At 71.9% G+C, this 112,850-nt stretch carries 105 protein-coding genes, 5 pseudogenes and 1 riboswitch (2 of these 111 only partly in view); of the genes and pseudogenes, 52 read left to right on the top strand and 58 right to left on the bottom strand.

Annotated features, from left to right (window positions below):
- The 3 genes from IE294_RS21850 to IE294_RS21860 form a co-directional block, all read left to right on the top strand.
- Positions 1-644, top strand: the end of a protein-coding gene (locus IE294_RS21850; protein ID WP_189888666.1) for an FtsK/SpoIIIE domain-containing protein. The gene continues 658 nt to the left of window position 1, outside the view; only the last 644 of its 1,302 coding nucleotides appear in the window; its start codon lies beyond the left edge, outside the window; it ends in the stop codon at positions 642-644.
- Positions 641-838, top strand: coding sequence for a hypothetical protein (locus tag IE294_RS21855; protein WP_189888668.1), 198 nt, complete (start codon positions 641-643; stop codon positions 836-838). Before IE294_RS21850 ends, IE294_RS21855 begins: the two co-directional genes overlap by 4 nt.
- 293 nt (positions 839-1,131) lie before the next feature.
- Positions 1,132-2,490, top strand: coding sequence for a replication initiator (locus IE294_RS21860; RefSeq protein WP_189888873.1), 1,359 nt, complete (start codon positions 1,132-1,134; stop codon positions 2,488-2,490).
- A 302-nt stretch (positions 2,491-2,792) separates the two neighbouring features.
- Here the strand turns inward: IE294_RS21860 and IE294_RS21865 are convergent, their stop codons facing one another.
- Positions 2,793-4,280, bottom strand: a complete 1,488-nt coding sequence (locus tag IE294_RS21865; RefSeq protein ID WP_189888670.1) for a recombinase family protein — start codon at positions 4,278-4,280, stop codon at positions 2,793-2,795.
- Between the two features lie 37 nt (positions 4,281-4,317).
- Here IE294_RS21865 and IE294_RS21870 point away from each other — a divergent pair.
- A pseudogene (locus tag IE294_RS21870) lies at positions 4,318-4,425 on the top strand (peptide-methionine (S)-S-oxide reductase MsrA); the annotation flags it as partial.
- A 103-nt stretch (positions 4,426-4,528) separates the two neighbouring features.
- Positions 4,529-5,254, top strand: coding sequence for a type 1 glutamine amidotransferase family protein (locus IE294_RS21875; protein WP_189888672.1), 726 nt, complete (start codon positions 4,529-4,531; stop codon positions 5,252-5,254).
- A gap of 154 nt (positions 5,255-5,408) precedes the next feature.
- Here the strand turns inward: IE294_RS21875 and IE294_RS21880 are convergent, their stop codons facing one another.
- Positions 5,409-6,449 (bottom strand): NAD(P)-dependent alcohol dehydrogenase, encoded by a 1,041-nt coding sequence (locus IE294_RS21880; protein ID WP_189888674.1) that lies wholly within the window; start codon positions 6,447-6,449, stop codon positions 5,409-5,411.
- Positions 6,450-6,620: 171 nt separating this feature from the next.
- Between IE294_RS21880 and IE294_RS21885 the strand changes: the two genes are divergently transcribed.
- Positions 6,621-7,529 carry a helix-turn-helix domain-containing protein gene (locus IE294_RS21885; RefSeq protein WP_189888676.1) on the top strand — a complete coding sequence of 303 codons (909 nt, stop codon included), beginning with the start codon at positions 6,621-6,623 and terminating at the stop codon, positions 7,527-7,529.
- Positions 7,530-7,598: 69 nt separating this feature from the next.
- On the opposite strand, the gene IE294_RS21890 is transcribed toward IE294_RS21885, so the two are convergent.
- The 5 genes from IE294_RS21890 to IE294_RS21910 all read right to left on the bottom strand — a co-directional run bounded on the left by IE294_RS21890 (position 7,599) and on the right by IE294_RS21910 (position 15,391).
- Positions 7,599-10,844: a S8 family peptidase gene (locus IE294_RS21890; RefSeq protein WP_229917281.1), complete on the bottom strand. Its 3,246-nt coding sequence runs from the start codon at positions 10,842-10,844 to the stop codon at positions 7,599-7,601.
- A gap of 302 nt (positions 10,845-11,146) precedes the next feature.
- Positions 11,147-11,830: an ABC transporter ATP-binding protein gene (locus IE294_RS21895; RefSeq protein ID WP_189888680.1), complete on the bottom strand. Its 684-nt coding sequence runs from the start codon at positions 11,828-11,830 to the stop codon at positions 11,147-11,149.
- A gap of 122 nt (positions 11,831-11,952) precedes the next feature.
- The gene (locus tag IE294_RS21900) at positions 11,953-13,404 is read right to left on the bottom strand and encodes an ABC transporter permease (protein ID WP_189888682.1); all 1,452 of its coding nucleotides are present in this window, start codon (positions 13,402-13,404) and stop codon (positions 11,953-11,955) included.
- Between the two features lie 157 nt (positions 13,405-13,561).
- Positions 13,562-14,806, bottom strand: a complete 1,245-nt coding sequence (locus IE294_RS21905) for a L,D-transpeptidase (RefSeq protein WP_189888684.1) — start codon at positions 14,804-14,806, stop codon at positions 13,562-13,564.
- Positions 14,807-15,046: 240 nt separating this feature from the next.
- Positions 15,047-15,391 carry a hypothetical protein gene (locus IE294_RS21910; protein ID WP_189817825.1) on the bottom strand — a complete coding sequence of 115 codons (345 nt, stop codon included), beginning with the start codon at positions 15,389-15,391 and terminating at the stop codon, positions 15,047-15,049.
- A 109-nt stretch (positions 15,392-15,500) separates the two neighbouring features.
- Between IE294_RS21910 and IE294_RS21915 the strand changes: the two genes are divergently transcribed.
- Together IE294_RS21915 and IE294_RS21920 are read left to right on the top strand one after the other, a co-directional pair.
- Positions 15,501-15,827 carry an LAETG motif-containing sortase-dependent surface protein gene (locus IE294_RS21915; protein ID WP_189888686.1) on the top strand — a complete coding sequence of 109 codons (327 nt, stop codon included), beginning with the start codon at positions 15,501-15,503 and terminating at the stop codon, positions 15,825-15,827.
- 42 nt (positions 15,828-15,869) lie between these two features.
- A complete protein-coding gene (locus IE294_RS21920) occupies positions 15,870-16,667 on the top strand; it encodes a hypothetical protein (RefSeq protein WP_229917282.1) in 798 nt (265 codons plus the stop codon).
- Between the two features lie 53 nt (positions 16,668-16,720).
- Here IE294_RS21920 and hutH read toward each other — a convergent pair whose 3' ends face one another.
- The 3 genes from hutH to IE294_RS21935 form a co-directional block, all read right to left on the bottom strand.
- A complete protein-coding gene (gene hutH, locus IE294_RS21925; RefSeq protein ID WP_189888877.1) occupies positions 16,721-18,259 on the bottom strand; it encodes a histidine ammonia-lyase in 1,539 nt (512 codons plus the stop codon).
- Positions 18,260-18,347: 88 nt separating this feature from the next.
- A complete protein-coding gene (locus IE294_RS21930) occupies positions 18,348-19,490 on the bottom strand; it encodes a GGDEF domain-containing protein (protein ID WP_189888688.1) in 1,143 nt (380 codons plus the stop codon).
- 630 nt (positions 19,491-20,120) lie between these two features.
- Positions 20,121-20,915, bottom strand: coding sequence for an enoyl-CoA hydratase/isomerase family protein (locus tag IE294_RS21935; protein ID WP_189888690.1), 795 nt, complete (start codon positions 20,913-20,915; stop codon positions 20,121-20,123).
- A 152-nt stretch (positions 20,916-21,067) separates the two neighbouring features.
- Here IE294_RS21935 and IE294_RS21940 point away from each other — a divergent pair, with 152 nt between their 5' ends.
- On the top strand, positions 21,068-21,691 hold the full coding sequence (locus tag IE294_RS21940; protein WP_229917283.1) for a hypothetical protein: 624 nt from the start codon (positions 21,068-21,070) through the stop codon (positions 21,689-21,691).
- Between the two features lie 7 nt (positions 21,692-21,698).
- On the opposite strand, the gene IE294_RS21945 is transcribed toward IE294_RS21940, so the two are convergent.
- Positions 21,699-22,823, bottom strand: a complete 1,125-nt coding sequence (locus IE294_RS21945; RefSeq protein WP_014674603.1) for an adenylate/guanylate cyclase domain-containing protein — start codon at positions 22,821-22,823, stop codon at positions 21,699-21,701.
- A gap of 213 nt (positions 22,824-23,036) precedes the next feature.
- A complete protein-coding gene (locus IE294_RS21950; protein ID WP_189888692.1) occupies positions 23,037-23,897 on the bottom strand; it encodes a biotin--[acetyl-CoA-carboxylase] ligase in 861 nt (286 codons plus the stop codon).
- 110 nt (positions 23,898-24,007) lie between these two features.
- On the opposite strand from IE294_RS21950, the gene IE294_RS21955 reads away from it, so the two are divergent.
- The 4 genes from IE294_RS21955 (at position 24,008) to IE294_RS21965 (ending at position 26,729) form a co-directional block, all read left to right on the top strand.
- Positions 24,008-25,621, top strand: coding sequence for an acyl-CoA carboxylase subunit beta (locus tag IE294_RS21955; RefSeq protein ID WP_189888694.1), 1,614 nt, complete (start codon positions 24,008-24,010; stop codon positions 25,619-25,621).
- Positions 25,622-25,658: 37 nt separating this feature from the next.
- Positions 25,659-25,868 (top strand): acyl-CoA carboxylase epsilon subunit, encoded by a 210-nt coding sequence (locus IE294_RS21960; RefSeq protein WP_189888696.1) that lies wholly within the window; start codon positions 25,659-25,661, stop codon positions 25,866-25,868.
- A gap of 82 nt (positions 25,869-25,950) precedes the next feature.
- Complete coding sequence (gene mmpB / locus IE294_RS49065; protein WP_268252802.1) at positions 25,951-26,079, top strand: morphogenic membrane protein MmpB; 129 nt, start codon at positions 25,951-25,953, stop codon at positions 26,077-26,079.
- A 32-nt stretch (positions 26,080-26,111) separates the two neighbouring features.
- Positions 26,112-26,729, top strand: coding sequence for a Maf family protein (locus IE294_RS21965; protein WP_189888698.1), 618 nt, complete (start codon positions 26,112-26,114; stop codon positions 26,727-26,729).
- On the opposite strand, the gene IE294_RS21970 is transcribed toward IE294_RS21965, so the two are convergent.
- Positions 26,701-27,285 (bottom strand): hypothetical protein, encoded by a 585-nt coding sequence (locus IE294_RS21970; RefSeq protein ID WP_229917284.1) that lies wholly within the window; start codon positions 27,283-27,285, stop codon positions 26,701-26,703. The two genes, IE294_RS21965 and IE294_RS21970, sit on opposite strands and share 29 nt — an antisense overlap.
- A 364-nt stretch (positions 27,286-27,649) precedes the next feature.
- On the opposite strand from IE294_RS21970, the gene IE294_RS21975 reads away from it, so the two are divergent.
- A complete protein-coding gene (locus IE294_RS21975) occupies positions 27,650-29,422 on the top strand; it encodes an acetyl/propionyl/methylcrotonyl-CoA carboxylase subunit alpha (RefSeq protein WP_189888700.1) in 1,773 nt (590 codons plus the stop codon).
- Positions 29,423-29,937: 515 nt separating this feature from the next.
- Here the strand turns inward: IE294_RS21975 and IE294_RS21980 are convergent.
- Complete coding sequence (locus IE294_RS21980) at positions 29,938-30,870, bottom strand: DeoR/GlpR family DNA-binding transcription regulator (RefSeq protein ID WP_079088076.1); 933 nt, start codon at positions 30,868-30,870, stop codon at positions 29,938-29,940.
- Between the two features lie 166 nt (positions 30,871-31,036).
- Positions 31,037-32,485, bottom strand: coding sequence for an NAD(P)H-quinone dehydrogenase (locus tag IE294_RS21985; protein WP_189888702.1), 1,449 nt, complete (start codon positions 32,483-32,485; stop codon positions 31,037-31,039).
- Positions 32,486-32,581: 96 nt separating this feature from the next.
- On the opposite strand from IE294_RS21985, the gene IE294_RS21990 reads away from it, so the two are divergent.
- From IE294_RS21990 to IE294_RS22000, 3 genes are all read left to right on the top strand, one after another.
- Positions 32,582-33,019 carry a gamma-glutamylcyclotransferase family protein gene (locus IE294_RS21990; RefSeq protein WP_014674593.1) on the top strand — a complete coding sequence of 146 codons (438 nt, stop codon included), beginning with the start codon at positions 32,582-32,584 and terminating at the stop codon, positions 33,017-33,019.
- Positions 33,020-33,153: 134 nt separating this feature from the next.
- Positions 33,154-33,978 (top strand): purine-nucleoside phosphorylase, encoded by an 825-nt coding sequence (locus tag IE294_RS21995; RefSeq protein ID WP_189888704.1) that lies wholly within the window; start codon positions 33,154-33,156, stop codon positions 33,976-33,978.
- A 925-nt stretch (positions 33,979-34,903) separates the two neighbouring features.
- Positions 34,904-36,535 carry a phospho-sugar mutase gene (locus tag IE294_RS22000; RefSeq protein ID WP_189888706.1) on the top strand — a complete coding sequence of 544 codons (1,632 nt, stop codon included), beginning with the start codon at positions 34,904-34,906 and terminating at the stop codon, positions 36,533-36,535.
- Positions 36,536-36,593: 58 nt separating this feature from the next.
- On the opposite strand, the gene IE294_RS22005 is transcribed toward IE294_RS22000, so the two are convergent.
- Positions 36,594-36,971, bottom strand: coding sequence for a hypothetical protein (locus IE294_RS22005; RefSeq protein ID WP_229917285.1), 378 nt, complete (start codon positions 36,969-36,971; stop codon positions 36,594-36,596).
- A gap of 442 nt (positions 36,972-37,413) precedes the next feature.
- A complete protein-coding gene (locus IE294_RS22010; protein WP_189888708.1) occupies positions 37,414-38,100 on the bottom strand; it encodes a PH domain-containing protein in 687 nt (228 codons plus the stop codon).
- 135 nt (positions 38,101-38,235) lie between these two features.
- Here IE294_RS22010 and deoC point away from each other — a divergent pair, with 135 nt between their 5' ends.
- From deoC to IE294_RS22025, 3 genes are read left to right on the top strand one after another with little or no spacing between them, the layout of a single operon-like run.
- The gene (gene deoC, locus IE294_RS22015) at positions 38,236-39,195 is read left to right on the top strand and encodes a deoxyribose-phosphate aldolase (protein WP_189817890.1); all 960 of its coding nucleotides are present in this window, start codon (positions 38,236-38,238) and stop codon (positions 39,193-39,195) included.
- A 6-nt stretch (positions 39,196-39,201) separates the two neighbouring features.
- Positions 39,202-40,632 (top strand): aldehyde dehydrogenase family protein, encoded by a 1,431-nt coding sequence (locus IE294_RS22020; protein WP_189888710.1) that lies wholly within the window; start codon positions 39,202-39,204, stop codon positions 40,630-40,632.
- The gene (locus IE294_RS22025) at positions 40,625-41,509 is read left to right on the top strand and encodes an aldehyde dehydrogenase family protein (RefSeq protein WP_189888712.1); all 885 of its coding nucleotides are present in this window, start codon (positions 40,625-40,627) and stop codon (positions 41,507-41,509) included. The genes IE294_RS22020 and IE294_RS22025 overlap by 8 nt, the downstream gene beginning before the upstream one ends.
- Before the next feature lie 115 nt (positions 41,510-41,624).
- Here the strand turns inward: IE294_RS22025 and IE294_RS22030 are convergent, their stop codons facing one another.
- Entirely contained in the window at positions 41,625-42,026 is a 402-nt protein-coding gene (locus IE294_RS22030) for a hypothetical protein (RefSeq protein WP_189888714.1), read from the bottom strand.
- A gap of 160 nt (positions 42,027-42,186) precedes the next feature.
- On the opposite strand from IE294_RS22030, the gene IE294_RS22035 reads away from it, so the two are divergent.
- Positions 42,187-42,789: a uridine kinase family protein gene (locus tag IE294_RS22035; RefSeq protein ID WP_189888882.1), complete on the top strand. Its 603-nt coding sequence runs from the start codon at positions 42,187-42,189 to the stop codon at positions 42,787-42,789.
- Between the two features lie 143 nt (positions 42,790-42,932).
- Here the strand turns inward: IE294_RS22035 and IE294_RS22040 are convergent, their stop codons facing one another.
- On the bottom strand, positions 42,933-43,703 hold the full coding sequence (locus IE294_RS22040) for a SigE family RNA polymerase sigma factor (RefSeq protein WP_189888716.1): 771 nt from the start codon (positions 43,701-43,703) through the stop codon (positions 42,933-42,935).
- 241 nt (positions 43,704-43,944) lie between these two features.
- Here IE294_RS22040 and afsQ1 point away from each other — a divergent pair, with 241 nt between their 5' ends.
- From afsQ1 to IE294_RS22065, 5 genes are all read left to right on the top strand, one after another.
- Entirely contained in the window at positions 43,945-44,622 is a 678-nt protein-coding gene (gene afsQ1, locus IE294_RS22045) for a two-component system response regulator AfsQ1 (protein ID WP_189888718.1), read from the top strand.
- A complete protein-coding gene (locus IE294_RS22050; RefSeq protein WP_189888720.1) occupies positions 44,619-46,208 on the top strand; it encodes an ATP-binding protein in 1,590 nt (529 codons plus the stop codon). The genes afsQ1 and IE294_RS22050 overlap by 4 nt, the downstream gene beginning before the upstream one ends.
- Positions 46,205-46,807, top strand: a complete 603-nt coding sequence (locus tag IE294_RS22055; RefSeq protein ID WP_189888722.1) for a hypothetical protein — start codon at positions 46,205-46,207, stop codon at positions 46,805-46,807. Before IE294_RS22050 ends, IE294_RS22055 begins: the two co-directional genes overlap by 4 nt.
- An 826-nt stretch (positions 46,808-47,633) precedes the next feature.
- A complete protein-coding gene (locus IE294_RS22060; protein ID WP_189888724.1) occupies positions 47,634-48,197 on the top strand; it encodes a VanZ family protein in 564 nt (187 codons plus the stop codon).
- 109 nt (positions 48,198-48,306) lie between these two features.
- Positions 48,307-48,507 (top strand): PspC domain-containing protein, encoded by a 201-nt coding sequence (locus IE294_RS22065; protein WP_189817805.1) that lies wholly within the window; start codon positions 48,307-48,309, stop codon positions 48,505-48,507.
- A gap of 94 nt (positions 48,508-48,601) precedes the next feature.
- On the opposite strand, the gene IE294_RS22070 is transcribed toward IE294_RS22065, so the two are convergent.
- Both IE294_RS22070 and IE294_RS22075 read right to left on the bottom strand, forming a co-directional pair.
- A complete protein-coding gene (locus IE294_RS22070; RefSeq protein WP_189888726.1) occupies positions 48,602-48,985 on the bottom strand; it encodes an ATP-binding protein in 384 nt (127 codons plus the stop codon).
- A 151-nt stretch (positions 48,986-49,136) separates the two neighbouring features.
- Complete coding sequence (locus IE294_RS22075; RefSeq protein ID WP_189888728.1) at positions 49,137-50,300, bottom strand: adenosine deaminase; 1,164 nt, start codon at positions 50,298-50,300, stop codon at positions 49,137-49,139.
- A 132-nt stretch (positions 50,301-50,432) separates the two neighbouring features.
- Between IE294_RS22075 and IE294_RS22080 the strand changes: the two genes are divergently transcribed.
- The gene (locus IE294_RS22080) at positions 50,433-51,194 is read left to right on the top strand and encodes an alpha/beta hydrolase (RefSeq protein ID WP_189888730.1); all 762 of its coding nucleotides are present in this window, start codon (positions 50,433-50,435) and stop codon (positions 51,192-51,194) included.
- Positions 51,195-51,207: 13 nt separating this feature from the next.
- Here the strand turns inward: IE294_RS22080 and IE294_RS22085 are convergent, their stop codons facing one another.
- Positions 51,208-52,161 carry a LysR family transcriptional regulator gene (locus tag IE294_RS22085; RefSeq protein ID WP_189817801.1) on the bottom strand — a complete coding sequence of 318 codons (954 nt, stop codon included), beginning with the start codon at positions 52,159-52,161 and terminating at the stop codon, positions 51,208-51,210.
- 63 nt (positions 52,162-52,224) lie between these two features.
- Between IE294_RS22085 and IE294_RS22090 the strand changes: the two genes are divergently transcribed.
- Complete coding sequence (locus IE294_RS22090; protein WP_189888732.1) at positions 52,225-53,514, top strand: MFS transporter; 1,290 nt, start codon at positions 52,225-52,227, stop codon at positions 53,512-53,514.
- Positions 53,515-53,663: 149 nt separating this feature from the next.
- Positions 53,664-54,677, top strand: coding sequence for a sigma-70 family RNA polymerase sigma factor (locus IE294_RS22095; protein ID WP_189888734.1), 1,014 nt, complete (start codon positions 53,664-53,666; stop codon positions 54,675-54,677).
- Here IE294_RS22095 and IE294_RS22100 read toward each other — a convergent pair.
- Complete coding sequence (locus tag IE294_RS22100; protein ID WP_189888736.1) at positions 54,561-54,947, bottom strand: STAS domain-containing protein; 387 nt, start codon at positions 54,945-54,947, stop codon at positions 54,561-54,563. The two genes, IE294_RS22095 and IE294_RS22100, sit on opposite strands and share 117 nt — an antisense overlap.
- A 93-nt stretch (positions 54,948-55,040) precedes the next feature.
- On the opposite strand from IE294_RS22100, the pseudogene IE294_RS22105 reads away from it, so the two are divergent.
- Positions 55,041-55,951: pseudogene (locus IE294_RS22105) on the top strand (AEC family transporter).
- Positions 55,952-55,958: 7 nt separating this feature from the next.
- Here the strand turns inward: IE294_RS22105 and IE294_RS22110 are convergent.
- From IE294_RS22110 to IE294_RS22145, 8 genes are all read right to left on the bottom strand, one after another.
- A complete protein-coding gene (locus tag IE294_RS22110) occupies positions 55,959-56,543 on the bottom strand; it encodes a Uma2 family endonuclease (protein WP_189888884.1) in 585 nt (194 codons plus the stop codon).
- Positions 56,544-56,662: 119 nt separating this feature from the next.
- Positions 56,663-57,940, bottom strand: coding sequence for a thymidine phosphorylase (locus IE294_RS22115; RefSeq protein WP_189888886.1), 1,278 nt, complete (start codon positions 57,938-57,940; stop codon positions 56,663-56,665).
- An 80-nt stretch (positions 57,941-58,020) separates the two neighbouring features.
- A complete protein-coding gene (locus IE294_RS22120; RefSeq protein WP_189888737.1) occupies positions 58,021-58,425 on the bottom strand; it encodes a cytidine deaminase in 405 nt (134 codons plus the stop codon).
- Positions 58,422-59,708: an ABC transporter permease gene (locus IE294_RS22125; RefSeq protein ID WP_189888740.1), complete on the bottom strand. Its 1,287-nt coding sequence runs from the start codon at positions 59,706-59,708 to the stop codon at positions 58,422-58,424. Before IE294_RS22125 ends, IE294_RS22120 begins: the two co-directional genes overlap by 4 nt.
- On the bottom strand, positions 59,708-60,835 hold the full coding sequence (locus tag IE294_RS22130; protein ID WP_189817797.1) for an ABC transporter permease: 1,128 nt from the start codon (positions 60,833-60,835) through the stop codon (positions 59,708-59,710). Before IE294_RS22130 ends, IE294_RS22125 begins: the two co-directional genes overlap by 1 nt.
- Positions 60,832-62,358, bottom strand: coding sequence for an ABC transporter ATP-binding protein (locus IE294_RS22135; RefSeq protein WP_373315843.1), 1,527 nt, complete (start codon positions 62,356-62,358; stop codon positions 60,832-60,834). The genes IE294_RS22130 and IE294_RS22135 overlap by 4 nt, the downstream gene beginning before the upstream one ends.
- 198 nt (positions 62,359-62,556) lie before the next feature.
- Positions 62,557-63,612: a BMP family lipoprotein gene (locus tag IE294_RS22140; RefSeq protein WP_189888742.1), complete on the bottom strand. Its 1,056-nt coding sequence runs from the start codon at positions 63,610-63,612 to the stop codon at positions 62,557-62,559.
- Between the two features lie 301 nt (positions 63,613-63,913).
- Positions 63,914-65,149, bottom strand: coding sequence for an amidohydrolase (locus IE294_RS22145; RefSeq protein WP_189888744.1), 1,236 nt, complete (start codon positions 65,147-65,149; stop codon positions 63,914-63,916).
- A 232-nt stretch (positions 65,150-65,381) separates the two neighbouring features.
- On the opposite strand from IE294_RS22145, the gene IE294_RS22150 reads away from it, so the two are divergent.
- Positions 65,382-66,035, top strand: a complete 654-nt coding sequence (locus IE294_RS22150; RefSeq protein WP_189888746.1) for a class I SAM-dependent methyltransferase — start codon at positions 65,382-65,384, stop codon at positions 66,033-66,035.
- A gap of 548 nt (positions 66,036-66,583) precedes the next feature.
- Here the strand turns inward: IE294_RS22150 and IE294_RS22155 are convergent.
- Genes IE294_RS22155 through IE294_RS22170 form a run of 4 tightly spaced genes read right to left on the bottom strand, consistent with a single transcriptional unit; the run spans position 66,584 to position 71,459 of the window.
- Positions 66,584-67,900, bottom strand: coding sequence for a hypothetical protein (locus tag IE294_RS22155; RefSeq protein ID WP_189888748.1), 1,317 nt, complete (start codon positions 67,898-67,900; stop codon positions 66,584-66,586).
- A 35-nt stretch (positions 67,901-67,935) separates the two neighbouring features.
- Positions 67,936-68,874 (bottom strand): N-acetylneuraminate synthase family protein, encoded by a 939-nt coding sequence (locus IE294_RS22160; RefSeq protein ID WP_189888750.1) that lies wholly within the window; start codon positions 68,872-68,874, stop codon positions 67,936-67,938.
- A 12-nt stretch (positions 68,875-68,886) separates the two neighbouring features.
- Positions 68,887-70,116 carry an N-acylneuraminate cytidylyltransferase gene (locus IE294_RS22165; RefSeq protein WP_014674559.1) on the bottom strand — a complete coding sequence of 410 codons (1,230 nt, stop codon included), beginning with the start codon at positions 70,114-70,116 and terminating at the stop codon, positions 68,887-68,889.
- A gap of 23 nt (positions 70,117-70,139) precedes the next feature.
- On the bottom strand, positions 70,140-71,459 hold the full coding sequence (locus tag IE294_RS22170; protein WP_189888752.1) for a DUF6716 putative glycosyltransferase: 1,320 nt from the start codon (positions 71,457-71,459) through the stop codon (positions 70,140-70,142).
- A gap of 198 nt (positions 71,460-71,657) precedes the next feature.
- Here IE294_RS22170 and IE294_RS22175 point away from each other — a divergent pair, with 198 nt between their 5' ends.
- A complete protein-coding gene (locus IE294_RS22175) occupies positions 71,658-72,638 on the top strand; it encodes a glycosyltransferase family 2 protein (protein WP_189888753.1) in 981 nt (326 codons plus the stop codon).
- Positions 72,638-73,987, top strand: a complete 1,350-nt coding sequence (locus tag IE294_RS22180; protein WP_189888755.1) for a polysialyltransferase family glycosyltransferase — start codon at positions 72,638-72,640, stop codon at positions 73,985-73,987. The genes IE294_RS22175 and IE294_RS22180 overlap by 1 nt, the downstream gene beginning before the upstream one ends.
- A gap of 160 nt (positions 73,988-74,147) precedes the next feature.
- Here the strand turns inward: IE294_RS22180 and IE294_RS22185 are convergent, their stop codons facing one another.
- From IE294_RS22185 to IE294_RS22195, 3 genes are all read right to left on the bottom strand, one after another.
- Positions 74,148-75,563: a polysialyltransferase family glycosyltransferase gene (locus IE294_RS22185; protein WP_229917287.1), complete on the bottom strand. Its 1,416-nt coding sequence runs from the start codon at positions 75,561-75,563 to the stop codon at positions 74,148-74,150.
- Positions 75,560-76,546 carry a glycosyltransferase family 2 protein gene (locus IE294_RS22190; RefSeq protein WP_229917288.1) on the bottom strand — a complete coding sequence of 329 codons (987 nt, stop codon included), beginning with the start codon at positions 76,544-76,546 and terminating at the stop codon, positions 75,560-75,562. Before IE294_RS22190 ends, IE294_RS22185 begins: the two co-directional genes overlap by 4 nt.
- A gap of 164 nt (positions 76,547-76,710) precedes the next feature.
- Positions 76,711-77,199, bottom strand: a complete 489-nt coding sequence (locus tag IE294_RS22195; RefSeq protein ID WP_189888758.1) for an RICIN domain-containing protein — start codon at positions 77,197-77,199, stop codon at positions 76,711-76,713.
- Between the two features lie 253 nt (positions 77,200-77,452).
- Between IE294_RS22195 and IE294_RS22200 the strand changes: the two genes are divergently transcribed.
- Both IE294_RS22200 and IE294_RS22205 read left to right on the top strand, forming a co-directional pair.
- The gene (locus IE294_RS22200) at positions 77,453-77,782 is read left to right on the top strand and encodes a hypothetical protein (RefSeq protein ID WP_189888760.1); all 330 of its coding nucleotides are present in this window, start codon (positions 77,453-77,455) and stop codon (positions 77,780-77,782) included.
- A 9-nt stretch (positions 77,783-77,791) separates the two neighbouring features.
- Positions 77,792-78,565: a S1 family peptidase gene (locus tag IE294_RS22205; protein ID WP_268252804.1), complete on the top strand. Its 774-nt coding sequence runs from the start codon at positions 77,792-77,794 to the stop codon at positions 78,563-78,565.
- Positions 78,566-78,590: 25 nt separating this feature from the next.
- Here IE294_RS22205 and leuE read toward each other — a convergent pair whose 3' ends face one another.
- Together leuE and IE294_RS22215 are read right to left on the bottom strand one after the other, a co-directional pair.
- Positions 78,591-79,241: a leucine efflux protein LeuE gene (gene leuE, locus IE294_RS22210; RefSeq protein ID WP_189888765.1), complete on the bottom strand. Its 651-nt coding sequence runs from the start codon at positions 79,239-79,241 to the stop codon at positions 78,591-78,593.
- 63 nt (positions 79,242-79,304) lie between these two features.
- A complete protein-coding gene (locus IE294_RS22215; RefSeq protein WP_189888767.1) occupies positions 79,305-80,897 on the bottom strand; it encodes an acyl-CoA mutase large subunit family protein in 1,593 nt (530 codons plus the stop codon).
- 80 nt (positions 80,898-80,977) lie between these two features.
- On the opposite strand from IE294_RS22215, the gene IE294_RS22220 reads away from it, so the two are divergent.
- A complete protein-coding gene (locus tag IE294_RS22220) occupies positions 80,978-81,871 on the top strand; it encodes a L,D-transpeptidase family protein (RefSeq protein WP_189888769.1) in 894 nt (297 codons plus the stop codon).
- Between the two features lie 229 nt (positions 81,872-82,100).
- Here the strand turns inward: IE294_RS22220 and IE294_RS22225 are convergent, their stop codons facing one another.
- From IE294_RS22225 to IE294_RS22260, 8 genes and pseudogenes are all read right to left on the bottom strand, one after another.
- Positions 82,101-83,297, bottom strand: a complete 1,197-nt coding sequence (locus IE294_RS22225; protein WP_189888771.1) for a hypothetical protein — start codon at positions 83,295-83,297, stop codon at positions 82,101-82,103.
- Positions 83,297-83,959 (bottom strand): RNA polymerase sigma factor, encoded by a 663-nt coding sequence (locus tag IE294_RS22230; RefSeq protein WP_189888773.1) that lies wholly within the window; start codon positions 83,957-83,959, stop codon positions 83,297-83,299. Before IE294_RS22230 ends, IE294_RS22225 begins: the two co-directional genes overlap by 1 nt.
- A gap of 360 nt (positions 83,960-84,319) precedes the next feature.
- Complete coding sequence (locus tag IE294_RS22235; RefSeq protein WP_189888775.1) at positions 84,320-85,159, bottom strand: hypothetical protein; 840 nt, start codon at positions 85,157-85,159, stop codon at positions 84,320-84,322.
- A 529-nt stretch (positions 85,160-85,688) separates the two neighbouring features.
- Positions 85,689-86,306, bottom strand: coding sequence for an RNA polymerase sigma factor (locus IE294_RS22240; RefSeq protein WP_189817779.1), 618 nt, complete (start codon positions 86,304-86,306; stop codon positions 85,689-85,691).
- Between the two features lie 137 nt (positions 86,307-86,443).
- Positions 86,444-86,869: a hypothetical protein gene (locus tag IE294_RS22245; protein ID WP_229917289.1), complete on the bottom strand. Its 426-nt coding sequence runs from the start codon at positions 86,867-86,869 to the stop codon at positions 86,444-86,446.
- A gap of 131 nt (positions 86,870-87,000) precedes the next feature.
- Positions 87,001-87,474, bottom strand: a complete 474-nt coding sequence (locus IE294_RS22250) for a hypothetical protein (protein WP_373315842.1) — start codon at positions 87,472-87,474, stop codon at positions 87,001-87,003.
- Positions 87,475-87,560: 86 nt separating this feature from the next.
- Positions 87,561-87,992: pseudogene (locus IE294_RS22255) on the bottom strand (DUF4328 domain-containing protein); the annotation flags it as partial.
- Positions 87,993-88,111: 119 nt separating this feature from the next.
- Entirely contained in the window at positions 88,112-89,728 is a 1,617-nt protein-coding gene (locus tag IE294_RS22260) for a beta-N-acetylhexosaminidase (protein ID WP_189888777.1), read from the bottom strand.
- Between the two features lie 196 nt (positions 89,729-89,924).
- Here IE294_RS22260 and IE294_RS22265 point away from each other — a divergent pair, with 196 nt between their 5' ends.
- From IE294_RS22265 to IE294_RS22315, 11 genes and pseudogenes are all read left to right on the top strand, one after another.
- A complete protein-coding gene (locus tag IE294_RS22265; protein WP_189888779.1) occupies positions 89,925-90,500 on the top strand; it encodes a 2-oxo-4-hydroxy-4-carboxy-5-ureidoimidazoline decarboxylase in 576 nt (191 codons plus the stop codon).
- 191 nt (positions 90,501-90,691) lie between these two features.
- Complete coding sequence (gene sdhC / locus IE294_RS22270; RefSeq protein WP_043195476.1) at positions 90,692-91,072, top strand: succinate dehydrogenase, cytochrome b556 subunit; 381 nt, start codon at positions 90,692-90,694, stop codon at positions 91,070-91,072.
- A gap of 5 nt (positions 91,073-91,077) precedes the next feature.
- Positions 91,078-91,560: a succinate dehydrogenase hydrophobic membrane anchor subunit gene (locus IE294_RS22275; protein ID WP_189888781.1), complete on the top strand. Its 483-nt coding sequence runs from the start codon at positions 91,078-91,080 to the stop codon at positions 91,558-91,560.
- 19 nt (positions 91,561-91,579) lie between these two features.
- Positions 91,580-93,334, top strand: coding sequence for a succinate dehydrogenase flavoprotein subunit (gene sdhA, locus IE294_RS22280; RefSeq protein ID WP_189888783.1), 1,755 nt, complete (start codon positions 91,580-91,582; stop codon positions 93,332-93,334).
- Entirely contained in the window at positions 93,334-94,113 is a 780-nt protein-coding gene (locus IE294_RS22285) for a succinate dehydrogenase iron-sulfur subunit (protein ID WP_189888785.1), read from the top strand. The genes sdhA and IE294_RS22285 overlap by 1 nt, the downstream gene beginning before the upstream one ends.
- 99 nt (positions 94,114-94,212) lie before the next feature.
- Complete coding sequence (locus IE294_RS22290; protein WP_189888787.1) at positions 94,213-94,857, top strand: hypothetical protein; 645 nt, start codon at positions 94,213-94,215, stop codon at positions 94,855-94,857.
- A gap of 90 nt (positions 94,858-94,947) precedes the next feature.
- Entirely contained in the window at positions 94,948-95,358 is a 411-nt protein-coding gene (locus IE294_RS22295) for a VOC family protein (protein ID WP_189888789.1), read from the top strand.
- A gap of 25 nt (positions 95,359-95,383) precedes the next feature.
- Positions 95,384-95,638, top strand: a pseudogene (locus IE294_RS22300) (hypothetical protein); the annotation flags it as partial.
- Between the two features lie 5 nt (positions 95,639-95,643).
- Positions 95,644-96,109 (top strand): annotated as a pseudogene (locus IE294_RS22305) (thiol-disulfide oxidoreductase DCC family protein).
- 9 nt (positions 96,110-96,118) lie between these two features.
- Positions 96,119-96,865, top strand: coding sequence for a TetR/AcrR family transcriptional regulator (locus IE294_RS22310; protein ID WP_189888791.1), 747 nt, complete (start codon positions 96,119-96,121; stop codon positions 96,863-96,865).
- Positions 96,866-96,955: 90 nt separating this feature from the next.
- Positions 96,956-97,573, top strand: a complete 618-nt coding sequence (locus tag IE294_RS22315) for a Uma2 family endonuclease (RefSeq protein WP_189888793.1) — start codon at positions 96,956-96,958, stop codon at positions 97,571-97,573.
- Here IE294_RS22315 and IE294_RS22320 read toward each other — a convergent pair whose 3' ends face one another.
- From IE294_RS22320 to IE294_RS50295, 3 genes are all read right to left on the bottom strand, one after another.
- Positions 97,574-99,118: an ABC transporter substrate-binding protein gene (locus IE294_RS22320; RefSeq protein WP_229917291.1), complete on the bottom strand. Its 1,545-nt coding sequence runs from the start codon at positions 99,116-99,118 to the stop codon at positions 97,574-97,576.
- Between the two features lie 245 nt (positions 99,119-99,363).
- Positions 99,364-101,058 (bottom strand): metallophosphoesterase, encoded by a 1,695-nt coding sequence (locus IE294_RS22325; RefSeq protein ID WP_189888797.1) that lies wholly within the window; start codon positions 101,056-101,058, stop codon positions 99,364-99,366.
- A 16-nt stretch (positions 101,059-101,074) separates the two neighbouring features.
- Positions 101,075-101,479 (bottom strand): SCO4848 family membrane protein, encoded by a 405-nt coding sequence (locus tag IE294_RS50295; RefSeq protein ID WP_506005376.1) that lies wholly within the window; start codon positions 101,477-101,479, stop codon positions 101,075-101,077.
- Between IE294_RS50295 and IE294_RS22330 the strand changes: the two genes are divergently transcribed.
- Positions 101,406-102,653 carry a D-alanyl-D-alanine carboxypeptidase family protein gene (locus IE294_RS22330; RefSeq protein ID WP_229917293.1) on the top strand — a complete coding sequence of 416 codons (1,248 nt, stop codon included), beginning with the start codon at positions 101,406-101,408 and terminating at the stop codon, positions 102,651-102,653. The two genes, IE294_RS50295 and IE294_RS22330, sit on opposite strands and share 74 nt — an antisense overlap.
- Here the strand turns inward: IE294_RS22330 and IE294_RS22335 are convergent.
- Positions 102,601-103,512, bottom strand: coding sequence for a YihY/virulence factor BrkB family protein (locus tag IE294_RS22335; RefSeq protein WP_189888801.1), 912 nt, complete (start codon positions 103,510-103,512; stop codon positions 102,601-102,603). The two genes, IE294_RS22330 and IE294_RS22335, sit on opposite strands and share 53 nt — an antisense overlap.
- Before the next feature lie 85 nt (positions 103,513-103,597).
- Here IE294_RS22335 and dprE2 point away from each other — a divergent pair, with 85 nt between their 5' ends.
- Positions 103,598-104,353, top strand: a complete 756-nt coding sequence (dprE2, locus tag IE294_RS22340) for a decaprenylphospho-beta-D-erythro-pentofuranosid-2-ulose 2-reductase (RefSeq protein WP_189888803.1) — start codon at positions 103,598-103,600, stop codon at positions 104,351-104,353.
- On the opposite strand, the gene IE294_RS22345 is transcribed toward dprE2, so the two are convergent.
- The 3 genes from IE294_RS22345 to IE294_RS22355 all read right to left on the bottom strand — a co-directional run bounded on the left by IE294_RS22345 (position 104,350) and on the right by IE294_RS22355 (position 107,650).
- The gene (locus IE294_RS22345) at positions 104,350-104,934 is read right to left on the bottom strand and encodes a 2'-5' RNA ligase family protein (protein ID WP_189888892.1); all 585 of its coding nucleotides are present in this window, start codon (positions 104,932-104,934) and stop codon (positions 104,350-104,352) included. The two genes, dprE2 and IE294_RS22345, sit on opposite strands and share 4 nt — an antisense overlap.
- A gap of 149 nt (positions 104,935-105,083) precedes the next feature.
- The gene (gene trpS / locus IE294_RS22350; RefSeq protein WP_189817762.1) at positions 105,084-106,094 is read right to left on the bottom strand and encodes a tryptophan--tRNA ligase; all 1,011 of its coding nucleotides are present in this window, start codon (positions 106,092-106,094) and stop codon (positions 105,084-105,086) included.
- A 101-nt stretch (positions 106,095-106,195) separates the two neighbouring features.
- A complete protein-coding gene (locus IE294_RS22355) occupies positions 106,196-107,650 on the bottom strand; it encodes a glycine hydroxymethyltransferase (RefSeq protein ID WP_189888805.1) in 1,455 nt (484 codons plus the stop codon).
- Positions 107,651-107,684: 34 nt separating this feature from the next.
- Positions 107,685-107,773, bottom strand: a riboswitch (ZMP/ZTP riboswitch).
- 103 nt (positions 107,774-107,876) lie between these two features.
- Between IE294_RS22355 and rocD the strand changes: the two genes are divergently transcribed.
- Complete coding sequence (gene rocD / locus IE294_RS22360) at positions 107,877-109,085, top strand: ornithine--oxo-acid transaminase (RefSeq protein ID WP_189888807.1); 1,209 nt, start codon at positions 107,877-107,879, stop codon at positions 109,083-109,085.
- A 17-nt stretch (positions 109,086-109,102) separates the two neighbouring features.
- Here rocD and IE294_RS22365 read toward each other — a convergent pair whose 3' ends face one another.
- Entirely contained in the window at positions 109,103-109,564 is a 462-nt protein-coding gene (locus IE294_RS22365) for a nuclear transport factor 2 family protein (protein WP_189888809.1), read from the bottom strand.
- Positions 109,565-109,694: 130 nt separating this feature from the next.
- Here IE294_RS22365 and IE294_RS22370 point away from each other — a divergent pair, with 130 nt between their 5' ends.
- Complete coding sequence (locus IE294_RS22370) at positions 109,695-110,276, top strand: TetR/AcrR family transcriptional regulator (RefSeq protein WP_189888811.1); 582 nt, start codon at positions 109,695-109,697, stop codon at positions 110,274-110,276.
- Here IE294_RS22370 and IE294_RS22375 read toward each other — a convergent pair.
- Both IE294_RS22375 and IE294_RS22380 read right to left on the bottom strand, forming a co-directional pair.
- On the bottom strand, positions 110,273-111,457 hold the full coding sequence (locus IE294_RS22375; RefSeq protein WP_189888813.1) for a glutathionylspermidine synthase family protein: 1,185 nt from the start codon (positions 111,455-111,457) through the stop codon (positions 110,273-110,275). The genes IE294_RS22370 and IE294_RS22375 overlap by 4 nt on opposite strands.
- 13 nt (positions 111,458-111,470) lie before the next feature.
- The gene (locus IE294_RS22380) at positions 111,471-111,893 is read right to left on the bottom strand and encodes a hypothetical protein (RefSeq protein ID WP_189888815.1); all 423 of its coding nucleotides are present in this window, start codon (positions 111,891-111,893) and stop codon (positions 111,471-111,473) included.
- 161 nt (positions 111,894-112,054) lie between these two features.
- On the opposite strand from IE294_RS22380, the gene IE294_RS22385 reads away from it, so the two are divergent.
- Positions 112,055-112,850, top strand: the 5' portion of a protein-coding gene (locus IE294_RS22385) for a DMT family transporter (protein WP_189888894.1). 26 nt of this gene lie beyond the right edge of the window; only the first 796 of its 822 coding nucleotides appear in the window; its start codon is at positions 112,055-112,057; the stop codon falls past the right edge of the window.

Here is a 112,850-nt window from a genome sequence, read left to right on the forward strand (position 1 = left end):
AACTGGGCCTGTTCGCCGACCGGCTCAGCGCGCTGGCCACCCGCCGACGCGAAGCAGTCGCCGTCCTCTCGGCTTTGGTGGTCGACATGCAGGACCGGATGAGTGCCTGCCGGTCGGCCGGGGTGCGCTCGATCTGGGAGTTGCCGGACAAGGCGCGGCCGGTGCCGGTCGTCGTGATCGTGGACGAGATCGCCGAACTGTACTTGTCCGACGGCACCCGCGAGAGCAAGGCGGAAGCCGAACAGTGCTCCACACTTCTGCTCCGTCTGGCACAGCTCGGGGCCGCGCTCGGCCTTCATCTCATCGTCGCCGGACAGCGTGTCGGTTCAGATCTCGGGCCCGGCGTCACCGCCCTGCGGGCTCAGCTCAGCGGCCGTATCTGCCACCGCGTCAACGACCCTGGTACCGCCGAGATGACGCTGGGCGACCTGAACAAGGATGCCGTGGCCGTCGCTCAATCGATCACAGCAGAGGAACGCGGAGTGGCTGTCTGTACCGGCCCTGATGGCGGCTGGAGCCGCGCCCGCTCCCACCTCACCCCCACCGAAGAAGCGGTGTCCACAGCCCGCAAATACGCCGTGGCGGCCCCGAAACTGCCGGGCTTCGACCGTGCCCTTGAGGTGCTGAAAGGAGACGACAAGTGATCAGCGAAGGTACGGCCTTCACGTTCGCGGTGATCTTCGGGATCATCACCGTCCTCCTGGTCCGCTCCCGCGACGTGCGCGCCTGGGAAGCGGTCTGCGTCGGCCTCTTCGGCCTCTACCTCGGTCAGACCCCGGTGATCTTCACGGTTCACGGCCTCGTGACCTGGCTCATCAGCGGCTTCGCCCACTCCTGACCGAAGGGACACACACAGCCATGCCCATGCCTCGCGTGAGGTGCCCCCACTGCAAGGGCGACGGAGCCCGCAGGACGTGGACCGGACGGACGCGCCGCTGCCGCGTCTGCCGGGGCACCGGAACCATCCGCTGACCACCGACCCGCCACCGACCCGGAGGTGATCCCCATGACCCACACCGCACCAGCAGCCCATGCCCCTGCCGCTCCGGCGGCCCACTCCGGAAGGTCACCACCATCACCCCGCACCGCACTCCGGCTGACCGGCGCGCCACCCTCGACCGCGCGGCGCGCCTGCGTCAGCTCCCCGAAGCAGACCGCGACGCCATCCGCCTCGCCCAAGATCCCCAGTTCCCCCGCCTGCTGGAGCAGATCGCCGCCACCGGCGGTTGCTCCCGCCCCGTCCACCTCTCCGGCTCCACCACCATCGTGGACGGCACCACCGGCGAGATCCTCCACCACTACGACACCCGCAACGAACCCGGCGAACGACTCCTCATCCGCTGCCGCAACCGTCGCGCCACCGTCTGCCCGGCATGCTCCCGCCTCCACGCCGGAGACACCTACCACCTCGTACGCGCCGGCCTCCTCGGCGGCAAGAGTGTCCCCGACTCCGTCCGCCATCGCCCCCGACTGTTCGTCACCCTCACTGCTCCGTCGTTCGGCCCGGTGCACCGGGCATCCGAGCTGTGCCGTCCCCGCCCCGACGGAGGTACCTGCGAACATGGGCACCCCCTCGGCTGCGGCCTCATCCACACGCCGGACTCACCGAGTGTCGGCCAACCGCTATGCCCCGACTGCTACGACTACACCGCCCACGTCCTGTGGCACGCACACGCCTCCAAGCTCTGGGACCGCTTCGTCATCGACGTCCGGCGGCGCCTCGCGTCGTCGGTCGGCCTGGTGCAGTCCCGTTTCGCCCAGCACGCTCGGCTGTCCTTCGCCCGCGTCGCTGAGTACCAGAGGCTGGCCGCCGTCCACGTGCATGCCGTCGTCCGTCTCGACGGCCCGACCGGCCCCGACGATGAACCCCCGGCCTGGGGCACGGCGGAACTGCTCATAGATGCCGTACGCGCATCCGCCCGGCGGGTCCTGGTGCACACGCCATACAGCCCGGCTGTAGGTGAGCTGAGGCTGCGCTGGGGCGCCCAGATCGACGCAAGGCCCCTACGGACCGACGGAGACGGGCCGGACGATGACGCGGTGGCCGCGTACGTCGCCAAGTACGTCACCAAGGGCGCGAGCGACACAGGCGCCGGCACTGACTACCCGCTCACCGCCCGGGGCGACATCGAGTCGGCGCCGGTGAGCGAACATGTCCGTGCCCTCATGCGGACCTGCTGGCGCCTGGGCGGCCTTCCTGAGTACGCACCCCTCCGCCTCCGGGCCTGGGGCCACACTCTCGGTTACCGGGGCCACATCCTCACCAAGTCCCGTGCCTACTCCACCACCTACGCAGCACTCAGAGCTGAACGTGCCCGCCACCAGGGTCATGCCGATCTACCGGAGCAGATCACCGAAAGGCACTGGCGCTACGTCGGCTCCGGCCACACCCCTGGCGCCGCCCTCATCGCGGCCGGTGTCGCCGAAGATCTCGTCTTGGCCCACGAAGTGGCTCACGAGCAAGCTCGGCTGCTGAGGGGGCACACGTGACACACCTCAGTGCGCGTGAATGGGGCCGGGAGCAAGCGAAGAGAGCGCCCGCGTGGAGCGAGGAACGCTGGCACCGCGTCGCCAGGATCCTTGGTATTGAACTGATGGAAGACCCTCGTGGAGAAGGACAACGCAAGAGACGGGCGCCTAGCGAATGAGTGGGGGTGGGGCCATGGATCCCGTTCCAGTCCCGAGCTGGCTGCCGAGGACCTTCAAAACCCACCCCCATCGCCGCGAGTCCCGCAGGATCTCCGTCCGGCCGAGTACGGCGACCGTACTTGGAACTACTGACAATCCGGCTCTCAGCCGTCCCTCCACTTGAGAACAAGGAGGTCCGGGTTGAAGGGGCGCCTTCCCCCTCCCCCGACCGGTAGGACGATCACCGCGTGGAGTGCCTCACGGACGAGTGCCCGCTTCTGGGCCATGTCGAGGTCGCCTGAGAACCACCGCTCTCGCACGTTCGCCGTCACCTTCGACGCTCGCTGAACGCGCAACGCGTGCTCGGTGCGTTCCTTGCGCAGCTCTTTGATGCGGACTTCCATCTTGTGGTTCTCCGGGAAGAACAGCTCATCCGAGATGAGGTCGTCCTGCCACTTCTGGAGCATGGTCCGTTGCTTCCTCGTGAGCCGTTCCAGCTCTTCCGCCCCGTCCCACTCCCCCTCGCTCTCGCGCTTGACGACGGCGCGCTCCTCCAGCTTGGCCAAGACGGCTTCCGTCACGTACTCATCCACCTTCACGCCGTTCCGCCCACTGCCGCCACACCCGCCCATGGAGCGTGCAGGGCACTGGTAGACGAACCCACCCGACAGGTCCCGCCGTGTGCTGACGCGCATCGGCGCGTTGCAGATCCGGCCGTCAGGCTTGGGCTTGCCACATCGCAGTATCCCTGTGAGCAGGTGGGAAGGCGTCCGGTAGTCCGTCACCGTCCCATCGGCCTTGACGTTGGGCTTGATCCTTGCCGAGAAGAGGGCATCGATCGCCATCCATTCTTTCGGCGTGATGATCAGCTCCCACTGGCCCACCACGGGGATGCCATCGGCGTCTCGCACCAACTCCCCGTTGTGGCGTCGCCATCCGCACAGCCGGGGATTCCACAGCGCGAGCTTGAGTGATCGGGCACTCCATGCATTGCCATGGACGGTCCGCACGTCCTCCTCGCGCCACTGCAAGAGGATCGAGTGCAGCGACTTCCCGGCAATCGCGTCACGGGCCGCTTGGGCAAGTCGCTCCGCCTCCTCGGGGCGAAGCGTCCGCTTGTCGTCGTTCCAGCCGAACGGGCGCTTACCACCCACAGGGATGCCCTGCTCTGCCCGGCGACGGTGCGAGCGGCGCGTGCGACGTCGGATCTTGCGCACCTCCGCCTTGGAGATGACGACGCCGAACAATCCCATGGACTCGACGTCTTCGTTGTAGAGATCCTTGAGGCCCTTGGCGTCCGCGTACAGCCGGCCGTCTTCGTACGTCAGAGCGTCCACGAATCGTTCGTAGTCGCCCACCCGCCTCACAAGACGGTCGTCCGCGACGACGATCACACCGCGCACCGCCTGGCCGTCCGGCAAGCGGCCGGCCTTCAGCGCCTTGAGCATCGCTTCAAAGTCCGGCCGGACGAGGTCGGCCTTCGCCGCAGAGAGATCGTTGTCCGTGTAGTAGTGCACGATTCGGCATCCGACCGCGGCTGCCGTCTCGTCGTTGACCTTGTGTTGGTCCTCCACCCCGTGGGCGTCCCTGGCCAGGTCAGCCGAGATCCGGGCGTACGCCACCACCGGTACTAAGTGATCGTTGTTGCTCATGCCAACTCCCCGAGTTCCGTGAGGAGTTCTTATGCTGCACCAAGTTGAGGGCTACCACCAGCAATACCTCGACAAGAACCCCGCGGGCTACTGCGGTCTCGGCGGTACCGGACTGTCCTGCCCGATCGGCGTCGCGCGAGCCTGAGCGGCCCGGCGGACGACGGCTGATTCGGGCGACGGCTCCCGGCCCGTCCCCGTAGATTCGCCCCTCATGCCGAGATGGATCGGCAGGGAGCGAAGGGGAGGGTATGGGCAGCCGGGTCTTTCTCATCGGTGGGGGCTGGGACCACGCCGAGGTGTACGAGCCGTTCCTGCGGGAGCTGGGCGGTGAGCGGCGGGTCGGGTGTCTGATCCTCGACGAGGGCGACGGGGCCGCGCAGTTCGAGCGGTACACGGCGGCACTGCGGAAGGCCGGGCCGCCGTGCACACCGGTGCCGTTGCTCGTGCCGCTCGGCGGCCGGTTCGAGCCGGAGGACGCGCTGGACGGGATCGACGGGCTGCTGGTGTGCGGCGGGCTCACGCCCGCGTATCAGGACGCGCTCGTGGACAGCCTGGAGCGGCTGCCGGCACTGCTGGCGGCGCGCGGGATGCCGTACGCCGGTTTCTCCGCCGGTGCCGCCGTGGCCGCGCGGCGGGCCGTGGTCGGCGGGTGGCTGCTGGACGGGGTTCCGGTGTGCCCGGAGGAGACCGGGGAGGACCTGGCGGAGATCGAGGTACGCCCGGGGCTCGGCCTGGTGCCGTTCTCGGTGGACGTGCACGCGGCCCAGTGGGGCACGCTGGCGCGGCTGGTGACGGCGGTCGCGCGGGGGCATGCGCCGTACGGGGTCGCCGTGGACGAGAACACGCTGCTCACGGTGGGGGACGGCGAAGCCCGGGTGGCGGGGGCCGGCCGGGTCCATGTGGTGCGGCCCGCCCCCGAAGCAGGCGTGGCGGTGCGGGCGTACGGCGCCGGGGAGGGCTTCGTTCTCGGGTAGCGCCCGAAGGGGCGCGGGGAACTGCGCGAACGGCCACGACGGCCCGCACCCGGCAGGATGACCCGCACCCGGCAGACGATGTGCCACAGGCCGTAGCCCGGCAGGACAGATGCCGTACTGCTCCGGCAGGACTACGGCCCGGCGGTACCGCGGGTCAGATCGTGGCCGTGTCGATCACGAAGCGGTAGCGGACGTCGCTCGCCAGCACCCGCTCGTACGCCTCGTTGACCTCGGCCGCGCCGATCAGCTCGATCTCGGCGCCGATGCCGTGCTCGGCGCAGAAGTCCAGCATCTCCTGGGTCTCGCGGACGCCGCCGATCATGGAGCCGGCGAGCGTCCTGCGACCGCCGATCACCGAGAACAGGTTGAGTGCGATGGGCTCCTCGGGCGCGCCCACGTTCACCAGGGCGCCGTCGACCTTGAGCAGCGACAGCAGCGCGCCGAAGTCCATCGGCGCGGACACGGTCGACACGATCAGGTCGAAGGTGCCGGCCAGCTCCTCGAAGGTCTTCGGGTCGCTGGTGGCGTAGTAGTGGTCGGCGCCCAGCTTCAGCCCGTCGTCCTTCTTGCGCAGGGACTGGGACAGTACCGTCACCTCGGCGCCCATGGCGTGCGCGATCTTGACGGCCATGTGGCCGAGACCGCCGAGGCCGACGATCGCGACCTTCTTGCCGGGGCCCGCGTTCCAGTGGCTCAGCGGGGAGTACGTGGTGATGCCCGCGCACAGCAGCGGCGCGGCGACGTCCAGGGACAGCCCGTCGGGGATGCGGATGACGTAGTTCTCGTCGACGACGATCTTCTCGGAGTAGCCGCCGTAGGTGGGTTCGCCGTCCTTGCCGACGGCGTTGTAGGTGCCGACCATGCCGTTGAGGCAGTACTGCTCGTCGCCTCGCAGGCAGTTCTCGCACTCGCGGCAGGAGTCGACCATGCAGCCGACCCCGACCCGGTCGCCGACCTGGAACCTGGTCACGCCGGGGCCGGCCTCGGCGACCACGCCCGCGATCTCGTGGCCGGGGACCATCGGGAAGATCGCCTCGCCCCAGCCCTCGCGGGCCTGGTGGATGTCGGAGTGGCAGATACCGGCGAACTTGATGTCGATCAGGACGTCGTACTCGCCGACCGCGCGTCGCTCGATGGTCGTCCGCTCCAGCGGAGCCTTCGCGGCGGGCGCGGCGTATGCGGCAACAGTGGTCATGCGGAGGATCTCCTAGCGGGGGGTTCCGCGCCCGGCTGCCTTTCCGCCGGGCACGGTCTCCAGGCTGCCGCGCGAGGCGCCGCCCACCCAGACCACGCCTTTGCGTACGACGGCGGTGCCTACCACTGGCGGGGTCAGGCTCCGGCGCCTACGACCAGGAATACTGGACGTATGGACAGCAGGGACGAGCAGCCGGACGCGAGCGTGGCCACCGGCCGGCCCCTGGACCGGCGGGCGGAGCTGAGCGAGTTCCTGCGCACCCGGCGGGCCCGGCTGAAGCCCGAGGACGTGGGACTGGCCGCATTCGGACGGCACCGCCGGGTGCCGGGGCTGCGCCGCGAGGAGCTGGCGCAGCTGGCCGGGGTGTCGGTGGCGTACTACACCCGCCTTGAGCAGGGCAACGGCCGGAACGTCTCGGCCGAGGTGCTGGGCTCGATCGCCCGGGCGCTGCGGCTGACGGACGCCGAGCACGCGCACCTGACCCACCTGGCCAAGCCGAAGGCGCACAAGAAGAAGCCGGCGGCACGGCAGCAGCAGGTGCGGGGGGCGCTGCGGCAGCTGCTGGACACCATGGAGGGCGTACCGGCGTACGTGGTGGGCCGGCGCTCGGAGATCCTCGCCTGGAACCGGATGGCGGCGGCCCTCTTCGGCGACTGGGGGGAGCTGCCGCCCGGCGAGCGGAACTGGGCGCGGCTGGTCTTCCTGCGCCCCGCCTACCGCGAGCTGTTCGTCGACTGGGAGCAGAAGGCGATCGACATCGTGTGCGCCCTGCGCATGGACGCGGGGTGCGATCCGGACGACGCCCGTCTGTCGGCCCTGGTGGGTGAGCTGTCCGTCAAGAGCGAGGAGTTCCGCCGGCTGTGGGCCACGCACGACGTCAAGGAGAAGAACCACGGCGTCAAGCACCTGCACCACCCGCTGGTGGGCGACCTGGCCCTGAACTTCGAGAGCTTCCGCCTGACGGACGGCTCGGAGCAGTCCCTGGTCACCTATCACGGCGACCCGGGCTCCCCCTCCGCGGACTCCCTCCGTCTCCTGGCGAGCTGGGGCGCCGACGCGACCCGCGCGGCAACGCGCTGAGGGGTGCACCGGAGGCTGTCCTCCGGTGCACCCCTCGTCAAGGAGCGTTACGGTCTACCGCGCTGCGGCCTACTTGCCGAAGTACGCGTTGTAGATCGTGATCGCCGACGTGTTGCCCTTCTTGTCGGTGATGTTGGCGCGGAACGAGATCGCCTTGTTCTTCGCCGGGTTCTTCACCGTGATCTTGCCGTTCTTGACGGTGACCTTCTTGAAGTTCTTGCCGTCGTAGGAGACGTAGACGGCGAGGGACTTCAGGTTGCCGCCGGCGGCGGAGCCCTCCACGGTGACCGGGAAGGTGACCGTCTTGCCGGCCGTGACACGGCTGTCCAGACCGGTCGTGGCGCCGAAGTGCAGGGCGGAGGCGGGGAGCTTGGCGAAGTCCGCCGGCTTCTTGGAGCGGAAGGTCCAGGCCGCGTCGACGCGCGTCGAGGCCTCCGACACCTTCGCGGACCGCTTGACCGAGGTGGTCAGCTTGTACGCCGCGTCACCGGACGGCACCTTGAAGGTGGCCTCGCCGAACAGCGGGTCGGTGTTCGAGCCGACCTTGGTGCCGTTGCGGTACAGCGTGGTGTTCACCGAGGTGAACAGCGAGGACCCGGCGTGCTTGGCGGAGTCGGCGAACAGCGGCAGCGCGCCGAAGATCTCGTTGCCGTCGCGGAACAGGCCGAAGTCCTTGCCGAGGTGCGGGCCGAAGACGGCGGTGTTGACCGTCTTGGTGTAGGTCTGGCCGCCCTTGAAGGTGAACTGGCCGAGCCCGTAGCCGGCCTCGGTGACCGGGAAGCCGTCCTGGTCGACCCCGCCGTCCTGCTCGAACTGGAGCTCCCACTTCACGCCGCCCGCGGCGGACAGGTGCAGGGTGCGGGTGCCGGGGAGCTTCTGCGGGATGCTGATGGAAGAGGCGCCGCTGCTGCCGGGCAGCCAGCCCACCGCGTCGATCGAGCCCTTCTTGCCGCTCGCCGCCGCGCCCAGCCGGGCCTTCACCGTGGCGAGTTCGCTCGCCTTGTAGTGCTTGGTGTAGCCGGTGGCGAGCTGCTTGACGGCACCGCCGGAGGTGACGTCGTACTCCTCGGTCGCGCCCTTGCTCCAGTGGCCGTCCCACTGCTGCCACAGCGTCCCGGTGGGAAGCTGCGGGCCCAGGTGGGCGGTGCGGAAGTTCTTGTACGAGTCGAGGAACCAGCCGTAGCCGTACTGGCCGTCGCCGATGGTGACGTCGTACTCCGGCGAGGCGAACTCGGACTTCGCGCCCGAGGCCGGGACGGTGATGTCCACCGGCTTGCCCTTGCGCGCGTCGATGGTGATCGTCTGCTTCTTGTCGACGGTCAGCTTCGGCTGCGCGATCCAGTCGATGCCCTTGGACGCGTCCTGGGGGTCGCCGTAGACGGAGGTGTTGAGGATGTACGTGCCCTTGGGCGCGCGCGCCTTCACCGTCCCGGACTTGTCGTACGGGTTCAGCGAGACGCCGTTGGCCAGGCCGGCCACGCCGTCGACGTCGGCTTCGTAGTACGGGGCGGGCTTGCCGTCACGGCCGATGAACTTCAGGGTGAGGTCGTACGACTCCACCTCGCGCTGCACCGCGGCGGCCGTGCGGACGGTCTGGCCGTCGCCCGTCGCCGTGACGTACGCCGAGTAGGCGCCGTCGACGGTGCCGCCGAGCTTGGTGTCGACGGTGAAGTCGGCCGAGGCCGTGCCGTGCGCCGGGACGGTCAGCGTCGTCGTGCCGAGCTTGAAGAAGCCGGACGGGGCCGCCGCGCCCTTGGGGTTGGTGGCGGTGCTGCTCAGGGTGAGCGTGACGTCCTTGTCGCCGAGGTTGCGGTACGTCAGCTTCTTGGTGACCGGCTTGTCGTCGGTGTGGGGCCACTGCTGCACGCCGAAGCTCACCGACACCGGGTCGGCGACGATCGACTGCTTGATGGCCTTGTCGACCTGGATGCGGCCCGAGCCCTGCTGGAACGGGGTGTACTTGCCGCCCTTGGTGGAGCCGGTCAGGGCGCCCTTCAGCTCGGCGTAGCCCCAGTCCGGGTGCTCCTGCTTCAGGATGGCGGCGGCGCCCGCGACGTGCGGGGTGGCCATCGAGGTGCCGGAGATGGTCAGGTAGCCCTCGGGCTTCTCCCCGACCTCCTGGTCGATGACGCTGCCCTTGGCCGCGGCGGCGGTGATGTCCACGCCCGGCGCGGTGACGTCCGGCTTGATGGCGCCGTCGCCGGCGCGCGGACCGGTGGAGGAGAAGTCGGCGAGCTGGTCCTTGTCGTCGACGGCGCCGACGGTGAGCGCGGCGTCCGCGCTGCCCGGCGAACCGATCGACTGGGGGCCCTCGTTGCCCGCGGCGATCGCGAAGAGGACGCCCTTCTCGGCGGACAGCTTGTTGACCTCGGCTTCGAGCGGGTCGACCTCGGGAGTGTCGTAGCCGCCGAGGCTGAGGTTGATGACGTCGGCGCCCTGGGAGGCCGCCCACTCCATGCCGGCGAGGATGCCGGAGTCGTCACCGAAGCCGTTGTCGTCCAGGACCTTGCCGTTGAGGAGCTTGGCGTCCGGGGCCACACCCTTGTACTTGCCGCCCGACTTGGCACCGGTGCCGGCCACGATGGAGGCGACGTGCGTGCCGTGCCCGAAGTGGTCGGTGGCGTCGGCGGCGGAGGTGAAGTTCTTGGACTCGATCACCTGGTCCTTGAGGTCCGGGTGGCTGGTGTCCACACCGGTGTCCAGGACGGCGACCTTCACACCCTTGCCGGTGTAGCCGGCGGCCCACGCGGTGGGGGCGCCGATCTGCGGCACGGACTTGTCGAGGGCGGCCTTGCGGACGCCGTCGAGCCAGACGTGCGCGATGCCGGAGGCCGTCCGGTCGCCGTTGGTGACGGCGTCCCACAGGCCGGCGGTGTCCTTGACCGGGGTCTGCACGGCGTCCGCGTTGAGCGCCTTCAGGCTGCGGCGCAGGGTGCCCGCGTCCCGGACGTCGGCCTTGGCGGCGGTCGCGGAGCCGCGGTAGCCGACGATGACCTTCAGGCCGTTCTTCTGGGCCTTGCGGGTGGTGGCCTTGTTCAGCTCGGTGATGTCGAACAGGCGCTGGTCCAGCGTGCCGGAGGCGACCAGGCGGGCCGCGTCGGCGGGGATGACCAGCGTGTGTCCGGAGGCCTTGCGGACCTGGAAGGGTATGTGCTCTCGTCCCTTGGCCCGTTCCAGGCCGACGACACGGCCCTTGGCGTCGAGGGCGACGCGGTCACCGGTGATCAGGGTGACGTGGTGCCTGACGGCGGCCTTCGAGGCGGCGGTGGCAGCCACCGAGGCGCGTCCGGGCTTCGCCGACGCGGGGCTGGTCATACCCGCTGCGAGGGCGACTGCTGCGGCCGTCGCCACGGTGGCCGCAGCCGCATTCTTCACTTGTTTGCGCAAGTTCTCCCCCTGGAGATGGAGTACCGGGCGAATTCCCCATTCACCCGGTCGGGGGTGGACTCGCACATGCGCACGCCAACCCCCCGGACCACGAAGTATGCCGGGGGGTGATCAGTGGGCTCAATAGATGAGAGGACGGTGAGAAAGCGCGCCAGGAAACTGTTACGCGGCGGCCGGGACACCGTTACACAACCGCGAAGTGCGCCGCGATCGGCCTGTGTTATGTGCCGTCAGGTGGCCGCGTTCTCCTTCACGGTGATCTTCCCCTTGCGCAGCGTGGCCAGGCGCGGAGCCTTCTTCGCCAGCGTGGAGTCGTGGGTGACCATGATGAAGGTCAACCCGTGCTCCTTCCACAGGCGTTCGAGTACGTCCATGATCTCGTCCCGCGTTCCCTCGTCCAGGTTGCCGGTCGGCTCGTCGGCCAGCAACACCTTGGGTTTCTTCACGAGGGCCCGGGCGATGGCGACGCGCTGCTGCTGCCCTCCGGACATCTCGCCGGGGAGATGTCCGAGGCGCTCGCCCAGGCCGACGGACCGAAGTGCCTCCGCGGCGAGTTCACGGCGTTCCTTCACCTTGATGCCGAGCGGGACGAGGGCGGTTTCCACGTTCTCCTGGGCGGTGAGGGTCGGGATGAGGTTGAAGGACTGGAAGACGAAGCCGATGCTCTCGCTGCGGACCCTGGTCAGCCGGGCCTCGCCCAGCCTGGCCAGGTCGGTGCCGTCCAGGACGACTTCGCCGGAGGTGGGGCGGTCGAGGCCGCCGAGCATCTGGAGGAGCGTGGACTTCCCGCCGCCGGTGGGGCCCTGGATGACGAGCCTGTCTCCGTCGGGGATGGTGAGGTCGATTCCGTCGAGGGCGTGGACGGTGTCCTTGCCCCGGGTGTAGCGCTTGGTGACGTTGTTCAGTTCGTACATGGGGGCTCCGGGATCTGTTGCGGGATGGGTGCGCGCTCGTTCCGGGCCGTCGGTCCGCGGGGGCTGGGCGCGCGGTTCCCCGCGCCCCTCGGCCGGACCGGCCGGCCCGCCGGGAAGCCGGCCTACTCCACCCGCCTGAGTGCGTCCGCCGGGCGCAGCCTGGACGCGCGCCAGCCGCCGAACGCGCCCGCGATCAGGCCGCCCGCCACCGCGAGGCCCACCGCCAGGACGATCGTCGTCACGCTCACCGGCGCCGTGAGGGCCACCTCCAGGGTCTTCGCCGTCCGCCGGCCGGGGCCGCCCGGGAAGCCGGCGCCGCCGCCACCGCCGAGGCCGCCACCCGTGCCGCCGCCCACCTGGGCCTGGAGGCCGGGGCCGATGGCGGTGACGACGTACGCGCCCGCCAGGCCGAGGGCGATGCCGAGGGCGCCGCCGACCAGGCCGTTGACCATGGCCTCGCCGACCACCTGCCGGGTCACCCGGCCCGAGCGCCAGCCCAGCGCCTTCAGCGTGCCGAACTCTCGGACGCGCCGGGAGACCGCCGAGGAGGTGAGCAGGCCGGCGACCAGGAACGCGGCCACCAGCACCGCGAGGGACAGCCACGTGCCGACGTCGGCGGCGAGGGAGGAGGCCGTGGACAGGGAGCCGGAGACGGTGTCCGCGAGGTCGGCGGAGGTGGTGACCGTCGTACCCGAGACGTTCTTCTGGATCGCCGACTTGACGTTGTCGATCTTCTTCGAGTCGGCCGCCTTGACGTAGATCGTGGTGACCTTGTCCTTGGCGTCGGCGAGGGTCTGGGCCTGCTTCAGCGGGATGTACAGGTCGGCGGCCGAGTCACCGCTGTCGGCGGTGGCGATCCCGATCACCGTGAACGTGACGCCCTTGATGGTGACGGTGGAACCGGCCTTGTACTTCTTCTCCTTGGCGTAGGCGGAGTCCGCCACGACGACCTTGGCGTCGGTCTCCGTCGCCTTGAACGTACGGCCGCTGGTGATCTTCGATGAGGTCAGCGGGCCGAGGCCGGGCTTGGTGACGTCGGTGCCGTACACGGAGTAGTTGTTGACGTCGAAGTCGGCGCCGCCGCCCTTCACCTCGCCCTGCGGCCGGCCGGTCCCGCCGCCCCGCTGGAAGCCGCCGCCGCTCTCGCTCTGCTGGAACTGACCCCGCGTGAACTGGCCGCTGACCTTGAGGACCTGGAGGCTCAGCCCGCCGACCGCGTCCGACACGCCGGACTGCGAGCCCACCTTGGCCACCGTGGAGGCCGACAGGGTCTGGAAGCCCTGCACCATGACGCGGTCGGTGCTCTGGGTGGAGTCGTCGCCGTTGTTCTGCGCGTCGAACCGGAAGCGGGGCCGCTGGGCGTCACCGGTGGACGCCGACGCCGCCTTGGTCACCGTCATGTCGGTCCCCAGCCCGTACAGCGACTGGAGCACCTTGTCCTGGGCCTTCCCCATGCCGGTGGACACGGAGTCGACCACGATGACCAGCGCGATGCCCAGCGCGAGGCCGGAGGCGACGACGAGGGCCGCCTTTCTGCGGCGGCGCAGTTCGCGCCTCAGGTAGGTGAAGAACATGGCCGCAAGCTAGGGACGGACCGTGATGGCACCATAAGGCCGACATAAGAGAAGCATGAGAAGGCTTCGGCCGGGCTCGGGACCGGCCGGGTGGGCGCCCGTGAAAAAAGCCGGTGCCGCCCCTGGGGGCGGCACCGGCACGGCGGGTGAGGGGGCGTCAGACGGCCGAGCCGGCCTTCCACTGCGCCCAGTCCATGTTCCAGCCGTTGAGGCCGTTGTCCGGCGAGACGGTCTTGTCGCCGGTGTTCTGGACGACCACGACGTCACCGATCAGCGTGTGGTTGTAGAACCAGGCCGCCGGCGTGCTGGGGTCGTTGGCACCCTTCTTGTCCTGGAGGCCGACGCAGCCGTGGCTGGTGTTCACGTTGCCGAACACCGAGGGGGCGCCCCAGTAGTTGCCGTGGATGAAGGTGCCGGAGTTGGTCAGGCGCATGGCGTGCGGCACGTCCTTGATGTCGTACTCGCCCTTGCCGTCGTCGTCGGTGAAGCCGACCGTCGCGCCGTTCATCCGGGTCTCCTTGAACTTCTCGGAGACCACCATCTGGCCCTCGTACGTCTTGTTCTCGGGCGAGCCGGCGGAGATGGGTATGGTCTTGACGACCTTGCCGTCCTGCGTGATCTTCATCTGCTTGGTCTGCGCGTCGACGTACGAGACCTGGTTGCGGCCGATGTGGAAGGTGACCGTCTTCTGCTGGACGCCGTAGACGCCGCTGGCGCCCTGGACGCCGTCGAGCGCGAGCTTCAGCGTGACGGTGGAGCCTTCCTTCCAGTACTCCTCCGGGCGGCAGTCCATGCGGTTGGCGTTGAACCAGTGGCAGGCGACCTCCTGGCCGCCGCTGGAGCTGACCGTGATGCCCTTCTGCACGGCCGCCTTGTTGGTGATCGCCTTGTCGAAGTTGATCGACACCGGCATGCCGACGCCGACCGTGGCGCCGTTGTCCGGGGTGAAGGTGCCGATGAAGCTGTTGGCCGGGGAGACCGTGGTGAAGGACGCGTTCTCGTGGGCTATGCGGCCATCGGAGTCCTTGGCCTCCGCGGCGAGCCTGTAGGTGGTGGAGCGCTCCAGCTGGACGCTGGGCTTCCAGCTCGTCTTGTCGGCGGACAGCCGGCCGTCGACGGTCTTGCCGTCCTGGCTGGTCATCGTGACGGTGGTGAGCGTGCCCTTGCGCACGGTGACGGTCGCGGAGTTGTTGATCGACGCGTTGTTGGAGCCGTCCTTGGGCGTGATCGTGATCTGCGCCTCCGACGACTTCTTGGCCGCCGCCTCGTCGACCTTGGCCTGCGAGGTGTCCTTGCCGCCGGAGGCGCCGGCGTCGCCGCCGGAACACGCCGTCAGCACCAGCACACCACCGAGCAGAGCGGACGCGGCCGTCAGGCCCCTGCGCCGCATACTGTCCGTCATCACAAACGTCTCCATCGTTGCCGAGTCGCGATAACCCAGAGAGTCCCCGCCAAGAACCGTCAACGCTACGGCCGGTCCGTCCCGTTCCCCAGCCCATGGGCCTGTGGGGCATCCCACGTCCGCGGAACGCGGTCGCGTCCGCGGCGGTGCCGGTGGTGCGGGAGTCGGTCCGTGCGTCCCCCGGGACGACGAAACCCCGGACGGCGGTTGCCGTCCGGGGTCCTGGGTGCCCCGTGACGCTCAGCCGATGCCGTCCTCTTCCTCGTCGTCCGCCCCATCATCCTCGTCCAGGTCCCAGTCCGGCGAATCGGGGTCGTAGTCGACCCGTTCGCTGGACCAGGACGCCTGCTGGAGTTCCACTCCGGGCACCTCGCTGACCAGGTCGAACGGGTCCACGAGATACGCGAGGGCCTCCGCGGTGTCTTCCGTCACAGCGGCCTCGGCCTGGGCCCGCTCCCCCTCCGGGAGCTCCGGATCCCCGGCGATCCGGCGCAGCGCGGCCTTGGCCACCTCGTCGTCGTCCTGTACTTCCAGCACCAGCTCCACGCGAAGCCGCACAAAACGTGATGTCTCTTCTGTGCTCATGGCGGGAGCGTACGGCCGAAACCTCCCGTGACTTTCCCGTGACCCGCGCCTTTCACTAACATCGCCCCACACGGCCAATTCGCCAGCGTCACAAGGGGATCGATATTCCGTGTCATCCGCTCGCCGTCCGCTGCTGACCGCCACCGCCGCGGGCACCCTGCTGTGCGCCCTGTGGTTCGTCCCGTCCGCGAACGCCTCGCAGGACGCCCCGGCGCGACAGACGGCGCGGACGTCCGCGCCGTCGCAGGTCACACAGGCCAGAGCCGTGACGGTGGCGACCGCCGAGGGCGCGGACCGGGCGGCGGCGGAGGAGACCGAGCTGGCCGACACGGGAAGCTTCGACACCACGCCGTACGTCGTCGGCGGCAGCCTCTTCCTCGCCGTGGGTGCCGGATTCGTCGTGTATGCGGTGCGCCGGGAGCGCCTGGGGTTTTAATCGTCCTTGACGAAACTTTGACAGCCCGCACATAGTTCGCTCATGAAGAGATCATCGGGCGTGCGGCTGTGCGCCACCGCGGCTGTGAGCGCGCTGTCGCTCGCCCTCCTCACGGGCTGTGGCGACGGGGGGTCGAAGGACTCCGGGGACGCCAAGGGCCCGGACGCGGCGAAGCCGGCCGCCAAGGCGCTGAGCGCCGCCGAGCTGAAGAAGCTGATCATCGCCAAGGGCGAGGTGCCCGGGTACGAGGTGGGCCCCGTCGAGGGCGGCATCCCCGACCGCGGCAAGGTCACGTCCGACGACGCCAAGTGCCGGCCGGTGCTCCAGGCGTTCACCGGCATCGCGCCCGGTGAGCCGGCGGCGGACACCAGCCGCATGGCCACGGAGGACAAGAAGAAGGACCCCACGGACGACGCCACGTCCCTGGACGACCTGGCCGACGGCAAGTTCGAGGACGCGATCAACAAGTCCATGGACCTGGACGTCACCGTGGTCACCCTGGCCTCGTACGACGGCGACGGCGCCGAGCAGGCCCTGAAGTCGGTCTCCGACGGGGTCAAGGCCTGCGCGGGCGGCTTCTCCGGCGAACAGGACGGCGAGAAGGGCAAGTTCACCAAGGTCGCCGAGGAGAAGTCCTCGGGCACGGGTGACGCGTCGGTGGCCTTCACCGCGACCAACGACGCGGGCAAGGACGGCGCCCTGCCGCTGCACGCCGAGGTCGTGCGGCACGGGAACACCCTCGCCACGTACACCACGATCAACATCGGGGCGATGATGAGCAAGAAGGCCTACACGGTCTCCGCTCCGGTGGTGAAGGCGCAGGCCGCCAAGCTGAAGTGACGTTTCTTCCGTAGCGTTCGGGGGCCCCGGCAGCTGCCGGGGCCCCCGCGCGTTCACCGGAGCGGGCCGGTGACCTTCTCCACGGCCGTCACGAGATCGCCGGCGCGCACGAACGCGTCGGCGGCGGCCAGGTCGGGCGCCAGGAACCGGTCCGGACCGGGGCCCTGCACCCCCGCGCCCCGGACGGCCTCGATGACCGCCCGGGAGGCGGGCGCCGGGGTGAGGCCCTCGCGCAGCTCGATGGCGCGGGTGGCCGCGTACAGCTCGATGGCGATGACCCGGGTGAGGTTGTCCACGGCGGTGCGCAGCTTGCGCGCGGCCGACCAGCCCATGGAGACGTGGTCCTCCTGCATGGCGGAGGACGGGATCGAGTCCGCGGAGGCCGGTACGGCGAGCCGCTTGAGCTCGCTGACCAGCGCGGCCTGCGTGTACTGGGCGATCATCAGACCGGAGTCCACGCCGGCGTCGTCGGCGAGGAACGGCGGCAGGCCGTGGCTGCGGTTCTTGTCCAGAAGCCGGTCGGTGCGGCGCTCGGCGATGGAGCCGAGGTCGGCGGCGGCGATGGCCAGGAAGTCCAGGACGTAGGCGACCGGAGCGCCGTGGAAGTTGCCGTTGGACTCCACGCGGCCGTCGGGCAGCACGACCGGGTTGTCCACGGCGGAGGCCAGCTCGCGCTCGGCGACCAGGCGGGCGTGCGCGAGGGTGTCGCGGCCGGCGCCGGCGACCTGCGGGGCGCAGCGCACCGAGTAGGCGTCCTGGACGCGGGGCGCGTCGTCCTGGTGGTGCCCGGTGAGCTGGGAGCCCTTGAGCACGGCGAGCATGTTGGCGGCGCTGGCGCCCTGCCCGGGGTGCGGGCGGATGGCGTGCAGCTCGGGCGCCAGCACCTTGTCGGTGCCGAGCAGCGCCTCCAGGGTGAGGGCGGCGGTGACGTCGGCGGACTTGTAGAGGGTGTCGAGGTCGGCGAGGGCCATGACCAGCATGCCGAGCATGCCGTCGGTGCCGTTGAGGAGGGCGAGGCCCTCCTTCTCGCGCAGCTCGACCGGGGCGATCCCGTGCTCGGCGAGCAGCTCGCCGGCGGGCCGGACGGTGCCGTCGGGGCCCTCCGCCTCCCCCTCTCCCATGAGGGTGAGGGCGCAGTGGGACAGCGGGGCCAGGTCGCCGGAACAGCCGAGGGAGCCGTACTCGTGCACGACCGGGGTGATCCCGGCGTTCAGCACGTCGGCCATGGTCTGCGCGACCTCGGGCCGCACACCGGTGTGCCCGGAGCAGACGGTCTTCAGCCGCAGGAACATCAGGGCCCGTACGACCTCGCGCTCCACCCGGGGCCCCATGCCGGCGGCGTGCGAGCGGACGATGTTGCGCTGTAGCTGGGCGCGCAGTTCCTGGCTGATGTGCCGGGTCGCCAGGGCGCCGAAGCCGGTGGAGACGCCGTAGACCGGGTCGGGCTTGGCCGCGAGGGCGTCCACGATCTCCCGGGCCGCCGCCAGGGCCGCCACCGCCTCCGCCGACAGCTCGATGCGGGCACCGCCGCGCGCCACGGCGAGAACGTCGGACGCGGTCACCCCGGACGTCCCCACCACCACAGTGTGCATATCCATATTCAGGAGCGTACGCATTGAATGCCGCGGTGTCACTAGTGGGGACCGGGAGCACCCCTTACCGCGCGGTGTGGGCTTCGCCTCACGGCCGGCGTCCGCGGAACCGGCGCCTCTCGGCCCGCGAGGGCGGTGGCGCGTCGGCCAGCCGCACGACCGGATCGTCCGGCCCCTCCCGGCCGGCCACCACCGGCCGGTCCAGGCGCAGCGCCTTCGCCCGGTACTGGGCGGCGTCCGCGAGCCGGAACAGCCGGCGGGCGTCCCGCACCTCCCCGATCGCGTCCTCGGTCGAGGCGACCCCGCAGGCGACGCCCTCCCCCTGCTCCAGCTCACCGGCCCGCCGGCACAGTTCGTCGGCCGCCTTCACCACGTCGTCGGCGGGCGGCCCGACCGCGAGCAGACAGAACTCGTCCCCGCCGAGCCGTGCGGCCAGCGCGCCCGGCACCATCGCGCCGCACAGCGACAGCACCGAGCCGAAGCGTTCGAGCAGGCGGTCGCCGACGGCGTGCCCGAGGGTGTCGTTGACCCGCTTGAGCCCGTTGAGGTCGCAGACGACCAGGCTGACGACCACGCCCTCCGCCCGGTGCCGCTCCACGGCCTCCTCCAGGCGTACGTCCACGGCACGGCGGTTGGCCAGGCCGGTGAGGGCGTCGGTGTACGCGAGCCGGCGGGCCTCCTCCAGCCGCTCGGTCTGCGCGATGCCCGCGGCGACGACGGCGGCGAGGACGGTCGCGAAGTCGGCGTCGGCCCGTGCGAAGAGGGGCTCGCCGACCGCCCGCGCCACATACACCTCGCCCCACGCCCGGCCGTGCAGGACGACGGGCGCGACCACGCAGCAGCCGCGACCGCGGCGGCGCAGGGCGGCGACGCGCTGGTGGAAGTAGCCGGGGGTGCCCTTCGCCGTGCCCTCGGCCGTCTCCACCCAGGCGTTGGGACCGCCGCCGCCGGCCCACCGCTCGTGCAGGAACTCGGTGATCTCCGGGAACTGGTGCACCGGGTAGGTCTCGGCCTCCGGGAACTCCTCTTCGTCCGGGGCGCGGTCGCCCACGTTCACGAGGACCCGGAGCCGGCCGAGTTCGCGTTCCCACACCGACAGCGCGGCGAAGCTGCCGTCCAGCGCGTGACAGGCGCCGAGGGCGGCGGCCTGCCAGCACTCCCGCGGGGTGTGCGCCGCCGCCATGCCCTGCGCCAGCGCCACGACTGCGGTCAGCCGCTTGTCCTCACCCATTACTCCAGGTTAGGGAGGAATGGGCAGTTTGGGGGTGTGGGTGCGGCGATCAGGTGGCGAGCCGTTGCGCTCCGCGGGGTGCGGGTGGGGGGCTCGCGGCGTGCGGCCGGGGGCTCGTGGTCCCGGGGTCCCGGGGTCCCGGGCCGTTGCCAAGTGCGAGTTCGTCGCGGCTTGCGGCGTGCGGCTACCGGCTGGGCCCCGAGCCGGTGCCGACTGCGAGTGCGTCGGGACTTGCGGCGTGCGGGTAGCGGCTCGGGCCCCCGGACCATTGCCGGGTACGGGTGCCTCGTGCCTGGCGGCGTGCGGATAGCAGCTCGGGCCCCCGGACCATTGCCGAATACCGGTGCGCTGTGGCTGGCGGCCGTGCGGATAGCAGCTCGGGGCCCCCGGACCATTGCCGAATACCGGTGCACTGTGGCTGGTCGCGCAGCCCCCCGCGCCCGTTCGGGGCGCCGGCCGCCGGCGGGGCGTGCGGGTAGCGGCTCGGGCCCCCGGACCATTGCCGAATACCGGTGCGCTGTGGCTGGTCGCGCAGTTCCCCGCGCCCCTTCGGGGCGCCGGCCGCCGCGGCCTGCGGGCGGTCGCTCCACCCTCGGCGCCTCGGACCGCCCGGCCACAGCGCGGGGTGCCTCACTCCCCCGGCCACTCCGGCTTGCGCTTCTCGTTGAATGCCGCCACGCCCTCCGCCCGGTCGCCCGAGAAGGCCACCGAGCGCCAGGCCGCGTCCTCCACCTCCAGCCCGGCCCGCAGGTCCAGCCCGTGCCCCAGGCGCAGCGCCCGCTTCGCCGCCCGCAGCCCCACCGGCGAGTTCCCGGCGATCCGCTCGGCCAGCGCCAGTGCCTCCTCGCGGTCCCGGCCGGGCTCCACCAGCCGGTCCACCAGCCCCAGCTCGGCCGCCTCCGCCGCCTCCACGCGCCGCGCCGAGAAGATCAGCTCCGCCGCGCGGGCCGCGCCGACCCTTCGGGGCAGCAGCTGGGTGCCGCCACCGCCCGGGATCACGCCCACGGACACCTCCGGCAGCCCCACCACGGCCGTACGGTCCGCCACGATCAGGTCGCAGGACAGCGCCAGCTCGAACCCGCCGCCCAGCGCGAAGCCGTGCACCGCCGCGATCGTCGGCATCGGCAGCTCCAGCACCCCGGTGTACGCCCCGCGCGCCACCGGCCGCTGCCGTACCAGGTCGGCGTCCGTGAAGGAGTTCCGCTCCTTCAGGTCCGCCCCCACGCAGAACGCCCGTTCGTGCGACGAGGTCAGGACGACCACCCGGGCGTCCCGGTCGGCGGAGAGCGCGGCGCACGCGCCCGCGAGGGAGCGGGCCATCTCCGTGGAGACCGCGTTCATCGCCTTGGGCCGGTCCAGCACCAGCTCCGCGACGTGCCCGTGCCGCCGCACCAGCACGAACTCCCCGAACCGCTCCTCACCCATGACACCCTCCGGTTAACGCGGGTTAACTGCCGTCGGCCCGATCATCGCAGCCGGGCCCCCTCCCGTGAAGTCCAGGGGGCTACACCCGTTCGAGTGACATCCCGGCCTTCTCCCCGCACACCGCCCACACGAGCGCATAGCGTGCGGGACCCATGACACCGATACCTGCACACTCCGGCGCGGAGCGGGAACGCGCGCCGGAGCGTACGCCGGGAGTACGGCGCGGCCGGCATCGCAAGCCCCGGCCGCGCAAGGTGCTGCTCGCGGCCGGCGGCCTCGCCCTGGCCGCGGGCGTGCTCAGCCTGGTCCGGGCCGCCCCGGACGCGGGAGTCGGCGTGCCGGGCACGGCGGAGGCCGAGCCCCGGTCCGGCGCGGGCGGCGGGTCCGCGGACCGCTCCGCCGACGCCGCGGCCACCATCGCCGCCGCCCCGACCGCACTGCCGTCGGCGACCTCCGCCATGGGCGGCAGGAGCCTCGCGCCGACGCCCACCGGCTCCCCGGTCCGTACGGCACCGGGCACGGCCACGACACCGCCCGGCGACACCGCCGTACCGACCGCCCGGCCGAGCCGGACCCCGGGCCCGCCGAGCGGCACGCCCCGGCCGCCCGCGCCGACGGCGTCCGCCCCGCGCCCGGCCCCGGCGACCTCCACACCGACCCCGGCTCCGCCCCCGAGCCACGGCCCGGCGGAGCCCGAGCCCCGTCCGGGCGGGGTGTGCGTGCCGGTGATCGGACTGTGCGTGGACATACTCGGCGACCGGGGCGGCAGGCCGTAGCCGCCGGCTACGGCTGGCCGTCGCGGCGGGTGAGCAGCCACGGCTCGACCACGCCGAGGCCGCGCACCGGGCGCTGCCACATCGGCTGGAGCGCGAAGCGGTACACCGGTGGGTCCTCGCCCTCCTTCTCGGCCGCCGCCGCGGCCTCCGCCGCCTCCGCCTCCGAGGCGGGCGCCTCGCCGCTGCGGATCAGCTCCTCGGCGAACGCGCTGTCCACGAGGACGGCGTCGCGCGGGGCTATCGAGGTCAGCCGGGAGGCCAGGTTCACCGTCGTACCGAACACATCGCCCATGCGGGTGGTCACCGTGCCGAACGCCATGCCGACCCGCAGTTCGGGCATCGTCTCGTCGTTCGCCAGCGTCTCCACCAGCCGCAGCGCGATGTCCGCGGCCACACCGGCGTCGTCCGCCGCGTACAGCACCTCGTCCCCGAGGGTCTTGATGAGCCGGCCGCCGCGCGCCGCCACCAGGTCGGCCGCGGTCGTCTCGAACGCCTCGACCAGCTCGCCCAGCTCCTCCTCCTCCATGCGGCGGGTGAGCCGGGTGAAGCCGACGAGGTCGGCGAAGCCGACGGCGAGCCGCCGGTCGACCATCTCCTCGTCGTCGGCGGTCTGCACGACCCGGCCGGCCGACGCGGCGAGCTGGCGCCGCCAGACGTAGACGAGGAACTCCTCCAGCTCGGGCAGGAGCAGCTCGACGATCGGGTACGTCACCTCGGTGCGGGTCATCCCCGGTTCCGGGGGCTCGGTCAGGCCCTCCAGGAAGGAGTCGATCTGCCATTCCGCCAACCGGGCGGTGGTCTGCCCGGTGGACCGGGCCACCTGCACCGCCATGGCCTCGCTCAGCAGTCCCGCCTCCACCAGACCGGCGAGGCGGCGCAGGGCCAGGACGTCGGCCTCGGTGAGGGCCTTGGCCTGGCCGATGTCCGCGAAGCCCATCGCCCGCCAGAACCGGGACGCCAGCTCCATGGAGACGCCGGCGCTGCGCGCGGCCTGGAACGGGGTGTAGCGGCGCTCGGCGCCCAGGATGAGCTGTTCGAGACGCAGGGCCAGCGGGTCATCGCCGGTCTCGGGGGCGTGGGGGTCCACCCGGCCGTCCCCGCCAGCGCCGGAGCCCGTGTCGTCGACGGTCACGCCTGCTGCCCTTCCGATCTGCCGCGGTCAGGTATCGACCGGCCTCAACTCTACGGCAGGTGTGCGCCAGCTCACTCCGTCGGGTTGGGCCGACGGCCTGCGTTCCCGGCACCGGTCAAGCGAACCGGCGTGGTCCGGCCGTACGGGGTCGCCATGCCCGGCCGCGGGTCCATCGTGGCTGGTCGCGCGGTTCCCCGCACCCCTTCGGGCGCTCTACGCCGGCCGCAGGTGGACGATGTCCCCCGCCCCCACCGGCTCCTGCACCCCGTTCTCCGTGGCGATGATCAGCCGCCCGTCGCCGTCCAGCGCCACGGCCTCCCCCACCACCGAGCGGTCGCCCGGCAGTTCCGCCCGCACCACCCGCCCGAGGGTCGCGCAGCCCGCGGTGTACGTCTCCTGGAGCCGGCTCGCCGAGGGATCGCCCCCCGCGGCCCGCCAGCGCCCGTACCAGCCCTCCAGCGACCGCAGCACCGCCCGCAGCAGCGGATCCCGGTCCGTGCCCAGCGCCCCGGCCAGGGCCAGGGAGCCGGCCTGCGGCACCGGCAGTTCGTCCGCCCTGAGCGTGACGTTGATGCCGACGCCGATGACGACGCCGTCGTCGCCGGCCCGCTCGGCCAGGATGCCTCCGGCCTTGCGCTCCTCCCCGCCCACGGTCACCAGCAGGTCGTTCGGCCACTTGAGGGCCGTGTCGACGCCCGCCGCCCGGGACAGCCCGGTCGCCACCGCCACGCCCGTCAGCAGCGGCAGCCACCCCCAGCGGGCCACCGGCACCTCGGTGGGCTTGAGCAGGACGGAGAAGAACAGGCCGGAGCGCGGCGGAGCCGTCCAGCGGCGGTCCAGCCGGCCCCGGCCCGCCGTCTGCTCCTCCGCCACCAGGACCGCGCCCTCGTCGGCGTTCCCGGCGGCGGCCAGGTCGGCCAGGTCGGAGTTGGTGGAACCGGTCCGCTGCACCACCTCGATGTCGCAGTACAGGCCGTCCTCCCTGACCAGCCCGCGGCGCAGGGCGGCGCCGTTCAGGGGCGGACGGTCCAGGTCGGACCAGCGGCTGTCGTCTGATGGATTGTGCGGCGTCATGCAAGCCACCCTAGGTGTGGTAAACGACGCACTGCTGATCCGTAGGCCCGCCACTACTCTACGGATGAGTAACCGTCCCCCCTTTTGAGCAGGCAGGGAGCCGCATCCCGATGTCCGAGCCGGAAGAGCGTCACGAGATCCAAGAGATCGACATCCACACGACCGCGGGGAAGCTCGCGGATCTCCAGCGCCGTATCCACGAGGCGACGCACGCCGGCTCGGAGCGCGCCGTCGAGAAGCAGCACGCCAAGGGCAAGCTGACGGCGCGTGAGCGGATCGAACTGCTGCTCGACGAGGGGTCGTTCGTCGAGCTGGACGAGTTCGCCCGGCACCGGTCGACCAACTTCGGGCTGGAGAAGAACCGCCCCTACGGGGACGGCGTCGTCACCGGCTACGGCACGGTCGACGGCCGCCCGGTCGCGGTCTTCTCGCAGGACTTCACCGTCTTCGGCGGCGCCCTCGGCGAGGTCTACGGACAGAAGATCGTCAAGGTCATGGACTTCGCCCTGAAGACGGGCTGCCCGGTCATCGGGATCAACGACTCCGGCGGCGCCCGCATCCAGGAGGGGGTCGCCTCCCTGGGGGCGTACGGCGAGATCTTCCGGCGCAACACCCACGCCAGCGGTGTCATCCCGCAGATCTCGCTCGTCGTCGGGCCCTGCGCGGGCGGCGCGGTCTACTCCCCGGCCATCACCGACTTCACGGTCATGGTCGACCAGACCTCGCACATGTTCATCACCGGCCCGGACGTCATCAAGACCGTCACCGGCGAGGACGTCGGCTTCGAGGAGCTGGGCGGCGCCCGCACCCACAACACCGCCTCCGGTGTGGCCCACCACATGGCCGGGGACGAGAAGGACGCCATCGAGTACGTCAAGCAGCTGCTGTCGTACCTGCCGTCCAACAACCTCTCCGAGCCCCCGGTCTTCCCGGAGGAGGCGGACCTCTCCCCCAGTGACGAGGACCGCGAGCTGGACACCGTCGTACCGGACAGCGCCAACCAGCCGTACGACATGCACACGGTGATCGAGCACGTCCTGGACGACGGCGAGTTCTTCGAGACGCAGGCCCTGTTCGCGCCGAACATCCTCACCGGGTTCGGGCGGGTCGAGGGCCACCCGGTCGGCGTCGTCGCCAACCAGCCGATGCAGTTCGCCGGCTGCCTCGACATCACGGCGAGCGAGAAGGCCGCCCGTTTCGTGCGGACCTGCGACGCCTTCAACATCCCGGTGCTGACCTTCGTGGACGTGCCGGGCTTCCTGCCGGGCGTCGACCAGGAGCACGACGGCATCATCCGGCGCGGCGCCAAGCTGATCTACGCCTACGCCGAGGCCACCGTCCCGCTGATCACCGTCATCACCCGCAAGGCCTTCGGCGGCGCCTACGACGTCATGGGCTCCAAGCACCTGGGCGCCGACCTCAACCTGGCCTGGCCCACCGCCCAGATCGCCGTCATGGGCGCCCAGGGCGCGGTCAACATCCTGCACCGCCGCACGCTCGCGGAGGCGGAGGCGAGCGGTGAGGACGTCGAGGTGGTGCGCGCCCGGCTGATCCAGGAGTACGAGGACACCCTCCTCAACCCCTACGTCGCGGCCGAGCGCGGCTACGTCGACGCGGTGATCATGCCGTCCGACACCCGCGCGCACATCGTCCGCGGACTGCGTCAGCTGCGCACCAAGCGGGAATCCCTGCCTCCGAAGAAGCACGGCAACATCCCCCTCTAGGTCCTGTCGTCAAGCCCTGCCGACCCTGGGAGCGGTCATGAACATCAAGGTCGTACGAGGCAACCCGACCCCGGAGGAGCTGGCCGCCGCCCTGGCGGTGGTCCGCGCCCGCGCCGCGGCGGCAGCGACGACGCCGTCCGGCGCGGAGCCCCCGAGGGACGCGTGGTCCGACCCGTCGAGGATCGCGGCCCACCGCGTCCCGCGACCGGGCCCGACGTCCTGGACCCGCACCTACTGGCCGAGCTGAGCCGTTCCGGGAGCCACACCAGGGCGCCAACTTGAGTAGCCGTACTCAGGCGCCCTCCCCGGCGAAGCCGCACGCTGGTGGGGTGCTGTGGTCAGACCCGGAAGACGAACCGCCGAAGGACCTGCGCGACGCGCAGGACATGCTTCGGCGGCTCGGTCTTCTCGTGGCCCTGGCCATGGTGCTGTTCATGGTCGTCAGTGGCCTGAGGTGAGCCGCGCGGCGCTCCCTGACTAACCTGACCGCATGACTGCCCCACGCCGCAGGCGACTCGTGCTCGCCTCCCAGTCCCCCGCCCGGCTGGCCCTGCTCCGGCAGGCCGGCCTCGCCCCCGAGGTGATCGTGAGCGGCGTCGACGAGGACGCCGTCACCGCCCCCACCCCGGCGGAGCTGGCCCTCGCCCTCGCCGAGGCCAAGGCGAGCGTCGTGGCGGCGCGGCCGGAGGTGCAGGGCGCCCTGGTGATCGGCTGTGACTCGGTGCTGGAGCTGGACGGGCGGGCGCTCGGCAAGCCGGCCGACGCCGAGGAGGCCACCGCCCGCTGGAAGAACATGCGCGGGCGGGCCGGAGTGCTCCAGACGGGGCACTGCGTGTGGGACACGGAGGCCAAGCGGTACGTGTCGGCGACCGCGTCCACCGTCGTCCGGTTCGGCGAGCCCAGCGACGAGGAGATCGCCGTCTACGTGGCCTCCGGTGAGCCGCTGCACGTCGCCGGCGCGTTCACCCTGGACGGCCGTTCGGCGCCGTTCATCGAGGGCATCGACGGCGACCACGGCAACGTGATCGGCATCAGCCTGCCCCTGCTCCGCAAGCTCCTCGCCGAACTGGGCGTGGGCATCACGGAGTTGTGGGCACCGGAGCGATGATCCGGGCGGGGACCGAGTCCTGCGGCCCGTCGTCCCCGTCCTGCGGCTCGTCCGTACGGCTCACCGGCGCGCCCGCGCCGGCGCCGGCCGCGCCCGGCTCCGCCCGCGCCGCCGGTCCGGCGCCCTCCCCGGGCGTGCCGCCGGGTGCCGCGCTCTCCGGGCCGCCCGCACGGTCGTACGTCATCAGGAGCAGCACGATCAGCCCGAGCACGACCACCATGAACAGGAACGCCGTCCAGCCGACCAGGCCCCAGGCGAACGCGCCGAGCAGGCCGTGCACCACGGCCGCGCTGATCAGCAGGACGCGGCCGAGACCCGCCGGGGCGCGGTCGCGTACCGCGACCAGCGCGGCCACCAGCGCGCACAGCGCGAAGTAGAGGCCGAAGACCACTCCGCCGATCTTCGAGGACGTCGACATGACGTCCGGGTCGAGACCGGCCAGGGACATGTCCTGCCGGTCGACGACCACTCCGAGGAACCAGTTCAGCGCGGCGATGAAGACGGCCTCCGCCAGGAGGACGACCGCCACGACCCCTGCCACCGGTCTGCGCACCACCGGACCCCACCCCCTTTCACACCAGCAGCCTGTTACCCCAGGTACGTTCGAGACAGCGCGAACGCTACTAACGGGTAAACCCAGGGACAAGGGTTCGGGCGGCAGCAAAGAATCATTGGGCCATTCGTAGGGACTCGACAAAGAATCCGAGTGGGCCGCAGCACGCCTTCACAGAGACCTTGGCCACATGGCAGGGCTAGGGTTTTCCGCAGGAGTCCTGCGTACCGAGGTGCGACATGGGCTTTCGCGGGTCGAGCGGGCCTCGCATCACGCTCCGTGTGGGCAAGCTCACCACAGGGGACGGGTCGAAGTGCCGTGTCGGCAGTCCCTAAACTCGGCTTGTTTCAAGGAGGGAGCCTCAATCGTGCGCAAGGTGCTCATCGCCAACCGTGGCGAAATCGCTGTCCGCGTGGCCCGGGCCTGCCGGGACGCCGGGATCGCGAGCGTGGCCGTCTACGCCGACCCGGACCGGGACGCTCTGCATGTCCGCGCCGCGGATGAGGCGTTCGCTCTGGGCGGTGACACCCCGGCCACCAGCTACCTGGTCATCGAGAAGATCTTGAACGCGGCGCGTGAGTCCGGCGCGGACGCCGTCCATCCGGGGTACGGCTTCCTCTCGGAGAACGCCGAGTTCGCGCAGGCCGTCCTGGACGCCGGCCTGATCTGGATCGGCCCGCCGCCGCAGGCGATCCGCGACCTGGGTGACAAGGTCGCCGCCCGGCACATCGCCCAGCGCGCCGGTGCGCCGCTGGTCGCCGGTACGCCCGATCCGGTGAGCGGTGCCGAGGAGGTCGTGGCCTTCGCCAAGGAGCACGGCCTGCCGATCGCCATCAAGGCCGCCTTCGGTGGCGGTGGCCGCGGTCTGAAGGTGGCCCGCACCCTCGAAGAGGTCCCCGAGCTGTACGAGTCCGCGGTGCGCGAGGCGGTCGCCGCCTTCGGCCGCGGCGAGTGCTTCGTCGAGCGCTACCTGGACCGTCCGCGCCACGTGGAGACCCAGTGCCTGGCCGACAAGCACGGCAACGTGGTCGTGGTCTCCACCCGTGACTGCTCCCTCCAGCGCCGCCACCAGAAGCTGGTCGAGGAGGCCCCGGCGCCGTTCCTGTCCGAGGAGCAGGTCGCCGAGCTGTACCGCGCCTCGAAGGCCATCCTGAAGGAGGCCGGCTACGAGGGCGCCGGCACCTGTGAGTTCCTGGTCGGCCAGGACGGCACGATCTCCTTCCTGGAGGTGAACACCCGGCTCCAGGTGGAGCACCCGGTGACCGAGGAGGTCGCCGGCATCGACCTGGTCCGCGAGATGTTCCGCATCGCCGACGGCGAGGAGCTCGGTTACGGCGATCCGGTGCTGCGCGGTCACTCGTTCGAGTTCCGCATCAACGGCGAGGACCCGGGCCGCAACTTCCTCCCGGCCCCCGGTACGGTCACCCGGTTCGACCCGCCGTCCGGCCCCGGCGTCCGTCTGGACGCGGGCGTGGAGGCCGGTTCGGTCATCGGCCCGGCCTGGGACTCGCTGCTCGCCAAGCTGGTCGTGACCGGCCGTACCCGCAAAGAGGCCCTGGAGCGGGCCGCCCGCGCCCTGGACGAGTTCCAGGTCGAGGGCATGGCGACGGCGATTCCCTTCCACCGCGTGGTCGTGCGGGACCCGGCGTTCGCCCCCGAGCTGACCGGCTCCCAGGACCCCTTCACGGTCCACACCCGCTGGATCGAGACCCAGTTCGTCAACGAGATCAAGCCGTTCGCCGCGCCCGCCGACGTCGAGGCGGAGGAGGAGCTGGGCCGCGAGACGGTCGTCGTCGAGGTCGGCGGCAAGCGCCTGGAGGTCTCGCTTCCGTCGTCGCTGGGCATGAGCCTGGCCCGCACGGGTCTCGCGGCCGGCGCCAAGCCGAAGCGCCGCGCGGCGAAGAAGTCCGGCCCGGTCGCCTCCGGCGACACCCTCGCCTCGCCGATGCAGGGCACGATCGTGAAGATCGCCGTCGAGGAGGGCCAGGAGGTCAAGGAGGGCGACCTGGTCGTCGTCCTGGAGGCCATGAAGATGGAGCAGCCCCTGAACGCCCACAAGGCGGGCACCATCAAGGGCCTGACCGCCGAGGTCGGCGCGTCCATCACCTCGGGCGCGGCCATCTGCGAGATCAAGGACTGAAGTCCGGCCGCGGAAGACTGACTCGGCCCCCGGTACGCACCGGGGGCCGACCGCTTTCCCGGGCCCTGAGCCGGCCGCGTGGGCTTCGTCTCCACCGTCACCGGCGCCGACGCCGGCCGGCCACGACCGCTACCGTCCAGGCGCCCAGGTTCTGTGGAACGAGCTGACCAGCGCCGCACCGGAGCGGACCCGCAAGCAGAACGAGAGCGCCCTGGTCCCCCTCGGCCACAGGCCGCTCGCCGATGCACTCGGCCTGGTCCTGCCGGGCGGCTTGGTGGAGGAGCGCACCATGGGGCAGCTGGTGACCCGGATGTCCCGCCGCCGGTACGCCCCGGCAGCCGTCACGGCCTTCGCCACCTGCCGGGCCCGGCCCGGCCGACCCGAGGACGGCGGGCCCGAAGGGGCGCGGAACCCTTCGCGATGAGCTGACGCCGCGTGGGCGTGAACGACCACCGCGGACCTTCGGCCGCTCGACGCCCCGTGCCCCGCACGGACGTCCGGGCGTCCGTGCGTCCTCAGCGCCTGCGCAGATCGGCGACGCGCCCCCGCTCGGCCGCGGCCGACTCCCCCAGCCCCGCCCCCGAGCGGAGCGCCACGTGCCCCCTGCGCGGCCCCGGCAGTGGGGCGCGGCGGGTCGCCGGGACCTGTTCACCCCCCGGGTTCCCACTCGCCCCGGCCACGGCGATCTGCACGCCCTGGTCCGCGAGCGCCTGCAACTCCGTGGCGGCGCGGTCGTCGTGGGGCGGGGGCTCGTCGGTGACGAGCCGGGTGATGAGGTCCGTCGGCACGGTCTGGAACATGGTGTCCGTGCCGAGCTTGGTGTGGTCGGCGAGGACCACGACCTCCGCGGCGGCCTGGACGAGGGCCCGGTCGACGGATGCCGAGAGCATGTTGGAGGTGGACAGGCCGCGCTCGGCCGTCAGACCGCTTCCGGAGAGGAATGCCTTCGACACACGCAGGCCCTGGAGGGACTGTTCCGCGCCGGAGCCGACGAGGGCGTAGTTGGAGCCGCGCAGGGTGCCTCCGGTCATCACGACCTCCACCCGGTTGGCGTGGGCCAACGCCTGGGCCACCAGGAGGGAGTTGGTGACGACCGTCAGACCCGGCACGCGCGCGAGCCGGCGGGCCAGCTCCTGCGTGGTCGTACCGGCCCCGACCACGATCGCCTCGCCTTCTTCGACGAGGCTCGCGGCGAGGTCGGCGATGGCCGTCTTCTCGGCGGTCGCGAGATGGGATTTCTGCGGAAAGCCGGACTCTCGCGTGAACCCGCCCGGCAGTACCGCACCGCCGTGCCGACGGTCGAGGAGTCCTTCTGCCTCCAGTGCCCGCACGTCCCGCCGTACGGTCACTTCGGAGGTCTGGACGACGCGGGCGAGCTCACGGAGCGACACGGCACCGTTCGCTCGCACCATTTCTAGGATCAATTGGCGACGTTCAGCAGCGAACACGAAACTGACAGTAACCCCAGCGACCGTCTGCTTTCAGCAGTTTGCGCCGAATAGCAGAAGTTGTTCGCATGGCAGGGCGGGAAGTGGTATAGAACCCGCCCGCCCCGACCATGCCGACCGCACACGCCACAACACCCCCTGACCTGGGGGGAGTCGGCAGGGGCCGTCAGGCCTCCGCGCTCGCCTTGCGGGTGTGCAGCTGCCGGGCGACCTCCGCGATCGACCCCGAAAGGGAGGGGTACACCGTGAACGCGTTCGCGATCTGTTCGACCGTCAGATTGTTGTCGACGGCGATCGAGATGGGGTGGATCAGTTCCGAGGCGCGCGGGGCCACCACCACACCGCCCACGACGATCCCGGTGCCCGGCCGGCAGAAGATCTTCACGAAGCCATCCCGGATGCCCTGCATCTTGGCGCGCGGGTTGCGCAGCAGCGGGAGCTTGACGACCCGCGCGTCGATCTTGCCCGCGTCCACGTCCGCCTGGCTGTAGCCGACGGTGGCGATCTCGGGGTCGGTGAAGACGTTGGACGACACCGTCTTCAGGTTCAGCGGGGCCACCGCGTCGCCCAGGAAGTGGTACATGGCGATACGTCCCTGCATGGCGGCGACGGACGCGAGAGCGAAGACCCCGGTCACGTCACCGGCCGCGTAGACGCCGGGAGCGGTCGTCCGGGACACCTTGTCCGTCCAGATGTGACCCGACTCGCGCAGCTTGACGCCGGCCTCCTCCAGGCCGAGGCCCGCGCTGTTCGGGATGGCGCCGACGGCCATCAGGCAGTGCGTGCCGCTGATGACCCGGCCGTCGGCCAGCGTCACCTCGACCCGGTCGCCGACGCGCTTGGCGGACTGCGCGCGGGAACGGGCCATGACGTTCATGCCACGGCGCCGGAAGACGTCCTCCAGGACGGCGGCGGCGTCCGGGTCCTCACCCGGCAGCACGCGGTCGCGGGACGACACGAGCGTGACCTTCGAACCCAGGGCCTGGTACGCGCCGGCGAACTCGGCACCGGTCACACCCGACCCGACCACGATCAGCTCTTCCGGCAGCTCGGTGAGGTCGTAGACCTGGGTCCAGTTGAGGATGCGCTCGCCGTCGGGCCGGGCGTCGGGCAGCTCGCGCGGATGACCGCCGGTGGCGATGAGGACCGCGTCGGCGGTGAGGGTCTCCTCGGTGCCGTCGGCGGCGGTGACGACGACCTTCCGGGACCCGTCCAGCGCCTGCATCCCGTCCAGCCGGCCGCGCCCGCGCATGACCCGGGCACCGGCACGGGTGACGGAGGCGGTGATGTCGTGGGACTGGGCGAGGGCCAGCCGCTTCACCCGGCGGTTGACCTTCCCGAGATCCACGCCGACCACCCGGGCCGCCTGCTCCAGCGGCGGGGTGTCGTCGGCGACGATGATGCCGAGCTCTTCGTACGACGAATCGAAGGTCGTCATGACCTCGGCCGTAGCGATAAGGGTCTTCGACGGCACGCAGTCGGTCAGCACCGACGCCCCGCCCAGACCGTCGCAGTCGACGACGGTCACCTCCGCCCCGAGCTGAGCGGCCACCAGCGCCGCTTCGTATCCGCCGGGTCCGCCACCGATGATCACGATCCGAGTCACGTACTCCATTGTCCCGCACGCTTCAAGGTGCTACTGCCCGGGGGCGCCACCGGGTCGCTCCCGGGACACCCGGGGCGCGCGGTGCGCCTGCCGTACCCTCTCCCCATGTCGCTCTATGCCGCGTACGCCGGCAACCTCGACGCGCGCCTGATGTCCCGCCGCGCCCCGCACTCCCCGCTGCGCGCCACCGGCTGGCTGAACGGCTGGCGGCTGACCTTCGGCGGCGAGCAGCTGGGCTGGGAGGGCGCGCTGGCGACGATCGTCGAGGACCCGCTGGCCGAGGTCTTCGTCGGCCTGTACGACATCGCACCCATGGACGAGGAATCACTCGACCGGTGGGAGGGCGTGGGCCTCGACATCTACCGTCGGGTACGCGTGCGCGTGCACACCCTGGACGGTGAGGAGCCGGCCTGGGCGTACGTCCTCAACGCGTACGAGGGCGGGCTGCCGTCGGCGCGCTACCTGGGCGAGATCGCCGACGCGGCGGAGTCGGCGGGGGCTCCGCACGACTATGTGATGGAGCTGCGCAAGCGCCCCTGCTGATCCTCCGCGCACCCTCCGTGCCGCGTTTTGCTCACATTTTTCCGGCTGTTTGTCGAAACCGACAAGACAACGAACACAAACCCGTGGGCTCTGTCATCTACGCGCGTAGGCGAAGACCGGCTACCCTCATCGGCGTGAACGCATCTCTTCTTCCGGACGACATCCAGGGCGATCCCTACGCCGCCGCCGACGCCGCCGCCGCGCGCCTGCGCGCGCTCACGGGCGCCGAGACCCACGACGTCGCCCTCGTGATGGGCTCCGGCTGGGCTCCGGCCGTCGACGCCCTGGGGGCACCCGTCGCCGAGTTCCAGGTCACCGAGCTGCCCGGCTTCCCGCCGCCGGCCGTCGAGGGCCACGGTGGCAAGATCCGCTCGTACTCCTTCGGTGACAAGCGCGCCCTGGTCTTCCTGGGCCGTACCCACTACTACGAGGGCCGTGGCGTGGCCGCGGTGGCGCACGGCGTCCGCACGGCGGTCGCGGCCGGCTGCAAGACCATCGTGCTGACCAACGGCTGCGGTGGTCTGCGCGAGGGCATGCGGCCCGGCCAGCCGGTGCTGATCAGCGACCACATCAACCTGACGGCGACGTCCCCGATCGTCGGCGCGAACTTCGTCGACCTGACGGACCTGTACTCGCCGCGCCTGCGCGCCCTGTGCAAGGAGATCGACCCCACGCTGGAGGAGGGCGTCTACGCCCAGTTCCCCGGCCCGCACTACGAGACCCCGGCGGAGATCCGCATGGCCCGCGTCATCGGCGCGGACCTGGTCGGCATGTCCACGGTCCTGGAGGCCATCGCCGCCCGCGAGGCCGGCGCCGAGGTGCTCGGCATCTCCCTGGTCACCAACCTGGCCGCGGGCATGACCGGCGAACCCCTCAACCACGAGGAGGTCCTCCAGGCCGGCCGCGACTCGGCGGCCCGCATGGGCGAGCTGCTGGCCCGGGTACTGGGCAGGCTCTGACGAGCCGCTGCGCTCGGCTTGGAGGGGGGCGGCGTGCCGACCGGGTTGGGGCGGGGCGGCGGGCCGATCGGCTTCGGCCGGGGTGGCATGCCGGTCGGATTCGGGCGGAGCGCCGGGCTTGGCTCTGGGCGGGCGTGGGGCTCGACTTCGGCCGGGGCGGCGTGCCGGTCGGATTCGGGCGGGGCGGCGTGCCGACCGGGTTGGGGCGGGGCGGCGGGCCGATCGGCTTCGGCCGGGGTGGCATGCCGGTCGGATTCGGGCGGAGCGCCGGGCTTGGCTCTGGGCGGGCGTGGGGCTCGACTTCGGCCGGGGCGGCGTGCCGGTCGGATTCGGGCGGGGCGGCGTGCCGGCCGGGTTGGAGCGGAGCGCCGGGCTTGGCTCTGGGCGGGGCATCGGGCTTGGCTCTGGGCGGGCGTGGGGCTCGGCTTCGTGCGAGGCCGCCGCGCCCGGCTTCCAGGGGACGCGGTGTTGCGGCCGGCTTTGGGCGGGGCACCGGGCTTGGCCTTGAGCGGGGCGCCGCACCCGGCTTCTGGCGGCGCGCCGAGCTCGGCTTCGAGCAGAGCCGCTGGGCTCGGCTTCGAGCAGAGCCGCTGGGCTCGGCTTCGAGCAGAGCCCCTGGGCTCGGCTTCGGCGGTGGTAGTGGTGCTGCGGGCGGCTCTCAGGAGTGCGGCTAGCGGCTGCCGGCGGCCCGGGGGCAGGCGCGGTACCGCGAGCAGCCAGGAGTGGCCCGCCGTGCGGCCGGCGGCTCGCAGCGGGCGCGGTACCGCACGCGGCCGTGCGCGGCGCGTGGCCCCGAGCAGCGCGCGATGCGGCAAGCTCCCTTCCATACCGCACCCGGCTCCCAGGGGGCGTCGGCGGCAGGGTGGGGGGCCGGGGGCGGAGCCCCCAGTTGGACCAGGCAAACACAGGAGAGGTTGATCCCAAGGTGCACGACGATCTCATCGCCCGGGCCAAGGCCTGGCTCGCCGAGGACCCGGACCCGGAGACCCGCGACGAACTGGCCGGACTGATCGACGCCGGTGCCGTCGAGGAACTGTCGGCCCGCTTCTCCGGCACACTCCAGTTCGGCACCGCCGGCCTGCGGGGCGAGCTGGGCGCCGGCCCGATGCGCATGAACCGCAGCGTCGTCATCCGCGCCGCCGCCGGCCTGGCCGCGTACCTGAAGAAGAACGGCCACCCCGGTGGACTCGTCGTCATCGGCTACGACGCCCGCCACAAGTCCGCCGACTTCGCCCGGGACACCGCCGCCGTGATGACCGGCGCCGGCCTGCGCGCGGCCGTACTCCCCCGCCCGCTGCCCACCCCCGTGCTGGCCTTCGCGATAAGGCACCTCGGCGCGGTCGCGGGCGTCGAGGTCACCGCCAGCCACAACCCGCCCCGGGACAACGGCTACAAGGTCTACCTCGGCGACGGCTCCCAGATCGTCCCGCCCGCCGACGCGGAGATCGCCGCCGAGATCGACGCGGTCGCCTCCCTGCACGACGTACCCCGTCCGGAGAGCGGCTGGCAGACCCTGGACGAGTCGGTCCTGGACGCCTACCTCGCCCGTACGGACGCCGTACTGGACCCCGCCTCCCCCCGTACCGCCCGCACGGTCTACACGGCGATGCACGGCGTCGGCCGGGACGTCCTGCTGGCCGCGTTCGCCCGCGCCGGCTTCCCCGAGCCGGTGCTGGTCGCCGAGCAGGCCGACCCGGACCCGGACTTCCCGACGGTCGCCTTCCCGAACCCGGAGGAGCCGGGCGCGATGGACCTGGCGTTCGCGCGGGCCCGCGCCACCGACCCGGACCTGGTGATCGCCAACGACCCCGACGCGGACCGCTGTGCGGTGGCCGTGAAGGACGGCGGCGACTGGCGGATGCTGCGCGGCGACGAGGTCGGCGCCCTGCTCGCCGCCCACCTGGTCCGCCGTGGCGCCCGGGGCACCTTCGCCGAGTCGATCGTCTCCTCCTCCCTGCTCGGCCGGATCGCCGGGAAGGCGGGGCTGCCGTACGAGGAGACCCTGACCGGCTTCAAGTGGATCGCCCGTGTCGACGGCCTGCGCTACGGCTACGAGGAGGCCCTCGGCTACTGCGTGGACCCGGAGGGCGTGCGCGACAAGGACGGCATCACCGCCGCGCTGCTGATCACCGAGTTGGCGTCCGTGCTCAAGGAGGAGGGCCGTACCCTCCTCGACCTGCTCGACGACCTCGCCGTGGAGCACGGCCTGCACGCCACCGACCAGCTGTCGGTCCGCGTCCAGGACCTGTCGCTGATCGCGGACGCGATGCGCCGCCTGCGCGAGCAGCCGCCGACCGGGCTGGCGGGCCTGCCCGTCGTCCGGGCCGAGGACCTGACCCGGGGCACGGAGAAGCTGCCGCCCACGGACGGCCTGCGCTACACCCTCGACGGCGCCCGGGTGATCGTCCGCCCCAGCGGCACCGAGCCGAAGCTGAAGTGCTACCTGGAGGTCGTCGTACCGGTCTCCGCGCACGCCGACCTGCCGGCCGCCCGCGCCCGCGCGACGGAGCTGCTGACGGCCGTCAAGCGCGACCTGTCGGCGGCTGCCGGCATCTGACGGTCCGGGGCCCCGCTGTCCGTCCTCAGGACAGGAACGGCAGGGCCCCCGTCCGTCCTCACCACAGGAACAGCAGGGCCGCCGTCCAGCCGGCCGCGAGTGCCAGCGCCAGGGGCCACAGCGGCCGGCCCCGCCGGCCGGCGTCGGCGGGCACGGACGGGCGCAGCGACGGGTCGCGCCACAGGGCGGTGATCTCACTCGCGGTCCGCTCGTGCGGCTGCACGGCCCCGAACCGGCGCTCCCGCCACGGCCGGCGGGGAGCGGCAGCCGACCAGGGCGTGAAGGAGGCCCGCCGGCTGTCCACCTTCAGCTCGGTGCTCGTGCACGGGACGCTCCTGATCTCGTCCCACGGGAGGTGCCGGGGCCCGCGCAGCCCGTTGAACCACAGCCCCGCGCTGTCGGCCGTGATCCGCCAGGCGCGCCATGGGGCAGCCACAGCGCCCCTACGCAACCGGCGAGGGCTCCGAGCGCACCCCGCCACCCGCCGGTCGCGCCCCAGGAGAAGCCGCTGCCCCACAGCACGAGCAGCAGCGCGCAGAACCGGTGCAGCAGCCCCACCCGCCACAGCCGTACGCCCGCCGGGGCCGCGCCGTCCGCCTCCCCCGCGACCGCTCCACCACGCCGCCCGCCCGCCCGCCACCGACACGCCCGCACCGGATATCCCGCCCGGACAGGCCACACAGGCGGACGGCCGGCCCTCACCCCGGAGACGGAGACGAAGTACACGAAGCACACCGGGACCCACCCCCGGCCACAGCGGCGGACCGCCCCCGTCGCGCCCACGCGGGCACGGCCCCGCACATGAGAACCACGCTTCAGCCCGCCCAGGCCGTGGCCCCGGCTCCCGGTGCCAACCGTGGACGGTCCCCGCGGCTTCCTCAGCCCACGGCCAGCAGAATCGCCAGCAGCACCGCTCCGGCGACCGCGGGCGCGGCCACCTCGTAGGCCCAGCGCACGGTGATCTCGCCCTGCGCCGACTCGGCCTCCCCGCGCCGCTCCAGGATGTCCCCCAGCTCGGTCATGATCTGGTCGGTCTGCGCCCGGGCCGGCCCCGCGTCCGGGCCGCGCCCGCCGAAGCCGCCGAAGCCGAGGCCGCTCGGCGCGAGCGCCCCGCCCCGGCCGCCCCGGGCCGCGTCCGCCGCCGCCCGCTGCTGCCGGCGGATCGCCTTCTTGCGGGCCCGCAGCGAGACGGGGATCGCCCACAGCTGGTACTTGGTGCCGGACTTGGCGAACACCTCGTTGGAGTAGCCGGAGCGCAGGTCGGCGATCTCGCCCCAGGGCAGGGTGATCACCCGGAACGGGTTGCGGACGCGCAGCCGGTCCTCGCCCGCGAACACCGCCGGGCGGAGCGTGAAGGCGAGCAGCAGCGGCACGATCAGGATCAACCCGGCCAGCGCCAGCCACGGGGTCCGGCCGTGGCCCTTGAACAGGGCGTCGAAGCCCAGCCAGAGGACGACCAGGAGCAGCAGCGCGCCGCCCGTCAGCCCGAGGGGCGAGCGGTAGACGCGGTCCTTGGCGACGGGCGCCGGCGGCTGTGACGCGGGTGACGGGTGGTCCGTGGTCATGGTCCCGATTCTGCCCGACGCCGTCCGTGGTGCGGCCACGCGCCCGTGAACCGGCGCTCATCCGTGATCTCGGCCTCGGGGACGAGCACGGGGGTGTACAGCCGCTACGCGCGTAGATATGCTCGTCTGGTGACCATGCCCACTACCGCACCCACAGCTCACGCTCTCGCTGACGTCACCGCGTCCGACAGCACGCTGCGCCGCTTCCTCCACGGGCTGCCCGGCGTCGACGCGGTCGGCCTGGAGGCGCGCGCGGCGTCCCTCGGCACCCGTTCCATCAAGACCACCGCGAAGGCGTACGCCATCGACCTCGCCATCTCGATGGTCGACCTGACGACGCTGGAAGGCGCGGACACCCCGGGCAAGGTCCGGGCGCTCGGCGCCAAGGCGGTCCACCCCGACCCCACGGACCGCACGACCCCGACGACGGCCGCGGTCTGCGTCTACCCCGACATGGTGGCCGTCGCCAAGGAGGCCGTCGCCGGTTCCGGCGTGAAGGTCGCCTCGGTGGCCACCGCCTTCCCGGCCGGCCGTGCCGCGCTCGACGTGAAGCTGGCCGACGTCCGTGACGCCGTCGCCGCCGGCGCCGACGAGATCGACATGGTCATCGACCGGGGCGCGTTCCTCGCCGGCAAGTACCTGAAGGTGTACGACGAGATCGTCGCCGTGAAGGAGACCTGCGGGACGAGCGCCCGGCTGAAGGTCATCTTCGAGACCGGCGAGCTGTCGACGTACGACAACATCCGCCGTGCCTCCTGGCTCGGCATGCTGGCCGGCGCCGACTTCATCAAGACGTCGACGGGCAAGGTCGCCGTCAACGCCACGCCCGCGAACACCCTCCTCATGCTGGAGGCGGTCCGCGACTTCCGGGCCCAGACCGGCGTCCAGGTCGGCGTGAAGCCGGCCGGTGGCATCCGCACCAGCAAGGACGCGATCAAGTTCCTGGTCCTGGTCAACGAGACCGCGGGCGAGGACTGGCTGGACAACCACTGGTTCCGCTTCGGCGCCTCCTCGCTCCTGAACGACCTGCTGATGCAGCGCCAGAAGCTGGCCACCGGCCGCTACTCCGGTCCCGACTACGTGACGGTGGACTGATCCCCCATGGCATTCGAGTACGCACCCGCCCCCGAGTCCCGCGCGATCGTCGACATCGCGCCCTCGTACGGCCTGTTCATCGACGGCGAGTTCACCGAGGCAGCCGACGGCAAGGTCTTCAAGACGGTCTCGCCGTCGACGGAGGAGGTCCTCGCCGAGGTCGCCCAGGCCGGTTCCGAGGACGTCGACCGTGCCGTCAAGGCCGCCCGCAAGGCGTTCGAGAAGTGGTCCGCGCTGCCCGGCTCCGAGCGCGCCAAGTACCTGTTCCGCATCGCCCGGATCATCCAGGAGCGCAGCCGTGAGCTGGCGGTCCTGGAGACGCTGGACAACGGCAAGCCGATCAAGGAGACCCGCGACGCGGACCTCCCGCTGGTCGCCGCGCACTTCTTCTACTACGCGGGCTGGGCCGACAAGCTCGGCCACGCCGGCTTCGGCCCGGACCCGAAGCCGCTGGGCGTGGCCGGCCAGGTCATCCCGTGGAACTTCCCGCTGCTGATGCTGGCCTGGAAGATCGCCCCGGCCCTCGCGACCGGCAACACGGTCGTCCTCAAGCCCGCCGAGACGACCCCGCTGTCCGCCCTGTTCTTCGCGGACATCTGCCGCCAGGCGGGCCTGCCCAAGGGTGTCGTCAACATCCTCCCGGGCTACGGCGACACCGGCGCCGCGCTGGTCGCGCACCCCGACGTGAACAAGGTCGCCTTCACCGGCTCCACGGCCGTCGGCAAGGAGATCGCCCGCACGGTCGCCGGCACCCGCAAGAAGCTCACCCTCGAACTGGGCGGCAAGGGCGCGAACATCGTCTTCGACGACGCGCCGATCGACCAGGCCGTCGAGGGCATCGTCAACGGCATCTTCTTCAACCAGGGCCAGGTCTGCTGCGCGGGCTCCCGCCTGCTGGTCCAGGAGTCGATCCAGGACGAACTGCTGGACTCCCTCAAGCGCCGCCTGTCCACGCTCCGCCTCGGCGACCCGCTGGACAAGAACACCGACATCGGCGCGATCAACTCCGCCGAGCAGCTGGCCCGCATCACCGCGCTGGCCGAGCAGGGCGAGGCGGAGGGCGCCGAACGCTGGGCGCCGGCCTGTGAACTCCCCTCCGCCGGCTACTGGTTCGCCCCGACGCTGTTCACGAACGTCACCCAGGCGCACACCATCGCCCGCGACGAGATCTTCGGCCCGGTGCTGTCGGTCCTCACCTTCCGTACGCCCGACGAGGCCGTCGCCAAGGCCAACAACACCCAGTACGGCCTGTCGACCGGCATCTGGACCGAGAAGGGCTCGCGGATCCTGGCCGTCGCGAACAAGCTGCGCGCCGGTGTCGTCTGGTCCAACACGTTCAACAAGTTCGACCCGACCTCGCCGTTCGGCGGTTACAAGGAGTCGGGCTTCGGCCGCGAGGGCGGCCGCCACGGCCTGGAGGCGTACCTCGATGTCTGACCGACTCAGTGTGTTCAAGACCTACAAGCTGTACGTCGGCGGGAAGTTCCCGCGTTCCGAGAGCGGCCGGGTGTACGAGGTGCAGGACTCGAAGGGCAACTGGCTGGCCAACGCTCCGCTGTCCTCCCGCAAGGACGCCCGTGACGCGGTGGTCGCCGCGCGCAAGGCGTTCGGCGGCTGGTCCGGCGCGACCGCCTACAACCGCGGCCAGGTCCTCTACCGCGTCGCGGAGATGCTGGAGGGCCGCAGGGAGCAGTTCGTCCGGGAGGTCGCGGACGCGGAGGGCCTGTCGAAGTCGAAGGCGGCGGCCGTCGTGGACGCGACGATCGACCGCTGGGTCTGGTACGCGGGCTGGACCGACAAGATCGCCCAGGTGATCGGCGGCGCCAACCCGGTCGCGGGCCCGTACTTCAACCTCTCCTCCCCGGAGCCGACCGGCGTGGTCGCCGTCCTGGCCCCGCAGGAGTCGTCCTTCCTCGGCCTGGTGTCGGTCGTGGCCCCGGTGATCGCCACCGGCAACACGGCGGTCGTGATCGCCTCCGAGAAGGCCCCGCTGCCGGCGCTGTCCCTGGGCGAGGTGCTGGCCACCTCCGACGTCCCGGGCGGTGTCGTCAACGTCCTGTCCGGCCGTACGGCGGAGATCGCGGCGCCGCTGGCCGCGCACCAGGACGTCAACGCGATCGACCTCGCGGGCGCGGACGAGGGCCTGGCGAAGGAACTGGAGATCGCGGCGGCCGACAATCTGAAGCGGGTGCTCCGTCCACAGGCTGTGGATTATTTCGAGACGCCGGGGACCGAGCGGATGACGGCGTTCCTGGAGACCAAGACGGTGTGGCATCCGACGGGGGCGCTGGGCGCGAGCGGCTCCTCCTACTGACGGGGCCGGGCGGGGAACCGCCGTCGTCCGCCGACCGCGGGTGCGCGGTGGCTGGTCGCGCCCGCGCGGCGGAGCCGCATGCCGGACTCCGCCCCGCGCCCCTTCGGGGGCGCTTTCAGTGGCTCAGTCCTCCCAGGACCTGGCCCACCACCGGAACGCTGCCGAGTGACTGCGCCTGCGCGAGCGGGCGCGTCAGCATCTGGGAGCCGACCGGCTTGAAGTCGGCCAGCTGGGTGCCCACGCCGTTGTCGAGCGGGTCCACGCCCGTACCCGCGAGCGGGTTGGGCTTGAGACCGGCGACCGGGCCGGTCACGTAACCCACCGTGCCGGTCAGGGCGCGCGCGCCCGCCTGGGGATCGACGTTGCCGAGGTTCACGGGGCGGTAGTTGAGGCCCACGCCGGGGATCGAGTCGGCGGACGCCATCGCCGCCCCCGCGCCCAGGGCCGCTCCGGCGGTCGCGAGGACGATCAGGGCGCGCTGCGCGGTGGAGTGCTGGGGGGAGGTGTGTCGGGCCATCGCTGATGCCACCTTCTGGTGCACAGGGTAAGGATGTCGACACGTAGGGTAGTTGAGGCGAGACTCACGCTCAAAAGCCGACCCGCGGGGTCGGCAGGGCGGCCCCCATGCGTCAAACTGGTGTTCCGTGAGCATTCATCCCCCGTATCCCGCCCGTGTCGTGCTGCTGTGCGGCCCCTCGGGCTCGGGCAAGTCACTCGTCGCCGCCCGTTCCGGGCTCCCCGTGCTGCGCCTGGACGACTTCTACAAGGAGGGTGACGATCCGACTCTGCCGCTGGTGGAGGGGAGTTCGGACATCGACTGGGACCACCCGGAGTCGTGGGACGCGGACGTCGCGGTCGAGGCCATCGCCCGGCTGTGCGCCACGGGATCGACGCCGGTGCCGGTGTACGACATCTCGCTGAGCGCCCGTACCGGCGAGGAGACGCTGCACATCGGCCGTACCCCGCTGTTCATCGCGGAGGGCATCTTCGCCGCCGAGATCGTCGAGCGCTGCCGGGAACTGGGCCTGCTCGCGGACGCGCTGTGCCTGTCCCGGGGCCCGGCCACCACCTTCCGGCGGCGCTTCCTGCGCGATCTGAAGGAGGGCCGCAAGTCGGTGCCGTTCCTGCTGCGCCGCGGCTGGCGGCTGATGCGCGCGGAGCGGTCGATCGTCGCCCGCCAGGTGTCGCTCGGCGCGCACCCCTGCGACCGGGACGAGGCGCTGGGCCGGCTCGCGGCAGCGGCGGCGGGCCGGCAGGTACGGCAGCGGACGGCGGCGTAAGGCTCGTACCGCCCCGTACGCACGAAAGAACGGGGCCGGCAGGACCCCCGGCCCACCAGCCCCGTTCTCCCTTGCTCCCCCGTGTTCCCCCGAAGGTCCACCCCCCAGTGGCCCCCCGCTTTCCCCCGTTGTCCCCCCGGACCTCAGGCGACCAGCTCGCCGAAGGCGTCCTCCTCGTCACGGCCGAAGCTGAGGACCTCGTCCTCGCGCAGCCGGCGCAGCGAGCGCCAGATGCTGGACTTGACCGTGCCGACACTGATGCCGAGGATCTCCGCGATCTCCGGGTCCGTGCGGCCCTCGTAGTAGCGCAGGACCAGCATGGTGCGCTGGAGTTCGGGCAGCCGGGCCAGCGCCTGCCACAGGACCGCGCGCAGCTCGGTGCCGCGCATCGCGTCCGTGTCGGAGGGCGTCTCCGGCAGTTCCTCGGTCGGGTACTCGTTGAGCTTGCGGCGCCGCCAGGCGCTGATGTGCAGGTTGGTCATGGTGCGGCGGAGGTATCCGCCGACCGCGGCCTTGTCGCTGATCCGGTCCCACGCCCGGTAGGTCGAGAACAGCGCGCTCTGCAACAGGTCCTCGGCCTCGAAGCGGTCGCCGGTCAGGTGGTAGGCGGTGGCGTACAGGGAGGCGCGGCGCTCCTGGACGTAGGCGGTGAACTCCGCCTCGGTCAGCGAACGACGCTCCCCCGGGTCCTCCCCGTACGCGGCTCCCCCGTGAGCTTCCCCCCGTGTGTCAACCACCGCCATGTACGCGGTGTGCTGACGCCCGGTGCCGCGAGCGCACCCCCGCCCTCCCCCACGCTCGAACACGCTCGCGCGGGAGGGACCCCCCTCGGCACCGGACTTCTCTGATCCCCGGTGCACGTCGTGCAGACGCGTGACCACTGCGCTGGTGCTGATGCTGTGCAGCGTGTTCATCTCGCGCTCCCCGTCGTGGACTTCCGGTGACTCTGTCCTGCCCGGGCTGGTTCCGGCCGGCGGCCTTGCCCGTGCCCAAAAGACTGCCGGGGTGACTTCATGACCATGTCTGCCGACTGTCACAGACCTGTCACAGGGGTCCCGCCCGGGCAGGTCACACACCGCGCACAGGTGGTGGCGTTACGGATGGCCTGGTGCCTGCAGGTCGTACGGTGACCCCTCCATGGGCCAGAATGAGCCCGTGCCTTCCCTGTTGCTGATCGAGGACGACGACGCCATCCGTACGGCCCTGGAGCTCTCCCTGACGCGCCAGGGACACCGGGTGGCCACCGCTGCCAGCGGCGAGGACGGTCTGAAGCTGCTGCGCGAGCAGCGGCCGGACCTCATCGTGCTGGACGTGATGCTGCCCGGCATCGACGGGTTCGAGGTGTGCCGGCGCATCCGGCGCACGGACCAGCTGCCGATCATCCTGCTGACCGCGCGCAGCGACGACATCGACGTCGTGGTCGGGCTGGAGTCCGGCGCCGACGACTATGTCGTCAAGCCGGTGCAGGGTCGGGTGCTGGACGCCCGGATCCGGGCCGTGCTGCGGCGCGGGGAGCGCGAGTCCAGCGACTCGGCGGCCTTCGGCAACCTCGTCATCGACCGGTCGGCGATGACCGTCACGAAGAACGGCGAGGACCTCCAGCTCACCCCGACCGAGCTGCGGCTGCTGCTGGAGCTGAGCCGGCGGCCCGGTCAGGCGCTGTCCCGCCAGCAACTGCTGCGGCTGGTGTGGGAGCACGACTACCTCGGTGACTCGCGCCTGGTCGACGCGTGTGTGCAGCGACTGCGCGCGAAGGTGGAGGACGTTCCGTCCTCGCCGACGCTCATCCGTACCGTCCGTGGTGTCGGCTACCGCCTGGACGCCCCTCAGTGACCGATACGCAAGGGGGGCTGCGCGGCTGGGCCGCGGGGCGCAAGGGAAGTCTGTCGCGGCTCAGGTTCACCAGCCTCAGGCTGCGCCTGGTCGTCGTCTTCGGGCTGGTGGCCCTCACGGCCGCCGTGTCGGCGTCCGGCATCGCCTACTGGCTGAACCGGGAGGCCGTGCTCACCCGCGCCCAGGACGCGGTGCTGCGCGACTTCCGGCAGGAGATGCAGAACCGCGCGGGCGCGCTGCCGGAACACCCGACGCAGGACCAGGTGCAGCGCGCGGCCGGCCAGATGGCCGCCAGCAGCCAGCACTTCAGCGTGCTCCTGGTCGCCCAGGACGCCGACGGCAAGACCGTGTACGGCAACTCGGGCGGCATCAACGGCTTCTCGCTGGAGGACGTGCCCCGGTCGCTGCGGGCCGCCGTGACCAAGCGGCAGAGCGTGACCGACTCCAACAAGGAGCCGTACCACCTGTACTGGCAGCGGGTCGTGGACCACGGCACGCCCTACCTGGTGGCCGGTACGCGCGTGATCGGCGGCGGCCCGACCGGCTACATGGCGAAGTCCCTGGAGCCGGAGGCGAAGGACCTCAACTCGCTGGCCTGGTCGCTGGGCATCGCCACCGGGCTCGCGCTGATCGGGGCCGCGCTGCTCGCGCAGGCCGCCGCCACGACCGTGCTGAAGCCCGTGCACCGGCTGGGCGTGGCCGCGCGACGGCTCGGCGAGGGCAGGCTCGACACCCGGTTGCGGGTGTCCGGCACCGACGAACTCGCCGATCTGTCCCGGACGTTCAACAACGCGGCCGAGGCGCTGGAGCAGCGGGTCGCGGAGATGGCCGCGCGGGACGAGGCCTCGCGCCGGTTCGTGGCCGACATGAGCCATGAGCTGCGGACGCCGCTCACCGCCATCACCGCCGTCACGGAGGTGCTGGAGGAGGAACTGGAGGCGGAGACCGGCAGCATGGACCCGATGATCGAGCCCGCCGTCCGGCTGGTGGTGAGCGAGACCCGGCGGCTGAACGACCTCGTCGAGAACCTGATGGAGGTCACCCGCTTCGACGCCGGCACCGCCCGGCTGGTCCTGGACGACGTCGACATCGCCGACCAGATCACCGCGTGCATCGACGCCCGCGCCTGGCTGGACGCCGTCGAGCTGGACGCCGAGCGCGGCATCCACGCCCAGCTCGACCCGCGCCGCCTGGACGTCATCCTCGCCAACCTGATCGGCAACGCGCTCAAGCACGGCGGGTCGCCGGTGCGGGTGTCGGTCCGGGAGGCGGACGACTCGGTCGAGATCCAGGTCCGCGACCACGGGCCCGGCATCCCGGAGGACGTCCTCCCGCACGTCTTCGACCGCTTCTACAAGGCGAGCGCCTCCCGGCCGCGCTCCGAGGGCAGCGGGCTCGGCCTGTCCATCGCCCTGGAGAACGCCCACATCCACGGCGGCGGGATCACCGCGGCCAACTCCCCCGACGGCGGCGCGGTGTTCACACTCCGGCTGCCACGGGACGTCTCCCGGCTGACCGAGGAGGACGGCGGGGACACCAAGGGCGGCGAGACCGGCCACGACGGCTCGGGGAAGGAGGGGTCATGACCGTACGACGCCTGCTGGCGCTGCCCCTCCTGGGCGTGCTGCTCACCGGCTGCGGCATCCGGGCCACGGAGGTGCCGACCGACTTCGGACCGGCGCCGTCCCGGGTGCCGTGCTCGCTGGCCGGGCCCGACGTGTCCGCGCAGTCCGCGCGCGGGGTGCCGGTGCAGGTGTTCCTGCTGTGCGGGGCGTCCCTGGTGGCCGTCGACCGGACCGTGCGGGTCCCGGAGGGCACCCCGGACGCCCAGCGGCGGGTGATCGTGGCGCAGGGACTGCTGGACCAGTTGGCCACGTCACCGTCCGCGGCGGAGCGCTCCGCGGGCTATACGACGTACGTGCCGGGCGGCCTCCGGGTGAGCGGGCCCGGCCCGAAGGACCCCGAGGACACGCTCCGGCTGGGCACGGCACCGTCGCGGCTCACCTCCTACGCCCTGGCCCAGCTGGTGTGCACCCTGTCCGACTCGGCGGCGACGGAGGACGACGGCTCGGTCATCCTGGCCGGCCCCGCCCCGGACCCCCTCCGCCGCTACGCCTGCACGGACGAGGTCCGCGACCACCCGGGCACCACACAGCCACCGTCGAGCGGGGTACCGGACGCGTAGCGCTTCGCTGGGCTTGCGCGGCGTCACGGTCGCCGTTCGCCTTCGGCGGGGGGTGGCGTCGCGGTTGCCTTCGGCGAGGGTCGATGTGACGGCTGCGCCCGGCGGGGGGTGGCGTCGCGGTTGCCTTGGCGAGGGTCGGTGTGACAGCTACGCCCGGCGGGGCGGTGTCGCGGGTAGCCGCCGTGGGGGCCTCTGGCCGTCGCCCGGCTGCGGGTCCGTGGTGGCCTCTCGCGCAGTTCCCCGCGCCCCCTCTTCGGCGAGGGTCGGTGTGACAGATACGCCCGGCGGGGGTGGCGTCGCGGGTAGCCGCCGTGGGGGCCCCGGCCGTCGCCCGGCTGCGGGTCCGTGGTGGCCGCTCGCGCAGTTCCCCGCGCCCCCTCTTCGGCGGGGGTCGGCGTGACCCGCTCCGCCCGGCGGGGGTGCCGTCGCGGGTAGCCGCCGTGGGGCCCCGGCCATCGCCCGGCTGCGGGTCCATGCCAGTCGCTCGCGCAGTTCCCCGCGCCCCCTCTTCGGCGGGCCGGCGTGACGGCTGCGCCCGCCCCCGGAGGGCGTCGCGGTTGCCTTCGGCGAGGGTCGGTGTGACAGCTGCGCCCGGCGGGGGTGGCGTCGCGGGTAGCCGCCGTGGGAGCCCAGGCCATCTCCCGGCTGCGGGTCCGTGGTGGCCGCTCGCGCAGTTCCCCGCGCCCCTTCGGGCGCTCCCCTGTGGCGGGGTGCCATGCGTTACCGGGCAAGTGAGCCGGTCCCGCCGTCCAGCCGGCACGCGCCGTACGAGGCAAAACGTTTCCACGGCGGAACCGATCGGCCCCACCCCCGCGTCTAGGGGGTCGTGCAGCGTCAAGGCTCCATCGGCGGCAGCGCCGCGATCCGCATCCGTGTGACGGGAGGTGTCCTCCTCGTCGCACATCTCGCCCTCGTCGCCTGGCTGATGCTGCGCCCCCTGGACGTCCCCTGGGTGATGCCCCCGAACCTGCGCCCGCTGGCCGGCATCCGGGCCGACCTGGCGCTGGGCTGGCCGCAGGCGGTCAGGCCCCTCGGTGAGGGACTGGCGCTGCTCGCCCCGCTGGGCGTGCTGCTGCCGATGGCGCACGGCCGGCTCACCGTCTCCCCGGTCGCGTCCCTGATCCGTACGGCCGCGGCCGGCGCCCTCCTCTCCCTCGGCATCGCCCTGTTGCAGACCGGCGTGCCGGGCAGGGTCGTGGACGTCGACTCGCTGCTGCTGAACACGGCGGGCGTCGTCCTGGCCCACCTGGCCGTCGTACCGGCGGCCCGCGCCTGGCTGCGGCGCCGGGACGCGGGGGAACCCGGTGCTCCCGAACCGGCGGTCTCCGTCCAGGAGGAGCTGTCTCAGGGCCGTACCCCGACGATTCCCAGGGTCGGTATCGCCCCTTAGAGTGATGCTTCGTCCCCTTCGTCTCCGTACCGTTGAAGGCAGTTGAGGGGTCCCCGACGGGGGCCCGCCACCGGCTCGTGAGCGAGCCGACGACCACGGAGGAGCCGACATGACCGCCCTTGCCCGCCCCACCCACGGCCGCGTGATCGGCGGAGTCTGCGCCGGACTGGCCCGCCGCTTCGGCACCTCGGCCACGACGATGCGAGTGATCTTCCTGGTGTCCTGCCTGCTGCCGGGCCCGCAGTTCCTGCTCTACATAGCGCTGTGGCTGCTGCTGCCGTCCGAGGACAAGGCCCGCACCGCCTGGTGAGCCGGGGCACCGGCGCGGACACGGACGCGGGCACGCCACAGGGGCGCGTCCGGACCTACCGGAGCGCCCCGCGCGGGTCGGACGGAAGCCGGGCTCAGCCGACCGGGAGCCCGTTGATCGGCACCCCGTGCGTGGGCAGACCCTGCAACGGCAGTCCGCCGAGCAGGCCGGCGACCGGCTTGGTCGGCCCCTCGGCGAGGACGCTCTCGACGACGGGCTGCGCGGTGGCCGCACCCTTGCCGACGGCCGGCAGAGCCGCGGCGACACCCGTCTTGACCACGGGCTTCACCGTCTTCACGGCACCGCTGTCCGGCAGCGCCTCGATGACCTGCTCGGGCGGCAGCATCTTGGTGACGGTGTTCAGCGTCTTGCCGGCGTCCGGACTGGCCGGGGCCGCGTCGGCCGCGCCCGCACCGACGGCGGCGAAAGCGGCGCCGAGGGCGGCGACACCGAGGGTCTTGGCAGCAGACTGCTTCATGGTGAATGCGTCCTTGCATGCGGAGACGGGAGATCACAAACGATCTGAGCGGTCCACGACCGTAAACATTCCCGGCCACCCGCCGCAAACACCGAAATGCGGACGCCTTGTGAAAGTGCGCCCGCATTCCGTTCCGGCGAGGACTCGGCCGCTATGCCTCAGAACCGCCAGAACCGCTGGTGGACGCGGTCTGGCGGAACAGCCATTCGGATTTCAGCTCGGCATATCCGGGCTTGATGACGTCATTGATCATCGCGAGCCGTTCATCGAAAGGAATGAACGCTGATTTCATCGCATTGACGGAGAACCACTGGAGATCGTCGAGCGTGTAACCGAACGCCTCGACGAGGTGCTCGAATTCCCGGCTCATCGTGGTGTGCGACATCAGCCGGTTGTCGGTGTTCACGGTGGCCCGGAAGTGCAGCCGGCGCAGCAGCCCGATGGGGTGCTCGGCGTAGGAGGGCGCGGCCCCGGTCTGGAGGTTGGAGCTGGGGCACAGCTCCAACGGGATCCGCTTGTCCCGCACGTAGGAGGCGAGCCGGCCCAGCTTCACCGAGCCGTCCTCGCGGACCTCGATGTCGTCGATGATCCGCACCCCGTGTCCGAGCCGGTCGGCGCCGCACCACTGGAGCGCCTGCCAGATGGACGGCAGTCCGAAGGCCTCGCCGGCGTGGATGGTGAAGTGGTTGTTCTCGCGCTTGAGGTACTCGAAGGCGTCCAGGTGCCGGGTGGGCGGGTAGCCGGCCTCGGCACCGGCGATGTCGAAGCCGACCACGCCCGCGTCCCGGTAGCGGTTGGCGAGTTCGGCGATCTCCAGGGAGCGGGCGGCGTGCCGCATGGCGGTCAGCAGGGCGCCGACCCGGATGCGGTGGCCGTTCTCGCGGGCGAGCCGCTCGCCCTGCCGGAACCCCTCGTTGACGGCTTCGACGACCTCCTCCAGGGACAGCCCGCGGTCGAGGTGCTGCTCGGGCGCGTACCGCACCTCGGCGTAGACGACCCCGTCCTCGGCGAGGTCCTCGGCGCACTCGCGGGCGACCCGGACCAGGGCCTCCTTGGTCTGGAGCACGCCGACGGTGTGCCGGAAGGTCTCCAGGTACCGTTCCAGCGAGCCGGAGTCGGCGGCCTCCTGGAACCAGATGCCCAGTTTGTCCGGGTCGGTCTCGGGAAGGTCGGCGTACCCGGTCTCCCGGGCGAGGTCTACGACGGTGCCCGGGCGGAGCCCGCCGTCGAGATGATCGTGCAGCAGTACCTTGGGCGCCCGGCGGATCTGGTCCGCGGTGGGGGCGTTCCCGGTCGGTGCGGTCTGGCTCGTCATTTCCGCACTCTAACTCCTACGCGCGTAGAGCACCCGGTGCGCGACGACGATTTCCCGGCACCTTTCCGTCGATACGCAACGGTGACCGGGCGTGCGGGTTTAGTACACCGCGCCTTCTGACACTGTTCTGCCATGGGACAGCAAGCGACGCCGGTCCGAACGGCCGGGCTGGGGAAGGCAGTCGGCGGGGAGCCGACGTCGGTGAGCGGAGCGGTGCTGCTGCTCCCCGGCGGGGAGGAGGTCTCCGTCCGCCGGCCGTCCCCTGTCCGGGCGATGACCCTCGTCCGCTCCCTGGGCCGCGCGCTCGCCCGCGCCGGCCGGGACGAGGGGCTGGCCGTCCATCCCGTGCAGTACCGCTACCGCGGCTGGAACGGCAGCGAGGCCCATCCGGCGGCGGATGCCGAGTGGGCCGCCGACGAGGTCGTACGACGGTACGGGGACGTTCCCGTGTGCCTGGTGGGCGTGGACATGGGCGGACGCGCGGCGCTGCGGGCCGGCGGGCACGAGGCGGTCGACTCCGTGGTGGCGCTGGCCCCCTGGCTGCCGGAGGAGGACGTCGCCGCGCCGGCCGAGCCGGTGAAGCAGCTCGTCGGGCGGCGGGTGCTGATCGCCCACGGCACGAACGACGAACGGACCGATCCCGAGCTGTCGTTCCGGTTCGCGGCGCGGGCGAAGAAGGTGAACCGGGAGGTGTGCCGGTTCGAAGTGCACTCCGACGGGCACGGGTTGCACGGGCACCGGGACGAAGTGCGGTGCCTGGCGGTGGATTTCGTGATGGGCGCGTTGTTCGGGCACACCGTGTCGCGTCCCGTGGAGGACGCGCTGGCGGCGCCGCCGCCGATCGGCTTGAGGATGCCGTTGGCCGCGGGGTTCGGCAGGTCCTGGAAACGGTAGGGCGGGGCGTCCCTCAGGCCGGCAGCAAGGTGCCCCTCCTGGAGAGGAGGAACTTCTTGAAGGCCGCCACCGGTGGGGTGTCGGGGCGGTCGGCCAGCCAGGCCACGCCGATCTCGCGGACCGCCCTGGGGGCCGTGACCGTCAGTTCCACCACACCCGGGCGCGGGACGGTCGGGGGCGGCAGCAGGGCGACCCCGAGGCCCGCCGCCACCAGGCCGCGCAGCGTCTCCGCCTCCTCGCCCTCGAAGGCGATGCGGGGCTTGAAGCCGGCCTCGCGGCAGAGGTCGTCCGTGATGCGGCGCAGGCCGTAGCCCGGTTCCAGGGTGACGAAGGTTTCCTCGGCCGCTTCTGCCAGGCGGATGCGGCGGCGGGCCGCGAGACGGTGGTCCGCGGGGACGACCAGGCGCAGTTTCTGCTCGTCCAGGCGGCGGGCGACCAGGTCGGGGGCGTCGGGGACGGGCGAGGTGAGGCAGAGGTCGAGTGCGCCGGCGCGAAGCCCCTCCAGCATGGCCTCGCCGTAGTTCTGGACGAGGCTGAAGCGCACGCGCGGGTGGTCGGCGCGGAAGGCGTGCAGCAGGCCGGGTACGGTCTCGGCGCCCATGGTGTGCAGGAAGCCGAAGGCGACCTTGCCGGTGGCCGGATCGGCGTCCGCGCGGACCTCCTCGGCGGCGCGCCCGATCTCGGCGAGGGCCCGCTCGACGGAGGCGAGGAAGGTGCGGCCGGCGGTGGTCAGGGAGACCGTGCGGCCGTGGCGGGCGAACAGGTCGACGCCCAGGTCCTGCTCCAGGCGGACCATCGCCCGGGACAGGGTGGACTGGGGGACGTTCAACTCCCGCGCGGCCCGGGTGACGTGTTCGGTGCGGGCCACGCCGGCGAAGTACGCGAGACGGGGCGCGAGCAACAGCGCCATGTCTTCTGTGTCACTGGACGGTGACAGTCGCGCCTGTGAGCTCTGCTGATGCACCATGGGAACGATTATGACGATTCCATGCATTGGACGCATGAGTGGGGCCGTGTCTACGGTCGAAGCATGTCTCCCGCCAGTACCGGGGCGTCCACGAGCGTGGACGCCGTTCCGCCCGTCCGCACCCCCGAATCGGACTCCGACTCCCGGCTGACCCCGGGCGGCCCCGGCTACCGCCGGATGAGCCTCGCCCTGTTCCTCGCCGGAGTCGCGACCTTCGCCCTCCTGTACTCCACCCAGGCCCTGCTGCCGCTGATCTCCGGGGAGTTCGGGGTCGCGGCGAGCGAGGCGAGCTGGACCGTGGCCGCGGCGACCGGTGGTCTGGCGCTGTTCGTGCTGCCGATGAGCGCGCTGTCGGAGCGGTTCGGACGCCGTACGGTGATGACCGCCTCGCTGGCCGTGGCCGTCACGGTCGGCATGCTGGTGCCCTTCGCGCCGTCGCTCGGCGCGCTGGTGGTGCTGCGGGCGGTGCAGGGCGCTGCGCTGGCCGGGCTGCCGGCCTCGGCGCAGGCGTACCTGGCGGAGGAGGTGCGGCCGAAGGCGCTGGTCACGGCGATCGGGCTGTTCGTGGCGGGCAACAGCGTGGGCGGCATGAGCGGCCGGGTGATCACCGGCTGGGTCGCGCAGGAGTGGGGCTGGCGGGTGTCGGTCGGGGTGATCGGCGCGCTCGCGGTCGCGTGCGCGGTGGCGTTCCGGCTGCTGTTGCCGGCCCCGAGGCACTTCACGGCGGGTTCGCTGCGCCCGCGGGTGCTGCTCGGCACCGTCCGCGGCCACCTCTCCGACCCGCTGCTGCGCCGCCTGTACGCGATCGGCGCGCTGTTCATGACGGTGTTCGGCGGTGTCTACACGGTCATCGGCTACCGGCTGACGGCGGCGCCGTTCGGGCTGCCGCAGGGCATCGTGGGCTCGATCTTCCTGGTCTACCTGGTGGGTACGGTCTCCGCGTCGGCCGCGGGCCGGCTGGTGGGCCGGTTCGGCCGCCGGGGCGCGCTGTATCTGGCGGGCGGTACGACGGCGGCGGGACTGCTGCTGTCCCTGACCGCCTCCCTGGTGCTGGTGCTGGCGGGCCTGGTGCTGATCACGGCGGGCTTCTTCGCCGGGCACGCGGTGGCTTCCTCGGCGGTCAGCAAGACGGCCACGCACGGCCGGGCCCAGGCGTCGGCGCTGTACCAGTCCGCGTACTACGTCGGCTCCAGCGTCGGCAGTACGGTCGGCGCGCTGGCGTTCCACGCGAACGGCTGGTCGGGCACGGTCGGCGTCGGCCTCCTCGCGGTCCTCGGCGTCGTCACGATCACCGTGCTCGGCTCGCGGGCGGCCCGGGTGGCGGCCCGGCGGGAGCCGGTGGGCGCGCACTGACCCGGCGCACGCCGCCCGGCTTCCCCGAGCAACCATTCCGAGCTGGGCCTTTCCCCACTCCGGGGGCCATTGTCAGTGGGCTGCGGTAGCTTCCCAGGTGCTGGGGCGCGAAGGCGCGCTACAGGGACGGCCACAGGGGTGGGTGGACGATGGGCAACAGCACGGCGACGGCGGATCTGGACGTCGCACTGGAGAAGCACCGGACGGAGCTGACCGGGTACTGCTACCGGATGCTCGGTTCCTCCTTCGAGGCCGAGGACGCGGTGCAGGACACCCTGGTGCGGGCCTGGCGGAGCTACGACAAGTTCGAGGGCCGTTCCAGCCTGCGCTCGTGGCTGTACCGGATCGCGACGAACGTGTGCCTGGACATGCTGGCGGCGGGCAGCAAGCGGGCCCGGCCGATGGACCTGTCGGAGGCGACCCCGCTCGCGCGGGCGGCGCTCTCCCCGCGCCCGGACAACACCTGGCTGGAGCCGATGCCGGACGCGCGCGTGCTGCCGGCCGTGCAGGACCCGGCGGAGGCGGCGGTCGCCAAGGAGTCGATCCGGCTCGCCTTCATGGCGGCCCTCCAGCAGCTGCCGCCCAAGCAGCGGGCGGTGCTGATCCTGCGCGAGGTGCTGGCCTGGAGGGCGAGCGAGGTGGCCGAGCTGCTGGACACCACGGTCGCCTCGGTGAACAGCGCCTTGCAGCGGGCGCGGGCGACGCTCGCGGAGCGCGGGGACGCGGGTGCCGAGGGGGCGGTGTCCGATCCGCTGGACGAGGAGCAGCAGAAGCTGCTGGAGCGTTACGTCAAGGCGTTCGAGGGCTATGACATGACGGCGCTGACGGCGCTGCTGCACGAGGACGCCATCATGACGATGCCGCCGTTCGACCTGTGGCTGCGCGGCACGGCGGACATCACCGGTTTCATGACCACCCTGGGCGCCTCCTGTGCCGGTTCCCGGCTGCTGCCGGTCCGGGCCAACGGCCTGCCGGGCTTCGCGCACTACAAGCCGGACCCGGAGAACGGCGGGTTCAGCCCGTGGGCGGTGCAGGTGCTGGAGATCTCAGACTGCCGGATCACCGGATTCCACTGCTTCCTCGACACCCAGCGCTGGTTCCCGCTCTTCGATCTGCCCCTCCACCTGGAAGCGGAGTCCGACGAGGTCGAGAAGGGCGCCTAACGCGGGATCGGGGTTTCGCAGCCGTATCCGCCCGCCGGCCCGGCGGGCGGTCAGCTCCAGCCGGGCCAGCAGGTCGACGGCCGCCAGTCCCGGCGGCCCGAGCCCGCCCACGTCGCACACGACCACCCCGGTCCGGCCGGCCTCCAGCAGCGCCCGCACATCGGCACACAGCCCCGGCACGTCGTCCCGACGCACGGGCCCGGGCAGCACCAGCACGGCGGGGGTCTCGGCATCCACGTGCGGTAGACCGCCGATGCCGGCGGAACTCATCGGGGGCGGTGGCGTGCCGCGGTGCCGGTCCGGCCGGTGGGGACCACATTGACCGCTTTCCGGTCCCCCCCGCAGGGTTGGCCCTGTGGCGGGGTGCTGAGCGGGTTCGCGGTGATCGCGGTCGTCATCGGGGTGGGCTATGTGCTCGGGCGGCGCGGGACGCTCGGCGAGCAGGGCGGCGAGGTGCTGACCCGGCTGGCCTTCACGGTGGCCGGTCCGGCGCTCCTCTTCACGACCCTCGCGCGTGCCGACCTGTCGGTCCTCTTCTCCGGCCGTCTGCTGGTGACGGCGCTCAGCACGGCCGTGGTCGCCGGGGTCTTCGTGGCGGTCGGGGCGGTACGGGGCTGGGGTGTGGGCCGTACGACGATCGGGGCGCTGTGCTCCGGTTACGTCAACTCGGGCTACCTCGGCATTCCGATCGCCGCCTACGTGCTGGGCGACGCGTCCCTGGTGGCGCCGGTGCCGCTGTTCCAGGTCGTCCTGGTCACACCGGTCGCCCTGACGGTGCTGGACCTCTCCGGCGGCGGCGAGAAGGGCACGGTGGGGCGGCGCCTGCTGACTCCGCTGCGGAATCCGGTCGCGGTGGGCTCGCTGTCGGGTGTGGTGGTGTCGGCGGCGGGCGGGCGCCTGCCCGGTCCGCTGCTCAGCCCCCTGACCCTGATCGGCGACATGTCCGTCCCGGCGGCCCTGCTGGTCTTCGGCATGTCGCTGCACGGCAGCCCGGCGCCCGGCCGGGGACGGGACGGTCACCTGGTCCTGCTGTCCGTCGCGCTGAAGTCGCTGGGCCGGCCGCTGGTGGCGTGGGCGCTGGCGCGGGGCGTCTTCGGCCTGCACGGCGCGCCTCTGCTGGACGTGGTGGTGACCGCGGCCCTCCCCTGCGCCCAGAACCTCTACACCTACGCCTGCCGCTACCGGGTGGCCGAGTCCCTGGCCCGCGAGTCGATCCTGCTGTCGACGGTGGTGTCCGTGCCGGTGCTGGTGGGGTGGCGGCGGTGTTGGGCTGACGCCGGGTCAGTCGACCGGGAACTCGCTCGTGTCGACGGTGAGGCCGAACGGCTCCGGCAGCTCGACGAGGTCACCGAACTTGACCGCCTTGAGGACCCGGTAGACGTCGCCCTTGGGCTCGCCGTAGAGCGTCGCGGTGGGGCCTCCGGGGGCCCAGCGGTCGACCAGGAGGTACAGCGGGATACCGGCGGTGGCGTAGGCGGCGGGCTTGCTGACGCGATCGTGGCCGGCGTTGGACCTGGAGGTGACCTCGACGACGAGTTCGGCGAGGGCGGCGGAGATGTGGGAGTCCGACTCCGCGCATTCCCGCACCGGAGCCACCAGCAGGTCCGGGATGAGCATGCCCAGCCGCGACGGCACGGCGATGGCCAGTGTCTGGAAGATTTCCCACTCCTCGGGGATCACGGAGTAGAGGCGACGCTGAATGCGGGCCGCGATCACGTTGTGGCGAAACGCGGGAGCAGGTGACACGGTGATGATCCCCTCGATGATCTCCACCTTGCTGCCCTCGGGCCATTCCATCTCCTCCCAGTACCGGACGAGGTCGTCCCAGTTCTGGTCGGAGTCCTGGCTGACGGTGAGTGCGCTCATGGCGGTCTCCTATCGGTGCGTCACCGATCCCAGCATGCCGAACGGGACCGGTGCGGGTCCACCGGTCCCGTTCACCCGAAAGGGTCGTGACATGAACGGCCTACGGCCGCGGGCGCAGGTCAGGCGATACGTTCCCGCACCACCGGCGTGGCCTGGAAGGCCGTGCCCGGGGCCGCGATGTCGTAGGAGCCCGCCACCGCCTGGAGTGCGTACGCGAAGCGCTCCGGGGTGTCGGTGTGCAGGGTCAGCAGGGGCTGGCCCTCGGTCACCGTGTCGCCCGGCTTGGCGTGCAGCTCGATGCCCGCGCCCGCCTGCACCGGGTCCTCCTTGCGGGCCCGGCCGGCGCCGAGGCGCCAGGCGCCGACGCCGATGTCGTACGCGTCGAGGCGGGTCAGGACGCCGGAGGCCGGGGCCTTGACGACGTGCTGCTCCTTCGCGGTGGGCAGCGGCGCGTCCGGGTCGCCGCCCTGCGCCGCGATCATCCGGCGCCAGACGTCCATCGCCGAGCCGTCGGCGAGGGCCTTCGCGGGGTCGGCGTCCTTGATGCCGGCCGCGTCGAGCATCTCGCGGGCCAGGGCGATGGTCAGTTCCACGACGTCCGCGGGGCCGCCGCCGGCCAGGACCTCCACCGACTCGCGGACCTCCAGGGCGTTGCCCGCCGTGAGGCCGAGGGGGGTGGACATGTCCGTCAGCAGCGCGACCGTCTTCACGCCGTGGTCTGTGCCGAGGCCGACCATCGTGGAGGCCAGCTCACGGGCGTCCTCGATCGTCTTCATGAAGGCGCCGGTGCCCACCTTCACGTCCAGCACCAGGGAGCCGGTACCCTCGGCGATCTTCTTCGACATGATCGAGGAGGCGATCAGGGGGATCGCCTCGACCGTGCCGGTGACGTCGCGCAGGGCGTAGAGCTTCTTGTCGGCGGGGGCCAGGCCGTCGCCCGCCGCGCAGATCACCGCGCCCGTGGTGTCCAGGACGTTCAGCATCTCCTCGTTGGAGAGCAGCGCGCGCCAGCCGGGGATCGACTCCAGCTTGTCCAGGGTGCCGCCGGTGTGGCCGAGGCCCCGGCCGGAGAGCTGCGGGACGGCCGCGCCGCAGGCGGCGACGAGCGGGGCCAGCGGGAGGGTGATCTTGTCGCCGACGCCGCCCGTGGAGTGCTTGTCGGCCGTCGGGCGGGACAGCGAGGAGAAGTCCATGCGCTCGCCGGAGGCGATCATGGCCGCCGTCCAGCGGGCGATCTCGCGACGGTTCATGCCGTTCAGCAGGATCGCCATGGCGAGCGCGGACATCTGCTCGTCGGCGACCTCGCCCCGGGTGTACGCGTCGATGACCCAGTCGATCTGCTCGTCGGTCAGCTCACCGCGGTCCCGCTTGGTGCGGATGACGGAGATGGCGTCCATGGCCATGGCGGGGGTGGTTCCTTCCGGGAGGTGCGAAGTGTGCGGCCCCCCTGCGAGCGGGGCAGGGGGGCCGTACGGCATTACTGGGTGAGATGGTCCGGGCCGAAGGCCTGGGGCAGCATCTCGGAGAGCGGGAGGACGCCCGCCGGGGTGTCCAGCAGCAGGTCCGGGCCGCCGAACTCGTAGAGCAGCTGGCGGCAGCGACCGCACGGGACCAGCAGGGCGCCGGTGCCGTCGACACACGTGAAGTGCGTCAGCCGGCCACCGCCCGTGCGCTGGAGCTGGGAGACCAGGCCGCACTCGGCGCACAGGCCGAGGCCGTAGGAGGCGTTCTCGACGTTGCAGCCGGTGACCGTGCGGCCGTCGTCGACCAGGGCCGCCACGCCGACCGGGTAGCCGGAGTAGGGGGCGTAGGCGTGGGTCATGGCCTCCCGCGCCTCGGCGCGCAGGGCCTCCCAGTCGAAGCCGGCGGCTCGCCCGGTCACTTGCCCTGCCCCTTCCGGTAGCGCATGCCGTCCGCCTTCGGCATCCGCAGGCGCTGCGCGGACAGCGACAGCACCAGCAGCGTGACGACGTACGGGGTGGCGCCGACGAAGTCGCTGGGGACCTCGTCGGTGAGCAGGTACCAGACGAGGACCAGCGCGGCCATGACGGCGCTGACCACGCCCTGCACCAGGGCCTTCTTGTAGAGCTTCCAGCCGGCCAGCAGCGCGAGCAGGACGACCAGCAGCAGGAGCAGGGCGTGGACGGTCACGCCGCCGTTGCGGAGCTGGAGCGCGTCGGAGTAGCCGAACAGGCCCGCGCCTATGGCGAGGCCGCCGGGGCGCCAGTTGCCGAAGATCATGGCGGCGAGACCGATGTAGCCGCGGCCTCCGGTCTGGCCCTCCAGGTAGGTGTGCGAGGTGACCAGCGCGAGGAAGGCGCCGCCGAGGCCGGCGAGGCCGCCGGAGACGGCCACGGCCGCGTACTTGTACTGGTAGACGTTGACACCGAGGGACTCGGCGGCGATCGGGTTCTCACCGCAGGAGCGCAGCCGCAGCCCGAACGGGGTGCGCCACAGCAGCCACCAGCTGCCCACGAACAGCAGCACGGCGATGATCGTCACCACGGACAGGTTGGTGATCAGACCGCCGATGATGCCGGCGAGGTCGGAGACCAGGAACCAGTGGTGCTTCTCGATCGACGCGAGGCCGTCCGAGAGGCCGGGGACGGTGACGTCGGGCAGCGTGTCCGCGGGCGGGGACTGCTTGGGGTTGCCGCCCGCCTCGGCGGCCTTGCCGTCGGCGAAGAACAGCTTGGCCAGGTACTGGGTGGCGCCGAGCGCGAGCAGGTTGACGGCGACACCGGAGACGATGTGGTCGACGCCGAAGGTGACGGTGGCGACGGCGTGCACCAGGCCGCCGAGGACACCGAAGGCGATGCCGCACAGCAGGCCGAGCCAGGGGCTGGACTGCCAGCCGATCCAGCCGGCGCCGAAGGTGCCGAGGATCATCATGCCTTCCAGGCCGATGTTGACCACGCCGGCCCGCTCCGACCACAGGCCGGCGAGTCCGGCGAGTCCGATCGGTACGGCGAGGCCGAGGGCGGCGCCGACCTGGCCCGCGGAGTCGAGCTGGTTGGCGCCGGTGATCACGCGGACGGCGGCCAGGAGCAGCAGGGCGCCCGCGACGATCATGAGGGTCAGGCCGAGGGAGCGGCCGGAGCGCTGCGGCGCGCCCGCCGCCTTGGGAGCCGCCGGCGGCGGCGCGTCGGTCATCGTGGCAGTCATCACGCCACCTCCTGCTTCTTCGTCGGGGCGGCGGCCTGGGCGGCGAGTTCGGCGCCGACGCGCTGCTGCTGGCGCTTCAGGCCGTAGCGGCGTACGACCTCGTAGGCGATGACGACGCACAGCACGATGACGCCCTGGATGACGCCGAGGATTTCCTTGTCGTAGCCCTGGAACTCCAGGTGGTTGGTGGTGCGCTCCAGGAAGCCCCAGAGCAGCGCGCCGAGCGCGATGCCGATCGGGTGGTTGCGGCCGAGCAGGGCGATGGCGATACCGGTGAAGCCGATGCCGGCCGGGAAGTCGTTGCTGAACTGGTGGCTGTCGTTCAGCAGGGTCGGCATGCCGATCAGACCGGCCACCGCACCCGAGATGATCATGCTGGTGGCGACCATCTTCTTCACCCCGACGCCGCTCGCGGCGGCGGCGGTCTCGGACTGGCCGACGGTGCGCAGGTCGAAGCCGAACCGGGTGCGGCCGAGCACGAACCAGTACGCGACGCCGACGAGCACGGCGATCACGATGAAGCCCCACAGCTCACCGGCCGGGCCGGCGTCGAAGCTGAAGAAGTACGAGGACGACGGCAGCGGCTTGGTGGAGACGAGGGTGCCGGCCTGGTCCAGCTGGCCGAGCTTGCCGGGCTGGAGCAGGTACGCGATGACCGCGGTGGCGATCGAGTTCAGCATGATGGTCGCGATGACCTCGCTGACGCCCCGGGTCACCTTGAGGATGCCGGCGATGGCCGCCCACAGGGCGCCGGTGGCCATGGCGCAGAGGATGATCAGCGGGATGGCGATCCAGCCGGGCACGGTGAGCGCCCCGCCGAGGACGGCGGCTATGAACGCGGCGAGCCGGTACTGGCCGTCGACACCGATGTTGAACAGGTTCATGCGGAAGCCGATGGCCACCGCGACACCCGCGAGGTAGTACGTGGTCGCCTTGTTCAGGATGTAGACCTGGCTGTCGCTGGCGAAGCCGTAGGTCACCATGTCGCTGAAGGCGTCACCGGGGTTCTTGCCGGTCGCGAGGATCACCAGGGTGGTGACGACGAGCGCGGCGACGACCGCCAGCAGGGGCGCGGCGACGCCGAGGAGCAGCCGCTCCTTGTCGATCCGTGAGGTCAGCTTGTTCATCGCGCGTCGTCCTCTGTGTGCTCCAGGTGGCCGGTGGCCGCACCCGTCATGGCGGAGCCCAGCTCTTCGGGGGTGATCGTGGCGGGGTCGGCGTCGGCGACCAGCCGGCCGCGGTACATCACCCGCAGGGTGTCGGAGAGCCCGATCAGCTCGTCCAGGTCCGCGGAGATCAGCAGCACGGCCAGGCCCTCGCGGCGGGCCTCGCGGATGTGGTCCCAGATGGCCGCCTGCGCACCGACGTCCACACCGCGGGTGGGGTGGGCGGCGATGAGCAGCTTGGGGCTGTGGCTCATCTCCCGGCCGACGATCAGCTTCTGCTGGTTGCCGCCGGACAGGGAGGCGGCGGTGACGTCGATGCCGGGGGTGCGGACGTCGTAGGACTCGACGATGCGCTGGGTGTCGACGCGGGCGGCCTTGGGGTCGAGCAGTCCGCCGCGCGAGTTGGGCTTCTCGGTGACGTGGCCGAGGATGCGGTTCTCCCACAGCGGCGCTTCCAGCAGCAGGCCGTGGCGGTGGCGGTCCTCGGGGATGTAGCCGATGCCGGACTCGCGGCGGTCGCGGGTCGGGGCCTGGGAGATGTCGGTGCCGTCGAGGGTGACGGCGCCGGCGTCGGGCCGGCGCATGCCCATGATCGCCTCGACCAGTTCGGACTGGCCGTTGCCCTCCACGCCGGCGATGCCGAGGACCTCGCCCTTGTGGATGGTGAAGGAGATCTCGTCCAGGATGATCCGCTCGATGCCGTCGAGGTCGGTCTGCGCGAGGTGCAGGCCGTCCACCGTGAGCATCGGGACGTCGGTGACCGTGGACTCCTGGGTCTCCGGGGTGGGCAGCTCACTGCCGACCATCAGCTCGGCGAGCTGCTTGGGGGTGGTGCCGCGCGGGTCGACGGTGCCGACGGTGGTGCCGCGCCGGATGACGGTGATCTCGTCGGCGACGGAGAGCACCTCGCCCAGCTTGTGCGAGATGAAGATGACGGTGAGGCCCTCGGCCTTGAGTTCGCGCAGGTTGTCGAAGAGGGCGTCGACCTCCTGCGGCACGAGGACGGCCGTGGGCTCGTCCAGGATGAGGGTCTTGGCGCCGCGGTAGAGGACCTTGAGGATCTCCACGCGCTGGCGGTCGGCGACGCCGAGTTCCTCGACCAGGGCGTCGGGCCGGACGCCCAGGCCGTAGGCGTCGGAGATCTCCTTGATCCGGGCGCGTGCCCTGCCCCCGATGCCGTGCAGCTTCTCCGCGCCGAGGACGACGTTCTCCAGGACGGTGAGGTTGTCGGCGAGCATGAAGTGCTGGTGCACCATGCCGATGCCGCGGGCGATGGCATCGCCGGGGTTGTGGAAGACGACCTGTTCGCCACCCACGGTGATGGTGCCCTCGTCCGGCTGCTGCATGCCGTAGAGGATCTTCATCAGGGTGGACTTGCCGGCGCCGTTCTCGCCGCACAGGGCGTGGACGGTGCCCGTACGGACCGTGATGTCGATGTCGCGGTTGGCGACGACGCCGGGGAAACGCTTGGTGATGCCGCGCAGTTCGACGGCAGCGGGAGGGCTGGACGCGTTGATGGCGCACTCTCCTCGGGGAAAGGGGCTGCGGGGAGGGGGCAGGCGTCGGCGACGCTAGCGCGGCAACTCCGCGCTACACGCGTAGAGTTGACACATTGTTATGGCTCGGCGGGGGAGCACCGGAGGGCGTCCCCGCCGAGCCGGGGTCCGACGGGACCCGTCAGGTCACGGGGTGGTCTTGACCTTGATCGAGCCGTCGACGATCTTCTTCTGCGCCGCGTCCAGCTTGGCCTTGATGTCGTCGATGAAGCCACCGCTGGTGGACAGCGAGACGCCGTCCTTGGCGAGCGAGTAGGTGTTGGTGCCGGTCAGCGGCTTGCCGTCGTGGACGGACTTGACCAGGTCGTAGACACCGACGTCGACGTTCTTGACGACCGAGGTCAGGATCGAGTTCTTGTACTTGGCCAGACCCGGGATGCTGTACTGGTCCGAGTCCACGCCGATGGCCCAGGCGCCCTTCTTGCCGGCCACGGCCTCGATGGCGCCGTTGCCGGAGGAGCCGGCCGCCGAGTAGATGACGTCCGCGCCGTTGTCGAGCATGCCCTGCGCGGCCTCCTTCCCCTTGTCGGGGCTGGCGAAGCCGGAGGTGTCCGAGCCGTGGGACAGGTACTGCGTGTCGATCTTGATCTTCGGGTCGGTGTCCTTGACGCCCTGGACGTAACCCGCCTCGAACTTCTTGATGAGCGGGACGTCGACGCCGCCGATGAAGCCGACGTGCTTGGTCTTGGTCTTCAGCGCGGCGGCGACACCGGCCAGGTAGGAGCCCTGCTCCTCGGTGAAGGTGATGCTGTCGACGTTCTTGCCGTTGACCACCGAGTCGACGATGCCGAAGGTGGTCTTCGGGTACTTCGCGGCGACCTTGGTCATCGAGGCGGCGTAGGCGTAGCCCACACCGACGATGGGGTTGTAGCCCGCGTCGGCCAGGTCCGACAGGCGCTGCTCGCGGTCGGCCTCGGTGTCCGAGGTCTTCGCGGTCAGCTCCTTGATGTCGCCGCCGAACTCCTTCTTCGCCTTGTCGGCACCCCGCGCGGCGGAGTCGTTGAACGAGCGGTCGCCACGGCCGCCGACGTCGAAGGCGATACCGACCTTGACACCCTTGCCGTCACCCGAGGCGGGCGAGCCGGAGTCGTTGTCGGAGGAGGTGCTGCCACAGGCAGTGGCAGTCAGTGCGAGTGCTGCGGAGGCGATACACGCAGCGGAAAGCTTGGCTACCCGGCGCACGGGAAGGCTCCTTCACCTGACCTGAGCGCCTTGGCGGCGCTTGATGTGAGCACCGAGTCGGTGCTCCGGCCGAGACGCCCCGGCGGCGTCGGCTTCGCGGCATCGTAACGCGCGTAGATGTCGCAAAAAACCCTCTCGGGAAGCCGTTATCGATTCGAGGCAAACAGTGCCTGAACTCGGTGTCTTGGTCTTCTCACGCCACTGTTGCGGACAGTGCACGATTGGCTTGCATCCGTGTTGCGCCGGGCGGGAAAGCGGCCCCCCGGCCGGCCCGCGAAGGGGCTCACAGGGGGCCGCCCGCTCAGCTCTGCGAGCCGTTGACGTCCAGGAACGCGGCGGCGGTGAACATCTCGACACCCACCGTGATCGCATACTCGTCCGCGTCGAAGTCGCCCTGATGGAGATCGCGCACCGTGCGCTCGCCGGGCCGGCGCACCCCGAGCCGGGCCATGGCGCCCTGGACGTGCTCCAGGTACCAGGAGAAGTCCTCGCCGCCGAGGCTCTGCTCGGTGCTCTCCACGGACTTCATGCCGCGCCGGGCGACCATGGCCCGGCGCAGCAGCTCGGTCGACTCCCGGTCGTTGACCACCGGCGGCACCCCGCGCACATAGGTGATCTCGGACTTGGCCCGGTGCAGGGTGGCGACCTCGTCGATCGCCGCGTGCACGATGTCGGGGGCCTGCCGCCAGGCCTCCAGGTCCAGGCAGCGCACGGTCCCGGACAGCTCCGCGTGCTGCGGGATCACGTTCGGGGCGTGGCCGGACTCGATGCGGCCCCAGGTGAGGGCGAGACCGACGCGGGTGTCGACCCGGCGGGCGATCAGCGCGGGGACGTCGACGGCGACCCGGGCGGCGGCGGTGACCAGGTCGGTGGTCAGGTGGGGGCGGGCGGTGTGCCCGCCGGGGCCGTCGAGCGCGATCTCCAGACGGTCGCAGGCGCTGGTGATCGGCCCGTGCCGCAGCCCGACCTTCCCGGCCTCCACCCTGGGGTCGCAGTGCACGGCGAGGAGGCGGCCGACGCCTGTCAGCGCGCCGTCCTCGATGGCGCCCAGGGCGCCGCCGGGCAGCACCTCCTCGGCGGGCTGGAAGAGCAGCCGCACCGGCCGGGACAGCAGGCCCTTGGCGTGCAGGTCGGCGAGGACCAGCCCGGCGCCGAGGACGACGGAGGTGTGCACGTCGTGACCGCACGCGTGCGCCCGGTCGGGCACGGTGGACCGGTACGGGCAGTCGCTCTTCGTGTCCGGAATGGGCAGGGCGTCGATGTCGGCGCGCAGGGCCAGCAGGGGTACGGACGGGTGCTCACCCTCCGCGAGGCCGATGTCACAGACGAGTCCCGTGCCCGTGCTCAGGACACGGGGCTTGAGCCCGGCCTGCTCCAGCCGCTCCTTGATCGCGGCGGTCGTACGGAACTCCTGGTTGCCCAGCTCCGGATGCATGTGCAAGTCGCGCCGGAAGGCGACGAGTTCGGCGTGCAGGGACTCGCTCAGCACGCCGGGGAGCACATCCCCCGGGAGGCCGGCCTGGGACTCTAGGGACATCAATTGCTTCACCCTCTGAAGGGTAGGACGCCCGGCTGGTCAACTACCCCTCGTTCAACAAAAGTTCAGCCCGTTAGGGGAATAAAATCTGACCGGCGGACGCATGGCGGTGAACTCTGATGGGTAAAACCTCTGTTTCCTCTTCCACGGATACCACGCCTCGCAGGGGTCACGCGCGCGATGTCCACGAACCGGACCCCGCCGCGGTGCCCTCCCGGTAGGGTCCGCCGACGTGAGCGACTCGACCGCGGACTTCCTCCGGACGACCCGTACCCCCTACGACACGATCGCCGAGGACTACGGCGCCCGCTTCCCTCCCGGGGACCTCCACCCGCTGGACCGCACCCTGATCAGGGCCTTCGCCGAGCTGGTCACGGTGAACGGCTCCGCCCCCGTCGCCGACCTGGGCAGCGGGCCCGGGCACATCACCGCGCTGCTGCACGAGCAGGGGGTGCCGGTGTTCGGGGTCGACCTCTCCCCCGTCATGGTGACGCTGGCCCGTGCGGCGTACCCCGCCCTGCGCTTCCACGTCGGTTCGATGACCGCACTGGACCTGCCCGACGCCACCCTGGGCGGCGTCCTCGCCCTCTACTCGACCATCCACCTGCCGGACGAGGAGCTGCCGACCGCCTGCGCGGAGTTCCGCCGCACCCTGGCCCCCGGCGGGCACGCCCTGCTCGGCTTCCAGTCCGGCCCCGAGCCCGGCCGGCTGCACCTGACCGAGCGGTTCGGCCACGGCATCGACCTCGACTACTACTGGCGTACGCCGGAGCAGGTCGCCGAGGCCCTGACGGGGGCGGGTCTGGACCTGGTCGCGACGGTCCTGCGGGAGCCGGCCGCGGAGGAGACCCGCCCACGGGGGTTCGTGCTGGCCCGCCGGGCGTGAACCGGGGCGGGCGGCTGGAAGTGCTCGACCTCCTGGCCGCCGGGGACCCGGTAGCAGCCGGAGACGACGGTCAGGCCCAGCTTCGGGGGGTTCCTCTTCCTCATCCGGGCGATGTGCACGCCGGCCCGTTCCTCGTCGTTGTCGGCGATCAGAACGACGTTCTTGTCCGCGCTGGTGTCGGGGCCGTACCGGACGATCTTCCAGCCCTGCTTCGGCAGCGCCGGCCTGAGCCGTTGCATGGCCGTCTCGACGTCGCTGGGGGCCGTCGGGGTGAAGCTCCACGGGTGGAGGATCCGGAAGTACTCGTCCGGGTCCTTGCCGGAACACTCCGTCACCGTCGCGTCCGTGCGGAGCCACGGGGCGCGGCCCGCGCCTCCAACCGCTCCCACTCGTCCCACGCCATCCGCGCTCCCTCCCCCTGGCATGCCGGCGGCGTGGTGGTGCCGTGACGATCTCGTGCCGCCGCGGTGAGGGAGCTTACGGGCGCGGTGCCGGGGGCCGCCTGGGTATCCGTACTCAGGCATATGGTCAAGCCCCACGAGCCACGGCTACGCCGGGCTCACCGCCGCCAGCCGGTGGACGTCCCGGGCGGTGCCGGTCACGCCGGAGAGGAAGCCCTGGGCGCGTGGGGAGGCGGTGTCGGTGAGCCAGGTCGGGTCGATGTCGCAGACCGCCACGCGCACGCCCGTGCCGGCCAGGGCCAGCGGCAGGGTGTGGACGACGGTGGAGGGGAAGCTGAGGATCGTCCGGCCGATCGGGCCGCGGCGGGCGATCAGTTCCAGCGGGAGGTCCGGGCGGACTATCTCCAGTCCCGTCTCGGCGGTCAGGCGGTGCAGTTTCTCGACGCTCTCGCGGCGGTGGGCGAAGTAGCGGGTGGCGCCGTGGCCCTTGGCCAGGTTCCGGACGGCCTCCAGATAGCGGTCGCCGTCCACGACCCCCGTCTCCACCAGGGAGGTGCCGACCAGGTCGGCGCTCTGGGTGATGCGCGGGGGCCCGAAGCGGGCGCGGGTCCAGGCGAAGTCGTTGGCGGTGACGGTCACGCCGTCCGGGACGTCGGTCACCGGCATGGAGGAGAAGACCTCGACGCGCCGGCGGTCGCTCGGGGTGAGGCGGCGCCGGGCGGAGGAGGAGACCGGCGCGAAGAGCAGGTCGCGGGCGCCGGGCCGGCCGCCCTTGCGGTGCCAGCGGACCAGGCGTTCACCGCGGGCCAGCTGGGCGACGAACTCCATCGTCGCCGTGCCGTCGTCCACGACCACGAGGTCGCGGGCGCGGGTGATGGTCAGCAGCAGTTGTACGTAGCGGGAGAAGGGGTCTCCCATGACGATCCGGTCGGCCCGGCGCAGGGAACCGGCCAGGCCGCCGATGGTGTGGAAGGGCGCGGTCGTACCGCCCCGCGCCTCTTCCCAGCGCACCCGGTACCCCTCGTCCCGGGCCAGGTCCGCCATGCGGCGCAGCTGGCCCCGGGTCATGGGGTCGGTCGGGGACAGCACGACGACGGTGAGCTCCGCACCCCCCGGCACCGCACCCGCCGCACCGCCCGACACCGCCCCGGCCGGCAACCGCCGGCCCTGCGCGGGCACGGCGGGCGCCGGGCCGACGTGCGCGGGGCCGATGTGCGCCGGGCCGGGCTGCGTGGGCAGGGCCGGCGCCGGCACGGAGGCCGTGTCCGGCCCCGCGCCGCCGGGGCCGGACAGCGCACCCGACTCCGCCCGGCCGGGGCCGGACGGCACCGCCGGGCCGGAAGGGCCGGGGTCGTGCAGGCCGTGCAGGTGTGCCCACTCCAGTACGTTCAGCAGCTGTACCGGGCTCTCCACGAAGGCGAGCGTGCGGGCGGGGTGACCGGCCTGACCGGCGCGGGGGCTCATCGGCGTACGACCGTCCCGTCGTAAGTGACCTGGATTCACACCGAGACCGGCTCGCCCGCGGCCGCGGCGATCTCCGCCTCGGCGACGGCGCCGGTGACGCGGCGCAGCTTCTTCATCGGGCCCAGCTCGGAGTCGTAGACCTTCTTGACGCCGTCGCCGAGGGAGGCCTCGATGGTGCGGATGTCACGGACGAGGCGCTGAAGGCCCTGCGGCTCGACCGAGGCGGCCTGGTCGGAGCCCCACATCGCGCGGTCCAGGGTGATGTGGCGCTCGACGAACGTGGCGCCCAGCGCGACCGCCGCCAGCGTGGTCTGGAGGCCCGTCTCGTGGCCGGAGTAGCCGATCGGGACGTTCGGGTACTCCTTCTCCAGCGTGTTGATCACGCGGAGGTTCAGCTCCTCGGCCTTGGCCGGGTAGGTGGAGGTGGCGTGGCACAGGAGGATGTTGTCCGAGCCCAGGACCTCCACCGCGTGGCGGATCTGGCGCGGGGTGGACATGCCCGTCGAGAGGATGACGGAGCGGCCCGTGGCGCGCAGGGCGCGCAGCAGCTCGTCGTCCGTCAGGGAGGCGGAGGCCACCTTGTGGGCGGGGACGTCGAACTTCTCCAGGAAGGCGACGGCCTCGGTGTCCCACGGGGAGGCGAACCAGTCGATCCCCTTCTCCTTGCAGTACTCGTCGATCTGGCGGTACTCGTCCTCGCCGAACTCCACCCGGTGGCGGTAGTCGATGTAGGTCATCCGGCCCCAGGGGGTGTCGCGCTCGATGTCCCACTGGTCGCGCGGGGTGCAGATCTCGGGGGTGCGCTTCTGGAACTTGACGGCGTCGCAGCCGGCCTCGGCGGCCACGTCGATCAGCTTGAAGGCGTTCTCCAGCTCACCGTTGTGGTTGATGCCGATCTCGCCGCAGATGTAGACGGGCTTGCCGGGGCCGACCTCGCGCGAACCGAAGGTGCGCAGACGGGAGTTGGTGCTCATCAGGGGGTGTCCTTACTTGGGGAGGGAGTCGAGAGAGGGGCCGAGGATCCAGCTGGCGATCTCTCGGATCGCACCGTCACCGCCGGGGACGGTGGTGACCGCGCGTGCGGCGCCGCGTACGACGTCGTGAGCGCTCGCGACCGCCACGGGCCAGCCCACGAGGGCGAAGCACGGCAGGTCGTTGACGTCGTTGCCGACGTAGAGCACGCGCTCCGGCGCGATGCCCTGCTCCTCGCACCACTGCTTCAGCGCGAGGTCTTTCCGGTCGATGCCGTGCAGCACGGGGATCCGCAGCTTGCGTGCGCGGGCGGCGACGACCGGGTTCTGTTCCGTGGACAGGATCAGCAGCTTCAGGCCGCTCCTGCGGAGGGCCGCGATGCCGAGGCCGTCGCCGCGGTGCACGGCGACGAACTCCCGTCCGTCGGAGTCGATCAGCACCCGGTCGTCGGTCTGGGTGCCGTCGAAGTCGAGTACGACCGCGTCCACGTCGTCGGCGGTCGGCAGCGAACCGGGGCGGTCCGCGTCGAAGAGGGGCGCGAGGGCCCGGGCCCGCGCGAGGTCGTGCGGGTCGTCGATCTCCAGCACCCGGGCCGGGTCGGTGCGGACCAGCTCGGTGTGGCCGAAGAAGCGGTGGTGGTGCTCGCGGAAGCCGGCCGCGTCCATCGCGTAGGCGGCGCCGGTCTCCAGGAAGTCCTGGGGGCGGTCCTGGCGGCGCGGGCGGTAGGACTTGTCGTGGTTGACGCCACGACCGCCCTCGGTGGGCTCGTCGGCCTCGCGCCAGACGAAGCCGTGGAAGGGGGCCACGGTGACGGCGGTGTCGGCGCCGTTCTCGGCGACCGCGGCGGCGACGCCGTCGATGTCCTCGCGGACGAGGAACGGGCTGGTGCACTGGACCAGCAGGACCACGTCGACGGGGGCGCCGTGCAGCGTCTCGTGGGTGTCCATGGCGTGCAGGACCGCGGCCTCGGAGGTGGCGGTGTCCCCGGCGATGGCGGCGGGCCGCAGGACGACCTCGGCGCCGGCCTCCCGGGCGGCGGCGGCGATGGCCTGGTCGTCGGTGGAGACGACGACGTCGGTCACCAGCCGGCTCGCCCGGCACTCGCGCACCGCGCGGGACACCAGCGGGACACCGCCCACCGGGGCGAGGTTCTTCGCGGGCACGCCCTTGGAGCCGCCGCGCGCGGGGATCACCGCGAGCACCCGGCGGATCGAAGCGCCTGGGCCCGCTGCCGAGTTGGACATGGGGTCTACTCCTTGGGGTGAGGTCACAGCTCGCCCATCCGCCGGATCACGGGGGCGACCCGCTGGACGCCGTGCCGGTAGGCGCCGCGCGCGGCCCGGCGCACGATCTGCCGGACGGGGCCGGGCGCCTTGTCGGCGGCGGGCGCTCCGGGCAGCGGTACGCCGTCGGGGCCGAGGTGGTGGCGGGCGAGGATGCCGGGCAGGTAGCCGGGCGCGGTCTCGGACGTGTAGTAGGGCGTGAGGGGCGGCAGCCCGCCCGGCCGGTCCAGGAGCCGGGCGATGCGCTCGCGGGCGCCGTCGAACGCCGTGTCGTAGCTTCCGTCGGCCGCGACTCCCTGCCGGGCCACCCACGCCTCGTCCGGCACGGGCCGGTGCCCGGCGTCGAGCTGGTCCCAGGAGGCGAGGCAGCCGGAACCGGTGAAGTGGTGGTTGCCGAGCACCTCGCGGACCCCGAGGTCGGTGAGGACGGCCGTCGGGACCCGGCGGTGCAGGGCCTCCAGGGCGGCCGTGGAGCTGACCGTGACCAGCAGGTCGGTGCGGTCCAGCACCTCGCCCATGTGCCCGTACACCAGGCGGAAGTTGGCCGGCGGGTCCTGGTCCTGGGCCAGCTTCTGGTACGGCAGCTCCTCGATGTGGGTGGTGTGCTCGCCGGGCTTGGAGCGCAGCTTGAGCAGCACCTCGCGTTCGGGGTGCTTGCGGGCGTGCTCGATGAGGCGGTTCAGCAGGTAGGTACGGTCCCGGCGGTTGTCCGGCACGGACGGCTGGGCCGCGAACACCACGGTGTAGGGGTCGTGTTCACCGGTGTACGGCTCGCCGCCGAGGAAGGGCAGCGCGACCTCGGTGACCGAGGAGGCGTCGGCGCCCACGCCCTCGTACACGGCCCGGAACCGGTCCGCGTCGTGGCGGGAGTTGGCGAGGACGAGGTCCGCGCCGTGCCGCAGCAGCAGCCCGTCGGTGAGCTTCTCGTAGACGACGCCCACGTAGCCGGTGACGACCACGGGGCGCTTCCCGGAGCCCCAGGCGGCGCGCAGTCCGTGCAGCATCGCCTGCACACCGCCGCCGACCAGGGCGAGCACGAGGACGTCGTACCGGTTACCGGGGTCCTCGCTCATCGCGCGCAGGAACTCGACGCCGGTGACCTCACGCAGGGAGTCGGCCTGGACGCCGACTTCCTTCAGCTGGCGGGCGGTGGGGGTGGCGCGTCCCCGCAGGAGGTAGCCGTCGAGCCGGACCTCGGCAGCCGCGGGAGTGAGGCGCTGCGCGGTGAGCGCGCCCCACTTCCACCGGGTGTCGGAGTCCGCGAGGACGGCGACCCGCAGGGACTTCGTAGCACTTGCTGGCACGTCGAAGACGCTAGGAAGCGATTCCGAGGTTCCGCCCAACCCGAACGCAACAAACGGTTAACAGCACATCGCCGAATGGCGAATCGGGACGTGGGGGCACCGGGAAAATGAGTGGTTCACGACTTGGCCGTGCACAGTTCACCTGGATTCAAGCAAGCCGTCAGGGTGCGAGCCGGGCGCGCCTCTAAGGTCGTCCGCGTGGTGAAGCTCTCGGTCATCGTGCCCTTCTACAACGTCCAGCAATACGCGTCAGACACGCTGAAGAGCCTGCGTGCGAACACGCGTGAGGACTTCGAATTCATTCTCGTCGACGACTGTTCGAGCGACGAGACACCGCGGATCCTCGCGCGCGCGGAACGCGAACTGCCCGGCGCCGTCGTGGTCGGACACGAGCGGAACGAAGGGCTGGCGACCGCGCGCAACACCGGCATCGACCGGGCGCGCGGCGAGTACCTGACGTTCCTGGACGGCGACGACTGGCTCGCCCCCGGCTACCTCCCGCAACTGGTCGGCGCCATGGACGAGTTGGGCTGCGACTTCATCCGCACCGACCATGTGCAGTGCACCGGCCGGGCCCGCTCCGTCCACCGTGTCCCGCAGGGCCGGCGCCATGTGGTGCTGAATCCCCGCGAGGCGATCCTGCCGGCCGAACGGTCCACCTCGGTCGACTACGCGTACGCGTGGGCGGGGGTGTACCACCGCCGGCTGGTCGACCGCGGACTGCTGCATTTCACCCACGGACTGCGCACGGCCGAGGACCGCCCGTGGATCTGGAAGCTGCACCGGGAGGCGGAGTCCTTCGCCGCGATCGGCCTGCTCGGCGTGTACTACCGACGCGGAGTCGCCTCGTCGCTCACTCAGATCGGCGATGTGCGCCAACTGGATTTCATTCGCGCATTCGACCAGGTGATCGAGGAAACGGCGCGGGACCGCGACGCCGACAAGCTGCTGCCGAAAGCCGTGCGCACGTATTGCGCCATCATGGCCCATCACCTCGGATCGATCGAAAGGTTCGAACCCGCCGTGGCCAGACAATTGCGTGCGCGGGGTGCGGCGGCGCTGAAGAAGCTGCCGCAGGATCTGCTGGAGCAGGTCATGGACGCGATGGACCCGCAGCGCGCCGGCCGGCTGCGGCGGCTCAGGCGCCGGCCGACGGCCGCCCGGACGGTGGCCGCCTGATGACCGGTACGACCCACATCTTCTGCGCCTCGACGCTGTACGGTGCGGCCACGCTGGCCGCCGCCCTCGACGCCGGGCTGTTCGCACCGGCCGACCGCCGGCTGCTGGTCGTCACCAACAACGCGGCCAACCCCGAGACCACCCCGGCCCTGGACCGGATGGCCGGCTTCGCGAGCATCGGCGAGCGCTTCGACGCGGTGCTGTCCTGGAACGAGACCATCGCGCCCCTGCACCCCAGCGGCTGGGGCCCGCGTGCCAACGACATCCCCCTGTGGGAGCGGTACGTACGGCTGCTGTGGGGACTCGGTGACGACCGGATCCGGCTCACCGTGGAGTCCGTGCACGTCAACCCGGCGCTGGCGCTGTGCCAGTTGTTCACCGGCGCCCCCGTCGACGTGTACGCGGACGGCCTCATAAGCTACGGCCCCACCCGGGACAAGGTCGATCCGCTGGTCGGCACGCGCATCGACCGGCTGCTCCACCTCGATCTGGTCCCCGGGCTGACTCCCCTGCTGCTCACCGAGTTCGGCGTACGCCCCGAGCTGGTGCGCACCGAGGCGTTCCTGAAGGTGGTGGACGAACTGGCCTCGGCGGCACCCGAGTTGCCGGGGGCCGGCGAGGAGGGGCCGGGGCCCGTCCTGCTGCTCGGCCAGTACCTGTGCGCGCTGGACATCCTCAGTGCCGCCGAGGAGGAGGAACTGCATCTGCGGATGGTGCGCGGCGCGGTCGCGCTCGGCCACCGCAGGCTGGTCTTCAAGCCGCACCCGGTGGCGCCCGCCCGCTGGTCCCGGCTGCTGGAGGAGGAAGCGGCCCGGCTCGGCGCCGAACTGGACGTACTGGACGTTCCGGTGCTCGCGGAGGTGGCCTTCCAGCGGCTGCGTCCCGCGCTGGTCGTCGGCTGCTTCTCCACCGCCCTGTTCACCGCGGGCTCGCTGTACGGCCTGCCCGTCGCCCGGGTCGGCACCGACACCGTCCTGGCCGGGCTCGCGCCCTATCAGAACAGCAACCGGGTCCCGGTCACCCTCGCCGACGCGCTGCTGCCCGACCTCGGCGACCAGCGGGCCGTGTCCGGCTGGTCGATGCCGTCGCGGGAGCGGGTGGCACGGCTCGCGGAGCTGCTGAAGGCGGTGGGTTTCGCGATGCAGCCGAAGATCTACCCCGAGCTGCGGGAAGCGGCCGAAAGCTATCTGGCCCAGCACCTCGACGCGCACACCTGGCGCTACTTCAAGCGCCGCCGGCTGACGGCGCTGGCCCTGCCCGGTGCGGTGCCCGCGCAACTGGCGTTCATCCCGCGCAACGCGACCGTACGCCGCCTCGCCCGGCGGGCCCGGGCGCTGGCGCGGCACTGAGTCCGCCCCCTTCCCGCGCGCCGCTCCCCGCCGGCCGGGGAGCGGCGCGTCGTGCGTGGCCCGCACGCGTGCCCGAGCGCCGGACGGGCCCCGGCCGCACGCGGACGGCGGCAGGGAGGGCGTCGTCCACGCCCTCCCTGCCGCCGTGTGCCGCGGGCGCCTACCGCTGGCGGGCGCGGATCTGCCGCACGGCCTTGCGCACGGCGGGGTGCCGGCGCAGCGCCTCGGCCCGTACCGGGCTGCCGCCCGGCAGACGGAGCATGGTCAGCCGGCGCTTCTTGAAGTACTGCGGGTGGTCCGCGAGGTGCGCGGTGAGCCAGGCGGCTGCCTCCTCGCGCAGGTCGGGGTGTTTGCGGGACTGCATGCAGTAGCCGACGGTGCGCACCAGGGCGCCCAGTTCCCCGCTCAGCGAGTCGAGCGCGAGCGGGGTGCCGATCTCGTCGCGCTCCGCGTCGGGCAGGGCCGCGTCGATGATGGTGAGCGGGACGCGGTTGCTGTTCTCGTACGGCGTGATGCGGTCCAGGAGCAGTTCCGTGCCGACGCGGGCGACCGGGATGCCGTAGAAGGCGGCAGCGGTCATCAGCGCGGTGGAGAAGCAGCCGATGACCAGGTCCGGCTTCAGGCGGGCGAAGACCGTCTCGGCGAGCACGGGTTCACTCAGGACGGTCAGCCGTACCCCGAGTTCCGCGGCGGCTGCCTCCAGCGAGGTGTTGTAGACGGCGGGTGCGCTGGGGTGGGGCTTGAAGAGGACGTCGCGGTGTCCGGCACGGGCGGCGGCGCGCAGCATGCGGACGTGGAGTTCCTCCTCCTCGTCCTGGGTGATCAGGTCGATGGCCGAGAGGTACTGGCCGAGCAGCACCGCGGTGGGCCGGTCCTCGGCGGGCAGGCGTTCGGCGAGCAGCCCGGCGCCCTCCTCGCCGATCTGGGCGAGGACGTCGACGATGGCCTCGTTCGGCACGGCTTCGGGCTGGACCCCGTACTCGGACAGGAGCATCGGCCGCAGCCCGGGTATCAGGTCGAGGTGGAGCACGCGCGCGATGCGGCTGCTCATGCCGTGCGGGATGCGGTTGCGGGTGGGGCCGTAGCTCATGAGGCCGTCCGCGTACACGTGGATCGGGCTGTCGGCGAAGATGTCGGCGACGGCGCGGGAGGGGTTGGCCTGGATGGACTCGCAGGCGATCTCGACCGGCTCGTCACCGAGGTTCCAGGCGAGGCGTACGGCCTTCTCCCACAGCAGCAGGTCCTGGCCGCGCGGCGACCAGCCGGCCGGATGGTGCGGAGAGATGAACTCGTTCCAGGAGCGCACCTCGTCGAACTCGGGGCGCAGCCGCTCGAATCCGGCCATCCGGTCCAGGGGGGTGCCGACCTCGGGCACGGCGGCGGTGTTGCTGACCACGAGGATGCGGCGGTGTTCCCCGCGCGGGCCGAAGAGCCCGGCGCGCAGGGCGGCGGTGACGGTGGCGGCGGCGTACTGGGTGGCCGAGAAGAAGATCTGCGTCGTACCGGGCCGGGACACGCCCGCGGTGGGGCCGGCCGGTGTGCCCTCGCCCGGGGCCGTGTGGTGCGTGCCGCTCATGCCGCGACTCCCTTCATGCCACCGCGTACGCGCCGCAGGACGTGTACGCGTTCCTCCCCCATGCCGACGAGGGCTTCGGCCAGTTCCTCCTCGCTCATCCGGCCCAGCGCCTCTGCGGCCAGCTGCCGCAGCTGTGCGGCGACGCTCCGCTCGAACCGGTCCCGGGCCAGGAGCTGGTGGGCGATGACGACGCAGTAGTTGCGCAGCGCCTTCTTGCGCAGCCTGCCGACCTCGGGGTCGTCGGCGAGCTCGCTGAGCACCAGGTCGAAGGAACGGAAGAAGTCCAGCTGCCGCACGTCACCGATCTGCGTCAGCGAACTGGCCACCCCGCGCCGGTAGAAGACCCCGCGCAGGCTCGCCACGGCATAGGACTCGGCCTGGCGGTGCAGCGCCCAGATCCACGGGCGGTCCTCGGCGGTGCGGAGCCCGTCGTGGAAGCGCAGCAGCCCGCGGTCCAGAAGGCGGCGGTGGTAGATGCCGGCCCAGGCGTAGGGGTAGTCGACCATCGTCGTGTCGTCGACGGGGAGGATCGAGGTGCGCGGGTCGAGCGGGGTGTGCCGGCGGCCTTCCGGTGCCCGGTGGACGGCGCGTCCGACGCCGGTGACCTGGACGTGGTCGGTGCGCACGAAGTCGACGTCGAAGCGTTCGACGGCGTCGACCAGTTCGGTCAGGTACCCGGGGGCGAGCCAGTCGTCGCCGTCCAGGAAGGTGAGGTACCGGCCCTCTGCCGCGTCGATGCCCGTGTTCCGGGCGGTGGCCAGTCCGCCGTTCTGCTCGTGCCGTATCACCCTGCTGTTCTTCAGCCGTTTCGTCAGGTGCAGCAACGCCTCGTACGTCCGGTCCTTGGTGGACCGGTCCTCGACGAATATGAACTCGAATTCGTCCTTCGCGTTGTTCACCAGACTGGTCACGGTCTCGGGGACATAGCCCTCGATATTGAAGCAGGGGACGATCACGGACAGTTTCGGTGGAAGGCTTGGCACGCGGACACCTGGGCTTTCTCCGGGGCAGGTTCCTGTGACGGTAAGAAAATCTCGGCGCCGCATTCCAACGTCGACTCGACGGACAGGTGAACTCGGGGTGACGAGATGGCCTTCCGGACAGAGCCGGGCGGACGGTGGGATCCACCGTCCGCCCGGCCGTGGTCTCAGTACCAGTACTGCTCGGCACCACCGTTGCAGGACCAGATGATGACCTTGGTGTTGTTGGCCGTGCCGCCGCCGCTCGCCGTCGACATGCACGTGCCGCTCTTGCCGTTCACCCACTCACCGGCGCTGGAGCGGTACCACTGCTGCTCGGCACCGCCGTTGCAGGTCCACTGGATGACCTCGGTGCCGTTGGCCGTGCCGCCGCCGCTCGCCGTGGACAGACACTTGCCGCTCTTGAGGTTGACCAGTTCGCCGCTGGAGTAGTAGCCCCAGTACTGCTCGTCACCACCGTTGCAGTCGTAGATGACGGCGTTCGTGCCGTTGGACGTGCTGCCCCCGCCCGACACGGAGAGGCAGCGCCCGCTCTTCCCGTTCTGCCAGGGGTAGAACGTGTCGTTCGCCCCGGCGGAGGCCGAGCCGGCGCCCAGCGACAGGGCGGCGACCGCCATCACGCCGGTCGCCACAGCAGCAAAGGACTTCTTGCGCATCTGAAGAATCCTTTCGTCCGGGAGGCAACCACTGCCCCGCCGCAGAGATCTTCTCCGTCGGACAACTGATCCGCGATCATGTTTCCGGACTTCGGAAAGGTGAACGCGAGTCGAACCCAGGACGTATCCGAGGAGTCCACCGCATTCGAACGCTGGTGCAATCCCAGCATCTCAGGGCAAAGCCACGGGAGACCTTTCTCCGACCCCTTTCAGGCACCCTGCGAACACTGGCCGAAACAACGCGACCAGGAGAATGGAAGCGAAATCCTGGAATTCATCGTTCCGCCATCACGGCGCTGCGCGCGGCTGTTCAGATCAGGCCCCGCTCACCGAAATCGGTGAGCAGAACGGAGGGTCTGGAACCAACCCCCCTGCCGCGGCACACGACGTGCCGGTGGCCGGCGGTCCGAGCGGTGACGCGGCGCAGAGGATCGCCGACCGGCTCGGCGGACAGCACACCGCCGGGATCTATCTGGATCGCGGCAAGCACCGGTTCGTGGTCACCGTCACCGACGAAAAGGCGGCGGCCGAGGTGAAGGCGGCAGGCGCGGTGCCACGGCAGGTGACATACGACACCGCCTAACTGGGCTCCATCAAGAAGCGCCTCGACGACCGCTTCAGCACCCCCAGCACGATGTGGGGTGTCGACATCCCCGCCAACCAGGTCGTGGTGCGCGCGGACAGCACGGTCGGCGAGCGGGACTTCGCGGATCTGAAGAAGTTCGTCGCGCCCTACGGAAACGCCGCCCGCGTCATCCGCATCGGCGGAAAGACGGAGAGAACGTCGTCGGCCATCAACGGGGGCGACTACATAGAGAACGGCGTGGTTTCCTGTTCGTACGGATTCACCGTGCGCAAGAAGACGGACCCGGACTACAAGGCGATTCTCACCGCCGGGCACTGCACCGACACATCGGGAACCGACTGGCGTAAATCCGACGGGACCTACATCGGGTACACCACCGGGCACAACGTGGCCGACGGAAATGACTTCGGCCTCATCCGGGCGTACAACGCGGACGTGACCTACTACGGGAACGTCGAGGCCCAGGACGGCGCGGCCCAGGACATCAGCTACTCCCGGGACAGCAAGGTCTACGAGACCGTCTGCGCCTCCGGCTACCGCAGCAAGTACTCGTGCAACATCCTGGGACTGAAGAACCAGACCATCACCTACACCGACGGCATGAAGGTGACCGGCATGGACGTGGCGGCCATCTGCCGCGACCACGGCGACAGCGGCGGGCCGCTCTTCGCCGGGGACGCCGCCCTGGGCCTGCTGTCGGGGTCCGACAACAGCGCCTGCTACAGCTACTACCAGCCGGTCAACGAGGCGCTGGCGTGGTACGGGATGGAGGTCTTCTGACCCGTCCCGCCGCCGCCCGTCCGCCCTACGCGCCGGCCAGCGTGAGCTTCACGGCGAAGCCCAGGAACAGCGCCCCGGCCGCCGACGTGGCCGTCGCGGACAGCCGCTTGCGCCGCCGGAACGCCGCGGCGAGCCGCGTGCCGCTGAATATCAGGGCGCTGAGGTACAGGAAGCTGGCCAGCTGGGCGAGGGCGCCGAGGACGACGAAGGACAGGGCCGGACAGGCGTAGCCCGGGTCGACGAACTGCACGAAGAAGGCGACGAAGAAGAGGATCGCCTTGGGGTTGAAGAGGCTGACGACGAGGGCCCGGCGGAAGGGCCGCTCGTCGGGGCCCTGGGCGGGCGCGGCCTCCTCGACGGCCCGCTCCCGCCGGGTCCGCCACATCTGCCGGGCGGCCCGCAGCATGCCGATCGCCAGCCAGCTCAGATATCCGGCGCCGGCGTACTTCACGATCCCGAACAGCAGCGCGTTCCCCTGGAGCAGCGAGGCGACCCCGGCGGCGGACAGCGTCATCAGCACGGTGTCCCCGCACCACACACCGGCCGCGGCCGTGTAACCCGCCCGCACCCCGCGGCGGGCGGCCACGGAAAGGACGTAGAGGGAGTTGGGGCCTGGCAGCAGCACGATCAGGATCAGGCCCGCGAGATAGGTGGGGAGGTCGATGACGCCGAACATGGAGGGAGTGTCGCACGCGGGTACGACACTCGGTCCTCCGTGTCCAGGACGGCGCCCACGGGTTCAGAAGGTGTCACTCGGTACGTGGCTCCCCCAGACCTCGCGGAGCGCGCCGCAGACCTCCCCCACCGTCGCCCGCGCCCGCAGCGCCTCCTTCATCGGGTAGAGGACGTTGTCCTCGCCCTCCGCCGCCTTCCGCAGCGCGTCCAGTGCCGTGGTCACCGCGGCCCGGTCGCGTTCGGCCCGCAGCCGGGCCAGGCGCCCGGCCTGGCGCGCCTCGATCGCCGGGTCCACCCGCAGCGGCTCGTACGGTTCCTCCTCGTCCAGCCGGAAGCGGTTGACCCCGACCACCACCCGGTCACCGGAGTCGGTCTCCTGCGCGATGCGGTACGCGTTCTGCTCGATCTCGGACTTCTGGAAGCCCCGCTCGATCGCGGCGACCGCCCCGCCCAGGTCCTCCACCCTGCGCATCAGGTCGACGGCCGCCTCCTCCACGTCGTCCGTCATCCGCTCGACCGCGTAGGAACCGGCGAACGGGTCCACCGTCGCCGGGACGTCCGTCTCGTGCGCCAGCACCTGCTGCGTCCGCAGGGCCAGCCGCGCGCTCTTGTCCGTCGGCAGCGCGATGGCCTCGTCGAAGGAGTTGGTGTGCAGGGACTGCGTGCCGCCGAGGACCGCCGCCAGGGCCTGGACGGCGACCCGGACCAGGTTCACCTCCGGCTGCTGGGCCGTCAGCTGGACCCCCGCCGTCTGGGTGTGGAAGCGCAGCATCAGCGACTTGGGGTTCCGCGCGCCGAACTCCTCCCTCATCACCCGTGCCCAGATCCTGCGCGCCGCGCGGAACTTGGCGACCTCCTCCAGCAGCGTCGTACGGGCCACGAAGAAGAACGACAGGCGCGGGGCGAAGTCGTCCACGTCCATGCCGGCCGCCACCGCCGTACGGACGTACTCGATGCCGTCGGCGAGGGTGAACGCGATCTCCTGCACCGGGGACGCGCCCGCCTCGGCCATGTGGTAGCCGGAGATCGAGATCGTGTTCCACTTCGGGATCTCGGCGGTGCAGTACCGGAAGATGTCCGCGGTCAGCCGCAGGGACGGCTTCGGCGGGAAGATGTACGTGCCCCGGGCGATGTACTCCTTCAGGACGTCGTTCTGGATCGTGCCCGTCAGCCGGTCCGCGGCCGCCCCCTGCTCCTCCGCCACCAGCTGGTACAGGAGCAGGAGCAGCGCGGCGGGCGCGTTGATCGTCATGGACGTCGAGACCTGGTCCAGCGGGATGCCGTCGAAGAGCACCCGCATGTCCTCGACGGAGTCGATCGCCACGCCCACCTTGCCGACCTCGCCGTGCGCGAGGGGCGCGTCGGAGTCGTGGCCCATCTGGGTGGGCAGGTCGAAGGCGACGGACAGGCCGGTGGTGCCGTGGGCGATGAGCTGCCGGTAGCGGGCGTTGGACTCCGCCGCCGTGCCGAAGCCCGCGTACTGGCGCATGGTCCAGGGGCGGCCGGTGTACATGGTCGGGTAGACCCCGCGGGTGAACGGGTACGCGCCCGGTTCGCCCAGTTTCCGGGCCGGGTCCCAGCCGGTCAGGCCGGCCGGCCCGTAGACCGGCTCGATGGGCAGGCCCGACTCCGACTGTCGTGCCGACTGCTGTGCCATCGCTGCCTCCGCGCGGTAGACGGGTACTCCTCACCATGCCCCGTAGTTCGGCGGCGGTCACGCGGGGAAGCATCCCGGGCATGAGGATCCCGGGGAGACCTGCCGCTCTGCTCGCCTCGGCCGCCGCACTCGCCGCGCTCTGCGGGTGCACCGTGCAGCCGGCGGGCGCCGATGGGAAACAAGGCCTGCCGGTGCATGGGGAACTGCCGGGCAGCCCAGATCCCGGCACCACCCGGAGCGGTCCGGGGCCCGGCGTCACCCGTACGGCACCGGCCGCCCCGCCGACGGGCACGCCGACCGCCCCGCCGAGTGCCACTCCCGCCGTGCCCGCCGTGCCCGCGCCACGGGTGCTGTGGTCGCGCGGGGACAACGGTCCGGCCGTGCGGGAACTCCAGGCGCGGCTGCGCCAGGTGGCCTGGCTGGCCGTGGGGCCGACCGGGTCGTACGACGGCCCGACCGAGCAGGCCGTCAAGGGCTTCCAGGGCAAGCGCGGACTGCCCCGGACCGGCGCGACGGACGCCGTCACCTGGCAGCGGCTGGTGGCCATGACCCGTCCGCCGGGCAGGGGTGAGCTGTATCCGGGGGCCGCTCGGCCGGCCGCCGCGGCGGATCCGCGCTGTCTGACCGGGCGGGTGCTGTGCATCAGCAAGACCAGCCGGACCCTGCGCTGGATGGTCGGCGGACGGACCCTGTCCACGATGGCGGTGCGGTTCGGCGCGCAGTACACCCCGACCCGCGAAGGGGTGTTCACCGTCTACTGGAAGTCACGGCACCATGTGTCGACCCTCTACCACTCGCCGATGCCGTACGCGATGTTCTTCAGCGGTGGCCAGGCGGTCCACTACTCGTACGACTTCGCGGCGCGCGGCTACGCGGGCGGTTCCCACGGATGCGTCAACGTCCGGGACGAGACGGCGATCGCCCGGCTCTTCGCGCAGGTGAGGATCGGCGACAAGGTCGTCGTGTCCTGGTGAGAAGCCCTGCCGAGGGCTGTGCGTTGCGGGGCGCGGGCGGGACCGGGGGAACGTGTCCCGCCCGCGCCAGGTGCACGAGCCGCGGGTACGGGGGGAACCCCGGCTCCGTGCGACGGCCGATGACCAGTCGGCTCACTCATTACTGCGTCCCGGGCTCCAGAAACGTCACACCTCGCGCCGAAAAACTTTCGGTGACCGCAAAGGTGCAGCTCAGAGTGGGTTACGTCGATCAGAGCGCGGTGTACGTCGGAGTCGGTGACGGGGTCGGGGAGCCGTTGCCGGGTGTGCCGCGGTGCGCGGGCGCGAAGGCCGAGGGAGCGGGGTCGGCGCCACCGTGCTGCCGATCGCCGCCCTTGCCGTTGCCTTCTCCGCTGTCCTTGTCTCCGCCCTTGCCGTTGCCGCCGCCGTTGCCCTTGCCGTTCTCTCCGCCGTTGCCGTTGCCCTTGCCGTTGCCGTTGCCGCCGGCCTTACCGCTGCCCTTGCCGCCGGCCGGGTCGGCAGGGCCGTCGTCGCCGCCGCCCTTGCCGTTGTCCTTGCCGTTGCCCTTGCCCCCGCCGTTGCCGTTGTCCGAGCCCTGGCCGGTGGTCTTCTCGCCGCTGCCGCCGCTGTTCGCGCCGCCCGTGCCGCCGGAGGCGGAGTCGCCGGTGCCCAGCAGCACCTTGCAGTACGTGGTCACCCGGCCGGGGCCGCCCGCCAGGTGTTCCAGCGCGCGCCGGCGGCCGGCGTCCAGGTCCTTGCCGTCCCGCAGCGCACGGCAGGCCGCGGTGGCGCCCAGCCACCCGGTGCCGGACGTCGCGGAGGGGGCACCGGTGCCGTCGTCCGTCCCCGCGGCCTCGTCATCGGTACCGCCGCGATGCCCACGCGTACCGCCGTCCGGTGCGCCGGTGCCCGTCCCGCCGCCCGGTGCGGACGGTGAGGTGAGCGGCTGTCCGGTGGTCGTGTCGGGGGAGACGGAGGTGGCCGGGCGGGGGTGATCGTCACCGAACGGCGTGGGCAGCACTCCGGTGCCGGCGGCCACGGCGACCCCGCCGAGCGTGCCCGCGGCCACCGCCGCGGCGAGGGCCAGGCGCACCGGGCGGCCCCAGCGGGGGCGCCGGGTACGGGTTCCGGTACGGGCCGGGGCACCGATGCGGACCAGGCCGGCGTCGGCGCCGCGTGCCGGGGTGCGGGGGGCGGTGGAGGCGTGCGCGGCGGCGGTGCGCTCCGCCTCGGCGGCCTCGCGGGCCTTGCGGAACGCGGCCAGGGCGGCCTGCTCGCCGGGGAGTTCACCGGGGGCGGAAGCCGCCTCCGCGGACAGCGCGCCGAGCGCCCGGGAGAGACGTTCGGCCTGGTCACGGGCGGAGGGGTCGACGGCTTCCAGTGACTCACCGCGCAGCAGGCGTTCCGCCGTCTCACGGTTCAGCCACTTGTACTGCTCGTCGGCCATCACATGTCCTTCTGCGTCCGCGCACGCGTATGCGTCACAGTTGCGGACGTCACCGCGCCTCGGCGCGGTTCTCTTGGCAGCGGGAGCGCGTCCAGTCCGCCCGCCGATTCCGGATCGGCGCCGATCAGCTCCGCGAGGCGCTTCAGGCCGCGGTGCGCGGCGGTACGGACGGCGCCCGCGCGTTTGCCGAGGGTCTCGGCGGCGGTCTTGGCGTCCAGGCCCACGACCACGCGCAGGACGACCGCCTCGGCCTGGTCCTGCGGGAGCCGGGCGATCAGGGAGAGGGTGCTGTCGGTGGCCAGGGCCTCGATGGCCTCACCGGCCGTGTCGGACTCGGCGGCGCGGCCGGTCAGCTCGGTCTCGTCGCCGCCTATGGCGGGGCGCCGGCCCCGCATGCGTATGTGGTCCAGGGCGCGGTTGCGGGCGATCCGGGCGGCCCAGCCGCGGAACCGGTCGGCGTCACCGCTGAAGCGGTGCAGGTCGCGGGCGATCTGGAGCCATGCCTCGGATGCGACGTCCTCGGCGTCGAGGTCGCCGACCAGGGTGCGGACGTATCCGAGCAGGCGCGGGTGCACCGCGCGGTACACCGTACGGAACGCGGTCTCGTCCCCGTCCTGTGCCGCACGCACCGCGGCGGTCAGCTCCGCGTCGTCCCCCAGCACCGTACTCCCTTTACGCCTGTCTTCGGTCGGCGCGAAAGGCACGTTACGGCGTGAGACCGCTGCCGTCCATGTCTGTAGAAGATGCAACTAACTCGTGACCGGGTCCGGATGTGCGCAGTGTGAGGTCGGGACGGGGTCGCGATGTGGCCGCGCTGTGGCGAGGTGTGACAGAAACCGCACCCACGGCGCTGAAGGGAGTACGGGCCGCGCGCGGCCCGTCCGCGCGACGGCCGGGGCCTCTCCTGTGGGGGGTGGCGGCCCCGGCCGTTGCCTCGGTTCCAGCGCTCCGGCCCCGGCGGCTCGGCTGTCCGACGCCACGCCGACCACTCCGTGCCGCGCGGTCCGCCTCTCCGGAACTGATCACCGACGGGATGTCCGGGGCCTGCCGCCGGAGGAGTCACCGCCGGCCGCCTTGCCGCCGGTCGGGTTCCCTTCGGCCGCGTTGTCCGCGCCCGCGCTCCCCTGGCTGCCGCCGCCCTTGCCCTCCCCGTTCCCGGTGTTGCCGTTTTTGCTTGAGTTGCTGGAGTTGCCGGAGTTGCCGGACGTGCTCGCGGTGTCGGCGTTCCCGCCCTGCCTCTGCTCCAGCCGGGCGGCGCAGTAGGCGGCGACCTTCTCCGGTCCTCCCGCCGCCGTGACGAGCCGCTGCCAGGCCGTCGCCTCCAGGGCACCGCCGCGGTCCCCGGCCCTGGCGTAGGCACGGCAGTGGGCGAAGGTGTCCTGGGCGGTGGCCGGCCGGCCGGGGCGGTCCGCGGGCGCGGTGTCCGAGGGCCCGGCCGCCGTGCCGGCGGCCGAGACGGGCGGAGTGCTCGCCGCCGGCCGCGTGGACCGTGGCGATCGGCTCCGGTCGTCGGCGTGCGTGCCGGGGCCGGCGGAGCCGATGGCCGCGACGGCGACTCCGCCCAGCGTGAGGCTCGCCAGCGCGACCGAGAGGGTGGTCCGCAGCGAGCGGCGGGCGGGTGCCGGCCGTCCGGGCCGCCAGTCGTCCCGGGCGCGGGTCCGCGCGTCGTGCGCTCCCGCGTCGCGCGCGGCCCGGAAGGCGGCGACGGCGCTGCGCTCGGCGTCGCCGCCGTCGGCGCGCAGCGCGGCGGCGAGCCGTGTCTCCAGCCCGGAGGTGTCGGCCGGGTCCGGCGTGGCGACGGTACCGCCGGGGTACGCACGCCGACGACCGGTCAGCCCGCCGCCGCTGTGCCGTTCACCCATGCCCGTTCCCGCCCTCACCCGGTCCACCCGGAACTCCGTACGCCGATCCACCCGCACCCACTGGCCTGAACCCCGGGCGCCCACACCTGCCGACCGCCACAGCCACGCGCCCACACCTACCGACCATCACAAACCCGCGCCCGTAGCGCCGACCGCGACAGCCCCGCGCCCGAAGCAACGGACCACCAAGCCGTACGCCCCACGACCACCGGCCATGACGGTCCCGGCCCGGAGCCACCGGCCACCCCGGGCCCGTGAGTCCCCGCACCCAAGGCCCCACAGGCGCCGGAAGCCCAGCCCCCGAACGCCCTGGAGCCGAGCCGCGAACGCGTCCGGGGAGCGAAGGCCATACACGCCCGCCCCGGACCTCGCACTCCGCCGAAGCCCAACCGAACACCCGAGGCCAAGGCCCCAACGACCCTGCGGCCACGACCCCGACGCCCACGTGCCCGCCCCCGGCGCCGCTGCCGGCAACGTCCGAGGAGCCGACGCCCGCCCCTGTGGATACGTCCCACACCCGCCGGCGCGTTCACCCCGGCTCACCCCGCGGCGGCGTATCCGTGTCCCTCGCACCGTCCGTGCCCAGTTGGCGGGCCAGGCGCCGCAGGCCCCGGTACGCGGCCGTGCGGACGGCGCCGGGGCGTTTGCCGAGGACGCGGGCCGCGGCCGGGCCGTCGAGGCCGACGACCACCCGCAGCAGCACCGCCTCGGCCTGGTCCCGGGGCAGCGCGCGGACCAGTTCCAGCGCGCGTGCGGTGGAGAGCGACTCCAGGGCCTGGTCGTGGGTGCTGTGCCGGCCGGGCAGCTCCAGGGCGTCCTGCTCCAGCAGCGCCGCCCGGGGCCGTACCCGCTGCCGGCGCAGATGGTCCAGCGCGCGGTGCCGGGCGATGGTCGCGGTCCAGCCGCGGAAGCCCGCGCCGTCGCCCCGGAACCGGCCGAGGTCGCGCGCGATCTCCAGCCAGGCCTCGGAGGCGACGTCCTCCGCGTCCTCGCCGACCAGCCCCCGCAGGTAGCCCAGCAGGCCGGGCTGCACGATCCGGTAGGCCACCGCGAACGCGGTCTCGTCGCCGTCCTGGGCCCGCGCGACGGCCGCGCCCAGCTCCCCGTCCCGCGGCTGCGGGCGGCGGGGTTCCCCTCCCTGGCCCAAGACCGTCCTCGTTCGTGCCGAGTTCCTGGCCACTGCGTGGCGCTTGCCTCACGGTGCGACACGCTCCGGCCGTGTCCCCGCCCTTCACGATCATCAGCGTCGGCCCCGACGGAAGTGTCACAGCCGGGCCGGACCGGTCAGCCGGGGGCGGTCGCGTCCCGGCACAGCAGCCGCAGCGAGCCGTGGCCGCCGTAGCAGCGGCGGGCCTCGTCGAGGGGGTCCCACATCCGGCCGTCGGGGGTGCGCAGCCAGTGCTCGCCGCCGGTCGCCCACCACTCGGCACCGGTCTGCCGGACGATCACCTCGCCGGCGTAGGCGCCGAAGCCGCGCAGCGCGCCCTCGACGGCCTCGTACGGCGGCCCCTCGCGCCGTATCTCCTCGATCATCCGGTCCACCCGCCACAGGCTCTGGGCCGAGTAGTCGAGCCGTACCCGCGCGCCCTCGCGCATGGTCGCCACCGCGTCCGCCGCCCACCGCACGGGCTTGGCCGCGGCACTCGGCCTGGTCTCCTGCCGTGCTGCCTGGGACGGGGCTGCCGCCTGAGCTGTCACATGAGTCGTCACTTGGGCTGTCACATAGGGAAGAGCGAGCCGGGGCGGAGTTCCGTCACTGTCGTTGGAAACGTTTCTCCCGACGTTCCGCCAACCGTCGCAGGACCGTCCCACGTCCGCCGCACGAGGATCACAGGCTCCCCTCACGCCCCCGGTTCGGCAACGCCGCGCGCCCGGCGCGAGACCACCGCGCGCAGCACCCGTCGGCCCTCCACCGACACCTCCAGCGCCCGGCGCAGCCCCTGCGCGCCGTGCCCCGCGAGGAGTTCCAGCACGGCGGCCTGGCGGCGCAGCTCGGCGGCGACGAGCGGCGGCAGGTCCGCCGGGTCGCCCGCGCGCCCGGCGGCGATGCCGTCCGGGGCCGGGCCGCCGAGCTGCGGCGGGGTCGAGCAGCCCGTGGACGCGCAGCGAGGCGACCGAGCAGGCGTCGGCCCAGGGCCGTACCGCGTCGGCGGTGCGTTCGGCCGGGGCCGACTCCGGCAGGCGCCGGGTGAGCCGCGCGACCTCGGCGTCGGCGGGGTCAGCGGGGCCGAGCGCGGTGCGGGCCAGGGCCAGGCCGGCGGACCAGTCGGAGCCGTCGGCGAGGCGGGCCCGCAGTGGGCGCAGCAGCTCGTCATCGCCCCCGAGCACTTCCCCTTACTGCGCGCGACGGCGCGGGAGTGTCACAGCAGAGGAATTCCAGCCAAAGGCGACAGCGGCGGGGTCAGCCGAGGACGGGGGCCGGCACCTCGCCCGAGAGCACCGTGCGCTCCTGCATACGGGTCAGCCGGACGACCACCACGATGGCGAGGACGGCCGCCGCGATGTCGATTCCGTCGGAGAACAGCACCACCCGGGCGGCGTCGCGCAGTTCGGCCGCCGTCTCGGCGTTCCGGGACGTGGTGTACGCGTACCGGCCCGCGAGGAGGCTGACGATCCACAGCGTCCACCAGGCGTTGACCGGTGTGTGCCCGGACCGCGCGCCCCAGGGGGCGCCGGCGTCCCAGCCGTCGGCGACGATCCGACGCCCGCCGATCGTCCAGCCGCGCCTCATCCGGTGCCGGGAGGCGTCGAACACCTCGGCGTTCACCCGGACCCGCCACAGCCGGCACGGGTAGACGACCATCGTGGCGACCAGCGCGACCGTCTGGGAGACGCCGGCCGTCGCCGGTGACGTCGAGTTCCAGAGGCGCGGCCACTGGTACGGCCGCGCGCGTCACGAGGACGCGCGCGGACACCGGACATATGGTCGGACGCCACCGCGCGTCCACCCGGTTACCGGTCCAGCCGGTCCGCCAGCCCGCGGAAGTCGGCCCAGGACAGTGCGGGCGTGCGCGGGTCCCACAGCTTCTGCGCGGTGGCCCGCAGCGGCATCCGGATGCCGGCGGCGACCTGTGCCTGCGTCTGCGCGTTCGGGAAGTCGGACCAGACCGCGAAGGAGCCGCCGAGGATCTGCCCGTCGTAGCGCTCCGGCACGGCGGTCGTGCCGCGCAGCACGCGCGGGTTCCACTGCTCGTAGATCCGCTGTCCGGTCGGGTAGACGAAGGTCTGCGGCTGCCCGAGCACGTAGTAGAGGAACTCGTCGTTGTAGTTGAGCACCTTCCGCCCCGCGCTCAGGTACTCCACGGGCTGCCGGGCGCCGATCTCCTTGCCGGTCCAGTAGGCGACCTGGATGTCCGGGTCGGGCCGCACGGAGGTGCCGCGGTAGAAGCCGTCGTTCCAGGCGCGGACGGTCCGGTCGTGGGCGCGGACGGTGGCGGCGCGGTCGCCCAGCCAGCCGGTGGCGAGGTCGGCGACGGTCGCGCCGGCGCCGAAGGCCCGCCGGGCGGCGGCGGCCAGTTGCGGGTACGACGCCTGCGGGTCCCTGACGGTCAGGGCCTGGTACTCGTCCCCGCCCAGGTGCCACTGGCCGCCGGTGAACAGCCCGGCGTACTCGTCGAGCAGGTCGTCGACGATCTTCGCGGAGGCGTCCTCGGAGATGTCGACGGCACCCCGCGTCGGCACGCCACTCGCGTTGCGCAGCTGGAGGTCCGGGTGGGCGGCGATGACGGCGCCCAGGTGCCCCGGCGAGTCGATCTCGGGCACGACGGTGATGTGCCGGCTGTCCGCCAGCGCGACGATCTTCCTGACCTGGGCCTTGGTCAGGTGGTCCTTGGAGACGATCTCGGGGTGGCTGTCGGACTCGATCCGGAAGGCCTGGTCGTCGGAGAAGTGCAGGCCCAGCTCATTGAACTTCAGGTCCCCCAGCTCGCGTATCCGGTCCTCGATCCAGGTCTCGCCGTACGGCTTGCGCGCGATGTCCAGCATGAACCCGCGCACCGGCTTGGCGGGCTCGTCCCGCACGACGCCCTCGGGTGCCGTACCGCCGCCGTGGACCTCCTGCTTCAGGGTGCGGGTGCCGTAGAAGACGCCGGCCTCACCGGGTCCGCTGATGTCGACGCGCCCGTTGCGGACGGTCATGGTGTACGACTCCTCGTTCCCGCCCCCGCCGCCGAGCGCCAGCCGTACGTCGCCCGCCCGCACGTCGTCCTTCTCCCCCGCGTAGCGCAGTCCCAGCTCCCCGGCTATGAGCCGCCCCTCGTCGGCCAGCTCCGGGTCGCTCACCACCACCCGCCCGCCCGGCCGCGGTGTCCAGCCGGGGCCGCGCGCCGGGGTGTGCGAGCGCACCGCGGGTATCGTGCGCGGCGCCCGCGACAGCGGATAGGAGCGGCTCGGGCCGGGGCTCGCCGACGGTGTGGAGCCGGTGCCGGCCGCCCGGCCGGACGACGACTGCCGCGCGCTCGCGTCCGGCTGTCCGCCGCCCCCGTCCGAGGCGGCCCATACACCGACGCCCGTGCCGAGCGCGATGGTCCCGGCGAACGCGGCGGCCACCACCGCCCGCTTCCGTCTCACCTGCCGCGCCGGGCCCCGGCGCCTGTGCCTGTGCTGGATCACCCTGCCAACGTACGACCGATCGCCCGCTCAGCTGTCATCCAGGTGTTCCGAAACTCTCCCGTCCGGGTGAATTTCAGGCATCCCTCGGACACAGCGTGACCACTCTCGATAACCTGACGTCACACTTTTCACAGCATCCCCTGCCACACCGCACGTGACGCGAGGACCCACGCTGCCCGCCCACCGCCTGCCGTATCTCCCCACCCCCCTCGACGCCTTCAACACCGCGCCCGCGGACGAGGCGCGCGCCCTTCTCCTGCACTGCCTGCACAGCCTGCGCTGGTCGCACCGGATCGCCGACCACCGCCCCTACCCCGACCTGGACGCCCTGCTGGCCGCGGCGGACGAGGCGGCGTACGACCTCTCCCCCGGCGACCTGGCCGAGGCCCTGGCCGGCGAGCCCCTCCCCGAGCTGCCCGAGGGCACCTACTCGGCGGCCCACATGGCCCTGGGCGCCGCGCACGCCGCGTACGAGGCCCGATTCGGACACGCGTTCGTCATCTATCCGGGCGACGCCGCCCCGGGCGAGGTCATCGACCACATCCTTGAAGCGATCCGGTCACGATTGGCAAACGATCCCGACGAAGAACGGGTGGTGGCGGCGGACGAGCTCCGGCGCCTCGCCCGGGGACGGCTGCTGGCCCTGCTCAGCGGCGCGGGGCTGTGTTCGATTTGTGGCTGCCGCCACATGGGCGCGACCAGCCCAAACACCCCCGCACCCGGCAAATGACAGTCGAAACCGTCCCGCCGACCGCACCCGCTAGCCCAACCGCGTGCCACTTTGATCACACCGGTAGGCCCCCCGTAAGCACCACGGTGGCGCGTGGATACCATGCAGAGGGCCGGTGGACCGTACCCGGCCGGGCCCGACCGACAGTGAAGCCGGCGCGGCCCTAGTCCCCGCTCCCGGAGGGTTCTTCCGTGCCGGCTGGAACGCTGTACCGCGGCCGGGAAGGAATGTGGTCCTGGGTGGCTCACCGAGTCACCGGCGTCCTCATCTTCTTCTTCCTGTTCGTTCACGTGCTGGACACCGCTCTCGTGCGTGTCTCCCCCGAGGACTACGACAAGGTCGTAGCCACGTACAAGACGCCGATCGTCGCGCTGCTGGAGTACGGCCTCGTCGCCGCCATCCTCTTCCACGCGCTCAACGGCCTGCGCGTCATCGCCGTCGACTTCTGGTCGAAGGGCCCGCGCTACCAGAAGCAGATGTTCTGGACCGTGATGGGTGTCTGGATCGTGCTGATGCTCGGGGCGATCTACCCGGTCCTCGGCCACGCCTACCGTGTCCTGTTTGGGAGCTGACGCCGATGTCCACGACTGAAACCGCGGCCTCCGGAGTCGGCCCCGTCGAGGGCGCTCCCGTCTACACCGTCGACAACCCGGCCCCGCTGATCGAGGCGCCGCGCAAGCGCACCAAGAAGTCCCCGAAGTCGACCCGGGGCAACTTCGAGCTCGCCGCCTGGCTGTTCATGCGCCTGTCCGGCGTCGTGCTGGTCGTCCTCGTCATCGGCCACCTGCTGATCCAGCTCGTGCTGGACGGCGGCGTCTCCAAGATCGGCTTCGCCTTCGTGGCCGGCCGCTGGGCGTCCCCGTTCTGGCAGGTCTGGGACCTGCTGATGCTGTGGCTGGCGATGCTGCACGGCGCCAACGGCCTGCGCACGATCATCAACGACTACGCGGAGCGCCCGAACAGCAGGCTGTGGCTGAAGGGCCTGCTCTACACCGCCACGGTGTTCACCATCCTGCTGGGCACGCTGGTGATCTTCACCTTCGACCCGAACATCCGCTAGGCACGGGGCTGCGAGAATCATGAAGATCCACAAGTACGACACCGTCATCGTCGGCGCCGGCGGCGCGGGCATGCGCGCCGCCATCGAGGCGACGAAGCGCAGCCGCACCGCGGTCCTGACCAAGCTCTACCCCACCCGCTCCCACACGGGCGCCGCGCAGGGCGGCATGGCCGCCGCGCTGGCCAACGTGGAGGAGGACAACTGGGAGTGGCACACCTTCGACACGGTCAAGGGCGGTGACTACCTGGTCGACCAGGACGCCGCCGAGATCCTGGCGAAGGAGGCCATCGACGCCGTCCTCGACCTGGAGAAGATGGGCCTGCCGTTCAACCGGACGCCGAACGGCACCATCGACCAGCGCCGCTTCGGCGGTCACAGCCGCAACCACGGCGAGGCCCCGGTCCGCCGGTCCTGCTACGCCGCGGACCGCACCGGCCACATGATCCTCCAGACGCTGTACCAGAACTGCGTCAAGGAGGGCGTGGAGTTCTTCAACGAGTTCTACGTCCTGGACCAGCTGATCACCGAGGTCGACGGCGTCAAGAGGTCGGCCGGTGTGGTGGCGTACGAGCTCGCCACCGGCGAGATCCACGTCTTCCAGGCGAAGGCCGTCATCTACGCCTCCGGCGGCACCGGCAAGTTCTTCAAGGTGACGTCGAACGCCCACACGCTGACCGGTGACGGTCAGGCGGCGGTCTACCGGCGCGGCCTCCCGCTGGAGGACATGGAGTTCTTCCAGTTCCACCCGACCGGCATCTGGCGCATGGGCATCCTGCTCACCGAGGGCGCCCGCGGTGAGGGCGGCATCCTGCGCAACAAGGACGGCGAGCGCTTCATGGAGAAGTACGCTCCCGTCATGAAGGACCTGGCGTCCCGTGACGTCGTGTCCCGCTCCATCTACACGGAGATCCGCGAGGGCCGTGGCTGTGGTCCCGAGGGCGACCACGTCTACCTGGACCTGACCCACCTGCCGCCGGAGCAGCTGGACGCCAAGCTCCCGGACATCACCGAGTTCGCGCGGACCTACCTCGGCATCGAGCCGTACACGGACCCGATCCCGATCCAGCCGACCGCGCACTACGCGATGGGCGGCATCCCGACGAACGTCGAGGGTGAGGTCCTGGCGGACAACACCACCGTCGTCCCGGGTCTGTACGCGGCCGGCGAGGTCGCCTGCGTGTCCGTGCACGGCGCCAACCGCCTCGGCACCAACTCGCTGCTGGACATCAACGTCTTCGGCCGCCGCGCGGGCATCGCCGCCGCCGAGTACTCGGCGAAGGCCGACTACGTCGAGCTGCCGGACGCCCCGGAGTCCTTCGTCGTCGAGCAGATCGAGCGGCTGCGCGCCTCCACCGGCAACGAGCGGGTGGCGACGCTGCGCCGCGAGCTCCAGGAGACCATGGACGCCAACGTCATGGTGTTCCGCACCGAGCAGACGATCAAGACGGCCGTCGAGAAGATCGCCGAGCTCAAGGAGCGCTACAAGAACGTGGCGATCCAGGACAAGGGCCGGCGTTTCAACACGGACCTGCTGGAGGCGATCGAGCTGGGCAACCTGCTCGACCTGGCCGAGGTCATGGCGGTGTCGGCCCTCGCCCGCAAGGAGTCCCGCGGTGGTCACTACCGCGAGGACTACCCGAACCGCGACGACGTCAACTTCATGCGCCACACCATGGCGTACCGCGAGGTCGGCGCCGACGGCTCGGAAACCGTCCGTCTCGACTACAAGCCGGTCGTCCAGACCCGCTACCAGCCGATGGAGCGTAAGTACTGATGGCTACCCCTGTTCTGGACAAGGCGGACGCGGCCGGCCAGCCCGAGCCCGGATTCGCCGACTCCCCCTACATCACGGTCACCTTCCGCATCCGCCGGTTCAACCCGGAGGTCGCGGCGGAGGCCACCTGGGAAGACTTCCAGCTGGAGATCGACCCCAAGGAGCGGGTCCTCGACGGCCTCCACAAGATCAAGTGGGACGTCGACGGCACCCTCACCTTCCGCCGCTCGTGCGCGCACGGCATCTGCGGCTCGGACGCGATGCGGATCAACGGCAAGAACCGCCTTGCCTGCAAGACGCTGATCAAGGACATCAACCCCGAGAAGCCGATCACGGTCGAGCCCATCAAGGGCCTGACGGTCCTGAAGGACCTGGTCGTGGACATGGAGCCGTTCTTCCAGGCGTACCGGGACGTCATGCCGTTCCTGGTCACCAAGGACACGAACGAGCCGACCCGGGAGCGGTTGCAGTCCGCCGAGGACCGCGAGCGGTTCGACGACACCACCAAGTGCATCCTGTGCGCCGCGTGCACGTCGTCCTGCCCGGTGTTCTGGAACGACGGCCAGTACTTCGGTCCGGCCGCGATCGTGAACGCCCACCGCTTCATCTTCGACTCGCGTGACGAGGCCGGCGAGCAGCGGCTGGAGATCCTCAACGACCGTGACGGCGTGTGGCGTTGCCGCACGACCTTCAACTGCACGGACGCCTGCCCGCGCGGCATCGAGGTCACGAAGGCGATCCAGGAAGTGAAGCGCGCGCTGATCACGCGCCGCTACTGACCCACGGCACGCCTGAAGCACTCGGGCCCCGCCCCCGGTTCCACACCGGGAGCGGGGCCCGCGTCGTCCAACGGTCGCCGGCTGCTGTGGGTCTTGTGTGTGTACGCGATCAAGGAGGCCGGTGGCGCCGGAGGGTACGCCGGCACGTTCGGGGACCAGGTCGCCAACGCCGGCTTCAACCGTGACGGGTACGCCGACCTCGCCGTCTCCGACCGCAGCGAGAAGGCCGGTCCGAAGGCCGGGGCGGGCGCGGTCACCATCCTGTGGGGCGCCAGGGCGGGCCTCGGGGCGAAGGCCACGCGCATCCCGGACACCGGCCTGTCCCAGTCCGCCTCCGGCGTGGCGACCGCCGCCAGCAGGAACGACCGCTTCGGTCACGCCCTCTCCGCCGGCGACACCCACCACGACGGCCACCCGGACCGCGCGGTGGGCGTGCCGGAGGAGGAGGTCGGCTCGGCCGGGAACGCGGGCGGCGTGCACGTCCTGCGGGGCGGCGGGAGCGGCCTGACCGGCACCGGCTCGCAGTGGCTCACCCGGGCCGCGGCCGGCGTACCGGGCGGCGCGACCGACTCCGAGGCACTCGGCCTGTTCGTCCGGCTGCGGGACTTCGACCGGGACGGCGACGCCGACCTGCTGGTCTCGGGTGACCTCTACCGCGCGGGCCTGCTGCTGCACGGATCCGCCAAGGGCGTCACGACCAGTGGCGCGTCGACGTCCGACCTCGACCCGGCCTTCCCTCAGTGAGCCACTGACGGTTCCCCCTGGAAGCGCCACCGGAGGTCCGCTCCGGTGGGGCTCCTCGCTTCCCGGGAGCGAGGCACCTAATGTGACGACATGTCAGACGAAGAGTCGTACGAACTGCTCGGTTTCGACAACGTGCTGCTCCCCGTCGGCGACCTCGGCGAGGCCGTCGCCTTCTACGAGCGGGCCGGGTTCGCCGTGGGCTTCCGGTTCGACGAGGGCGGGATCGCGCAGCTGAAGGTCGGCGGGGAGACGCCCGGCATCCTGCTGCGCGCCGAGGAGGAGCTGCGGCAGCGGACCCCGCCCTGGCCCTCGCCGCGCGTCTGGCTGGAGGTGCCGGACGCGCGGGCGGCGGCGCGGGAGCTGGCCGCCGCCGGCATCGCACTCCTGGACGAGGTCTTCCCGGTGGCCACCGGCTGGACGGTGGAGATCGCCGATCCCTGGGGGAACATCCTCGGCTTCACGGACTACACCAAGCGCCCCGCACTGGGCCGCAGAGCCTGAGCCCCCTGTCACCTACGTCGGCTACCTGGTCGTCGGCTTCTACCTGGTCAACCTCGGTTTCGTGGCGCTGTACCCGGGGGACGACGAGACGATCGAGGACACCCGCGGCGTCTTCGAGGCCCTGTCGACCAAGCCGGGCGTGGTCCTGCTGGTGCTCGGCGCGATGCACCTGGGGAACGTGTACGTGCTCAACAGGATCCGCCGGCGCGTGGTCATGGAGCGGGAGCGACTGCCCCCGGTCGCCCCGCGGGAGTGGATCGCCCCGACGGCCGGGGCGTGACGGCCGTGACCGGCACGACCGCCCCGGCCGGGACGGAGGGCCGGGGTGCCGCGGGCACCCCGGTCCGGGGGCTGACCGTCCTGTACGACGCCGAGTGCGCCCTGTGCGCCCATCTGCGCGATTGGCTGGCCCACCGGCCCCGGCTGGTGCCGCTGGAGCTGCTGCCGGCCGGATCGGCCGAGGCCCGAAGCCGCTTCCCGGGGCTCGACCACGCCACCTCCCTCGACGAGATCACCGTCGTCGGTGACTCCGGGCAGGTCCACCGGGGCTCGCGCGCCTGGGTCGTCGTCCTGTGGGCGCTGCGCGAACACCGCGGTGCTCGCAGCCGCGAAGTGGCGGGACGCGCAGGGGCCGGGGACGCGGTGGGGCGGCCAGGTGTACCGGCGGGCGGACGGCCGGTCCTGCCGCCCGGGCACGGGCTGGACGTACTCCCCGCCGTCCTGCTCCGAAGCGGCCCCCGCCACTCGTTAGGCTCCTACCGTGCCCGCGAAGAACGACGGCCCCGAGGCGGCCGGCCCCCAGAGCAGCAAGTCCGAGCAGACCCGTGCGCTGATCCTGGAGACCGCGATGCGGTTGTTCCAGGAGCACGGGTACGACAAGACGACGATGCGGGCCATCGCCAAGGAGGCCGGGGTCTCCGTCGGCAACGCCTACTACTACTTCGAGGGCAAGGAACACCTGATCCAGGGCTTCTACGACCGGATCGCCGCCCAGCACCAGGCGGCGGTCCGGGAGATCCTGGACCGGGAGACCGACCTGGAGGCGCGGCTCGCGGGCGTGCTGACCGCGTGGCTGGACATCGCCCGGCCGTACCACGAGTTCGCGGTGCAGTTCTTCAAGAACGCCGCCGACCCCGACAGCCCGCTCAGTCCCTTCTCGCCCGAGAGCGAGCACGCGCGCGAGCAGGCCATCAGCGTGCACCGGGAGGTGCTGGCCGGTTCGAAGTCCAAGGTGGCCCCCGAGCTGCGGGAGGTGCTCCCTGAGCTGATGTGGCTGGCCCAGATGGGTCTGGTCCTGTACTGGATCTTCGACCGCACGGAGGGGCGGGAGCGCAGTTACCGGCTGGCGCGGCGGGGGGCCCGCCTGACCGCCCGCGGTGTCTCGCTGGCCCGGTTCCGGGTGCTGCGGCCCCTCGTCCTGGAGGTCCACGAGCTGTTCACGGACTTCCTGCCGGGGATGACGAAGGTCCTGCCGGACCCGGGGCGGGGCGGCCGGGAGGGCGAGTGATCACTTTCGGGTGGACGCGCGGGAACAGGAGGCCCGGGGTCCCGGCTGCCTACGATGATGTTCTCGACACCAGCCCCTAGGAGGCACGCGATGTCCGCTGCATCCGTCGAGCAGCCCTTCGACGCCGACGAGCCGTTCTCCCTCACGGCCATCGCCGACGAGATCATGGAGCGCCATCCGGGCTACCGCGTCGAGATCATCGGAGGCCATCTCCTCGTGACCCCTTCACGGGATGCCCCCCACGCCCGCGTTCTGACCGATCTCATGATTCCCTTCCTCGCCGCCGGACTGCACGGCGCGGAGACCGAGGTGCTCCAGAGCGTCGCGATCAAGCTGCCCACCGGCGCGGAGGACTACTGCATCCCCGACCTGGTCGTCGTGGACGCCGATATCGACGACCACTTCATTGAGAACAACGCCTACGACCCGGTCTGCTTCCGCCTGGTCCTGGAGGTGACCTCCGGCAACTGGCGGGACGACCTGAAGACCAAGGTCGGCGCGTACGCCGAGGCCAAGGTGCCCGTCTATCTCGTGGTCGACCGCAAGCACCAGCGCCTCCACGTCCTCACGGAGCCCGCCGGGAGCGAGTACGCGAACCACCGTGTCCACGCCCCCGGCGAGACGGTGACGCTGCCCGACTCGATCGGTGCCGGGGTCGCGCTCGACGTCGAGCGGATCATCAAGGCCGGGCAGAAGAAGGCCGACTGATCAGATCCAGGTCAGGCGCCACAGGCGGAACACGCCCGTGCCGTCCGACAGGTACTGGCCGCCGCCCACGTCCTCGGTGCTGACCACGTACTCCTTGCGCTGCCAGAGCGGGATGAGCGGGACGTCCTCGGCCACGTCCGTCTGGATGTCCTTGAAGTCCTTCGCGGCCCGGGTCCGGTCGGCGTACTGCCGGCTGTCCAGGATGAGGTGGTCGACCAGCTTGTTGCTGTACCCGGTGCTCATGGTGGAGCCCGTGCCGACGAGCGGGCCGCCGAAGGTGTCCGGGTCGGGGTAGTCGGCGACCCAGCCGACCCCCCAGGCGTCCATCTTCCCGGCGGCCCAGCGCTTCTGGAAGTCGGTCCACTCGTAGCCCTTGACGTCCACCTTGAACAGGCCGCCCGCCTCCAGCTGCTTCTTCAGCTCCGCGGACTCCTCCGCGCCCGCGCCCCGGCCGATGCCGTAGCCGAGGGTGAAGCGGACCGGCAGACTCACCCCGGCCTCGGTGAGCAGCCGGCGCGCCTTGTCGGTGCTCTGGGTCGGGTAGGAGTCGAAGAACGAGGTGGTGTGCCCGGTGATGCCCGTCGGGATCAGCGAGTACAGCGGGTCGACCGTGCCCTCGTACACCGTCGTGGCGAGCTGCTCACGGTTGACCAGCCAGGCCATCGCCCGGCGCACCCGCACGTCGTGCAGCGGGGAGCTGGAGCGGGTGTTGAGGTACAGGTTGCGGGTCTCGGCGCTGTCGGACTCGGTGACCCGCTGCTCGGGATCGCTCGGGTTCAGCCCGGAGAGCACGCCCGGCGGCAGGGTCCGGGTGGCCACGTCGACCTCCCGGCCCTTCCAGGCCCGGTCCAGCTTCGCGGAGTCGGTGTAGTACCGCAGCTCGACCGGGCGGCCGACGCCGCTCAGATAGCCCTTGTAGTGCCCGTTCGGCGCGAGGTCGGCCTTCTGGTCCTTGACGTACGCCGTCAGCGTGTACGGCCCGGTGCCGTCGACGGAGGTGCCCGTGCGCAGGGCGTCGGCGGGGTACTTGTCCTTGTCCACGATCGCACCGGCGCCGGTGGCGACCTTCTGCGGGAAGGTGGCGTCCGCGGACGACAGGTGGAAGGTGACGGTGTGCGCGTCGTCGGCGGTCACCGAGGCGAGCGTGTCGAACAGGGACGCCGGGCCGACATCGGAGTTGATCTTCTTGACCCGGTCGAAGGAGTACTTGACGTCCTGTGCCGTCATGGCGCGCCCGCTCGGGAAGGTGATCCCGGAGCGCAGGGTGCACCGGTACGTCCTGAGGCCGCTGCCCTCGAACGCACAGCTCTGCGCCGCGTCCGGGACCGGCTCGACCCCGCCCGGCTCGAACGTCAGCAACGACTGGAACACATTGCTGAACAGCGCCCAGGAGCCGGCGTCGTAGGCGCCGGCCGGGTCGAGTGCGGTGACGGCGTCCGTCGTACCGACGGTGATGGTCTTGTTCTGGTCCTCCTGCGACGGCAGCAGTTGCCAGCCGCCGATCCCCACGACCGCCAGCACGAGCAGCGTCACGAGAATCCGCATGCGAACAGATCGCATGGTGGTGCCCTCCCCGGGCCCGTCAAGGCCCTACCCCTGGCCAGCATGAATCGGCCACTCCCCTAAGTGGCGCGGCTCACCTAATCACACCGGTTTCACCGCGGGGAAGGGCTTTCTGACCAGTTGTGGCAGAACTTACCGAGGTGTTGTTTCCGCCGGGTTTCACAGCTCCTCCACAGACGTGGGAGCGGTCCCGGTCGAACGGGGGGCGGCTCGGCGCGTTCCGCGGCTCATGCGCGCTTGGCGGCCAGTTCGATCACCGTCACGTCCGACGGCGCCCCCACGCGCGTGGGCGGTCCCCAGGCGCCCGCGCCCCTGCTGACGTACAACTGCGTGTCGCCGTAGCGGTCGAGACCGGCGACCGTCGGGTTGGCCGCGGCGGCGAGGAGGCTGCCGGGCCAGAGCTGGCCGCCGTGGGTGTGGCCGGAGAGCTGGAGGTCGACGCCGTGGCGTACGGCCTCGTGGATCTGCACCGGCTGGTGGGCGAGCAGCACGCACGCGCGTGCCGGGTCCCGGTCGCTGAGTGCCCTGGCGAAGTCCGGGCCCTGGCCCTCGCTCTCGCCCTGCACGTCGTTGACGCCGGCCAGGTCGAAGTACGGCAGCTCGGTGCGGGCGTTCTGGAGCGGGTGCAGGCCGAGGTCGCGGACCTCCTCGATCCACTGCTCGACGCCGGAGAAGTACTCGTGGTTGCCCGTGACGAAGTACGCGCCGTGGCGGGCGCTGAGCCGGGCGAGGGGGGCGGCGGCCGGGCCGAGGTCCTTGACGCTGCCGTCGACCAGGTCGCCGACGACCGCGATCAGGTCCGGCCGGGTGGCGTTGACCGTGTCGACGACCCGCTGTGCGAAGCCTCGGCCGAGGACGGGGCCGAGGTGGATGTCGCTGACGACGGCTATGCGGAAGCCGTGGGCTGCTCGCGGGAGTTTGGCCAGCGGTACGGTGACGCGTTTGACCCGGGGGCCCTTCAGGACTCCGTAGGTGCCGTGGCCGACTGTCGCCACGGCGGCGGTGGTGGCCGCGCCGGCGAGGAGGCGGGAGACGACGAGGCGCCGGGTGGGCCCCTGGGCACCCGGCACCCCGGTGCCCACCCCAGGGGGCTCCGCCCCCTGGACCCCCGTCCCCCGACTCGGACGGCCGGGAGGCGAGGCCACGGGGTCGGGGCTCGGGTGGCCGGGAGGCGAGGCCACGGGGTCGGGGCTCGGGTGGCCGGGAGGCGAGGCCACGGGGTCGGGGCTCGGGTGGCCGGGAGGCGAGGCCACGGGGTCGGGGCTCGGGTGGCCGGGAGGCGAGGCCACGGGGTCGGGGCTCGGGTGGCCGGGAGGTGAGCCCACGGCGTCCGGGCTCGGACGGCCGGGAGGTGAGCCCACGGCGTCCCCGCTCGGGCCATCGACAAGCGAGCCCACGGCATCCGGGCTCGAACCGCCGACAGAGGACGCCACGGCGTCCGGGATCGGGGCGTCGGCGGGCGCAGCCACCCCGTCCCGACTCGGGACGCCGGAAGGCGAGCCCACCGAGTCCAAGCTCGGGCGGCCGGAAGGCGAGTCCACCGGGTCCGGGATCGGGGCGTCGGCGGGCGAAGCCACCCCGTTCCGGCTCGGGGCGTCGGAAGGCGGCGTGGTGCGGCGGGCGAGGAGGGGGCGTAGGGCCTCGGTCGCCAGGACCGCCAGGAGCAGGTACAGCGCGAGGGCCATCCACAGGAAGCCCGGCCAGGCCAGGGTGCGCTGGAGCCAGAAGGGGGCGCCCGCGCGTTCGGCGGCCAGGGCTCCGATCATCAGGACCGGGCCGGCGACGAACACCGCGGTGCCGGCGCGGCGGGCCGGGCCCGGACCCCGCGTGGTGTCGCGGACCAGGCGCCGCCACACGTACCAGTGCAGGCCCGCCACGACGGCCAGGACGGCCAGTGCGACGAGCGCGAAGACGATGACCACCCCGACCGGTCCCCCGCTATGAATTCCGGCGCAGTGCGCGCAGACCGCGCAACCCGATGACCCCGATGACCGTCCCCCATACGAAGGAGACGACCGCCAGCAGCAGGTGCACCCAGAAGTACGCGGTCGGGTGGCCGTCGTCGAAGGCGAGCCCGCTGCTGTCCTTGACCAGGTTCTTGACGAAAGTGACCCAGATGACCCAGGACCACACCCCGAACACGAGCAGGAACCAGGACACCGGGCGGCTGAGCTTCATGGGTCCAGTATCGCCGTCCCGTGTCCGGTTCCTTGTCGGGGGTGGGAGGGGACGCGGGACTTCGCGGTCGGGTACGGGTACGTTCTCGGTCGTGCCCGCACCGAACACGACCGTCAGGCGATCCCTGCTGGTCACCTCCGCCACCCTGCTGTCCCTGTCCGTCACCGCGCCCGCCGCCCTCGCCGCGCCGACCCCCTCGACGAGCCCGACGGCCACGCCCCCGGCCCGGATGTCCACCGTGGGCGGCGCCCGGCTCGGCATGCCCGGCACGCAGGTCAACCTCGCCCCCGGTGTGCCGGTCCTGCCCAAGGACCTCACCGCCCGTTCCTGGATCGTCTCCGACGCCGAGTCCGGGGAGGTCCTCGCCGCGCACAACGCGCACTGGCGGCTGCCCCCGGCGAGCACGCTGAAGATGCTGTTCGCGGACACCGTGCTGCCCCGGTTCCCCCGGAGCACCGAGCACAAGGTGGCGGCGTCGGACCTCAAGGGCGTGGGCGTCGGCTCCAGCGTGGTCGGGATAAAGGAGGGCGCCACCTACTCCGTCCACGACCTGTGGCTCGGGGTCTTCCTGCGCTCGGGCAACGACGCCGTGCACGTGCTGTCCCAGATGAACGGCGGCGTCAAGCAGACCGTCCAGGACATGCAGGACCACGCCGAGGAACTCCAGGCCCTGGACACGGACGTGGTCTCGCCGGACGGCTACGACGCGCCGGGGCAGGTGTCGTCGGCGTACGACCTGACGCTGTTCGCCCGCTCCGGGTTGCAGAAGAAGGACTTCCGCGACTACTGCTCGACGGTGAGCGCGACGTTCGGCTCCGCCGAGATCCGGAACACCAACCGGCTGCTGAGCGGCGACACCGACGTCCCCGTCTACCAGGGGATCGCGGGCGTGAAGAACGGCAACACCACGCACGCGGGCGCCACCTTCACCGGGGTCGCCGAGCGGAACGGCAAGGTGCTGCTCGTCACGGTGATGAACCCGGAGAAGCACGAGCACAACGAGGTCTACAAGGAGACCGCGAAGCTGTTCGACTGGGGCTTCCAGGCCGTCGGCAAGGTCAACGCGGTGGGCGAACTGGTGCCGCCGAAGAGCGCCTCCTCAACGGCCCCGCGGCCCGGCCCGAGCACGTCCGCCGCGCAGGACCCGGGACAGGCGGCCCGGACCGGCGGGTCGGGGTCGAAGCCCGTGGCGAGCGCCACCGCCGCGTCCGGCTCCAGCGGGGTCGGGATCGCCCTGGCCGTCGCGGGCGGGCTGCTGGTGCTGCTCGGGGGCGGGGCGTTCCTGGTCAACCGCCGGTGGCCGCTGCCGGACCTGATGCGCCGTCGGGCGCGTCCCTGAGCCCCGCCTCCTCCTTGCTCGGCGTCGCCGTCCAGGAGGCGCAGAACAGGACCAGTTTGGCCGTGAAGTTGATCCACAGCAGCAGTGCCACGGGGACGCCGAACGCGCCGTACATGCTCTTCGCGGCGACCCCCTGGATGTAGCCGCTGAGGAGCAGCTTCAGCAGTTCGAAGCCGACCGCGCCGAGCAGCGCGGCGACCAGCAGGCGGCGGCGCGTCGGCTCGACCCCGGGCAGCAGGGTCAGGACGTAGAGCAGCACGAGGAAGTCGGCGAGCACGGCGACGGCGAACGCGGCGATCTGCAACAGGACGCTGCCCCAGCTGTGTTCGTCCAGGCCGATCTGCCGGGAGACCAGGCCGACGGCGGCCGAGGCGAGGGTGGACGCGGCGAGGGTGACCAGCAGGGCGCCGCCGAAGCCCAGCAGGATGACCGCGTCCTTGGCCTTGGTGACGACCGGGTTCTCCTCGCGGTCCGGCAGCTCCCACACCGCGCGCAGGCAGTCCCGCACCTGACCGACCCAGCCGATGCCCGTGAACAGCAGGACCGCGCCCGCGATGACACCGACCGTGCCCGCGTTCTGCACCAGGGAGGTGAGGTCCAACTGGTCGGCGAGGCCCGGGAACTGGTCGACGATCTGGTGCTCCACGGTCTTCTGGCGGGACGGCCCGAGCGTGGCGGCGGTGATCGCGGCGGCCACGGTCAGCAGCGGGAACAGCGCCACGAAGCTGACGAACGTCATGGCGGCGGCGAGCCGGGTCCACTTCACCCGGTCCAGCCGCTCGTAGCACCGCCACGCGTGCGTGAGCATCAGCCGGGTGACGATCGGCCCGATGCCGGGGAGCCTCTTCAGCCAGTCCATGATCCGACTGTGCCCGCTGCCCATGGACGTCAACACCGCGTTTCTCCGGCAGAACGGTCACATGCGGGCGATACGGTCGGCTGTCATGAAGGACGCCACCGCTCTTCCCCAGTCCCTGCTCGTCCTCGGCGGCACGTCCGAGATCGCGCTGGCCAGCGCGCGCCGGCTGATCGCCCGCCGCACCCGCACGGTGTGGCTGGCGGGCCGCCCCTCCCTGGCGCTGGAGAACGCCGCCGGGAGCCTGCGCGCGCTCGGCGCGGACGTGCACACCGTCGCCTTCGACGCGCTCGATCCCGAGTCCCACGAGGCCGTCCTCGGCAAGGTGTTCACCGACGGGCCCGTCGACATGGTGCTGCTCGCCTTCGGCATCCTCGGCGACCAGGCACACGACGAGCGCGACCCGGTGCGGGCGGTGCGGGTCGCCCAGACCAACTACACCGGGGCCGTCTCGGCCGGCCTGGTCGCCGGGCGTGCCTTGCAGAGCCAGGGCCACGGCTCCCTCGTCGTGCTGTCCTCCGCCGCCGCCGAACGCGCCCGCCGCGCCGACTTCATCTACGGCTCCAGCAAGGCCGGTCTCGACGTCTTCGCCCAGGGCCTCGGCGACGCCCTGCACGGCACCGGCGTGCACGTCATGGTCGTACGTCCCGGGTCCGTGCGGACGGGACATCCGGCCGCCGGGACGCGGACACCGCTCGCCAGCACACCGGAGGCGGTCGCCACGGCCATCGAACTGGGCCTGCGCCGCCGCTCGGAGACGGTGTGGGTGCCGGGCGCGCTCCGGCTGCTGATGACGGCCCTGCGGCACGCGCCCCGCGCGGTGTACCGCTGGTTGATGGCCTAACGGCTGGCGATCGTGCCCCGTTCCACTTCCGCGTGGCCCGGCTGGGGCGGTACCACGGGCCCCCCGAAGGCGTACTCGCGCAGCTTGCGCCAGACGCCGTCGGGGCCCTGCTCGTACAGCGCGAAGCCGGTGCACGGCCACTCGGCCTCGAACTGGGCCAGTTCCTCGAAGGCGCGGTCCATGGCCGCGTCGTCGATGCCGTGCGCGACGGTGACGTGCGGGTGGTACGGGAACTGCAACTCGCGCGCCACCGGCCCCGAGGCGTCCCGGATGCACTGCTGGAGCCAGGCGCACGCGTCGGCGCCCTCGACGACCCGCACGTAGACCACCGGCGACAGGGGCCGGAAGGTGCCGGTGCCGGACAGCCGCATCGGGAACGGCCGGCCCGCGGTGGCGACCTCGGAGAGGTGTGCGTCGATCGCCGACAGGTCGGCCTCGTCCACCTCGGTCGGCGGCAGCAGCGTGACGTGCGTGGGGATGCCGTGAGCCGCGGCGTCGCCGAAGCCCGCGCGCCGCTCCTGGAGCAGGCTGCCGTGAGGCTCCGGGACCGCGATCGACACGCCGATCGTTACGGTCCCCACGTCGTCTCCTGTCGTCGCGTCTGTCGTCTTCTCGGCCGTCTCGTCCCGGCCGTCGGCTATCGACTGTACGGCCACGGATGTCCTTCGGGCAGGCGCGGCGGAAGTGATGTGCAGCGCTCTGCCCGTACGGACCCGTGCGGTCGTACGCCTCAGTGCTTGGCCGGGAGGAAGCCCACGCGGTCGTACGCCTGCGCGAGGGTCTCGGCGGCGACGGCCCGCGCCTTCTCGGCGCCCTTGGCGAGGACCGCGTCCAGCGTCTCGGAGTCGTCCAGGTACTGCTGGGTGCGCTCGCGGAACGGCGTGACGAACTCGACCATGACGTCGGCGAGGTCCGTCTTGAGCGCGCCGTACATCTTGCCCTCGTACTCCTGCTCCAGCTCCGCGACGGTCTTGCCGGTGAGCGTGGAGTAGATGGTGAGGAGGTTGGAGACGCCCGGCTTGGTCTCGACGTCGTAGCGGATCACCGTGTCCGTGTCGGTGACGGCGCTCTTGACCTTCTTGGCCGTGGTCTTCGGCTCGTCGAGGAGGTTGATGAGGCCCTTCGGCGTGGACGCCGACTTGCTCATCTTGACCGTCGGGTCCTGGAGGTCGTAGATCTTCGCCGTCTCCTTGAGGATGTACGGCTTCGGGATCGTGAAGGTGTCGCCGAAGCGGCCGTTGAAGCGCTCGGCGAGGTCCCGGGTCAGCTCGATGTGCTGGCGCTGGTCCTCACCCACGGGCACCTCGCCCGCCTGGTACAGCAGGATGTCCGCGACCTGGAGGATCGGGTACGTGAAGAGGCCGACGGAGGCGCGGTCGGCGCCCTGTTTGGCGGACTTGTCCTTGAACTGGGTCATGCGGCTGGCCTCGCCGAAGCCGGTGAGGCAGTTCATGATCCAGGCGAGCTGGGCGTGCTCGGGGACGTGGCTCTGCACGAAGAGCGTGCAGCGGTCCGGGTCCAGTCCGGCGGCCAGCAGCTGGGCGGCGGCGAGCCGGGTGTTGGCGCGCAGCTCCTTCGGGTCCTGCGGGACCGTGATCGCGTGCAGGTCGACGACCATGTAGAACGCGTCGTGGGACTCCTGGAGGGCCACCCACTGGCGGACGGCGCCGAGGTAGTTGCCGAGGTGGAACGAGCCAGCCGTGGGCTGGATGCCGGAGAGCACGCGAGGTCGGTCAGCCATGCTTTTTATTGTCGCAGAGAGTTTGACGGGTTCGGTGCGTGGGGAACTGCGGGCCGCCCGTGGTGGCTCGCGCAGTTCCCCGCGCCTCTTTCAGGGGCGTTTCAGCCGAGGTCGACCTGCGGGTACAGCGGGAAGCCCGCGACCAGGTCCGTCGCCCGCCGGGAGATCTCCTGGGCGACCTTCTCGTCCAGGACGTGGGCCGCCTTGGAGGGGGCGCCGGACTTGGTGGTGCCCGGCTCGGTGGTGCTGAGGACGCGGTCGATCAGGCCCGCCACCTCGTCCATCTCCGCCGTGCCGAGGCCGCGGGTGGTGAGCGCCGGGGTGCCGATGCGGATGCCGGAGGTGTACCAGGCGCCGTTCGGGTCGGCCGGGATGGCGTTGCGGTTGGTGACGATGCCGGAATCGAGCAGCGCGGCCTCGGCCTGGCGGCCGGTGAGGCCGTAGGAGGTGGCGACGTCGATCAGGCAGAGGTGGTTGTCGGTGCCGCCGGTGACGAGGGTGGCGCCGCGGCGCATCAGGCCCTCGGCCAGGGCGCGGGAGTTGTCCACGATGCGCTGGGCGTAGTCCTGGAAGGCGGGCTGCCGGGCCTCGGCCAGGGCTACGGCCTTGGCGGCCATGACGTGCGGGAGCGGGCCGCCGAGGACCATCGGGCAGCCGCGGTCCACCTGGTCCTTGAGGGAGTCGTCGCACAGGACCATGCCGCCGCGCGGGCCGCGCAGCGACTTGTGGGTGGTCGTGGTGACGATCTGGGCGTGCGGGACCGGGTCGAAGTCGCCGGTGAGGACCTTGCCCGCGACCAGGCCGGCGAAGTGCGCCATGTCGACCATGAGGGTGGCGCCGACCTCGTCGGCGATCTCGCGCATGATCCGGAAGTTCACCAGCCGGGGGTACGCGGAGTAGCCGGCGACGATGATCAGCGGCTTGAACTCGCGGGCCTGGGCGCGCAGGGCCTCGTAGTCGATGAGGCCGGTGGCCGGGTCGGTGCCGTAGGAGCGCTGGTCGAACATCTTGCCGGAGATGTTCGGGCGGAAGCCGTGGGTGAGGTGGCCGCCGGCGTCCAGGGACATGCCGAGCATGCGCTGGTTGCCGAAGGCCTGGCGGAGCTCGGCCCAGTCGGCCTCGGTCAGGTCGTTGACCTGGCGGACGCCGGCCTTCTCCAGGAAGGGCGCCTCGACGCGGTCGGCGAGGACGGCCCAGAAGGCGACCAGGTTGGCGTCGATGCCGGAGTGCGGCTGGACGTAGGCGTGGCGGGCGCCGAAGAGTTCGCGGGCGTGCTCGGCGGCGAGGGACTCGACGGTGTCGACGTTGCGGCAGCCGGCGTAGAAGCGGCGGCCGACGGTGCCCTCGGCGTACTTGTCGCTGAACCAGTTGCCCATCGCGAGCAGGGTCGCCGGGGAGGCGTAGTTCTCCGAGGCGATCAGCTTGAGCATCTCGCGCTGGTCGGTGACCTCCTGGCCGATGGCGTCGGCGACGCGCGGCTCGACGGCGCGGATCACGTCGAGGGCGGCACGGAAGGCGGTCGACTCGGCGGAGAGGGAGGCGGAATTCTCGGGCATCGGGGGACCTCCGGACGGTGTGCGTACAGCGTTCACGTTCGGCCCAGGCGCACGGCACTCTTCCCGCTCGGGCCGCTCCCTGATGGTCCGTCCCATCCCAGCGCGCCAGTCACGGCCCGCTCGTCAGCCTACCGGGCGCGCCGCGCGGGGCAGGTCCCGCGTCCACCATGCGAGCGAGGATAAGAAGGAGGTCACCGTCGAGTCCGAGTCGTCTCCGGGAGAGGCCGTGACCGCTGCGCAAGACCTCATCGCCGCCGCCGGCGCGCACTGCGCGCCCACCTACGACCCGCTGCCGGTGGTGATCGCCACGGGTGAGGGGGCGTGGCTGACCGACGTGGCGGGGCGGCGCTACCTGGATCTGCTGGCCGGTTACTCGGCGCTGAACTTCGGGCACGGCAACCGGCGGCTGGCCGAGGCGGCCCGGCGGCAGCTGGACCGGGTGACGCTGACCTCCCGCGCCTTCCACCACGACCGGTTCGCCGCGTTCTGCACGGAGCTCGCCGAGCTGTGCGGGATGGAGATGGTGCTGCCCATGAACACGGGCGCGGAGGCGGTGGAGAGCGCGGTGAAGACGGCCCGGAAGTGGGGGTACCGGGTGAAGGGGGTGCCCGGGGAGATGGCGAAGGTCGTCGTGGCGGGCGGCAACTTCCACGGCCGTACGACGACTCTCATCAGCTTCTCCACCGACCCGGAGGCCCGTGCGGACTTCGGGCCGTACACCCCGGGCTTCGAGATCGTGCCGTACGGGGACCTGACCGCGATGCGGTCGGCGCTGACGGAGAACACGGTGGCGGTGCTGCTGGAGCCGATCCAGGGCGAGTCGGGGGTGATCGTGCCGCCTGCCGGTTATCTGGCCGGGGTGCGGGAGCTGACCCGCGAGCGGAACGTCCTCTTCGTCGCCGACGAGATCCAGTCGGGCCTGGGGCGCACCGGGCGGACCTTCGCGTGCGAGCACGAGGGGGTGGTCCCGGACGTGTACGTGCTGGGCAAGGCGCTGGGCGGCGGGATCCTGCCGGTGTCGGCCGTGGTGTCGAGCGCGGCGGTGCTCGGGGTGTACCGGCCGGGCGAGCACGGGTCGACGTTCGGCGGGAATCCGCTGGCCTGCGCGGTGGCGCTGGAGGTGATCGCGATGTTGCGGACCGGTGAGTACCAGGAGCGGGCGGCGCGGCTGGGCGAGCGGCTGCACGGACGGCTGGGCGGGCTGCTGGGCACGGGCCGGGTGACGGCGGTGCGGGGTCGGGGGCTGTGGGCCGGGGTGGACGTCTCCCCGGCGGTGGGCACCGGGCGGGAGGTCTCCGAGCGGCTGCTGGCCCGTGGGGTCCTGGTCAAGGACACCCACGGGTCGACCGTCCGGATCGCGCCGCCGCTGGTGATCGGCGAGGACGACCTGGACTGGGGGGTGGAGCAGCTCCGGGCGGTGCTGACCGGGGCGTGATCAGGGACGGGGCCCGGTCAGTGGAGGGGGAAGTCGGCGCCGTGCTCGCCGGCGGGCCGGGGCCCGAAGATGCGCCGGTCGGACTCCTCGATGGCCACGTCGTTGATGCTGGCCTCGCGGCGGAGCATCAGGCCGTGCTCGTCGAACTCCCACAGCTCGTTGCCGTAGGAGCGCCACCACTGGCCGTCGGCGTCGCGGCACTCGTACTGGAAGCGGACGGCGATGCGGTTCTCGTGGAAGCTCCACAGGCCCTTGCGCAGCGCGTAGTCCCGCTCGCGCTCCCACTTCTCGGTCAGGAAGGCGACGATCTCCTCGCGGCCGGTGACGAACCGGTCCCGGTTCCGCCAGACGGAGTCCGGGGTGTAGGCGAGGGCCACCCGGTGGGGGTCGCGGGTGTTCCAGGCGTCCTCGGCCGCCTGCACCTTCCGGCGGGCGGTCTCCAGGGTGAACGGCGGGTAGGGCGGGCGGTCTTCGGGCACGGCGGCCTCCTCGGGTCGGGGCGAGGTGGGGAACGGCGTCGGGACCACGTCGGGACGAAGTCGAGAACGAGCGTTCTCCATCGATGGAGCTACGATAGAGAACGCTCGTTCTCAACGTCAAGGAGCCCCGATGCCCGCCGCCGCCACCGAGGAACAGAACCGCTTGGACCGCGAAGCGCTCCTGGACGCGGCGGAGGCGCTCTTCTACGCGCACGGCATCCAGGCGGTCGGCATGGACCGGGTCCGCGAGGCCTCCGGCCTGCCCCTGAAGCGCATCTACCGGCTCTTCGCGACCAAGGAGGACCTGGTCGTCGCCATGCTCAGGCACCGCGACCGGCGCTGGCGCGCGAACCTCGCCGCCCACGTGGAGAGCGTCCGGGACCCCCGCGCACGGGTGCTCGCGGTCTTCGACTGGCTCGCCGCGTGGTTCGCCGAACCCGGCTTCCGCGGCTGCGCCTGGATCAACGCCCACGGCGAACTCGGCTCGTCGTCGGAGCCGGTGCTGGCGGAGGTCCGCGCCCACAAGCGCGCCTTCCACGACCAGCTGGCGACCTGGGTCCGCGCCACCGGCGCACCGGTGGCCGAACCGGTCTTCCTGCTCGCCGAGGGAGCCATCGTCACCGCGGCCATCACCGGCGACCCGGCCCCGGCGGGGCACGCGCGGGCGGCGGTGGAGACGCTGCTCGGGGGCGCCGCGGTGACGGCCGGCTAGAGGATCACGTGGGGCAGGAAGCGGGCGTACTCGTCGGTGATCAGGCCGGTGGACTCGCGGATGCCGAGGCCCGCGGGCTCGTCCTGGACCACCCAGGCGCCGAGGACCACGTGGTTGCCGTCGAAGGCGGGGAGGGGCGCCAACTGCTGGTAGCAGCAGGGCTCGTCACGCGGGGCGCCCGGTGATCCCGGCTCGTGGATCGTGACGCCCTCGCCCTCGCGGCCGAGGAGGGGCTTGGCCACGTAGCCGGCCGTGCCGGTCAGCTCCCGGGGGCCGTCCAGGTAGGCGGGCAGGAGGTTCGGGTGGCCGGGGTACAGCTCCCACAGGATCGCCAGGAGGGCCTTGTTGCTCAGGAGCATCTTCCAGGCCGGTTCGATCCACAGGGTGCTGCCGGTGCCGCCGCCGTTGTCCAGGGTGTCCAGGACGTGTCCGCCGAAGGCGTCGGTGGTGAGCCACTCCCAGGGGTAGAGCTTGAAGATGCCGCGGATGAAGCGGAGCCGGTTGTCGACGAAACGGCCGGAGAGGGCGTCCCAGCCGATCTCCTCCATGGCCAGCCAGTCGGTGGTGAGGCCGGCCTGCTCGGCGGTCTCCTTCAGGTAGGCGACCGTCATCAGGTCCTCGCCGAGTTCGTCGGCCGAGGAGTGCGCGAAGTGCAGCGGGCTGCCCGGAGGCAGCAGCGCCGACTGGGAGCGCCAGGCTTCGACCAGGCGTTCGTGCAGGGAGTTCCACTGGTCCGCGCCGGGGAAACGGTCCTCCATCCAGAACCACTGCGGGGAGGCGGCCTCCACCAGCGAGGTCGGGGTGTCGGCGTTGTACTCCAGCAGCTTCGCCGGTCCCGTGCCGTCGTAGCGCAGGTCGAAACGGCCGTAGACGGAGGGCAGTTCGGCACGGCGGTGCCAGGCCTCGGTGACCGCGGCGGCCACCCGCGGGTCCGTGATGCCGAGGTCCGCCAGACGGTTCTCGGACACGATGTGCCCGGCGGCGGCCAGGCACATGCGGTGGAGTTCCTCGACGGTCTCCTCCAGCGCCTCCACCTCGTCCAGGGTGAAGACGTAGTAGGCGCTCTCGTCCCAGTAGGGGCGCAGCGAGCCGTCGGGGTGGCGGGTGAGCGGGTAGACCAGGCCCTGCGCCTCCACGGTCTGCTGCCAGCCGGGGCGGGGGGTGGTGGTACGGCGTTCCATGCGCGTGTTCCGGTCAGCCGCCGGAGCTGCCCTTGCCGCCGCCGAAGCCGCCGCGGTGGACTCCGCCGCCTCCGCTGTGGTGGTCGTCGTCATCGTCGTACGAGCCGCTGCCCGAGCCCTTGCCGGGCTTGGTGAAGGAGCCGCCGTCGACCCAGCCGTTCTTCTCGTCGCCCTCGTAGTACCAGGCGGCGTCGACCTTCTTCCTGACGGTCGTCTTCCTGCCTGGCGTCTTCTTGCCCGTCGTCTTCCCGGACGCGCCGGTGGTCTTGCAGTTCTTGTCCGAGACGACCTTGTACCCCTTGGCGAGGTTGTAGCTGTCCCGGTCGACGCAGCGCTTGTCCGGCTCGGACGAGCAGGCGGTGAGCGCGGCGGCCAGCAGGCCCACGCCGCCGAGGACGACCGTGCCGGAGCGGAGTGGTCGGCGTGTGCGGTCCATCGTGGTGTCTCCCCCGTCGGATTCGGATGGCGTGATCGGCTGGATCCAGTCGCCCGGATCCGGTCGCCGTGTTCGGCGGCCAGCCTAGAGATCGGTGTGAGTATTCCCCCCGGCGGGTCCTTCATCTGCCGCTCCCCTAGAGTCGGTTCGTGCTGTTTGGAATGGTGTGCGCCCTCGGTGCGGCGGTCTGCTTCGGTACGGCCACGGTGTTGCAGGCGGTGGCCGCGCGGGCGGCGGGCGCCGAGGAGGGTGGCGGCGGGGACGCGGCGCTGCTGCTGCGGGCGCTGCGGCAGTGGCGGTATCTCGCCGGTCTCGCGCTGGACGGGCTGGGCTTCCTGCTCCAGATCGCGGCCCTGCGCTCGGTGCCGATCTACGCGGTGGGCGCGGCGCTGGCGGCGAGCCTCGCGGTGACGGCGGTGGTGGCGGCGCGGCTGCTGCGGGTCCGGCTGAGCGGGGTGGAGTGGGCCGCCGTGGGGGTGGTGTGCGCGGGGCTCGCCATGCTGGGGCTGGCCTCGGGCACCGAGGGCGACCGGAGCGGGCCGGACTGGCTGCGGTACGCGATGGTCGCCGCGGCGGTGGGCGTGCTGCTGCTCGGCGGGGTCGGCGGGCGCCTGTCCGGCCGGACCCGGGCGCTGCTGCTGGGGCTCGGCGCCGGGTTCGGGTTCGGGGTGGTGGAGGTCGCGGTACGGCTGATCGACTCGCTGCGGGTGGGGGATCTGCTGGGCAACCCGGCCACCTACGCGCTGCTGCTCGGTGGCGGCGCCGCGTTCCTGCTGCTCACCTCGGCCCTCCAGCGGGGATCGGTGACGACCGCGACGGCCGGGATGGTGCTCGGCGAGACGATCGGGCCGGCCGCGGTGGGGGTGGTCTGGCTCGGGGACCGTACGCGCGAGGGGCTGGGGTGGCTCGCGGCGCTGGGGTTCGCGGTGGCCGTGGTGGGGGCGTTGGCGCTGGCGC

The organism is Streptomyces canarius (genome assembly GCF_014650735.1).
Taxonomy (GTDB): Bacteria; Actinomycetota; Actinomycetes; order Streptomycetales; family Streptomycetaceae; genus Streptomyces; species Streptomyces olivaceoviridis.

Coding starts and splice junctions, on each gene's coding strand:
- IE294_RS22020 (WP_189888710.1), top strand. CDS start 39,202: ATGGCATTCGAGTACGCACCCGCCCCCGAGTCCCGCGCGATCGTCGAC.
- IE294_RS22010 (WP_189888708.1), bottom strand. CDS start 38,100: ATGACCACGGACCACCCGTCACCCGCGTCACAGCCGCCGGCGCCCGTC.
- IE294_RS21905 (WP_189888684.1), bottom strand. CDS start 14,806: ATGACGGACAGTATGCGGCGCAGGGGCCTGACGGCCGCGTCCGCTCTG.
- IE294_RS21900 (WP_189888682.1), bottom strand. CDS start 13,404: ATGTTCTTCACCTACCTGAGGCGCGAACTGCGCCGCCGCAGAAAGGCG.
- IE294_RS22320 (WP_229917291.1), bottom strand. CDS start 99,118: ATGCGGATTCTCGTGACGCTGCTCGTGCTGGCGGTCGTGGGGATCGGC.
- IE294_RS22070 (WP_189888726.1), bottom strand. CDS start 48,985: ATGAAGCAGTCTGCTGCCAAGACCCTCGGTGTCGCCGCCCTCGGCGCC.
- IE294_RS21880 (WP_189888674.1), bottom strand. CDS start 6,449: ATGACCACTGTTGCCGCATACGCCGCGCCCGCCGCGAAGGCTCCGCTG.
- IE294_RS22125 (WP_189888740.1), bottom strand. CDS start 59,708: ATGACTGCCACGATGACCGACGCGCCGCCGCCGGCGGCTCCCAAGGCG.
- IE294_RS22055 (WP_189888722.1), top strand. CDS start 46,205: ATGACCGTACGACGCCTGCTGGCGCTGCCCCTCCTGGGCGTGCTGCTC.
- dprE2 (WP_189888803.1), top strand. CDS start 103,598: ATGAAGGACGCCACCGCTCTTCCCCAGTCCCTGCTCGTCCTCGGCGGC.
- IE294_RS21930 (WP_189888688.1), bottom strand. CDS start 19,490: ATGGGTGAGGACAAGCGGCTGACCGCAGTCGTGGCGCTGGCGCAGGGC.
- IE294_RS22195 (WP_189888758.1), bottom strand. CDS start 77,199: ATGCGCAAGAAGTCCTTTGCTGCTGTGGCGACCGGCGTGATGGCGGTC.
- IE294_RS22215 (WP_189888767.1), bottom strand. CDS start 80,897: ATGGCACAGCAGTCGGCACGACAGTCGGAGTCGGGCCTGCCCATCGAG.
- IE294_RS22130 (WP_189817797.1), bottom strand. CDS start 60,835: ATGAACAAGCTGACCTCACGGATCGACAAGGAGCGGCTGCTCCTCGGC.
- IE294_RS22040 (WP_189888716.1), bottom strand. CDS start 43,703: ATGAACACGCTGCACAGCATCAGCACCAGCGCAGTGGTCACGCGTCTG.
- IE294_RS22110 (WP_189888884.1), bottom strand. CDS start 56,543: ATGAGCGCACTCACCGTCAGCCAGGACTCCGACCAGAACTGGGACGAC.
- IE294_RS22115 (WP_189888886.1), bottom strand. CDS start 57,940: ATGGACGCCATCTCCGTCATCCGCACCAAGCGGGACCGCGGTGAGCTG.
- IE294_RS21885 (WP_189888676.1), top strand. CDS start 6,621: ATGGACAGCAGGGACGAGCAGCCGGACGCGAGCGTGGCCACCGGCCGG.
- IE294_RS22185 (WP_229917287.1), bottom strand. CDS start 75,563: ATGAGCGGCACGCACCACACGGCCCCGGGCGAGGGCACACCGGCCGGC.
- IE294_RS21965 (WP_189888698.1), top strand. CDS start 26,112: ATGACTGCCCCACGCCGCAGGCGACTCGTGCTCGCCTCCCAGTCCCCC.
- IE294_RS21910 (WP_189817825.1), bottom strand. CDS start 15,391: ATGAGCACAGAAGAGACATCACGTTTTGTGCGGCTTCGCGTGGAGCTG.
- IE294_RS22225 (WP_189888771.1), bottom strand. CDS start 83,297: ATGGCCGACGAGCAGTACAAGTGGCTGAACCGTGAGACGGCGGAACGC.
- sdhA (WP_189888783.1), top strand. CDS start 91,580: ATGAAGATCCACAAGTACGACACCGTCATCGTCGGCGCCGGCGGCGCG.
- IE294_RS22100 (WP_189888736.1), bottom strand. CDS start 54,947: ATGAGTTCCGCCGGCATCGGCGGTCTACCGCACGTGGATGCCGAGACC.
- IE294_RS22220 (WP_189888769.1), top strand. CDS start 80,978: ATGAGGATCCCGGGGAGACCTGCCGCTCTGCTCGCCTCGGCCGCCGCA.
- IE294_RS22080 (WP_189888730.1), top strand. CDS start 50,433: ATGGGACAGCAAGCGACGCCGGTCCGAACGGCCGGGCTGGGGAAGGCA.
- IE294_RS22315 (WP_189888793.1), top strand. CDS start 96,956: ATGTCCGCTGCATCCGTCGAGCAGCCCTTCGACGCCGACGAGCCGTTC.
- IE294_RS21935 (WP_189888690.1), bottom strand. CDS start 20,915: ATGGGTGAGGAGCGGTTCGGGGAGTTCGTGCTGGTGCGGCGGCACGGG.
- leuE (WP_189888765.1), bottom strand. CDS start 79,241: ATGTTCGGCGTCATCGACCTCCCCACCTATCTCGCGGGCCTGATCCTG.
- IE294_RS22370 (WP_189888811.1), top strand. CDS start 109,695: ATGCCCGCCGCCGCCACCGAGGAACAGAACCGCTTGGACCGCGAAGCG.
- IE294_RS22180 (WP_189888755.1), top strand. CDS start 72,638: ATGACCGGTACGACCCACATCTTCTGCGCCTCGACGCTGTACGGTGCG.
- IE294_RS21990 (WP_014674593.1), top strand. CDS start 32,582: ATGTCGCTCTATGCCGCGTACGCCGGCAACCTCGACGCGCGCCTGATG.
- IE294_RS22235 (WP_189888775.1), bottom strand. CDS start 85,159: ATGGGTGAACGGCACAGCGGCGGCGGGCTGACCGGTCGTCGGCGTGCG.
- IE294_RS22065 (WP_189817805.1), top strand. CDS start 48,307: ATGACCGCCCTTGCCCGCCCCACCCACGGCCGCGTGATCGGCGGAGTC.
- IE294_RS22335 (WP_189888801.1), bottom strand. CDS start 103,512: ATGGACTGGCTGAAGAGGCTCCCCGGCATCGGGCCGATCGTCACCCGG.
- IE294_RS21955 (WP_189888694.1), top strand. CDS start 24,008: ATGTCCGAGCCGGAAGAGCGTCACGAGATCCAAGAGATCGACATCCAC.
- IE294_RS22025 (WP_189888712.1), top strand. CDS start 40,625: ATGTCTGACCGACTCAGTGTGTTCAAGACCTACAAGCTGTACGTCGGC.
- IE294_RS22355 (WP_189888805.1), bottom strand. CDS start 107,650: ATGCCCGAGAATTCCGCCTCCCTCTCCGCCGAGTCGACCGCCTTCCGT.
- hutH (WP_189888877.1), bottom strand. CDS start 18,259: ATGCACACTGTGGTGGTGGGGACGTCCGGGGTGACCGCGTCCGACGTT.
- IE294_RS21950 (WP_189888692.1), bottom strand. CDS start 23,897: ATGACGCCGCACAATCCATCAGACGACAGCCGCTGGTCCGACCTGGAC.
- IE294_RS21865 (WP_189888670.1), bottom strand. CDS start 4,280: ATGAGCAACAACGATCACTTAGTACCGGTGGTGGCGTACGCCCGGATC.
- IE294_RS22160 (WP_189888750.1), bottom strand. CDS start 68,874: ATGAGCACCAACTCCCGTCTGCGCACCTTCGGTTCGCGCGAGGTCGGC.
- IE294_RS21960 (WP_189888696.1), top strand. CDS start 25,659: ATGAACATCAAGGTCGTACGAGGCAACCCGACCCCGGAGGAGCTGGCC.
- IE294_RS22200 (WP_189888760.1), top strand. CDS start 77,453: ATGGAAGCGAAATCCTGGAATTCATCGTTCCGCCATCACGGCGCTGCG.
- IE294_RS22250 (WP_373315842.1), bottom strand. CDS start 87,474: ATGACGAGCTGCTGCGCCCACTGCGGGCCCGCCTCGCCGACGGCTCCG.
- IE294_RS22090 (WP_189888732.1), top strand. CDS start 52,225: ATGTCTCCCGCCAGTACCGGGGCGTCCACGAGCGTGGACGCCGTTCCG.
- IE294_RS21875 (WP_189888672.1), top strand. CDS start 4,529: ATGGGCAGCCGGGTCTTTCTCATCGGTGGGGGCTGGGACCACGCCGAG.
- IE294_RS21920 (WP_229917282.1), top strand. CDS start 15,870: ATGAAGAGATCATCGGGCGTGCGGCTGTGCGCCACCGCGGCTGTGAGC.
- IE294_RS22285 (WP_189888785.1), top strand. CDS start 93,334: ATGGCTACCCCTGTTCTGGACAAGGCGGACGCGGCCGGCCAGCCCGAG.
- IE294_RS22375 (WP_189888813.1), bottom strand. CDS start 111,457: ATGGAACGCCGTACCACCACCCCCCGCCCCGGCTGGCAGCAGACCGTG.
- deoC (WP_189817890.1), top strand. CDS start 38,236: ATGCCCACTACCGCACCCACAGCTCACGCTCTCGCTGACGTCACCGCG.
- IE294_RS22275 (WP_189888781.1), top strand. CDS start 91,078: ATGTCCACGACTGAAACCGCGGCCTCCGGAGTCGGCCCCGTCGAGGGC.
- IE294_RS22030 (WP_189888714.1), bottom strand. CDS start 42,026: ATGGCCCGACACACCTCCCCCCAGCACTCCACCGCGCAGCGCGCCCTG.
- trpS (WP_189817762.1), bottom strand. CDS start 106,094: ATGGCTGACCGACCTCGCGTGCTCTCCGGCATCCAGCCCACGGCTGGC.
- IE294_RS21985 (WP_189888702.1), bottom strand. CDS start 32,485: ATGGAGTACGTGACTCGGATCGTGATCATCGGTGGCGGACCCGGCGGA.
- IE294_RS22075 (WP_189888728.1), bottom strand. CDS start 50,300: ATGACGAGCCAGACCGCACCGACCGGGAACGCCCCCACCGCGGACCAG.
- IE294_RS21890 (WP_229917281.1), bottom strand. CDS start 10,844: ATGACCAGCCCCGCGTCGGCGAAGCCCGGACGCGCCTCGGTGGCTGCC.
- IE294_RS22095 (WP_189888734.1), top strand. CDS start 53,664: ATGGGCAACAGCACGGCGACGGCGGATCTGGACGTCGCACTGGAGAAG.
- IE294_RS21895 (WP_189888680.1), bottom strand. CDS start 11,830: ATGTACGAACTGAACAACGTCACCAAGCGCTACACCCGGGGCAAGGAC.
- IE294_RS22155 (WP_189888748.1), bottom strand. CDS start 67,900: ATGAGCCCCCGCGCCGGTCAGGCCGGTCACCCCGCCCGCACGCTCGCC.
- IE294_RS22145 (WP_189888744.1), bottom strand. CDS start 65,149: ATGTCCCTAGAGTCCCAGGCCGGCCTCCCGGGGGATGTGCTCCCCGGC.
- IE294_RS21940 (WP_229917283.1), top strand. CDS start 21,068: ATGACACCGATACCTGCACACTCCGGCGCGGAGCGGGAACGCGCGCCG.
- IE294_RS22295 (WP_189888789.1), top strand. CDS start 94,948: ATGTCAGACGAAGAGTCGTACGAACTGCTCGGTTTCGACAACGTGCTG.
- IE294_RS22165 (WP_014674559.1), bottom strand. CDS start 70,116: ATGTCCAACTCGGCAGCGGGCCCAGGCGCTTCGATCCGCCGGGTGCTC.
- IE294_RS22085 (WP_189817801.1), bottom strand. CDS start 52,161: ATGGTGCATCAGCAGAGCTCACAGGCGCGACTGTCACCGTCCAGTGAC.
- IE294_RS22380 (WP_189888815.1), bottom strand. CDS start 111,893: ATGGACCGCACACGCCGACCACTCCGCTCCGGCACGGTCGTCCTCGGC.